This window comes from Mesorhizobium sp. LEGMi-168a (assembly GCF_058312955.1).
On sequence record NZ_JBZEGV010000003.1, the window covers coordinates 115344 to 230686 of the forward strand.

Annotated in this window: 102 protein-coding genes (2 of these 102 cut by a window edge); 38 read left to right on the top strand and 64 right to left on the bottom strand. The window is 65.0% G+C overall.

What is annotated here, in order from left to right:
• The 4 genes from AC4FWB_RS06170 to AC4FWB_RS06185 form a co-directional block, all read right to left on the bottom strand.
• On the bottom strand, window positions 1–621 hold the 5' portion of the coding sequence (locus AC4FWB_RS06170; RefSeq protein WP_491024967.1) for a branched-chain amino acid ABC transporter permease. Its footprint begins 375 nt before the window's first position; the window shows 621 of its 996 coding nt (coding positions 1–621); its start codon is at window positions 619–621; its stop codon lies beyond the left edge, outside the window.
• Window positions 621–1571: a branched-chain amino acid ABC transporter permease gene (locus AC4FWB_RS06175; RefSeq protein ID WP_491024969.1), complete on the bottom strand. Its 951-nt coding sequence runs from the start codon at window positions 1569–1571 to the stop codon at window positions 621–623. The genes AC4FWB_RS06170 and AC4FWB_RS06175 overlap by 1 nt, the downstream gene beginning before the upstream one ends.
• A gap of 143 nt (window positions 1572–1714) precedes the next feature.
• On the bottom strand, window positions 1715–2827 hold the full coding sequence (locus tag AC4FWB_RS06180; RefSeq protein ID WP_491024970.1) for a branched-chain amino acid ABC transporter substrate-binding protein: 1113 nt from the start codon (window positions 2825–2827) through the stop codon (window positions 1715–1717).
• 140 nt (window positions 2828–2967) lie between these two features.
• Complete coding sequence (locus AC4FWB_RS06185; protein ID WP_491024972.1) at window positions 2968–3738, bottom strand: GntR family transcriptional regulator; 771 nt, start codon at window positions 3736–3738, stop codon at window positions 2968–2970.
• 110 nt (window positions 3739–3848) lie between these two features.
• Here AC4FWB_RS06185 and AC4FWB_RS06190 point away from each other — a divergent pair, with 110 nt between their 5' ends.
• Window positions 3849–4607: a pyrroline-5-carboxylate reductase family protein gene (locus AC4FWB_RS06190; RefSeq protein WP_491024973.1), complete on the top strand. Its 759-nt coding sequence runs from the start codon at window positions 3849–3851 to the stop codon at window positions 4605–4607.
• Between the two features lie 27 nt (window positions 4608–4634).
• Here the strand turns inward: AC4FWB_RS06190 and AC4FWB_RS06195 are convergent, their stop codons facing one another.
• From AC4FWB_RS06195 to AC4FWB_RS06225, 7 genes are read right to left on the bottom strand one after another with little or no spacing between them, the layout of a single operon-like run.
• A complete protein-coding gene (locus AC4FWB_RS06195) occupies window positions 4635–5384 on the bottom strand; it encodes an SDR family oxidoreductase (protein WP_491024974.1) in 750 nt (249 codons plus the stop codon).
• Between the two features lie 24 nt (window positions 5385–5408).
• Window positions 5409–6389, bottom strand: a complete 981-nt coding sequence (locus tag AC4FWB_RS06200; protein WP_491024975.1) for a 3-hydroxyacyl-CoA dehydrogenase NAD-binding domain-containing protein — start codon at window positions 6387–6389, stop codon at window positions 5409–5411.
• Entirely contained in the window at window positions 6335–7201 is an 867-nt protein-coding gene (locus AC4FWB_RS06205; RefSeq protein WP_491024976.1) for a hypothetical protein, read from the bottom strand. Before AC4FWB_RS06205 ends, AC4FWB_RS06200 begins: the two co-directional genes overlap by 55 nt.
• A gap of 1 nt (window position 7202) precedes the next feature.
• Window positions 7203–7526 (bottom strand): NIPSNAP family protein, encoded by a 324-nt coding sequence (locus AC4FWB_RS06210; RefSeq protein ID WP_491025256.1) that lies wholly within the window; start codon window positions 7524–7526, stop codon window positions 7203–7205.
• Between the two features lie 58 nt (window positions 7527–7584).
• Entirely contained in the window at window positions 7585–8877 is a 1293-nt protein-coding gene (locus AC4FWB_RS06215; protein ID WP_491024977.1) for an acetoin dehydrogenase dihydrolipoyllysine-residue acetyltransferase subunit, read from the bottom strand.
• A gap of 11 nt (window positions 8878–8888) precedes the next feature.
• Window positions 8889–9863 (bottom strand): alpha-ketoacid dehydrogenase subunit beta, encoded by a 975-nt coding sequence (locus AC4FWB_RS06220; protein ID WP_491024978.1) that lies wholly within the window; start codon window positions 9861–9863, stop codon window positions 8889–8891.
• Window position 9864: 1 nt separating this feature from the next.
• Window positions 9865–10836, bottom strand: coding sequence for a thiamine pyrophosphate-dependent dehydrogenase E1 component subunit alpha (locus AC4FWB_RS06225; RefSeq protein ID WP_491024979.1), 972 nt, complete (start codon window positions 10834–10836; stop codon window positions 9865–9867).
• A 103-nt stretch (window positions 10837–10939) separates the two neighbouring features.
• On the opposite strand from AC4FWB_RS06225, the gene AC4FWB_RS06230 reads away from it, so the two are divergent.
• A complete protein-coding gene (locus AC4FWB_RS06230) occupies window positions 10940–11686 on the top strand; it encodes an SDR family oxidoreductase (protein WP_491024980.1) in 747 nt (248 codons plus the stop codon).
• Window positions 11687–11728: 42 nt separating this feature from the next.
• On the opposite strand, the gene AC4FWB_RS06235 is transcribed toward AC4FWB_RS06230, so the two are convergent.
• Genes AC4FWB_RS06235 through AC4FWB_RS06250 form a run of 4 tightly spaced genes read right to left on the bottom strand, consistent with a single transcriptional unit; the run spans window position 11729 to window position 15590 of the window.
• Window positions 11729–13468: a cobalamin-dependent protein gene (locus tag AC4FWB_RS06235; RefSeq protein WP_491024981.1), complete on the bottom strand. Its 1740-nt coding sequence runs from the start codon at window positions 13466–13468 to the stop codon at window positions 11729–11731.
• A complete protein-coding gene (locus AC4FWB_RS06240) occupies window positions 13465–14271 on the bottom strand; it encodes an alpha/beta fold hydrolase (protein ID WP_491024983.1) in 807 nt (268 codons plus the stop codon). The genes AC4FWB_RS06235 and AC4FWB_RS06240 overlap by 4 nt, the downstream gene beginning before the upstream one ends.
• Window positions 14271–15044, bottom strand: coding sequence for an aspartate dehydrogenase (locus tag AC4FWB_RS06245; RefSeq protein ID WP_491024984.1), 774 nt, complete (start codon window positions 15042–15044; stop codon window positions 14271–14273). The genes AC4FWB_RS06240 and AC4FWB_RS06245 overlap by 1 nt, the downstream gene beginning before the upstream one ends.
• Window positions 15045–15053: 9 nt before the next feature.
• Entirely contained in the window at window positions 15054–15590 is a 537-nt protein-coding gene (locus AC4FWB_RS06250; protein WP_491024985.1) for a cupin domain-containing protein, read from the bottom strand.
• Between the two features lie 153 nt (window positions 15591–15743).
• On the opposite strand from AC4FWB_RS06250, the gene AC4FWB_RS06255 reads away from it, so the two are divergent.
• The 4 genes from AC4FWB_RS06255 (at window position 15744) to AC4FWB_RS06270 (ending at window position 20520) form a co-directional block, all read left to right on the top strand.
• Window positions 15744–17348 carry an FAD-dependent oxidoreductase gene (locus tag AC4FWB_RS06255; protein ID WP_491024986.1) on the top strand — a complete coding sequence of 535 codons (1605 nt, stop codon included), beginning with the start codon at window positions 15744–15746 and terminating at the stop codon, window positions 17346–17348.
• Between the two features lie 410 nt (window positions 17349–17758).
• Complete coding sequence (locus tag AC4FWB_RS06260) at window positions 17759–18742, top strand: ABC transporter substrate-binding protein (RefSeq protein WP_491024987.1); 984 nt, start codon at window positions 17759–17761, stop codon at window positions 18740–18742.
• Window positions 18743–18832: 90 nt separating this feature from the next.
• Window positions 18833–19636 (top strand): ABC transporter permease, encoded by an 804-nt coding sequence (locus AC4FWB_RS06265; protein ID WP_491024988.1) that lies wholly within the window; start codon window positions 18833–18835, stop codon window positions 19634–19636.
• Between the two features lie 80 nt (window positions 19637–19716).
• On the top strand, window positions 19717–20520 hold the full coding sequence (locus AC4FWB_RS06270) for an ABC transporter ATP-binding protein (RefSeq protein ID WP_491025257.1): 804 nt from the start codon (window positions 19717–19719) through the stop codon (window positions 20518–20520).
• Between the two features lie 73 nt (window positions 20521–20593).
• Here the strand turns inward: AC4FWB_RS06270 and AC4FWB_RS06275 are convergent, their stop codons facing one another.
• Window positions 20594–22213, bottom strand: coding sequence for a GMC family oxidoreductase (locus AC4FWB_RS06275; protein ID WP_491024989.1), 1620 nt, complete (start codon window positions 22211–22213; stop codon window positions 20594–20596).
• A 19-nt stretch (window positions 22214–22232) separates the two neighbouring features.
• The gene (locus AC4FWB_RS06280) at window positions 22233–23864 is read right to left on the bottom strand and encodes an amidohydrolase (RefSeq protein WP_491024991.1); all 1632 of its coding nucleotides are present in this window, start codon (window positions 23862–23864) and stop codon (window positions 22233–22235) included.
• A gap of 308 nt (window positions 23865–24172) precedes the next feature.
• On the opposite strand from AC4FWB_RS06280, the gene AC4FWB_RS06285 reads away from it, so the two are divergent.
• From AC4FWB_RS06285 to AC4FWB_RS06305, 5 genes are read left to right on the top strand one after another with little or no spacing between them, the layout of a single operon-like run.
• Entirely contained in the window at window positions 24173–25447 is a 1275-nt protein-coding gene (locus AC4FWB_RS06285; RefSeq protein WP_491024992.1) for a flavin-containing monooxygenase, read from the top strand.
• 44 nt (window positions 25448–25491) lie between these two features.
• Window positions 25492–25908: a RidA family protein gene (locus tag AC4FWB_RS06290; RefSeq protein ID WP_491024994.1), complete on the top strand. Its 417-nt coding sequence runs from the start codon at window positions 25492–25494 to the stop codon at window positions 25906–25908.
• Window positions 25909–25913: 5 nt separating this feature from the next.
• On the top strand, window positions 25914–26588 hold the full coding sequence (locus tag AC4FWB_RS06295) for a DUF1028 domain-containing protein (RefSeq protein ID WP_491024996.1): 675 nt from the start codon (window positions 25914–25916) through the stop codon (window positions 26586–26588).
• Window positions 26589–26612: 24 nt separating this feature from the next.
• Window positions 26613–28103, top strand: coding sequence for an aldehyde dehydrogenase (locus tag AC4FWB_RS06300; RefSeq protein WP_491024998.1), 1491 nt, complete (start codon window positions 26613–26615; stop codon window positions 28101–28103).
• A gap of 50 nt (window positions 28104–28153) precedes the next feature.
• Complete coding sequence (locus AC4FWB_RS06305) at window positions 28154–29089, top strand: LysR family transcriptional regulator (protein WP_491024999.1); 936 nt, start codon at window positions 28154–28156, stop codon at window positions 29087–29089.
• 6 nt (window positions 29090–29095) lie between these two features.
• Here AC4FWB_RS06305 and argE read toward each other — a convergent pair whose 3' ends face one another.
• Complete coding sequence (gene argE, locus AC4FWB_RS06310; protein ID WP_491025000.1) at window positions 29096–30253, bottom strand: acetylornithine deacetylase; 1158 nt, start codon at window positions 30251–30253, stop codon at window positions 29096–29098.
• 221 nt (window positions 30254–30474) lie between these two features.
• Between argE and AC4FWB_RS06315 the strand changes: the two genes are divergently transcribed.
• A complete protein-coding gene (locus AC4FWB_RS06315; RefSeq protein ID WP_491025002.1) occupies window positions 30475–32544 on the top strand; it encodes an oxidoreductase in 2070 nt (689 codons plus the stop codon).
• A gap of 115 nt (window positions 32545–32659) precedes the next feature.
• Window positions 32660–33496 (top strand): S-formylglutathione hydrolase, encoded by an 837-nt coding sequence (gene fghA / locus AC4FWB_RS06320; RefSeq protein ID WP_491025004.1) that lies wholly within the window; start codon window positions 32660–32662, stop codon window positions 33494–33496.
• Between the two features lie 31 nt (window positions 33497–33527).
• Here fghA and AC4FWB_RS06325 read toward each other — a convergent pair whose 3' ends face one another.
• A complete protein-coding gene (locus AC4FWB_RS06325; protein ID WP_491025005.1) occupies window positions 33528–35024 on the bottom strand; it encodes an HAL/PAL/TAL family ammonia-lyase in 1497 nt (498 codons plus the stop codon).
• 246 nt (window positions 35025–35270) lie between these two features.
• Between AC4FWB_RS06325 and AC4FWB_RS06330 the strand changes: the two genes are divergently transcribed.
• The 4 genes from AC4FWB_RS06330 (at window position 35271) to AC4FWB_RS06345 (ending at window position 40709) form a co-directional block, all read left to right on the top strand.
• Window positions 35271–37820, top strand: coding sequence for a caspase family protein (locus AC4FWB_RS06330; protein WP_491025007.1), 2550 nt, complete (start codon window positions 35271–35273; stop codon window positions 37818–37820).
• A 94-nt stretch (window positions 37821–37914) separates the two neighbouring features.
• A complete protein-coding gene (locus tag AC4FWB_RS06335; RefSeq protein ID WP_491025008.1) occupies window positions 37915–38157 on the top strand; it encodes a hypothetical protein in 243 nt (80 codons plus the stop codon).
• Window positions 38158–38355: 198 nt separating this feature from the next.
• Window positions 38356–39462, top strand: coding sequence for an OmpA family protein (locus AC4FWB_RS06340; protein ID WP_491025009.1), 1107 nt, complete (start codon window positions 38356–38358; stop codon window positions 39460–39462).
• 8 nt (window positions 39463–39470) lie between these two features.
• Entirely contained in the window at window positions 39471–40709 is a 1239-nt protein-coding gene (locus tag AC4FWB_RS06345) for a caspase family protein (protein ID WP_491025010.1), read from the top strand.
• A gap of 20 nt (window positions 40710–40729) precedes the next feature.
• Here AC4FWB_RS06345 and AC4FWB_RS06350 read toward each other — a convergent pair whose 3' ends face one another.
• Entirely contained in the window at window positions 40730–41413 is a 684-nt protein-coding gene (locus AC4FWB_RS06350; RefSeq protein WP_491025011.1) for a DUF6931 family protein, read from the bottom strand.
• A 114-nt stretch (window positions 41414–41527) separates the two neighbouring features.
• Between AC4FWB_RS06350 and AC4FWB_RS06355 the strand changes: the two genes are divergently transcribed.
• Window positions 41528–42061: an OmpA family protein gene (locus AC4FWB_RS06355; protein ID WP_491025012.1), complete on the top strand. Its 534-nt coding sequence runs from the start codon at window positions 41528–41530 to the stop codon at window positions 42059–42061.
• A 104-nt stretch (window positions 42062–42165) separates the two neighbouring features.
• Here AC4FWB_RS06355 and AC4FWB_RS06360 read toward each other — a convergent pair whose 3' ends face one another.
• The 8 genes from AC4FWB_RS06360 to tagH (AC4FWB_RS06395) form a co-directional block, all read right to left on the bottom strand.
• On the bottom strand, window positions 42166–43782 hold the full coding sequence (locus AC4FWB_RS06360) for a caspase family protein (RefSeq protein ID WP_491025013.1): 1617 nt from the start codon (window positions 43780–43782) through the stop codon (window positions 42166–42168).
• Between the two features lie 191 nt (window positions 43783–43973).
• The gene (locus AC4FWB_RS06365) at window positions 43974–46394 is read right to left on the bottom strand and encodes a M23 family metallopeptidase (protein ID WP_491025014.1); all 2421 of its coding nucleotides are present in this window, start codon (window positions 46392–46394) and stop codon (window positions 43974–43976) included.
• Entirely contained in the window at window positions 46391–46789 is a 399-nt protein-coding gene (locus AC4FWB_RS06370; RefSeq protein WP_491025258.1) for a DUF1036 domain-containing protein, read from the bottom strand. The genes AC4FWB_RS06365 and AC4FWB_RS06370 overlap by 4 nt, the downstream gene beginning before the upstream one ends.
• Before the next feature lie 201 nt (window positions 46790–46990).
• The gene (locus tag AC4FWB_RS06375; protein ID WP_491025015.1) at window positions 46991–49519 is read right to left on the bottom strand and encodes a serine/threonine-protein kinase; all 2529 of its coding nucleotides are present in this window, start codon (window positions 49517–49519) and stop codon (window positions 46991–46993) included.
• Between the two features lie 5 nt (window positions 49520–49524).
• Window positions 49525–50310 carry a PP2C family protein-serine/threonine phosphatase gene (locus tag AC4FWB_RS06380; RefSeq protein WP_491025016.1) on the bottom strand — a complete coding sequence of 262 codons (786 nt, stop codon included), beginning with the start codon at window positions 50308–50310 and terminating at the stop codon, window positions 49525–49527.
• A 135-nt stretch (window positions 50311–50445) separates the two neighbouring features.
• Complete coding sequence (gene tssM, locus AC4FWB_RS06385) at window positions 50446–53976, bottom strand: type VI secretion system membrane subunit TssM (RefSeq protein ID WP_491025018.1); 3531 nt, start codon at window positions 53974–53976, stop codon at window positions 50446–50448.
• Between the two features lie 25 nt (window positions 53977–54001).
• A complete protein-coding gene (gene tssL, locus AC4FWB_RS06390) occupies window positions 54002–55246 on the bottom strand; it encodes a type VI secretion system protein TssL, long form (RefSeq protein WP_491025020.1) in 1245 nt (414 codons plus the stop codon).
• Between the two features lie 548 nt (window positions 55247–55794).
• A complete protein-coding gene (tagH, locus tag AC4FWB_RS06395; protein WP_491025021.1) occupies window positions 55795–56877 on the bottom strand; it encodes a type VI secretion system-associated FHA domain protein TagH in 1083 nt (360 codons plus the stop codon).
• A 310-nt stretch (window positions 56878–57187) separates the two neighbouring features.
• Here tagH (AC4FWB_RS06395) and AC4FWB_RS06400 point away from each other — a divergent pair, with 310 nt between their 5' ends.
• From AC4FWB_RS06400 to AC4FWB_RS06410, 3 genes are read left to right on the top strand one after another with little or no spacing between them, the layout of a single operon-like run.
• The gene (locus AC4FWB_RS06400) at window positions 57188–59515 is read left to right on the top strand and encodes a type VI secretion system Vgr family protein (protein WP_491025022.1); all 2328 of its coding nucleotides are present in this window, start codon (window positions 57188–57190) and stop codon (window positions 59513–59515) included.
• A gap of 8 nt (window positions 59516–59523) precedes the next feature.
• Window positions 59524–59949: a DUF6484 domain-containing protein gene (locus tag AC4FWB_RS06405; RefSeq protein ID WP_491025023.1), complete on the top strand. Its 426-nt coding sequence runs from the start codon at window positions 59524–59526 to the stop codon at window positions 59947–59949.
• Window positions 59950–59960: 11 nt separating this feature from the next.
• Window positions 59961–61022 carry a HEAT repeat domain-containing protein gene (locus tag AC4FWB_RS06410; RefSeq protein ID WP_491025024.1) on the top strand — a complete coding sequence of 354 codons (1062 nt, stop codon included), beginning with the start codon at window positions 59961–59963 and terminating at the stop codon, window positions 61020–61022.
• Window positions 61023–61024: 2 nt separating this feature from the next.
• On the opposite strand, the gene AC4FWB_RS06415 is transcribed toward AC4FWB_RS06410, so the two are convergent.
• From AC4FWB_RS06415 to tssA, 17 genes are read right to left on the bottom strand one after another with little or no spacing between them, the layout of a single operon-like run.
• Window positions 61025–61864, bottom strand: a complete 840-nt coding sequence (locus tag AC4FWB_RS06415; RefSeq protein WP_491025026.1) for a hypothetical protein — start codon at window positions 61862–61864, stop codon at window positions 61025–61027.
• 16 nt (window positions 61865–61880) lie between these two features.
• A complete protein-coding gene (locus AC4FWB_RS06420) occupies window positions 61881–62927 on the bottom strand; it encodes a PAAR-like domain-containing protein (protein ID WP_491025027.1) in 1047 nt (348 codons plus the stop codon).
• Between the two features lie 10 nt (window positions 62928–62937).
• Entirely contained in the window at window positions 62938–63945 is a 1008-nt protein-coding gene (locus AC4FWB_RS06425) for a hypothetical protein (RefSeq protein ID WP_491025028.1), read from the bottom strand.
• Window positions 63942–65030 carry a DUF2169 family type VI secretion system accessory protein gene (locus AC4FWB_RS06430; RefSeq protein WP_491025029.1) on the bottom strand — a complete coding sequence of 363 codons (1089 nt, stop codon included), beginning with the start codon at window positions 65028–65030 and terminating at the stop codon, window positions 63942–63944. Before AC4FWB_RS06430 ends, AC4FWB_RS06425 begins: the two co-directional genes overlap by 4 nt.
• Window positions 65031–65046: 16 nt before the next feature.
• On the bottom strand, window positions 65047–65589 hold the full coding sequence (gene tagF, locus AC4FWB_RS06435) for a type VI secretion system-associated protein TagF (RefSeq protein WP_491025030.1): 543 nt from the start codon (window positions 65587–65589) through the stop codon (window positions 65047–65049).
• Window positions 65571–69113 (bottom strand): type VI secretion system membrane subunit TssM, encoded by a 3543-nt coding sequence (gene tssM / locus AC4FWB_RS06440; RefSeq protein WP_491025031.1) that lies wholly within the window; start codon window positions 69111–69113, stop codon window positions 65571–65573. The genes tagF and tssM (AC4FWB_RS06440) overlap by 19 nt, the downstream gene beginning before the upstream one ends.
• Before the next feature lies 1 nt (window position 69114).
• Window positions 69115–70443, bottom strand: coding sequence for a type VI secretion system protein TssL, long form (tssL, locus tag AC4FWB_RS06445; RefSeq protein WP_491025032.1), 1329 nt, complete (start codon window positions 70441–70443; stop codon window positions 69115–69117).
• 4 nt (window positions 70444–70447) lie between these two features.
• Entirely contained in the window at window positions 70448–71782 is a 1335-nt protein-coding gene (gene tssK / locus AC4FWB_RS06450; protein WP_491025033.1) for a type VI secretion system baseplate subunit TssK, read from the bottom strand.
• Between the two features lie 36 nt (window positions 71783–71818).
• Window positions 71819–72271: a type VI secretion system lipoprotein TssJ gene (gene tssJ, locus AC4FWB_RS06455; RefSeq protein ID WP_292367953.1), complete on the bottom strand. Its 453-nt coding sequence runs from the start codon at window positions 72269–72271 to the stop codon at window positions 71819–71821.
• A gap of 3 nt (window positions 72272–72274) precedes the next feature.
• Window positions 72275–73735, bottom strand: coding sequence for a type VI secretion system-associated FHA domain protein TagH (gene tagH, locus AC4FWB_RS06460; protein WP_491025034.1), 1461 nt, complete (start codon window positions 73733–73735; stop codon window positions 72275–72277).
• On the bottom strand, window positions 73735–74796 hold the full coding sequence (gene tssG, locus AC4FWB_RS06465) for a type VI secretion system baseplate subunit TssG (RefSeq protein ID WP_491025036.1): 1062 nt from the start codon (window positions 74794–74796) through the stop codon (window positions 73735–73737). Before tssG ends, tagH (AC4FWB_RS06460) begins: the two co-directional genes overlap by 1 nt.
• Window positions 74760–76634 (bottom strand): type VI secretion system baseplate subunit TssF, encoded by a 1875-nt coding sequence (gene tssF / locus AC4FWB_RS06470; RefSeq protein ID WP_491025037.1) that lies wholly within the window; start codon window positions 76632–76634, stop codon window positions 74760–74762. The genes tssG and tssF overlap by 37 nt, the downstream gene beginning before the upstream one ends.
• A gap of 1 nt (window position 76635) precedes the next feature.
• Window positions 76636–77391, bottom strand: a complete 756-nt coding sequence (gene tssE, locus AC4FWB_RS06475) for a type VI secretion system baseplate subunit TssE (protein WP_491025259.1) — start codon at window positions 77389–77391, stop codon at window positions 76636–76638.
• Entirely contained in the window at window positions 77378–77860 is a 483-nt protein-coding gene (locus AC4FWB_RS06480) for an Hcp family type VI secretion system effector (RefSeq protein ID WP_126101675.1), read from the bottom strand. The genes tssE and AC4FWB_RS06480 overlap by 14 nt, the downstream gene beginning before the upstream one ends.
• A 50-nt stretch (window positions 77861–77910) precedes the next feature.
• Window positions 77911–79419 carry a type VI secretion system contractile sheath large subunit gene (gene tssC / locus AC4FWB_RS06485; RefSeq protein WP_491025039.1) on the bottom strand — a complete coding sequence of 503 codons (1509 nt, stop codon included), beginning with the start codon at window positions 79417–79419 and terminating at the stop codon, window positions 77911–77913.
• Between the two features lie 3 nt (window positions 79420–79422).
• Complete coding sequence (gene tssB / locus AC4FWB_RS06490; RefSeq protein ID WP_491025040.1) at window positions 79423–79959, bottom strand: type VI secretion system contractile sheath small subunit; 537 nt, start codon at window positions 79957–79959, stop codon at window positions 79423–79425.
• A gap of 5 nt (window positions 79960–79964) precedes the next feature.
• The gene (gene tssA / locus AC4FWB_RS06495) at window positions 79965–81161 is read right to left on the bottom strand and encodes a type VI secretion system protein TssA (protein WP_491025041.1); all 1197 of its coding nucleotides are present in this window, start codon (window positions 81159–81161) and stop codon (window positions 79965–79967) included.
• 345 nt (window positions 81162–81506) lie between these two features.
• Between tssA and tssH the strand changes: the two genes are divergently transcribed.
• Window positions 81507–84350 carry a type VI secretion system ATPase TssH gene (tssH, locus tag AC4FWB_RS06500; RefSeq protein WP_491025042.1) on the top strand — a complete coding sequence of 948 codons (2844 nt, stop codon included), beginning with the start codon at window positions 81507–81509 and terminating at the stop codon, window positions 84348–84350.
• Between the two features lie 287 nt (window positions 84351–84637).
• Here the strand turns inward: tssH and AC4FWB_RS06505 are convergent, their stop codons facing one another.
• On the bottom strand, window positions 84638–85099 hold the full coding sequence (locus tag AC4FWB_RS06505) for an SRPBCC family protein (protein WP_491025043.1): 462 nt from the start codon (window positions 85097–85099) through the stop codon (window positions 84638–84640).
• A 190-nt stretch (window positions 85100–85289) separates the two neighbouring features.
• Here AC4FWB_RS06505 and AC4FWB_RS06510 point away from each other — a divergent pair, with 190 nt between their 5' ends.
• The 11 genes from AC4FWB_RS06510 to AC4FWB_RS06560 all read left to right on the top strand — a co-directional run bounded on the left by AC4FWB_RS06510 (window position 85290) and on the right by AC4FWB_RS06560 (window position 93831).
• A complete protein-coding gene (locus AC4FWB_RS06510; protein ID WP_491025044.1) occupies window positions 85290–85472 on the top strand; it encodes a hypothetical protein in 183 nt (60 codons plus the stop codon).
• Between the two features lie 27 nt (window positions 85473–85499).
• Entirely contained in the window at window positions 85500–85988 is a 489-nt protein-coding gene (locus AC4FWB_RS06515; protein ID WP_491025045.1) for a carboxymuconolactone decarboxylase family protein, read from the top strand.
• On the top strand, window positions 85985–86845 hold the full coding sequence (locus AC4FWB_RS06520; protein ID WP_491025046.1) for a sigma-70 family RNA polymerase sigma factor: 861 nt from the start codon (window positions 85985–85987) through the stop codon (window positions 86843–86845). The genes AC4FWB_RS06515 and AC4FWB_RS06520 overlap by 4 nt, the downstream gene beginning before the upstream one ends.
• A 158-nt stretch (window positions 86846–87003) precedes the next feature.
• On the top strand, window positions 87004–87225 hold the full coding sequence (locus AC4FWB_RS06525) for a hypothetical protein (RefSeq protein WP_491025047.1): 222 nt from the start codon (window positions 87004–87006) through the stop codon (window positions 87223–87225).
• Between the two features lie 291 nt (window positions 87226–87516).
• A complete protein-coding gene (locus tag AC4FWB_RS06530) occupies window positions 87517–88719 on the top strand; it encodes an ABC transporter substrate-binding protein (protein WP_491025048.1) in 1203 nt (400 codons plus the stop codon).
• A 182-nt stretch (window positions 88720–88901) separates the two neighbouring features.
• Window positions 88902–89768, top strand: coding sequence for a branched-chain amino acid ABC transporter permease (locus AC4FWB_RS06535; protein ID WP_491025049.1), 867 nt, complete (start codon window positions 88902–88904; stop codon window positions 89766–89768).
• Window positions 89769–89775: 7 nt separating this feature from the next.
• Window positions 89776–90756: a branched-chain amino acid ABC transporter permease gene (locus tag AC4FWB_RS06540; protein ID WP_491025050.1), complete on the top strand. Its 981-nt coding sequence runs from the start codon at window positions 89776–89778 to the stop codon at window positions 90754–90756.
• Between the two features lie 3 nt (window positions 90757–90759).
• A complete protein-coding gene (locus AC4FWB_RS06545; protein ID WP_491025052.1) occupies window positions 90760–91539 on the top strand; it encodes an ABC transporter ATP-binding protein in 780 nt (259 codons plus the stop codon).
• Window positions 91536–92258, top strand: coding sequence for an ABC transporter ATP-binding protein (locus AC4FWB_RS06550; RefSeq protein WP_491025053.1), 723 nt, complete (start codon window positions 91536–91538; stop codon window positions 92256–92258). The genes AC4FWB_RS06545 and AC4FWB_RS06550 overlap by 4 nt, the downstream gene beginning before the upstream one ends.
• 11 nt (window positions 92259–92269) lie before the next feature.
• Entirely contained in the window at window positions 92270–93016 is a 747-nt protein-coding gene (locus AC4FWB_RS06555) for an aspartate/glutamate racemase family protein (RefSeq protein WP_491025054.1), read from the top strand.
• Window positions 93017–93123: 107 nt separating this feature from the next.
• Window positions 93124–93831 (top strand): GntR family transcriptional regulator, encoded by a 708-nt coding sequence (locus AC4FWB_RS06560; RefSeq protein ID WP_491025055.1) that lies wholly within the window; start codon window positions 93124–93126, stop codon window positions 93829–93831.
• Between the two features lie 52 nt (window positions 93832–93883).
• On the opposite strand, the gene AC4FWB_RS06565 is transcribed toward AC4FWB_RS06560, so the two are convergent.
• Together AC4FWB_RS06565 and AC4FWB_RS06570 are read right to left on the bottom strand one after the other, a co-directional pair.
• Window positions 93884–94492, bottom strand: a complete 609-nt coding sequence (locus AC4FWB_RS06565) for an NAD(P)-dependent oxidoreductase (RefSeq protein WP_491025056.1) — start codon at window positions 94490–94492, stop codon at window positions 93884–93886.
• Window positions 94493–94523: 31 nt separating this feature from the next.
• Entirely contained in the window at window positions 94524–95162 is a 639-nt protein-coding gene (locus tag AC4FWB_RS06570; RefSeq protein WP_491025057.1) for a DsbA family protein, read from the bottom strand.
• A gap of 112 nt (window positions 95163–95274) precedes the next feature.
• On the opposite strand from AC4FWB_RS06570, the gene AC4FWB_RS06575 reads away from it, so the two are divergent.
• Both AC4FWB_RS06575 and frp read left to right on the top strand, forming a co-directional pair.
• Window positions 95275–96180 (top strand): LysR family transcriptional regulator, encoded by a 906-nt coding sequence (locus tag AC4FWB_RS06575; protein ID WP_491025058.1) that lies wholly within the window; start codon window positions 95275–95277, stop codon window positions 96178–96180.
• A gap of 65 nt (window positions 96181–96245) precedes the next feature.
• Window positions 96246–96584: a fluorescence recovery protein gene (frp, locus tag AC4FWB_RS06580; protein WP_491025059.1), complete on the top strand. Its 339-nt coding sequence runs from the start codon at window positions 96246–96248 to the stop codon at window positions 96582–96584.
• Between the two features lie 182 nt (window positions 96585–96766).
• Here frp and AC4FWB_RS06585 read toward each other — a convergent pair whose 3' ends face one another.
• On the bottom strand, window positions 96767–97717 hold the full coding sequence (locus AC4FWB_RS06585) for a LysR substrate-binding domain-containing protein (RefSeq protein ID WP_491025060.1): 951 nt from the start codon (window positions 97715–97717) through the stop codon (window positions 96767–96769).
• An 83-nt stretch (window positions 97718–97800) separates the two neighbouring features.
• On the opposite strand from AC4FWB_RS06585, the gene AC4FWB_RS06590 reads away from it, so the two are divergent.
• Window positions 97801–98631 carry a class I SAM-dependent methyltransferase gene (locus AC4FWB_RS06590; RefSeq protein ID WP_491025061.1) on the top strand — a complete coding sequence of 277 codons (831 nt, stop codon included), beginning with the start codon at window positions 97801–97803 and terminating at the stop codon, window positions 98629–98631.
• A 21-nt stretch (window positions 98632–98652) separates the two neighbouring features.
• Window positions 98653–99213 (top strand): DUF8737 domain-containing protein, encoded by a 561-nt coding sequence (locus tag AC4FWB_RS06595; RefSeq protein ID WP_491025062.1) that lies wholly within the window; start codon window positions 98653–98655, stop codon window positions 99211–99213.
• On the opposite strand, the gene AC4FWB_RS06600 is transcribed toward AC4FWB_RS06595, so the two are convergent.
• From AC4FWB_RS06600 to AC4FWB_RS06665, 14 genes are all read right to left on the bottom strand, one after another.
• The gene (locus AC4FWB_RS06600; protein ID WP_491025063.1) at window positions 99179–100264 is read right to left on the bottom strand and encodes a Gfo/Idh/MocA family protein; all 1086 of its coding nucleotides are present in this window, start codon (window positions 100262–100264) and stop codon (window positions 99179–99181) included. The genes AC4FWB_RS06595 and AC4FWB_RS06600 overlap by 35 nt on opposite strands.
• 50 nt (window positions 100265–100314) lie before the next feature.
• A complete protein-coding gene (locus AC4FWB_RS06605; RefSeq protein ID WP_491025064.1) occupies window positions 100315–101079 on the bottom strand; it encodes an ATP-binding cassette domain-containing protein in 765 nt (254 codons plus the stop codon).
• On the bottom strand, window positions 101076–102080 hold the full coding sequence (locus AC4FWB_RS06610) for an ABC transporter permease (RefSeq protein ID WP_491025065.1): 1005 nt from the start codon (window positions 102078–102080) through the stop codon (window positions 101076–101078). Before AC4FWB_RS06610 ends, AC4FWB_RS06605 begins: the two co-directional genes overlap by 4 nt.
• Window positions 102077–103063 carry a sugar ABC transporter substrate-binding protein gene (locus tag AC4FWB_RS06615; protein ID WP_491025066.1) on the bottom strand — a complete coding sequence of 329 codons (987 nt, stop codon included), beginning with the start codon at window positions 103061–103063 and terminating at the stop codon, window positions 102077–102079. Before AC4FWB_RS06615 ends, AC4FWB_RS06610 begins: the two co-directional genes overlap by 4 nt.
• Before the next feature lie 520 nt (window positions 103064–103583).
• Complete coding sequence (locus tag AC4FWB_RS06620; RefSeq protein ID WP_491025067.1) at window positions 103584–104681, bottom strand: ABC transporter ATP-binding protein; 1098 nt, start codon at window positions 104679–104681, stop codon at window positions 103584–103586.
• Window positions 104674–105711 carry an ROK family protein gene (locus AC4FWB_RS06625; protein ID WP_491025068.1) on the bottom strand — a complete coding sequence of 346 codons (1038 nt, stop codon included), beginning with the start codon at window positions 105709–105711 and terminating at the stop codon, window positions 104674–104676. The genes AC4FWB_RS06620 and AC4FWB_RS06625 overlap by 8 nt, the downstream gene beginning before the upstream one ends.
• Window positions 105711–106433: a ribulose-phosphate 3-epimerase gene (locus AC4FWB_RS06630; RefSeq protein ID WP_491025069.1), complete on the bottom strand. Its 723-nt coding sequence runs from the start codon at window positions 106431–106433 to the stop codon at window positions 105711–105713. The genes AC4FWB_RS06625 and AC4FWB_RS06630 overlap by 1 nt, the downstream gene beginning before the upstream one ends.
• Complete coding sequence (locus tag AC4FWB_RS06635; protein WP_491025070.1) at window positions 106430–107254, bottom strand: alpha/beta fold hydrolase; 825 nt, start codon at window positions 107252–107254, stop codon at window positions 106430–106432. The genes AC4FWB_RS06630 and AC4FWB_RS06635 overlap by 4 nt, the downstream gene beginning before the upstream one ends.
• Window positions 107254–108072 carry a sugar phosphate isomerase/epimerase family protein gene (locus AC4FWB_RS06640; protein WP_491025071.1) on the bottom strand — a complete coding sequence of 273 codons (819 nt, stop codon included), beginning with the start codon at window positions 108070–108072 and terminating at the stop codon, window positions 107254–107256. The genes AC4FWB_RS06635 and AC4FWB_RS06640 overlap by 1 nt, the downstream gene beginning before the upstream one ends.
• On the bottom strand, window positions 108072–109148 hold the full coding sequence (locus tag AC4FWB_RS06645) for a Gfo/Idh/MocA family protein (RefSeq protein WP_491025072.1): 1077 nt from the start codon (window positions 109146–109148) through the stop codon (window positions 108072–108074). Before AC4FWB_RS06645 ends, AC4FWB_RS06640 begins: the two co-directional genes overlap by 1 nt.
• A 4-nt stretch (window positions 109149–109152) precedes the next feature.
• Entirely contained in the window at window positions 109153–109974 is an 822-nt protein-coding gene (locus AC4FWB_RS06650) for a sugar phosphate isomerase/epimerase family protein (RefSeq protein WP_491025073.1), read from the bottom strand.
• Between the two features lie 4 nt (window positions 109975–109978).
• Entirely contained in the window at window positions 109979–110815 is an 837-nt protein-coding gene (locus AC4FWB_RS06655; protein ID WP_491025074.1) for a carbohydrate ABC transporter permease, read from the bottom strand.
• Entirely contained in the window at window positions 110812–111744 is a 933-nt protein-coding gene (locus AC4FWB_RS06660; RefSeq protein ID WP_491025075.1) for a carbohydrate ABC transporter permease, read from the bottom strand. Before AC4FWB_RS06660 ends, AC4FWB_RS06655 begins: the two co-directional genes overlap by 4 nt.
• Before the next feature lie 2 nt (window positions 111745–111746).
• Window positions 111747–113108 (bottom strand): ABC transporter substrate-binding protein, encoded by a 1362-nt coding sequence (locus tag AC4FWB_RS06665; protein ID WP_491025076.1) that lies wholly within the window; start codon window positions 113106–113108, stop codon window positions 111747–111749.
• A gap of 173 nt (window positions 113109–113281) precedes the next feature.
• On the opposite strand from AC4FWB_RS06665, the gene AC4FWB_RS06670 reads away from it, so the two are divergent.
• On the top strand, window positions 113282–114430 hold the full coding sequence (locus tag AC4FWB_RS06670; RefSeq protein ID WP_491025077.1) for a Gfo/Idh/MocA family protein: 1149 nt from the start codon (window positions 113282–113284) through the stop codon (window positions 114428–114430).
• A gap of 46 nt (window positions 114431–114476) precedes the next feature.
• Here the strand turns inward: AC4FWB_RS06670 and AC4FWB_RS06675 are convergent, their stop codons facing one another.
• Window positions 114477–115343, bottom strand: the 3' portion of a protein-coding gene (locus AC4FWB_RS06675) for a LacI family DNA-binding transcriptional regulator (protein WP_491025078.1). Its footprint extends 156 nt past the window's final position; 867 of the gene's 1023 nt are visible here — the last part of the coding sequence; its start codon lies beyond the right edge, outside the window; it ends in the stop codon at window positions 114477–114479.

Sequence of the window (115343 nt, forward strand, 5' to 3'; positions counted from 1 at the left end):
CTGGTCCTCGCGGATGGCGGCCCAGGCCTTGCCGAGGATCGAGCGCTCCAGTCGCCAGACCAGCACACCGGCCACCAGCACGGTGACAAGCAGCAGCCAGAAGAAATCGATCGGGCGGGCGACCTGGATGCCGAGGATCGAGGCCTTGTCGAGACGGGGAATGCCCTTCGGTCCGCCGGTGAGCCAGTCGAGATTGTTGATGATGATGCGGATGATCTCGCCGAAGCCGAGCGTGACGATGGCGAGGTAGTCGCCGCGCAGCCTGAGCACCGGTATGCCGAGCAATATGCCGGTGACCGCGCCGAGGCAGGCGGCGACCAGCAGGATGGCGAGGAACGGCCAATGCAGGTCGAGCTGCGGGCTGGCAAGCAGCGCGTAGCTGTATGCGCCGACCGCGTAGAAGGCGACGAAGCCGAGATCCAGCAGCCCGGCATAGCCGATCACGATGTTCAGCCCGATGCCGAGCAGGATGTAGATCAGCAGGCTGTTGATGACGCGGACATAATAGTTGGGCAGGAAAGGCGTCGCCACGATCAGCGCGATGGCGATGGCGAAGAAGAGGAGCGAAATGGCCCGGCCCGAACGCGGCTTGGCGGCGGTGAGGGTCTCGGCTACGGACATCAGAACTCCCTCTTGTACACGATGCTTTCCTCGGACACCGCCTCGCCCAAAATGCCGGCGGGACGGATGAGCAGCACGAGTATGAGGATCGCGAAGGAGAGCACGTCGCGGTATTCGGTGCCGAGCACGCCGTGGGTGACGACAGGCAGCAGCGCCGTTCCGCCGACCTCGACGAAGGCGAGGATGAAGGCGCCGAGCATGGCGCCGGGAATGGAGCCGATGCCGCCGAGGATCGCCGCCGTGAAGGCTTTCAGGCCGATGACGGCGCCCATGGTCGGCGACATGATGCCGTAATAGCTGGCGTAGAGGATGCCGCCCGCCGCGCCGAGCAGCGGCCCGACGAAGAACACCATCGAGATCGCGCCGTTGACGTTGATGCCCAGAAGCTGGGCCGTGGGCCGGCTTTCCGAGACGGCGCGCACGATGATGCCGATACGGCTGCGGTTGACGAGGAAATGCAGGCCGAACATCAGCGCGAAGGCGGCGACCAGGATGCCGATCTGCACCGAGCTGACCGTGCCGCCCAGCACCTCGTAGCGGACGGCGGGGAAGAAGCTCGGAAAGGCGACCGGCTGCGGTCCGGCGAGAATCTGAATGCCGGTTACCAGCGAAAGCGACACGCCGAGCGAGGAGAGCATCGGCGCCAGCCGGGTCGAGTTCCGCAACGGCTTGTAGGCAACCCTCTCGATGCCGACGCCGATGACGCCGACCAGAAAGACGGCGACCAGGAAGGCCGCGGTGAGCGCGATCGCGCCTGTCGCGCCGACATCGCCGACGAGCATGCTGAGCAACAGAAAGGCGACGTAGGCGCCAAGCATGAACATCTCGCCATGGGCGAAATTGATCATGCGCAGCACACCGTAGACCATGGTGTAACCGAGCGCGATCAGCGCGTAGATGGCGCCGATCGTCAGGGCATTGACCGTCTGTTGGATAAGATGTCCCAGCATCGGCTGGCGTCCTGTGCAATAGGGTCCGCCCGGCTGGCGGGGCCGGGAACGATCGACACGGCCGTCGCACTTTCCCTCAGGCGCGGCCGCAGACAAGCAAAAGAGCCGCCCGCCAAGGGCAAGCGGCTCCGTGCGCGCAATCGCTATTTCTGGCCGACGAGCTGGAAGTTCGAGCCGTCGACCTTGTAGAGGTAGGATGGGGCGACTTTAAGTTCGCCGGTCTCGTCGAATTCCAGTTCGCCCACCGCGGTCTTGACCTTGACCGAATGCAGCGCGGCGTTGATGTCTTCGCGCGTCAGGCCCTTGGTCGTCTTGAGCACCTGCTCGAGGATCTGGCCCTGGACATAGCCGTAGATCGAGTAGGGGCCGGCATCCTCGCCATATTTGGCCTTGTAGAGCTTGGCGAAGTCGGCGATCGCCGGAGAGGCATCCATCGGCGGCACCTGGATGGCGACGAGCGTGCCCTGAACGTTGGCCTCGCCGGCCTGCTTGATGAGGTCCGGCGTATAGCCGCCGTCGGGGACGATCAGCGTGGCGTTGATGCCCTGCTCATGCATCTGCTTCGCGAACAGCGCGAGCTGCGGCATGACGGCGCCGAGATAGATCACGTCGGGCTTCTTGGGCTTGATCTGCGCCAGCACGGCGGTGAAGTCGACATCGGTCGGCGCAACGGCGATCGTGTCGAGGACCTTGCCGCCGCCGGTCTCGAAATTCTTGGCAAAGATTTCGGAAATGCCCTGCCCGAAGACCTGCTTGTCGTTGACGACGAGCGCGGTCTTGGCGCCGAGCTTGCCGAGCGCGTATTCGGCCGGCAGCAGCGCGCCCGCCAGGTCGTTGGCGACCGGCCGCACCATGAACTTATAGCCCTGCTTGGTCAGCGAAGGGTTGGAGCCGAAGGTCATCGTCGGCAGCGAGCAGTCTTCGTAGATCGGCAGAGTGGACTGGGCGACGCCGGAATTGAAGTTGACGAGGCCGAGGACCACCTGGTCGTTGTCGCAGAATTTCTGCGCCACTAGCGTTCCTTCGCGCGGGTCCGCCTTGTCGTCTTCCTGCTCGTAAGCAATCGTCACGCCGTTGATCCCGCCGTCGGCGTTGAGCTTGTCGATATAGAGCTTGAAGCCGTTGTGCCATGTGGTGCCGAAATAGGCCTGCGGACCGGAGAGCGGAGCAGAAAGGCCGATCGTGGTCTGCTCGGCCATGGCCGGCGCCGCGAGCAACGATGCTCCGAAAAGGAGCGTGGCAGTGAATTTCCTCATAGTGGTTCCCCTTGGCTACTGGTCACGACGGGAGAGGCCGTTCCGGTCTTCTTCTCCTTGATCGCCATCGAAGCAGACAAAGAGATCGCCGTCAAGAAAGTGTCTACACTATTGCGTTCAATTTTGTGCTCAGATACGGATTATGTGTCGCGGGCCTTTCGCCGGCGCTTCAGGTCGGCGCCGTTGCCGGGCGCGAAAACCTTGAGCAGCGCGTCCTTGAGCGCCTGCTGCGTGGCGGAGACGGTCATTTCGATATGTTCGCGCAACAGCTTCATGCCGTTCTCGGCATCCCGTTTGACGGCGGCGGCGACGATCGCCGAGTGGAAGGTGACCTGCGCCTTGTCATGCGAGGGGTGCTCGATCTGGATGCGGCGAATGAAGCGGATGCGGGCATTGATGGAGGCAAGCTGGCCGACGAGTTCGGGATTTCCCGAGAGTTCGGCAATGAGCAAATGGAAGCCTTCGTCCTCGGCCAGGATGATGTCGGGCGCCTGGTCGCGATAGCCGTCGACGATCGCGTCCCAATACTGCCGCAGCCGGTCGATCTCGCTGTCTTCGGCGCGCTCGCACATCAGCTTGAAAGCGGCGCATTCGATGATCGAGCGCAGTTCGTAGAGGTCGAGCAGGCCCTCGGTGCTGAGGCTTCTGACGAAGAAGCCGCGATTGGGCGTGAGCGAGACGAAGCCCTCAGAGGCGAGCCGGTTCAGCGCCTCGCGTATCGGTGTGCGCGAAACGCCCAGGCTGCGGGAAAGCTGGACCTCGTTGATGCGCTCGCCGGGCTTCAGCGTGAACTCGACGAGGAGCTTGCGGATGGTGTTGTAGGCCCGCTCGCTGCTGTCGGCGGTGCGCCGCGTGTCGGCGTCGCCGGCGAGGAGCGGATCGTTGTCGGTACTCTCGGCGCGTTCGGTCATGTGTGCTCCCATCTGATTTGCATGCAGCTTGTGTCGACACTTTTCGATATGCCTTTCTTTCCCAAACTCATGCGAATGGCAAGCGACAGCTTCGAGCCGAGGGGGCAGCAATGATCTTGGGGGTTCTCGGCGTCGGCCATTTGGCGGCCTCGATGCTGGCCGGGTTCCGGCGCTCCGGACTTGGCGCAGAAAGCATCCTTTTGTCGCCGCGCGGCAAGGCGGCGGCACTGTGCGACCGGCACGGCTACCGGCTGGCAACCGACAACCGCGATCTCGTTGAGCGGGCCGACATCGTGATACTCGCGGTGCGGCCGGCGCAAGCGCCGCTGGTCGTCCGGGCTCTGCCATGGCGCCAGGAGCAGCTTGTGGTTTCGGTTTGCGCCGGCGTGCCGCTATCGCGGCTTGGCGTGGCGCCTGCTCAAGTCGTGCGCGCCATGCCGTTCACCGCCGCCGAGATCGGCGCCAGCCCGACGGCCTATTTCCCCGATATCGAGGAGGCGCGCGCAATCCTCGCCCGGCTCGGCCCGGCGATCGCGCTGGCCAGCGAAAGAGATTTCGAAGTGGCGACCGTCAGCGCCGCCGTCTACGGCTGGGCGCAGGATCTGATCCGCAAGGCGGCCGAATGGTCGAGCGCCGAGGGCCTCGATCCGGCCATCGCCCGCCGGCTGACGGCCATGACCTTCGTGGCGGCCGGCAAGCTGATCGCGGAAAAGCCAGAGCCGATGGACCAGTTGCTCGAGGAACTGGTGACACCGGGAGGCATCACCGAGCGGGGTCTGCAGGTTCTGTCAGCGCGCGGCGTGCCTGCCGCCTGGGACGAAGCTTGCGCGGCGGTGCTCGACAAATTGACCGGGCAGGCGCCTGGCTGATTGCGAAAGGCGTCTCGGCCGCTGCCCTCACCGTTGCGGCGCGGGTGGATAGACCTGGCCGCCGGCGGCCTGTTCGCTGGGGGCGACAATGAGTTCGGCAATATCGACATGATCCGGCAGGCGCAGCGCCGAAACGAGCACGGCGGCAATGTCGGCCGGGCGCAGCGGCCGCTGTTCCGCATACATGCGCTTGCGCAGGCCTTCGCGGTCGCCGTCGAAGGCCTTCAAGTAGAAATCCGTCTCCACGCGCCCGGGAGCGATCTCGGTCAGCCGCACGCCGGTGCCGGCAAGGTCGAAGCGCAGGATACGGCCCGCTTGCGACAGGCCGGCCTTGGCCGCGCCATAGGCCGTCGTGCCGGGAAAGACGGCGCTGGCCGCCGTGCTGGTCAGGTTGAAGATGTGGCCGCGCTTGCGCGCGATCATGCCGGGCAGGAGAAGGCGGATGAGCTGCAGCGGCGCGGTGAGGTTCAGAGCTACCACCTCGGCCGTTTCTTCAGCACTTTGTTCGTGCAAGGGGCGCACCGTTGCCAGGCCGCCGGCATTGTTGACCAGCACGTCGATTTCTGCTGCCCCGAGCGCGGCCGCGATTGCTTCCGTATCGCGGACGTCGGCGACCAGCGGCCTGACCCGCGGCCCGAGCCGCTGCTGCAGGTCAAGCAGCGCGTCGTTGTTGCGCGCCAGCGCATGGACGGTCAGTCCTTCCGCCACGAGGCTTTCGACGATCGCCGCGCCTATGCCTTTCGAGGCGCCGGTGACGAGGGCTGTGCGATAATCCATGGTCGTTCTCCCGAGCTGCGATGATCAGAGCGCGCCGCGCTCGGCGACTGTCTTCAGAACGCCGACGAGTCCCGCTTCCCGCGCTGCCTTCAGCTCCTCCTGGCCGCGGCCGTTCACCGCCGCATTTGTCGATGCCGAGATCGCGCGGATCGTCTCGCTGTCGAGCCTGGCGTCGAGGAGGCTGTACCAGATCGCCTGATAGGTGGGGCCGTATTTGCGCAGGAAGTCTTCGATGCCGTCGGCATTGAGGCTGTTGGAAATGAATGAGCCCTGCAGCGTCCATTTCGGCCCCGGCCCGTACATGAAGGCCCGGTCGACATCCTCGACCGAGGCAACGCCGTCGCGCACCAGCGCGATCGCCTCGCGCCACATCGCGCCCATCAGGCGCAGGGCGATATGGCCGGTCACCTCGCGGTTGAGCGTCACCGGCTTCTTGCCGATGGCCTCATAGATGGCGCGCGCCCGCGCGATCGCCTGCGGATCGGTCGCCTTGCCGCCGACGATCTCGACCAGCGGCATCAGATGCGCCGGGTTGAACGGATGACCAAGCACGATGCGGTCAGGTATGCGGCACTCGGCCTGCATGTCGGACACCAGAAGCGCCGAGGACGAGGAGGCGATGATGACGTCATCGCCGACATGGTCCTCGATCTCGGCAAGCAGCCGGCGCTTGAGCGACAGATCCTCCGGACCGTTTTCCTGCACGAAGTCGGCGCCGTCGAGCGTCTCGGCCAGTGTCGGGAAAAGCTGGATCGCGCCTGGCGCGGGCGAGGGGCCTTTCAACGCGTCGAGATCGGCAATCAGCGCCGGCAGCACGTCGCGGAAGGTTGCCTCGCGCCGCTCCGTCGGATCGTAGACATGGACGTCGTGGCCGGCATGGGCAAAGCAGGCCGTCCAGCGCTGGCCGATCACGCCGAAGCCGACGATGCCGATGGTCAGCTTTTCCATTGTCAGGCCCTCCTTCCGTCGAGCGCGGCGCGAAACGCTTCGTTGACGTCGTTCCATGGGATGAGCAGGTCGAGCCAGGCGCCGACCCGTCCGGCAACCAGGATCGCCTCGTCGATCAGGGCATCGAACGGATGGGCGTCGCCCGTCGCCGCCTTGAGCCGGAAAAGCAGCGCCGGCGTTTCCTCCATGTGGCAGAAATCGCGCAGGCGCGTCGCGGCTTTGTCGAGCGCCAGCGCGGCGGTGTGACGCCGCGTCGCCTCGTCCGCTCCGCCGCGCGCGGCGCGGATCCACCACAAAAATTCATGCAGGACGCGTGCTTCCGATTCCGCGGTGAAGACAGGTCCTGCCGGATGCATGATGGCGCGCGAGGATGTCGCTCGGCTGATGTCGGCGGGACAAGCCGCCCAGAGCGCGTTGCGCGACGCGACGATGTCCCGCGGCAACAGCGATGGCGCCAGCGGGCTGGCCGCGCCGCCGTCCGCACTGGCAAGCGTGCCTTCCAGGATGCGGCGGCCCTGGTCGCGCTTCAGCGTCGCGGCAAGCTCGGCGATGCCTTCCACCGGCGCGTCGAGGTGGCCAAGCACGGTGATCTCGGCATTCTCGGCCTGCAGCGGCGCGAAGGTGATTTCGAGGAACTGCCGCACCGGCCAGTAGATGAAGGCGCCGGCGGTTGCGGAAAGCACATGCGTCGCGCCTTCCACATCCTCCACGAAGGGGGCGTGCCAATAGATGTGGCTGCCGGCGATCTTGGGCGTGTGGAGCTGCAGGCGCATGGGCAGCGCGGAAAGCAGCGCGCGGCGGGTGCGCTCGGCATCGCCGGTAAGCCTTATCGGCCAGCTTTGCCCTTCGGCCGAGAAGATCAGGTCCATCTTATTTCCCGGGATTGAAGAAGGAGACGGGCTTCAGGATCTGGTTGCGCATGTCGAGAAGATAATCGGTCTCGATGACCTTGCGCCGGTAGGCCTGCCATTCCGGGTCGGCTTCCATGCGGTCGCGCCGCTCCTCCCGATCGGCGAGGCTGGCGAATTTCCACAAATGCACGGTGCGCGAGAGATCGCCGATATGGGTCTGGAAGAAGCCGAAAGGCTCCCCCAGATAGTGCCGCTGCATGGGCAGACCGACGTCCTCGTAGAGCATGAGGAAATGCGACAGCTTGTTGGGGCGGGCGGTGTAGGTGCGATGGTCGAAGATCATCTTGGTCACTCCTTCTGGCATCCTGGTCCGGCGATTTTTGCGCCGTCGAAATCGTGGCTCAGCCGCAGCTCCGAACCGTCTCCGCAATCAGCCTGGCCGTCAGCGCCGGCGCTTCCAACTGCGGCACATGGCCGATGCCGTCGAGGAGGTGAACCGCGGCGAAGCCCGGCGCGCGGCCGGCATGGGCGGACGGTATGACTCGGTCGAGCCTGCCCCAGACGAGCCGCGTTGGCACCCCAAGTTCCGCGAGCGCCGTCGTCAGGTCGAAGCTTTGCGTTCCGTCCGGGAATAAGCTGTCGGCCATCGCCGCCAGCGCGTCGCGATTGCCGGTCTTGTCCATCTGCCTGAGCGCCGCCTGCGCATAGCCGGCGGGCAGGGTAGCCGGATCGCCGACCATGACTGCCAGCCACCGCTCCAGCGCCTGGACGTTTGTCGCGCGGGCAAGCCCGGCGATGAAGCCGGCATTGATCTCTGGCCCGAGCCCGCCCGGAGCGAGAAGGGTGACGGAGCGCACGCTGAGACGGCCGAGCCGGGTGAGCGCAAGAGCCGCCGCGCCGCCCAGCGAATGGCCGACGAGATGGGCGTCCCGCACGCCGATGGCCTCCAGGCGGTCGGAGAGGGTGAAGGCGATCTCTTCGATGTCCTTTGCCGGCCGTGCGGCTTCCCCGCCGTGGCCGGGCAGGTCGAGGCTGATCGTCTCAATTCCGGGTTCGAGCAACGGCACGACCTGCCGCCAAACCGAGCGGTCCGCCCCGAAGCCATGGAGCAGCACCACGGGAACCGTCCGCCGCGTTGGAGCTGGCTCGGCAGCCGGCGATGCCTGGGCAGTGGCTTGCGCCGTTTGGACGCCAACCTGATCGTGCGAACGCGCGGCGAGAGCGGCATCGACGTCGCGCTTTTTTATGCGCCCTCTGGGACCGCTTCCCGAAATAGTCGAAAGGTCGAGCCCCGCTGCGCCGGCAAGCCGTCTGGCGAGCGGGCTTGCGATCGCGCGAGCGCCGGACTGGCTGACGGGTGAAGAGGCGTTGTCGGCCGCGAGCGTAGGATTGGCGGCCGCCATCGTCGTGGCAGGTGCGCCGGTCGGAGCCGCCTGGCCAGCCGTCGGCTTCTCGTCCGCGATGGTACCAAGCACAGCACCCACCGGCGCTTCCTGCCCCTCGGTGAAGAAGATGTCCGCCAGCCAGCCGTCGCGGTCGGCTTCGATCTCGGTTGCCGCCTTGGCCGTCTCGACGGTGACGACAAGATCGCCGGCCTTGACCGGATCACCGGATTTCGCCGCCCAGGCGACCACCAGCACGGCTTCCATATATTCGCCGCCGGCGCTGTCGATGCTGATCGGATGGGTCGCCATCGCCGTCTCCGTCACTTCAGCGTGTTCAGCGCGGCGGCGCGGATCTTCTCGGCGCTCGGCAGCATCGCCGTCTCGAGCGGTTCGGAATAGGGGATCGGCATGTCCGGCAGCGTGACGCGCGCGACCGGCGCGTCCAGTTCGTCGAAGGCATGGTCCATGATCGTCGCCGAAAGCTCGGCGGCGTAGCCGCAAAAACGCCAGCCCTCGTTGACCACCACCGCATGGTGCGTTTTTGCGATCGAGGCGACGATGGCGCTGACGTCGAGCGGGCGCAGCGACCGCAGATCGATGATCTCGGCCGATACGGCGTCCTTGGCCAGAAGATCGGCGGCCTTCAGCGCCTCGACCACCATTTTGGAGGTGGCGAAGATCGAGATGTCGTTGCCCTCGCGCACAATCGCCGCCTTGCCAAGCGGCACCGTCACGTCGCCTTCCGGCACCTCGCCACGCATGTTGTAAAGCAGCTTGTGCTCGAGGAAGACGACCGGCTGATTGTCGCGGATCGCCGCCTTCAGCATGCCCTTGGCGTCGGCCGGCGTAGAAGGCGCAACGACCTTGATGCCGGGAATATGGGCGACCATCGAATCGAGCGCCTTGGAGTGCTGCGCGCCGGCGCCGGCGCCGCCGCCGCCCTGGGTGCGCAGCACGAAGGGCATCTTCACCTGGCCGTTCCAGACGTAGTTGTAGATCGAGGCCTGGTTGACCAGCGCATCGAGCGTCAGCGGCATGAAATCGGCATACATGATCTCCAGCACCGGCCGGGTGCCGGTCATGGCGGCGGTCACCGCCATGGCGGTCAGCGCCTGTTCGGAGATCGGCGTGTCGCGCACCCGCGTTTCGCCGAACTCCTCCATCAGTCCCTTCGTCACCTTGAAGACGCCGCCGTAACGACCGATGTCCTCGCCGAAGAGGAAGACGGATGGGTCGGCCTGCATCTCCTCGCGCAGCGCGGCGTTGAGCGCTTCGGCATATCGCATCATCGCCATGTCAGTGCGCCTCGCTGTAGGGATTGCAGGCCTCGTCGACGATGAATTCCGGCATCGGATCGGAAAGCGCCGCCTCGAACGCCTCGTCCGTCTCCGCCTTGGCCGCGGCCTCGATCGCGGCGAGGCGTGCTTCGTCGATTTTGCCGGAAAGCGCCTTGCGCGAGACGAGCAAAGGGTCGCGCGCCTTCCAGGCCGCGATGTCCTCCGGCTTCTGGTAGCCGCCCATGTCGGACGTCGAGAAGCCTTCGATGCGGTAGGTCTTGCATTCGACCATTCCCGGGCCGTCGCCGCGCCGGGCGCGCTCCACCATCGCCGACACGGCGCGATAGACGGCGACCGCATCGTTGCCGTCGACGATCTCGGACGGCATCGCGTAGCCGGCGGCGCGGATCGACAGGTCCGCGACCGGCGACTGGACGTCGGAAGGAACGGTAAGCCCGAACTGGTTGTGCTCGAGCACGAAGACGACCGGCAACTTCCACAGCCCGGCCATGTTCATCGCCTCGTGGCAGATGCCGGTCTGGGCGGCGCCGTCGCCGAAAATGCACATGGCGACATTGCCGGTGCCGAGGATCTGCATCGACAGCGCCATGCCGGTGGCGGCCGGAATGCCCGCGCCGACGATCGCGTTGCCGCCGATCACGCCCTTTTCGGCATCGGCCACCAGCATATGCCCGGCGCGCCCGCCGCAGGCGCCGGTGGCCCGGCCGAATATCTCGGCCACCACGGGACGCATGGCCATGCCCTTGCCGATATAGACGGCATGGCCGCGATGGGTGGTGGCCACCTTGTCGCCTGCCTCCAACGCCGCCGTGGCGGCGACGCCGACGGCCTCCTGGCCGTCGCACCGGTGGATCGGACCGCGCGTGCGCCCTTCCTTGTGAAGCGCTCCGAGTCTCTCTTCCAGGTGCCGCACCAGCAGCATCCGGCAATAGATTTCCAGTTGTTGTTCGACGGAAGGAGTGTTCTTCACGGCTATCCCCGATTTCGTGCCGAAATTAAATACAAAAGTGTCGACACTTTGCAAGCGCTTCTGCAAGATGGGGTGAAAACAAGTTTGGAAAAGGGGACTGGCCATGCGGTTGAAGGACAAGGCGGCAATCGTCACTGGAGCCGGCGCCGGCATCGGCGCCGCCGTCACCGAACTGTTCGCGAAGGAGGGCGCCCGCATTCTGGCCGTCGACCGCGACGGCGCGCGGGCCAGCGAAGTGGCGGCCAGGACCGGCGCGCTGGCGATGGAAGCGGACGTTTCCGACGAAACCTCCGTCGCGGCGATGGTGCGCCGTGCGGAGGAGGCATTCGGGCGCGTCGACATCCTCGTGAACAATGCTGGCTATGGCATACGCGGTTCGGTCGTCACCACCGCCGCGGGGGATTGGGATGCGCTGATGGCTGTGAACCTGAAGGGTGTCTTTCTCTGCTCCAAGCATGCCATTCCCGTCATGGCCGCAGGCGGCGGTGGGGTGATCGTGAACACTGCCTCCAATGTCGCCAATGTCGGGCTGGCCGACCGGGCCGCCTATGTCGCCTCGAAGGGCGGCGTGGCGGCGCTGACGCGGGCCATGGCGCTCGACCATGCGGGTCAGAACATTCGCGTCAACGCAGTGGCGCCGGGCGTCACCTGGTCGAGCTATTTCGACAGCATGCTCGAGACGCATCCAGACCCGAAGGGGTTTGTCGCCGCGCTCAATGCACGTTCGCCGATGAACCGGGTCGCGCAGCCGATCGAGATCGCCAATGCGATCCTGTGGCTCGCCAGCGACGAGTCTTCCTTCGCGACCGGCTCGATCCTGACGGTCGACGGCGGCATGACCGCCTGGTGACCGCAGGCTCCGTTGCATCGTGGTGAGGGACCGTTAGCGACGTCAGGCAGCGGGCGGAATGGAGCGCAGGGCGGCGAGCATCTCGTCGAGGTCGGCGCAGGGCAGCCAGCCGAGGTCGGCGATATCCTTGGTCACGTCGACCGGCAGACCCGAATTCGAGTCCTTCGGCACCTCGTTCAGCCGTCCGCCGATCAGGACCGGCAAGGCGAGGCCGCGCGCCGCCATGGCGGCCTTCACCGCCTGCGCATAGCGCAGCGCCACGCCATTGTAGGTGCTGACTGCGATGGCGTCCGCGCCGGTTTCGGCGGCGCGGGCGACAAGCGCTTCCGGATCGACGGCGACGCCGGCATCGGCGATGGCGACGCCGAGGCCTTCGAGCGCCTGCTCGACGAGATATTTGCCGTGCTCGTGCACGTCGGTGGTGCCGATGCACACGGTGAGCCTCCTTGCCGCTTCCACCTGCTTTTGCGCCGCGACCCAGGCCGCTGCCTTGTGGTTGAGCTCGCGCGCCCATTCGGCGTGGATCAGCGGCGCGCGTCCGCGTGGGCCGGCGGCACCAGGGCCGAAAAGCGCTTCCAGGCGCTTCGGCCCGATGCGGCGGATGGCCAGCATCAGCGCGGAGGGATCATCCACTTCGACCCCGCGTTCGGCGAGACCGGCGAGAACGGCACCAGCAAAGCGGCGCCCGCCTTCGACCAGCACATCGGCCATCGCCTCCACCTTCGCCCAGTCCAAGACCGGGTCGTAGAAGGGCGCATGCAACGTGAGCCGATGGGCGAAGGTCTGTGCATCGATGATCTCGTCGACATCGGGGATGCGCTGGTTCTCCGTCACCGGCACAGGGTTGATCGCATGGCCCGACGGCCACCGCCCCATGGCGAGCATGTCGGCCATGAGATAGCTCGCCAGGCTGGCGTAGTTGCCGGCCGGGGTCGACTGATAGGAGACGGTGTTGCCGAAGATCATGGTGCCTGGCGTGTCGGTGACCCGGACCAGGGCCGCGTGAAAGGCGGTGCGCGAGAGCGGATCGCTGAAGTGATGGCCATAGCAATGGCCAAGCCGCGCGCCGATCAGCGTCTCGACGATGTGCTTTTCCACCAGCACCATGCCGAGCGCGCAGGCCATGTCGACGAAAAGCCCCGCGAATCCATCGTCGAGATTGGAATGGACAAGGATCTCCGCATCCTGCGCGGCGATCAGGCCAAGCGCGGTGACGGTCGCCTCGGTGGTCGCCACGTCATCGTCCCAATAGGGCAGCCGGAAGGTGAAATACTGGCCGAGATTGCCGATCGCCGTCGCTCCGGCCGCGATCGCGGCGCGGGTGTTTTCGACCGCGCCCGGCAGGCCGAGCATGAAGTCGCCGAAATGGGCGGCGGCGGGCGCCGCATTGGTAATCCGCGCGAAGTCCTCCGGACCGGTGAGCACGATGCCGGTGCCGCGCGCGGCCTTGGCGCGCATTGCTTGCGGATAGCCCATCGACCAGTCCAGCGTGATGCCGAAGCGGTCGACGGTCACGCCCGCCTTCCGGCATTGCTCATGCACTTCGCTGATCGCGGCGATGGTGCGATCGACGCTTCTGAAGCCGATATGTGCGTGTTGCATGATGCGTTTTTCGGCCGCCGCCTTGCGTTTCCACGCAGCCTCCGACGGTACGCCGGTTTCGGCAAGGAAGCGGCAGGCGCCGAGCCGCCAGTCGCGCGCCATCGCGCGCCCTTCGGCAAGCAGGTCCGCCCCCGGCTTGAGGCGCGGATCGATGAGAGCGGGGGAGGCGTCGGCGGTCATGATATCTGCTGTTCGGTTTCGGCGATGAAGCGGCGGATGATGGCAACGAAACCCTCGGGATCAGCGAGGGGATGGAAATGCGCGCCGTCGACGGACACGTATCTCGCGGCTGGTATCGCTGCGGCGATTGCCTGGGACAGGGCGGGCGGCGTCAGGACATCGGCCATGGCGGCGATCACCTGTACAGGAGCGGCGATGCGCGGCAGGTCGGCAAGGCGGTCGTGGTCGAGCAGCATGCGCACGCGCTGAGCGGCGACGGCGAGTGGGGCAAGCGTCCTGGAAGCGGCGGCGACCGCCGCTTCGAGCTGCCCTTCATGTGTGTCGAGATAGGCAGGCTCGTGGCAGAGCGCATTGCCAAGGCGCTGGTAGGTCTCGGCCATGCCGGCCTCGAGCAATTCGGCGCGGGCGGTGAACAGCGCGCGGAAGCGGGCGTCGGCCCGTGCCCAGGAACTGCTGATCGTGTAGCTCAGGCCAAGGCCGGCGTGATCGAGCGCGAGCACCTGCGCGATGGCGCCGCCGGTGGAATGCCCGACGATATGCGCCGGCCCGCCCGTGCTCGCCAGCAGGGCGGCAACATCACTGGCGATCAGCGGAATGGAGTAGGGGCCGTCCGGGCGGTCGCTGCGGGCCGCGCCGCGATGGTCGGTGACGATCAGGCGATGGTCGGCTTCGAGCAGGCCCACCACGCCGGCCCAGAACCGTCCGTCGCCGCCGAGCCCCGGGACGAGAATGACGCGCGGACCGTTCGCGCCAAACGTCTCGTAGTGGATGCGGCAACCGTCGGCGGCGGTGAAGAAGGCCATCAGCGGCCTCCCGTGGCGAGCAGGTCGCGAAGCGCGGCAACGAGGCTTAGCGCCGTCAGCGCCGACGTCTTCGGATTGCCCGGCGATGGCGCGTTTGCGAGACGGAAGGAGGCAGTGCCCGCGGCACTCTCGGCCTCGATTTCATGGCTGTTGCCGGCCGCCTTCGGATCGGCGATCGCGCGCACGGTGACCTTGTCGGCGCCCACGGCCAGCGCCACGGCGAAAGCGGCATTGAGGTTTTTCGGGTAGGCCGCCGCCGCTTCCGCTGGCGTGCCCTCGAACAAGGTGACTGCATCGTGCTCGGCCGACAGGCCCAGCGCGGTGAGTTCCGCCTTCCAGGCCGCCGGCGGCTTGCGTGAGGTGTAGCGCACCCGCGCATCGGGAAGGGATGCAATCGCGCGAAGATAATCGAGGCCGCCCAGAGCGCCTGAAGGTAGGATGACGCGCGCGCCGCCATTGCGGCCGGCGGCGGTGACGCGTGTATGAAGCGCCGCGTCGGCGAGAGCGCCGACCGATGCGATGACGGTCGGGATCCCGGCTTCGAGCAGCGCCGGGACGTAGCCAGCCATGGCCTCCTGACCCGCCGCCTCGACCACCGCCTCCGGCTGCGCGTCGATCAATTGCTCAATCCGGGTGACCGCGCTGACGTTCGCCGGCAATGCAGGGCTGGCGTTCTCGCGCAGGAGCACCACCCAATCGACCAGGTCCGGTGAAAAAGCCGAGACGATGTCACGCGCGATCGCGCCGTAGCCGATGAGACCGAGCGTCGTCATCCGGCTGCTTCAGGAGTTCCGGGTTACTGGATCGAACTTGTCGGCGAGGTCTGTTCCGAAGACCGTCTTGCGCTCGATCTCCAGCACGTTTTCCGGGCGCGGGAAGTTGGACGGCACACGGTCGCCCGGCTTGCGCGGCTTGCCGATGAGGCGGAAGAAGTCCTCGAGCCCGTTGGGCACGATCAGCCAGATCCAGCGAAGCTGCGTCTCGCCGTCATTGATGAACATGTGCCTGACATTTTTCGGCAGGAACACCACGCTGTCGGGCCCTATCGGATACTCCTTGCCGTCGACGACGGCGCGGCCGTTGCCTTCGATCACATAGATCGCTTCCTCGTTGCGGTCGTGTGTATGCTCGCGCACATAGCCGCCTGGCGCGACCGATTGCGTGCCGAGCGCGAACGGATGCTCCATGCCGACGATATGCGGCGCCAGCGCCACGTCGATATGGCCGTTCGCAGGCACCGGCTGCCAATAGCTTTCGCGCGTTTCGGATCCGGAGACATGAATGCCGGAGGGGGCAGGTGGAAGGTGGGTGTCGTCCATGGTTTTAGCCCTGTCGAAAGGAGCTGCACAGATCGCGCGAGGCATGCCGCCGACCTGTCTGAGGCTATAACGCAAAAAGTGTCGACACAATAGTAGACAGATTTAATTTCGCGCACTTATAGTGACGCCGCGATGACAGCAGGGGGAGCGCCAATGGGCGAATTCGACGTTCTGGTTATCGGTTCGGGATCGGCGGCCTGCTCGGCGGCGCTCAGGGCTGCCAAAGGCGGCCTCAAGGTACTGGTGATCGAAAAGAGCGAATGGCTGGGCGGCACCTCGGCCATGTCAGGCGCGGGGGTCTGGATACCCGCCAACCATGTGGCGGCGGGCGCCGGTGTTGCCGACAGCCGGGAAGATGCGCTGACCTATCTGCGCGCCGTGGCGCCGCAGGGCTGGGCGCGCAAGGAAGACGCACTCTGGAGCGCCTTCGTCAGGGCCGCTCCCGACATGCTGCGTTTCCTCTCCGGCAGCACGCCGCTCGACTTCCGCCTGGTCAAAGAGCCGGATCCCTTCGCCGAGGCCCCCGGCGGCAAGCTTTTCGGCCGCATGGTCTCGCCGAGGCCGCTCAGCCGCCGGATCCTGGGCAAGTTTGCGTCGCGCCTGCGCCGCTCCACGCTGCCGCACAGCTTCAGCTACCAGGAAATCGTCGACCTCGACCTCTATCATCGCCCCATCCGCGCCGGGCTGAGACTCTGGCCGCGGCTGCTTTGGCGGCGGCTGACGAATTCCGGCGGGCAGGGCACGGCGCTTATGACCGGGCTCATCAAAGGCTGCCTGGACGCGGGCGTCGCTTTTCAACTGGAAACGCGCGCCGTGAGCCTGCTTCAGGATTCGGACTCGCGCATCATCGGCGCCGAGATGGAGCGCAAGGGCCAGCGGACGAGGCTTCTTGCCCGGCGCGGCGTGGTCATCGCGAGTGGCGGCTTCGAATGGGATGCCGAGATGCGGGCGCGCCATTTCCCCGGTGCGTTTGACCGTATCGGCAGCCCTCCCACCAATGAGGGCGACGGCCAGAAGCTCGCAGCCTCCGTTGGCGCCGAACTCGACCGCATGGACCAGGCGAATGTCTATCCCTGCCTGCCGACGCGCTACCAAGGCAAGCCGCACGGCCTGCCCATGACCTTTCAGGCCGAGCCGCATTCGATCGTGGTCAACCGCGATGCGAAGCGCTTCGTCAGCGAGAATGATTTCAACATCGGCGAGGCGATCGATGCGCGCGGGGCGGACGGCACGCCGGCGAACCTGCCCTGCTATCTCGTCGGCGATCATCGTTTCCTGAAGGCGTCGCTGCCTTTCCGCTGGTACGCCTCTTATGAAAGCCAATGGGTCAAGAAGGCAGATACGATCGGCGGTCTCGCCGCGAAGTTAGGGCTGCCGGCGGCGGCGCTCGAAGAGACGATTGCGCGCTGGAACGGCTTTTGCGCGAAGGGACGCGATGAGGATTTCCGCCGCGGCGAGAACGGCTGGGAGGACTACAAGGCGCACGGCCCGCAGAACCGCCTGAAGCCGATCGACAAGCCCCCCTATATCGGCATGACGATCAATCGTTCGATCCTCGGCACCAAGGGCGGCGCTCGCACCAATGAGCGGGCGCAGGTGCTGCGGCCGGATGGTTCGATCATCCCCGGGCTCTATGCCGCCGGGCTGGCCATGGCCAATCCGATCGGCACGCGCGCCGTGGGCGCCGGCACGACGCTCGGCCCCAACATGACCTGGGGCTTCATCGCCGCCGAAACGATCCTTCACCAGAACCGGTGAGCCGCTCGGGGACATATCAATGGGTGCTCGCAACTGCTGGCACTACGGCAACCGCGCCATCTAGCCACGGCCTTCGGATTTAGCCTGTTCCGCCGGCGTGGTTCGGAGCAAGTCTCCGATTTTCGGAGCGATCCGAAGCGGCAGCCGGTTTCCGACCATAAGCCTTCGAGAGTTTTTCTGCCTCTCTTGCAAGCGAAGGTGCAGGCCCCTGCTTCGGTTTCGGCGAAGCAAAGGACAGAAAAAGACTTCTTTTTGCGATCCGGCCCGGATGCTCTCTTGCAGGACCTAGAACACGCAAGGCCCGCCTGGGAGGGCGACGCATAACAAGAGAGCGGCTGCCGAAACGACAGCTTGGCATACGCCACTTGAATGAGGCCGATGCCGGTAACAGCCATAGGGGAACCACGACAATGAAGACTTTCCGAAATTACCTAATGACCGCGGTCGGCGCGGGCCTGCTGGGCCTTGGGCTTGCCGCTCCCGCTAACGCGGGCGCCATTCGTCTCGGCATGACCACCTGGGTGGGTTATGGGCCGCTGTTTCTTGCCCGCGACCTCGGCTACTTCAAGGAAGCCGGTGTCGATGTCGACCTGAAGATCATCGAGGAATCGGCGCTTTACATGGCGGCGGTCGCCGGTGGCGATCTCGACGGCGCCGCCTCCACTGTCGACGAGCTGATGAAATACCGCTCGGACGAACTGTGCTTCAAATACGTCCTTGCGCTCGACGACAGCCACGGCGGCGACGGCGTCGTCACGCAGGCCGATGTCTCCTCCCTGAAGGACCTGAAGGGCAAGCCCGTTGCCTTGAACGAGGGCTCTGTTTCCGAATTCTGGTTCAACGTGCTCCTGAAAAAGGAAGGCATGACCGAGGACGACGTCAGCGTCACCAACATGACCGCCGATGACGCCGCGACCGCCTTCATCGCCGGTCAGGTTCCCGCCGCTGTGACCTGGGAGCCGCACCTCACCGAAGTTCGCAAGGGCGGCAAGGGAAAGGTGCTGATCGATTCCACGACCACCCCCGGCCTGATCGTCGACGTGATCGCCCTTAACTGCGACCTAATTGAAAAGCACCCCGAGGACGTGAAGGCCCTCGTCAAGGGCTATTACAAAGCGGTCGAATACATCAAGACCAATCCGGAAAAGGCCTATGAGATCATGGCCAAGGGCATTGGCGGCTATCTCGAGAAGCCTGAGGATTTCGCGGCCGGCGCCAAGGGCGTGCGCTATTACGACCATGCCCGCAACCTGGAATTCTTCGGCACGCCGGAGAAGAGCGAGGCATCCGATCTGGTGAACTTCGCGCAGGACGTCTGGGGCAAGGCCGGCAAGCTCAAGATGACGATCGACGCGAAAACCATCCTCGACACCGATTTCATCAAGGAGCAGTGAGCTTTCGAGGTCGTCGGGGTCGGCCTGTCCGGGCCGATCCCGTTGTCTCGAAAGCTAAAGTTTCGCGCGTAAATCAACGGAGGCCATCCTATGGCACAGAGGCGGACGGCGTGGACACGCCTGACGACCCCATTCGCCAACATTCCCGCCGGCGCGGCAACGACGCTCGCGCTGGCGATGTGGGTGGTCGTGATCGGCGGCTGGGCTTTGCTGTCCTATGGCCGCGTCGTGCCGAACATGTTCCTGCCGACGCCCGGGACCGTGCTCGAGACGACCTATCGCATGTCGCTGGACGGCAGCCTTTTCTACCACACTTTGACCAGCGCCAAGGTGGTGCTTCTCGGCTTTATCGTGTCTTCGCTGATCGCGGTGCCGCTGGGATTGTGGATGGGCACCTACCGGGCGGTGCAGGCGCCGCTGGAGCCGCTGGTCAATTTCATCCGCTATCTGCCGGTGACCTCGTTCGTGCCGCTGTTTATCCTGTGGATCGGCATCGGCATCGAGCAGCGCATCGCGGTCATCTTCTTCGGCACCTTCTTCCAGCAGCTCGTGATGATCTCCGATTGCGCGCGCGGTGTATCGAGGGACCTGGTCAACGCTTCCTACACTTTGGGCACCAAGCGCAGCGAAGCGGTCTGGCATGTCATTTTCCCTGCAGCGCTTCCCGCGATCCTCGACACGCTTCGCGTCACCATGGGCTGGGCCTGGACATATCTTGTCGTGGCTGAGCTCGTCGCCGCCTCAAGCGGCCTTGGCTACATCAGCCTGAAGGCGATGCGCGGCTTCCAGGTCGATGTGATCTTCATGGCGATCGCCGCGATCGGACTTCTCGGCCTCATCACCGACACGGCATTCCGCATCATCCGGGCGAGGGTCGCGCCATGGGCACCTTGATTTTGAACGCAAGCTCACAAACCGCAGCCGGATCAAGGGTAGTGATGACCGAAACCATCAAGGCGAACAATCCGGCCGGCATGGCCCACGCAACCGGCGGCGATCCGCAGTCGGCCGGCACCACGATGGCGATCGAGGACGTGACATTGCGTTACGGCGACGTCAACGGCGTGCTGGCGCTGGACGATGTGTCGCTGAAGGTGGCCAAGAACGAATTCTGCGTCATCGTCGGTCCTTCGGGATGCGGCAAATCCAGCCTGCTCTATCTCGCCGCCGGCCTCAACGACGCGACCTCGGGCAGCATCAAGGTCGACGGCAGGGAAGTGATCGAACCTGGCCCCGACAGGGGCATGGTGTTCCAGAGCTACACCTTGTTTCCCTGGCTCACGGTGCGCGCCAACATCGAGTACGGTCCGAAGCGCAAAGGTCTCCCGGCTGAGCAGCGCAAGCAGATCGTCGACCAGTATCTCAACGAGGTCGGCCTTGCGCCCTTTGCCGACCATTACCCCGCCCAGCTCTCGGGCGGCATGAAGCAGCGCGTGGCGATCGCGCGCGCCCTTGCCAACGACCCGGCCGTCCTGTTGATGGACGAGCCTTTCGGCGCGCTCGACAGCCAGACGCGCGGCACCATGCAGAAGCTGCTCTTGCGCGTCTGGGAGCGGCAGCAGAAGACGGTGCTCTTCGTCACCCACGACATCGACGAGGCGCTGGTCCTCGGCGATCGCGTTCTGGTGATGACGGCCCGGCCGGGCAAGATCAAGGCCGAGATCAAGGTCGACATCCCCCGGCCGCGCTCGATGGACGTCATCCTCGAACCCGATTTCATCGCGCTCAAGCGCCGCATCCTCGGCCTGTTGCACGACGAGATCGACGAGGATCATTAAGAGCAAATGGTTGAGGCAGTTCAGCGATACCAAGCGCTGAGCTGCCCCCAATTTTCGACAGGTGAGGGGATCTTCACCTTTCGCCGTTCTGCGCCGAGCCTAGGATCATCTCCGAAGCCTTCTGCCCGATCGTCATGCTTGGCGCGTTCGTGTTGCCGCCGATCAGCTTCGGCATGACCGACGCGTCCGCGACCCGAAGCCCGTCCACGCCGCGCACTTTCAGCGTCGCCGGGTCGACGACCGCCATCGCGTCCGTTCCCATCTTGCAGGTCCCGACAGGGTGATAGACGGTCAGCGCTTCGGCGCGCAGATAGGCAAGGATCTCGTCGTCGCTGCGCACATCCTTGCCGGGAAGCATCTCCTTGCCGCGCACCTCATCGAACTCGGATGCGGCCAGGATCTTGCGTGCGATCTTGATGCCTTCGACCAGCACCACGGCGTCCGCTTCTTCCGCGAAGAAGCGGTGGTCGATGAGGACGTCCCGGCGAGCACTGTCGCGCGACAAGCGGATCTCCCCCACGCTTTTCGGTCTAAGCACGCAGGTATGAACCGCGTAGCCGTGGCCATATTCGATCAGCCGGCCGCGGTGGCTGCGATATCCGGGCACGAAGTGGAACTGGATGTCGGGAAGGCCGTTGGCGTGCCTGGTTTTCGCGAAGCCGCCGGCTTCGACATAGTTGGTGGTGAGCATGCCCTTGCGGCGCGCGAAATACTGGAACGGCGCGGCGGCGATACGGGGCAGGTTGGCAAGCGACAGGCCGAGCGTCCTGGTGCTCCTGGAGCGCACGGTGATCATGCCGTCGACATGGTCTTGCAGGTTCTTGCCGACGCCGGGCAGGTCGAGCACCGGCGTGATGCCGATCTGCCGGAGCTCGGCTGCCGGCCCGATGCCCGACGCCATCAGGACCTTGGGCGAGTTGACGGCGCCGGCCGAAAGCACGATCTCGCGCCTGGCCGAGAGTATTTTTTGCCGGCCCTCATGCCGCACGCGCAGTCCCGTCGCGCGCCCTTCGGCGATGACAAGGTCGATCACCTCGCATTGGCTGAGCAGCGTCAGGTTCTTGCGATCGAGCACAGGACGCATGAAAGCGGTGAAGCTGCTGAAGCGCTGGCCGCGGTCCTGCGTGACGTTGTAGATCCCGACGCCGTACCGGCTTTCGGCATTGAAGTCCGTGTTGGCGGGCAGGCCCGCATTCTTGCCGGCCTTAACGAACATGCCTGAAAGCACGTTCGGATCGCGCGGATTGTCGACCAGCAGCTCGCCGTCGCTGCCGTGATAGCGCGGGTCTTGGGCAAGCAGATTGCGCTCCAGCTTCCTGAACACGGGCAGCACGTCGCGATAAGCCCAGCCGGCGCAGCCGAGCCCAGCCCATTCGTCATAGTCCTCTGCGGCGCCGCGAATATAAACCATCGAGTTGATCGAGCTCGATCCGCCCAGCGCCTTGCCGCGGTTGACCGGAATCCTGCGGTTGTTGAGATGGGGTTGCGGCACGCCGACGAAACAATAGTCGTAGTTCGGGTTGCCGTAGAGCGACAGGATGCCCGCCGGCACTTTGACCCGCAGGCTGTCGTCGCTGCCGCCGGCCTCGATCAGGCATACTTTGACCGATGGATCGGCGCTCAGCCGATTGGCGACCACGCAACCCGCCGAACCAGCGCCGACGACGATATAGTCAAATTCCGTCGCTTCCATCCAACCCCCAGGCGCGGTTTCAGGTCGTAGGTTCTTCCCAGACCGGTTTTCCACCGACGATCGTTTTCAGCACCTTGATGTCCGCGATGCTGTCCGGCTCGACCGCCAGCGGATTTTCGGAAAGGACGATGAAGTCGGCGAGTTTCCCCGTCGCCAAACTGCCTTCATCGGTTTCCCGGTGGGCGGCAAAGGCTGCGCCCAGCGTATAGGCGCGAAGCGCCTGTGCGACGGTGATCCTCTGCTCCGGAACCCAGCCATCTTCCGGCTGGTGGTCCCGGCTTTGGCGCAGCAGCGCGTTGCGTATGCCGACGAGCGGATTGAGATCGACGATGGGCCAATCGGTTCCGAACGCGACGGCGCCGCCGGCCTCCAGGATGGAGCGGACGGGAAAGGCCCGTGACAGGGATTTGGAGCCGACACGTACCTCCCAAAGCCCCTCCATGCCGAGCCACTGGTCGCGTGGATAGATCATGGCCGGCTGGAAACTGGCGATCGCGCCTGTCTGGCCAAAACGCGCGATGTCGCGCGCGGTGGGTATTTCGCAATGCTCTACTCGCGGCCGCCGTTGCCGCGAGCGGTCGCCGTCGGCGGCATATGCGTCGAGCGCCATTTCGATGGCGCCCGTGCCGATCGCGTGTGTCCAGACTTGAAAGCCTTCCTGCTGGGCACGGCTGACGGCGGCGTTGTAGGCCGATGCCTCCCACAGGCATGTTCCGGTTTCTCCCGGTTTGTCGGCATAGCCCTGAGGCATGAAGCCGGTATGGGATTCCAGGACGCCGTCCAGGAAGAATTTGATGACCCGGCCGTCGAGAAAGGCAGGGTCAAGCTCATTCCGCCATCCGGATACGCGCGCGATCACCTCGTCGAGGTTCGAATCCGGATTTGCAATGCTCGAAAGCGTGAACCGCAGACTCAGTTCACCGTTCGCGAGCATTTCAGTCAGCAGGGGGACCGCTTCGTCATCCATCCCTGCGCTTTGAACGCGCGACAGTCCCAGGCGGTTTGCTTCCTTGATGGCGCGGAGCAGCGCCGATCGCATATCGGATTTCGAAGATTGAGGGATCAGAGTTTCAAGCTGCGACCACGCTCTCTCCTTCAACCATCCGGTCGGCTCACCGCTTGCATCTCTTACGATCTCGCCACCTTCGGGATCGGGTGTGTTGCACGTGATGCCGGCAAGCTCCAGCGCCTTGCTGTTCACCCAGGCCGCGTGCGCCATGCCGGAGCGGAAGAAAACGGGGCGATCGGCAACGACTTGGTCGAGAAGCGATTTGTGGAAGCCGCCTTCGGAGAGATCGGGGTAGCCGTAACTGAATTCGCTGCCGACGATCCATGCGCGGTCGGGATGAGCTTCCGAATAGGCTTTGAGGCGAGCGAGGACGTCGCCGAAGGTCTTCGCTTCGCGCAACCGCACTTCATCGAGATATTTGCTTCCCCAGGCAAAATGGACGTGAGAGTCGATGAAGGCCGGCATTGCGAACCGGCCTTCAAGGTCGACGATCTCCGCATTTGCGGAGGCCTGCGACCTGACGAAGGACCAGGAGCCGACAGCTGCAATGCGGTCGTCGCGAACCAGCATTGCCTCCGCATCGGGATTCGCTGCGTCGATCGTATATAGCGAGCCGTTTGCGTAAAGGGTCTCCTGCGCCATTTCTCTCTCAGCGATCGTCGCTCTCATGCGGGTGACGCAGGGAACCACCAAATCCAAGGCGCCAGAACTATTTTTTCCAGCACCCGTGCTTAGGGTCTGCCTAAGCTTTTTTCGACATCCAGAGGTGGTCTTGCTGATCGTGATCGCTGGAATTGGATGCCCCTCGGCGATCCCACCAGCGTTTAGGGATAAGCTAAGCACTGACATAGGAAATCGTAATTTTCGCTCCGCCAGCCCGTCACTAAAAGCAAACCGGACCTCCATCACGGCGGCGAAAGCCCCATCGAGAGCTACAAAGAGGCGTGGATATGTCGGTTGAGAAAGTAGACACGCTTGTCGTCGGTGGCGGCCAGGCAGGGGTGGCCATGAGCGAGCATCTGAGCAAATGCGGGGTGCCTCACCTGGTCCTTGAACGCGGCCGGATTGCCGAGCGCTGGCGCTCGCAGCGATGGGACTCCCTGGTTGCCAATGGTCCGGCCTGGCACGATCGGTTCCCGGGCATGGAGTTTCCGCGAACGGGTCCAGATGGCTTTCCCTCCAAGGAGGAGGTCGCCGACTATTTTGTCGCCTACGCAAAGCAGATCGATGCGCCGATCCGCTGCGGCGTCGAGGTCAAGCTTGTGCAGAAAAATGCCGGCCGGCCCGGATTCCGTGTCGAGACGTCGGATGGCGTGATCGAGGCCGACAGCGTCGTCGCCGCGACCGGACCGTTCCAGACCCCCGTCATTCCACCCGTTGTTCCTGCGGATGCGGGCATCCTGCAAATCCATTCAAGCGGCTACCGCAATCCCGCGCAGTTGCCGAAAGGCGCGGTGCTGGTGGTCGGAGCTGGATCCTCGGGCGTGCAGATCGCGGACGAGCTCCAGCGTGCAGGCAAGCGCGTCTATCTCTCGGTCGGCCCGCACGACCGCCCGCCGCGCGCCTATCGCGGCCGCGACTTCTGCTGGTGGCTGGGCGTTCTCGGCAAATGGGATCTCGAAACCCCGGGGCCCGGCACGGAACATGTCACGATCGCGGTCAGCGGCGCGCGCGGCGGCGAAACGATCGATTTCCGCCGCCTGGCCGCGCAGGGGCTTACGCTCGTCGGCATGACAAAGGCGTATCGGGACGGTGTGATGAGCTTCGCGCCCGATCTTGCCAAAAACATTGCCCGGGGCGACGCCAACCTGATGTCGCTGCTGGACGAAGCCGACGCCTATGTCGCGCGCAACGGTCTCGATCTCGCCGAGGAGCCCGCCGCCCGCCGGATCGAACCGGATCCGGAATGCGTGACCGATCCGATCCTCGAGCTCGATCTGGCCGAGGCCGGGATAGCGGCGATCATTTGGGCGACCGGCTTTGCCGTCGATTACAGCTGGTTGAAGGTCGACGCTTTCGACGAGAAGGGCCGGCCAAGGCACCAGCGCGGAGTCTCGGCCGAGCCCGGGATCTATTTCCTGGGGCTGCCCTGGCAATCGAGACGAGGGTCGAGCTTCATCTGGGGCGTCTGGCATGATGCCAAGCACGTGGCCGACCGTATTTCGACGCAGCGAAAATATCTGGCCTATCACGCAGCCGCGAAGCGCGAGCCCGTGGACGCCTGACCAGAGCCGACGACAAGGACCAGCCCCACCTTTTGGAGACCAAGATGGCGCATACGCGAATTCGCCCCTTTAACACTAAGGATACCTATCCCGAGCAGAAGCTCGACAATGATCTCTGCCAGGCGGTGGTCACCCGGGGCGGCCGGACTGTATATCTGCGCGGCCAGTGCCCGCAGGATCTCGACACGGCCAAGAACATCGACAGTCACGATCCGGTCGAGCAGACCCACAAGGTCATGCAAAACATCAGGCAGCTCATCGAGGAGTGCGGCGGCACGATGGAGCATCTGGTGAAGGTGGTGGTCTACATCACCGATGTCCGCCATCGCGAGGCCGTCTACCGGACGATGGGCGAATACATCAGGGGCGTCCACCCGGTCTCGACCGGCCTTGTCGTGTCGGCGCTCGCGCGGCCCGAATGGCTGGTCGAGATCGACGGCACCGCCGTAATTCCGGACTGAGCGCCATGACCTTCTCCATAGTCGCAAGGTGCCGGCGCACGGGCATGTTCGGAGTGGCGGTGTCCTCGTCGTCTCCCGCGGTTGCGGCCCGCTGCGCCTATGCGCAGGCCGGCGTCGGCGCGGTCACCAGCCAGAACGTCACCGACCCGACGCTCGGGCCGCGGGCATTGGAATTGATGGCGCGCGGCGCCTCCGCCATGGAGGCTGTCGCGATCCTGAAGCGCACGGGCGCTTTTATTGAATACCGGCAGATACTGGCTGTCGACGCCGCGGGTGTCAGCGCGATCCACTCTGGGCCGAAAGCGCTCGGAATCTGGGCCGAGGCGCGCGGCGAGGACGTCGCCTGCGGCGGCAACCTGCTTGCGAATGACGGCGTGCCCTCTGCCATGGTCGATGCCTTCCTCGCCTCCGAAGGCGACCTCGGCGACCGGCTGATCGCCACGATGCGCGCGGCGCTTCATGCCGGCGGCGAGGCGGGGCCAGTTCGCTCCGCCGGCATGAAGCTGGTGCGCGATGTCTCATGGCCCGTCGCCGACCTGCGTTGCGACTGGACGGAAGCGTGTCCGATCGAGCAGCTGGCGACGCTGTGGGAAATCTACAAGCCCCAGCTCGACGCCTACGTTACTCGCGCCCTCAACCCGTCCGACGCGCCGAGCTACGGCGTTCCCGGTGACGAGTAATCCGACCAGGTTCTGGAGCCGATGATGAGCGAACTCAGCCATAAGGACTGGATCGGCAAGGCGTCCGCGATCCGTTTTCGCGACAAGGCCTTCATCGACGGCAAGGCGGTGCCGGCACGCTCCGGCCGAACCTTCGCCAGCATCAATCCGGCCACGGGAGCGACGCTCGCCGATGTTGCTTCCTGCGGCGAGGAGGACATCGACTTTGCCGTTGCCGCGGCACGGCGCAGCTTCGAGGCCGGCGTCTGGTCGCGAACGAGCCCTCAGCATCGCAAGCAGGTGCTGCTGCGGCTGGCGGAATTGCTGCGCGAGAACCTGCAGGAACTCGCGCTGCTGGAATCGCTGGACATGGGCAAGCTGGTCAAGGATGCCGCCACCATCGATGTGCCGGGCTCGGCGGCGATCTTCCAGTGGTATGCCGAAGCGACCGACAAGGTCTATGACGAGGTGGCGCCGACGGGCCATGGCGACCTGGCATTGGTGCGGCGCGAGCCGCTTGGCGTCGTCGGCGCCGTCGTGCGGTGGAACTTTCCGCTCGACATGGCGACCTGGAAATGCGCGCCCGCGCTGGCGGCCGGCAATTCGGTGGTGCTGAAGCCGGCCGAGCAATCGCCCTTCTCGGCGCTCAGGCTGGCGGAGCTCGCCATGGAGGCGGGCCTGCCAGCCGGCGTCCTCAATGTCGTGCCCGGCTTGGGCGAGACCGCCGGCCAGGCGCTTGGCCGCCATTTGGATGTGGATTGCCTGGCCTTCACGGGTTCCACCGCTGTCGGCAAGCTGTTCCTGCAATATTCCGGCCAGTCGAACATGAAGCAGGTCTGGCTGGAGACCGGCGGCAAGAGTCCCAATCTGGTGTTCGCGGATTGTGCCGATCTGGACGCGGCGGCCGACATGGCCGCCTTCGGCATCTTCTTCAACCAGGGCCAGGTATGCTCGGCCAATTCCCGGCTTCTGGTCGAGCGCGGCATCAAGGATGCGCTGGTCGAGAAGCTGGCGCAGCGCGCGGCGGCGACCCAGCCCGGCGACCCTCTCGACCCGGCGTCCAGGATGGGCGCGATGGTGGATGCGCGGCACGCCGCGACCGTCATGCGTTTCATCGATGGCGGCAGGAAGTCGGCTCGGCTGGTGACCGGCGGCGGCCGGGTTGCCATCGATGGGCGCGGCAGCTTCGTGCAGCCGACGATCTTCGACAATGTCGCGCCCGACGATCCGCTTGCCCGCGACGAGATATTCGGTCCGGTCTTGTCGGTCATCGCCTTCGACACCGAAGACGAGGCGCTTCGGATTGCCAATGACAGCGTCTACGGCCTGGCTGCGTCGCTATGGACCGACAGCCTGTCGCGGGCGCATCGCATCGCCGAAAGACTGCGCGTGGGCACGGTCTCCGTGAACACCGTCGATGCGTTGAGCCCGATGACGCCTTTCGGCGGCTTCAAGCAGTCCGGCTTCGGGCGCGACCTGTCGCTGCATGCGCTCGACAAATACACCGCGCTGAAGACCACCTGGATCAAATACTGAGGAGCGGCCACGACTTGATTGCAGCGACCAAACGGGCATCATAGCCGCCCATGCCGCTCCGCTTCACGCTCAGACAGCTCGAATATTTCGTCGCCGTTGGCGAAGCCGGCTCGATCGCCAAGGCGGCCGAGCAGGTGAACGTCTCGCCGCCGTCGATCTCGGCCTCGATCGCCCAGCTCGAAGCGGAATTCGGCGTCCAGCTCTTCGTGCGCAAGCACTCGCATGCCCTTGCCCTTACGGCGGGCGGGCGCCTGTTCCTCAAGGAAGCCGCGCGGCTGCTCAACGACGCGGATGCGCTGCACGACATTGCCGGCGATATCGCCGAAAAGGTGCGCGGACCGTTGGCGATCGGCTGCCTGCTCACTTTCGCGCAGATCGTGCTGCCGGCGCTGCGCAAGAAATTCGAGGACGCCTATCCGGACGTGCGCGTCAGGCAGTTCGAGCGCAACCAGGGACAATTGTTCGAGATGCTGCAGCGCGGCGAGATAGACGCCGCGCTGACCTACGATCTCGAACTGTCGCAGGACATGACCTTCGAGCCGCTGATGCAGTTGCCGGCCTATGTGATGCTGCCGGCCGCGCATCGCCTGGCGACGCGGGCCGGCATCACAGCCGAGGAACTGGTCGATGAGCCGATGGTGCTGCTCGATCTACCCTATAGCCGCGAATATTTCCTGTCGGCTTTCCAGCCCAAGGGCCTGCGGCCCAGGATCGCCGAGCGCACCGGCGACATCGCCGTGATGCGCTCGATGGTCGCCAATGGCTTCGGCTACGGCATCGCCAATATGCGGCCGCTCAACACCATGTCGCCGGACGGCAAATTGCTGGTCTTCGTGCCGCTGCTCGGCGACCTCAGGCCGCTGATGATGGGGATTGCGTTGCCCAACGCCGAGCATCGCACGCTGACGGTGCAGGCCTTCATCGACCACTGCCGCCGCTTCGTGGTTGAGCAAGGGGTCTTCGGCACCGAACGCATCGTCAAATGAGCAAGGTCACGGCCAGCCGTCGGCGAGCCGCGCCAGCAGTCTGCCCAACATCTCGTCGCAGCGCGGCAACTGTTCGAGGCTGACGAATTCGTCCGGCTTGTGCCCTTGCGCCATCGAGCCCGGTCCACAGACGACGGCCGGCGTGCCGAGATCGCGGCTGAACAATCCGCTTTCCGTGCCGAACGCGACCTTCATGGTGCTGTTGGCGCCGGTCAGCGATTTGACGAAAGCCACCGCTTCCGAAGCGGCCGGCGTGTCGAGGCCCGGATAGGTGTTGGTGATCTCGATGTCGATTGCGGCTTCGGGCGCGATCGAAGCGGCGTCGGCGGCAATGCGCGCCGCGGCAATGCGCAGCCTTTCGAGAATGCCGGCTGCATCGTCGGCGGCGACGTTGCGGATCTCGAAATCGACCTCGCAGAGATTGGGCACGATATTGAGCGCCACGCCGGCATTGATCTTGCCGACATGCACCGTCGTGTAGGGAATGTCGTAGTCGCCGTCGCGGGCGCCTTCGCGAGCAAGCCGCTCCTGTTCGTCGCGCAGGGCCTGCACGAAATCGCAACCGAGATGGATGGCATTGAGCGCCAGCGGGGCGAGCGCCGAATGGCCTTCGCGTCCCTTGCAGACGGCGCGCGCCGCAAGCTTGCCCTTGTGTCCTGTCGCCACCTGCATGTTGGTCGGCTCGCCGACGATGCACAGCAGCGGGCGTTGTGGCGCCGCGCTCAGCATTTCGATCAGGTCGCGCACGCCAAGGCAGCCGACTTCCTCGTCATAGGACAGCGCCAGGTGCAAGGGCGTGCGAAGCGCCGTTTTCGAGGCCTTGAGGCATGCCGCGAGCGCGCAGGCCACGAAACCCTTCATGTCCGCCGCGCCGCGCCCATAGAGCTTGCCGTCGCGCTCGGTCATCGCGAATGGCGGCAGCGTCCAGTTCTGGCCGTCGACGGGAACGACATCGGTATGGCCGGACAGCATGATGCCGGGCTTCCCGGCCGGTCCGATGGTGGCAAAGAGGTTGGCCTTGTGGCCGTCGGCGCTGTGGATGAGCTGGCAGGCTATGCCGTTCGCCTTCAGCAGATCCGCCGCATAGCCGATGAGGTCGAGGTTGGAGTCGCGGCTCACCGTCGGGAATGCGATCAGCTTTTCGAGGATCCTGATGCTGTCCATGTCTCTTGTCCGTTGCCGCCACCGGCTGTGTAGCACCGTGGAGCGGCGGCCCTGAAGTCGCATTTGGCTCAGTCCAGGTTCATCTGAGACTAATCAATGCGACTCGCGATTAGGCGCGTCCTAATCGGCACAGAAGAAATCCATAGTTTTCCCGCGCCGGCGCCAACTTATGAGTAATCTCTGCAGCATCGGCAGCGCCGAGCCGACAGGAAGGAAGCTATATGCGCGACCCACGCTACGACATTCTGTTCGAGCCGATGAAGATAGGTCCGGTGACGGCCAAGAACCGCTTCTACCAGGTCCCGCATTGCAATGGCGGCGGCTATCGCGATCCGTCCGCCGCGGCCGAGATGCGCCGCATCAAGTCCGAAGGCGGATGGGGCGTCATCTTCACCGAGCAGACGGAGATGCACCACACCTCCGAGATCACGCCTTTCATCGAGCTCAGGCTATGGGACGACGCCGACATTCCGGCTCTGGCCAAGATGGCCAAGGCCATGCATGAGCACGGCGCGCTGGCCGGCATCCAGCTTGCCTATTCAGGCATCAACGGCCCCAACCTCTACACCAAGGAGGTTCCGCGCGGGCCGTCGGCCTTGCCGATCCGCACCTTCACCAACGACCCGGTGCAGGCGCGCGCCATGGACAAGCAGGATATCCGCGACCTGCGCCGCTGGCACCGCAATGCCTTCAAGCGCGCCAGGCAGGCGGGCTTCGACCTGGTGTGCCTCTACGGCGCGCACGGCTTCGGCATCATCCAGCACTTCCTGTCGACCGCCACCAACCAGCGCGGCGATGAATATGGCGGCTCGCTGGAAAACCGCTCGCGGCTGATGCGCGAGCTGATCGAGGAAGGGCGCGATGCGATCGGCGACACTTGCGGCCTGACGCTCAGGCTGTCGCTGGACGAGATGATCGGCGAGCTCGGCTTCGCCAATTCGGAAGTCCGCGACATGATCGAGATGCATGCCGAGCTGCCCGATCTGTGGGATCTCGCGCACGGCGCCTGGGAGGACTGTTCCGGTCCATCCCGCTTCGAGGAAGAGGCGGCGCAGGAGAGCCTGGTTTCCGGCATCAAGAAGCTGACCTCGAAACCGGTCGTCGGCGTCGGCCGCTTCACCTCGCCCGACGTGATGGTCAGGATGATCAGGTCGGGCACGCTCGACTTCATCGGCTGCGCGCGCCCGTCGATCGCCGATCCCTTCCTGCCGAGGAAGGTCGAGGAGGGACGCATCGAGGACATCCGCGAGTGCATCGGCTGCAACATCTGCATTACCGGCGACATGACCATGTCGATCTCGCGCTGCACGCAGAACCCGACCTTCATGGAGGAATGGCGCAAGGGCTGGCATCCGGAGCGCATGCAGGCCAAGGGCGACAGCGACAGCGTGCTGATCGTCGGCGCCGGACCTGCCGGACTGGAGGCCGCCCGCGCGCTCGGCCTGCGCGGCTATCAGGTGGCGATAGCGGAAGCCGGCACCGAGCTCGGCGGACGCGTGGCGCGCGAATGCCTGCTGCCGGGCCTGTCGGCCTGGGGCAGGGTGCGCGACTATCGCCAGTATCAGCTCAGCCAGATGCCGAATGTCGACATCTATTTCGAAAGCCGGCTGTCGGCGGACGATATCCTGTCCTTCGGCTTCCAGAATGTCGCCGTCGCGACCGGATCGACATGGCGTCGCGACGGCGTGGCACGCGCCCATGTCGTGCCGATGCCGATCGACGCCGCCATGCCGGTCTACACGCCCGACGATCTGATGGACGGCAAGGTGCCGTCGAGCAACGTCGTGCTGTTCGATGACGACCACTATTACATGGGCGGCGTTCTCGCCGAGCTTATGGCGCGTCAGGGGGCGAAGGTGACCCTGGTGACCCCGTCGGCCTATGTTTCGGACTGGACCCGCAACACGCTGGAGCAGGGAGCCATCCACCGCCGCCTGGCGGACCTCGGGGTCGATATCGTCCTCAACAGAACCGTCACGACCATCGCATCGGGCGGCGTCGTGACGGCCTGCGTCTACACCGGCCAGCGCCAGGAGCTGGCCGCCGATGCCGTCGTCCTGGTCACGTCGCGCAATCAGGACGACGCCGTTTGGCGCGATCTCAAGGCCCGCGAAAATGAATGGGCCGGCAACGGTATTCGTTCGGTCAAGGTGATCGGCGACGCCGAAGCGCCGGGACCGATCGCCTGGGCAACCTATGCCGGCCACCGCTTCGCCCGCGAGCTGGACGAACCCGATATCGGCGATGCGTTGCCATTCCGGCGGGAGGTGGCGGCGCTGGCGGCTGACTAGGCGTCGGAGGAACAGCGTCCGCCGTTCTGTGTTCGTCTGCGTCGTTTAGCAAGGTTGCGAGCGCGAGGTCTGGCGGCTATGCCAGGCCGAGATAGCTGACAGGAAGGCAGAGCCGATGAAAGTTCTTTCCACGTCGAAATCGCATGGCGGCGTCCAGGGCGTCTACTCGCACGTTTCGGAGGCCTGCGCCTGCGACATGACCTTTGCCGTCTTCGCACCGCCCCAGGCCGCGAAAGGCCATGTGCCGGTGCTCTGGTATCTGTCCGGGCTCACCTGCACGCACGCCAATGTCATGGACAAGGGCGAGTACCGGCGCCTGGCGGCCGAGCTGGGCCTCGTCATCGTCTGCCCCGACACCAGCCCGCGCGGCCCTGATGTGCCGGACGAGAAAGACAACTGGCAGTTCGGCTGTGGCGCCGGCTTCTTCGTCGATGCCACGCAGGAGCCTTATGCGAAAAACTACCGCATGTATTCCTACGTCACCGAGGAACTGCCGGCGCTCGTCGCTGCCAATTTCCCGGTCGACATGTCGCGCCAGGCCATCTTCGGCCATTCGATGGGCGGCCACGGCGCGCTGACGATCGCGCTGAAGAATCCGGAGCGCTTCCGGAGCTGCTCGGCCTTCGCGCCGATCGTCCAGCCGACGACGGCCGGCTGGTCGCGGCCGGCGCTCGAGAAATATCTGGGACCGGACGAGAAAAACTGGCGCGCCTATGACGCCACGCTGCTGATCGAGGACGGCCGTCGCTTCGGCGAGTTGCTGGTCGACCAGGGGACGGAGGACGGCTTCCTCCAGGACGGCCTTCGCCCATGGCTGCTGGAAGACGCCTGCAGGAAGGCAGGCATCGACCTGACGCTTCGCATGCAGGAAGGCTACGACCATTCCTACAATTTCATCTCGACCTTCATGGACGATCATTTGAAGTGGCATTCGGAACGGCTGGCAAAGTAGGGGGAGGCGAGGGAGCGGGCGCGAGTTCTGATCAGAACCGCGGCCCCGCCACCATCCGCGCAACCCGCGCCATGTCCGCGCTCATTTCGCGATCGTCGTCAAGCGGGGCGACCAGAGCACGGACAGCGGCATAGCTGCGTTGCGGCCCTTCGCCCATGCCGTCGACCACGCCGCGCAACTCCACGCCGGTCGCCGCGAAGATCAGCTCCATCGCAACGAGATAGCGCAGCCGCTCGATGATGCCGGCGGTCTTTGCCACGACTCGCGGCGCCATCGACGACTGGTCCTCGATGCCGTCCGAAACCGCGAGCGGGCTGAGCGACATCGGGTTGGCGAGGTGCCGGATCTCGGCCTCGAGCGCCGCGACCGGCTTCTGCAGTTCCGCGTAGCCTTGGCGGCTGCCGCCCCGGGCCGACAGGAAGCGCGGCAGTTCGGCAACCGTCGGCGACATCAGCTTCATCGAGCGGTTGGCGGTGGCGACCGCGCAATGCGCCAGCGCCTGGCCGAGCTGTTCCCAGGCCAGCGTGAAGGCCGTGAGGTCGAAATTGCCGTTTGAAACGACCCTTTCGGTCGCCGGCAGGATCACCGGGTTGTCGCCCGAATGACCGAGCTCGATCTCCGTCGCCAGTCTGGCCTGCTCGTAGGCGTGCAGCAGGCCGCCCCACACCTGCGGCACGCAGCGGAAGCTCAGCGGATCCTGAAGGCGCCGCGCGGCGGTCTCGTGCCAAAGCCCGCTTCCGGCCAGCTCTGACCTCAGCCGCGCGCCGATCTCGCACTGCCCGAATGCCGGCCGCGCCACCAGCGCATCCTCGTCGATCGCCTTGAGGGACGCGCGGAACGCCTCGTAGTTGAGAGCCACGGCCGCCAGCGACCAGTCGATGAGGCAAGCGACGTCCTCGAGGGCGAGGCACGCGGTTCCGGTCGAAAGGCTGTTCGCGACGATGATGGCGTGGCCGTCCTTCTCGCGCAGGTCGAGCGGCTCGAGCCCGGCAAGCTTCAGCGCTTCGGCGGCCGGCATGACCTTGCCCTGGAACTCGGCCTCGCCGTCGCCGCCAAGCGCCCTCGCCATGTGGCCGAGCGGCGCGAGGTCCGCCGCCCCGATCGATCCCCAGGAAGGGATCACCGGATGGACGCCGGCATTGAGCGCCGCAAGCAAGCCCATGATGACGCGCTCGGAGGCGCCGGTGCCGCCGGCGGCCATGCCGCAAATGCGCGCCGTCATCAGCGCCCGCACCGCCTCGGTCGGCAGAGCCGGACCGGCGCCCATCGAGTGGCTGAGCGGCACGCTGTGCTGGAAGGCGATCAGATCGGCCTCCGCCAGCGGCGTGTCGACACAGGCGCCAAGGCCGGTGGTGACGCCATAAAGCGGCTTGCCGAGCTGGGTGAGGCGCTCGATGAGCGCGCGGCTGGCGCGGATGCGGCGCAGCGCCTCCTCGCCGAGCACGAGGCGGGCATTGCGCCTTGCGATCTCGGCGACATCGGCCGCGCTGAGCGGCCTAGCGTCGAGGACGATCACTCTGGCTGTCATGTCCTTGCGTCTATCCCATGTTTGGCGCCGCGCAAATGTGCCACGCCGGCCCCCGGACGCAGCGCAGCGTCATTGCAGCGCCTGTGCCTCTGGAGTATTTTAGAACTTGATTGGATGAGACGCATGCCCGCTGTCGTTATGCATGCGTTCTGCTCCGGTCCCGGCAGATTGTGAACTCTTTAACAGACCTCGGCGCCGCAAGCTGCATTGCTGCGGCCGACAGGTCATAGCAGTTAAGGATTTGCCATGCTGCGATGCTGCGCGTTCCTTGCAGCCTTGATCCTCGTGGGCTTCACGGCGTTCGAAGCCCATGCCGATCGCAGGGTTGCCTTTGTGATCGGCAATTCCGAATACCGCGATATCCCGGCCCTCAAGAATCCGGACAAGGATGCCGAGGATGTGTCGACCACGTTCCGCCTGGCCGGCTTCGACGTGTTCGTCGCCAAGGACTTGACCAAGCTTCAGTTCGAGGAACAATTCCGCAACTATCTCGCGGCGGCGGACGGCGCCGACCTCGCCGTCGTCTATTATTCCGGCCACGGCTTTCAGATCGGCGGCGAGAATTTCCTGATCCCGGTCGACGCCTCCCTGAAGGCCGCTGCCGACATCGAGGTCCAGGCGATCAAGCTCGACGACGTGCTGCAGCAATTGCGCTCGAAATCGAAGATCCAGGTGATCATCCTCGACGCCTGCCGCAACAATCCGTTTCCGCGCAAGGACTATTGGCTGCGAGATCAGCTGATCGCCGCGGGCGGGGCCGGTCTTGCGCAGGTGAAGAGCTCCTTGAACACCCTCATTGCTTTCGCCACCGAGCCCGGCGCTGTCGCCTATGACGGCACCGGCGACCTCAGCCCCTTCTCATCCGCCTTCTCGCGCCGCGCTCTGGCGCCGAACCAGGAGATACGCACGGTGATGGCGGCCGTTCGCCGCGACGTGGTCAAGGCCACCGACGGCAAGCAGGTTCCGTGGGAGAACTCCTCGCTGATCGACGAGGTGGTGCTGATGCGCCGCGCCAGCCGTCCCGCGCTGCCGCCGGTGCTGGAGAAAGTCGTGCCGTCGGGTGTCGGGCCCGTCGCGCTGGACCTGCCGGAGCCGGTCGATGTCGACGGCGGCGCGGTCACCGTCAGCATCGAAAGGCCGCCGGCGCTTGGACGCCTGATGCTGGACGGCAAGTCTGTCGCGACCGGCGAGCCGATCGCTGGAAAGGACCTGCCGCGCCTTCAAATGGACGTGCCAAAAGGCTCCGGCGCGCAGGAAGAGGTGGACATGCTGGCCTATGCCACGCATGACAACTGGGGCGGTGGATCCCAGGGCATCCTGGTGTTCCGGGTCAAGAACGGCGAGGGCGCCGAGGGTCAGCAGCTCGTCGCCTCGCTCGAGGCCGAGCAGAAGCAGCAGGTGCTGGAGCGCGGCATCCACATCACCGGCGCCGCCGAGGCGATCGAAAAGCGCGACATCAGCGTTCCGGTCGGTGTCGGCCCGGTGCCGCTGAAGCTGGACTTCCCGACCAAGGACCCCGCGGTCAGCCTGAAGCTCGCGAACTATCCGGCAACGGGAACGCTGTCGCTGCCGGATCGGACCCTGGCTCCGGATTCCAGCCTGATGGCCGACGAGGTCGACCATTTGCGCTACGAACCCCAGATCGGCGAAGCCAAACCACTCATAGTCGGCGTCGAGATCAGGGCTGACAACGCTACGCCAAAGCGGGCGACGATGAAGCTGTCACCCAGCGTCGAGGCCTGCGACAGGGAGGCCGGAGAGCCTCTCGACCTGCAGGGCGTCGTCCCCGGCCTGCTGCCGAACGAAATCAGCAGCAACGCCGTGGATGTCTGCCGGGCGGCTGTGAAGGCCTATCCCGATGTTGCACGCTTCCGCTACGAGCTGGGACGCGCGCTGCTTGCGGTCGGCAAGGTCGAGGAGGCGAAGAAGGCGATCCAGGAGGCCGCCGACCAAGGGCACGTCCGCGCCGTGTTCGAGCTGGGCTACCTCAACGCGACCGGAACGGGGATGCCTGCCAATCGCAAGCAGGCCAACAGCTTCTACGCGGCGGCGTCCGACAAGGGCGATCCCTACGGGATGACGTCATGGGGCCGTGCCTTGTTCAACGGCTACGGCGTCGAGCGCGACACCGGCAAGGGGCTGGACCTGCTGCTCAAGGCGGCGGCGATGGGGCACACCTATGCCATGAACGATCTCGCTGCGATCTTCACCGAGGGCCGCAATGGCGTGCCCGCCGATCCGGCTCGCGCCGTGGCTTTCCTCAAGGCCGGCGTCGAACGGCAGGACATGTATTCGATGAACCTGCTTGGTCGCAATTATCTCGCCGGCACGGGAGTCGAGAAGGATCCGAAGCAGGCGCTGTCGCTTTTCCAGAAGTCCATGGATCTCGGCCAACCCTACGCTCCCGGCAGCCTTGCGCGCATGTACAGGGACGGCGTCGGCGTGCAGCAGGATCTTGCCGAAGCGCAAAGACTGTTCGAGCTGGCGACCGACCGTGGCGATCAGTCGGCTGCCTATGATCGCGCGGCCCTGGAGATGCAAAGGGGGGACAAGGCCGACCAGGCGGTGGCCGTTCGCTACCTTGCTTTCGCGGCCGCGCTCGATCTTCGCAATGAAATTCCGGATGCAAAAAACACGCTGACGAAATTCGGAGCGAAGGCGAAAACGGCGGCCCTGAAACAGATGCGTGGGGAACTCAAATCGAAGATTTCGGCGACCGGCTCGTTGGACGACCAACTGGTCAAGACGGCCAGGGCGGTCTGGGAGCAAGCCAATCCGCGCCGGGACTTGTTCTGATCAACAAGGAGGCAATGTGGTGGGCTGGGCATCGAAACAGGCAATCGTCGCAACAATCCTATCCAGCGCTCTTGCTGTCGCGGGGTGCACGACCATGACGCCCACGGTCGAGCCGACACCGGCGGCGAAGCACAAGACGAAGGTCGTTCGCACGACGACCGCGCCAAAGGTCGTCACGCAGAAAAAGGTTGTCACGCAGAAAAAGGCCGCTGCCAAGAAACTGATCAAACCCGTTCAGGAAGAAACCACACCTGTCGTCGTGCCACCCTTGGGCGGCGGCAGCGGCGGTGGTGGTGGCGGCGGCGGTGGTGGCGGCGGCGGTGGTGGTTGGGGATGAGCATTTAGCCCGCCCGTCGCGGCGTTGCTTTTGACCTTGGCATTGCTCGCCATCGCTCGCCTCCGTCTTGTCAGCCATTTCCGCAGCCAGGATTTTAGACTTGGAGAGCGACTACGACCGCTCGCCAAGTCAGGGCAATTGCTCTATGCTCCGGTCACGTGCCGGTATCGATATAGGGTTGTCCTTGGGGGGCGTTCCATGGTCGAAGTCGTCGCATTCTGGCGGAATATGCGGCTGCAAGCCGCCGCACGGGCCGCGGGCCTCATCGTCGCCGCGCTGTTCGCTTTACTGCTGTTCGAGCCACAAGCCGCCAACGCAGCGCCGAACTGGACGCTCGATCCCTCCGCTTCGGTGCTCACCTATCAGTCGGTCAAGAAGAACACGATCGTCGAGACCAACAAGATCAGGAACATCAACGGCACGCTGAGTGCGGCCGGTGATGCAAAGGTCAGCTTCGACCTCAATTCGGTCGACACCGGCGTCGACCTTCGCAACGTGCGCATGCGCTTCCTGTTCTTCGAGACCTTCAAGTACCCGACGGCCGAGGTGACGGCGAAGGTGGATCCCGCCGCATTCGCCGATCTGCCGACCAAACGCAGGATCAAGGCGACCTTGCCGTTCCGCCTCAGCCTGCACGGCGTCGACAAGGACCTCGAAGCGAGCATCGTCGTCACCATGATCAGCGACACCCAGGTCTCCGTCGCTTCGGAAGCGCCCGTCGCGGTGCATGTCGAGGACTTCGGCCTGCTGCCCAACATCGACAAGCTGCAGCAGGCGGCCAATGTGACCAACATCGTGCCGACCGCGTCTGTGTCCTTCGATTTCGTCTTCACCGCCGATGGCAGCAAGCCGGCCGCGGTCCAGACCGTCGCGGCGAGCACGGCCGACGTCGGGCCTGTCGCCACCGACGCTGCGAAATCGAATTTCAGCGACGAGGAGTGCCTCAACAGGTTCGCCGTGCTTTCGCGCACCGGCGCCATCTACTTCCGGCAGGCGAGCGCAAGGCTCGATGCCAAGAGCCGCCCGCTGCTGGCGGAGGTCGAAGGCGTCGTCGGCAAGTGTCCGGCGCTCAAGGTCGAGGTGTCCGGCTACACCGATTCCGACGGATCGCCCGAGGCGAACAAGGCGCTCTCCGAGCGGCGGGCCCAGGCGGTCGCCGAGGCGCTGGTCGCCGACGGCGTGCCGCGCAGCCAGATCAGCGCCGCCGGCTATGGCGAGGAGCGGCCGGTCGCCGCCAACGACACGCCCAAGAACAAGGCGCTCAACCGGCGGATCGAGTTCTCCGCCACCAAGCTCGCGAACTGAGGTCGCGGGTGGGCTCCGATCCGATCGCCCGTTGCGGCCGGCTGCTTCGCGCCGTCGGGCTCGCGGTGCTTGCCTTGTTCCTGACTTTGACCGCAGCCAGCGCCGAGCGCCGCGTCGCGCTGGTGCTCGGCAATTCGCAGTATCAGCACGCGGCGCCGCTCACCAACCCGGTGCGCGATGCCCAGGCCATGGCGGATCGCCTGAAGAACCTGGGCTTCGAAGTGGTCTCCGGTTTCGACCTCAGCAAGCAGCAGACGCAGTCGACCGTCGCCCAGTTTGCCAAGCAGGTGCGCGGCGCCGACGTCGCGCTGTTCTTCTACGCAGGTCACGGCCTGCAGGTCGCGGGCAAGAACTACCTGCTGCCGGTCGATGCCGCGCTGGAGGATGAGACCTCGCTCGATTTCGAGGCCGTGTCGGTCGATTTCGTCCTGCGCCAGATGTCACGCGAGACCAGCATCAGGCTGGTGTTCCTCGATGCCTGCCGGGACAACCCGCTTGCCGAGGTGCTGGCCAGGACCGCGGGCGTCAAGGGCGCGGCCAGCGGCCTTGCCGAAATCCCGATCGAGAACGGCGGCGCCGGCACGCTCGTCGCCTTCGCCGCCAGTCCGAACCAGCTTGCCTTTGACGGCTCCGGCGAGCATTCGCCATTCACCGCGGCGCTGATCCAGCATATCGGCGAATCCAACATCTCCATCACTGAAGCAATGAACAGGGTGACCAGCGACGTCTTCAAGGCGACGGCCGGCAAGCAGCGTCCCTGGATCAACGTCTCGCTGACCACCGAGGTCGTCCTGCACAAGGTCGATCTCAACGCGCCGCTGATCGTCGGCGAGGCGAGCGCCCCGCAGGCTGAAGGCGGCTCCGATACGCGCAACACCGGAGCCGCACCTGGCCAGAGCGACGACCAGCTTGCGCTCAACCTGCTGCGGCAGAAGATCCCGAAACTGGCGACGGACGAACCGATCCTTTTCGACCACCCGGTCAAGTTCGGCGATCCGGCCATCGACGGCAAGAGCATCGCCCAACTGATCAAGGGCAAGCCGCTGTTCAGCCCGGTGGAGGGCCTCGACAAGTCGGCCTGGGAAGGCAAGCACTGCGACGGCTGCCATGAGTGGAACGAGGCGCGGCTCTGCGAGCAGGCGAAGAATTTCGCCGCCAACGACGTCTCGGTGCTGCGCCTGCAGCATCCGCTGGGCACCCGCTTCAAGGTGGCGCTGGCCAGATGGGCGCAAGGCGGCTGCAAGTGAATGCTGTTGTCTGACCGGGCTCAATAGGCGTCGGCCGATTGCTGCTGCGCCTCCATCTCCGCCATCTGGATGCCCATTTCGACAAAGGCCGAAAGCACGGCAAAACGGTCCGCGAGCGATACCCGCGCCAGCCCGGCCAGAATCCCCGCGCTGACGGCATGCGCGGTGGGAAATCCCGCTGCCTGCTCAATGACCGGACCGCTGTCGCGCCAGCCCGCCGCAAGGGCGATCCAGGAAACGGGCGTTGTGGGCGGCACCTCCACGGCCTCGGCCACTGCCGCGCGATGGTCCAGGTTGCCGGGCTCGCCGACCCAATCGCGGACAAGCGCCAGCAATTCGAGATCCCTGTCGCCGAGGAGTTCCGCAAGGTTGCTCAGGCACTCATGCGCCCACCAGACCGCGGCCCGCTCAGGCAGCAGGTAGGCGCAGAAGGTGATTGCCTCCTCCGGCACGCGCCCGGCCAGCAGCGCGCGGCAAAACTCGATCGAAGGCTGGTCGGTGGGGGCCGCTTTCATGTCCCGGGCGACGGCAGGGCAAGCGCTGAAGAGATCCCGCGCCGTCCTGAACCGAAGCCCATTAGCCATGGCTGCCACGCCCTCACTTGTGCATGTCGCCCAAAAGTGCGCAGCGGTTTTGGGAAAACGACATGCAAAAAACAAAGACCTAGGAAGAAGATACTGAAGCCCCAGCGCGGCGCTGGTCAAGCATTAGCTTAACAAACGGCGGCCGCTCCCAGCGTGTGTTTGTTCACAGACAATCGGCATGAAATTTGATATCTTGCGAGGTAGCGAAATTCGCTCAAACAGGGAGTAACGGTCATGCGGTTGGCCAGCTCAGCCTTTGCATTGGCGGCCGTGCTTTTTTCGACGCACGTTTCCGCTGATCCGCTTCAGAAATCGGAAGACATCGTGAAGTTCTTTACCGGCGCGGGCAATCTCGGCGCGTCGCGCGGCATCTGCGTCGGCACCGAGGAAGAGTGCAAGAGCAAGAACGACAAGAACGCGGCCCCCACCAAAACCGGGCTCGATATGATGATCAACTTCGCGCTGGATTCCGCCCAGCTCGACCAGACCGCGCGCACCGAGCTCGACGAGTTCGCCAAGGCGCTGAAGGATAACCGGCTGAGCACGTTCAGCTTTGTCGTCGAAGGCCATACCGACGCTTCCGGATCAACGCGCTACAATCAGGACCTGTCGCAAAGAAGGGCGCAGTCGGTGGCCGCCTTCCTGACCGCGAATGGCGTTCAGGCTACCCGGCTCGAAGCGATCGGCCTGGGCAAGTCGCACCCGCGCGTCGCCAATCCCTACGATCCGGTCAACCGCCGGGTGGAGATGCGGATCAGGACGGAGTAGAGCGCCGGCACAAGTTACCCGACGCCTCACACAGCGATCAACGGGAGCCCGGCCTCGATAGACCGGGCTCCCGTTTCGATTAGAGCAATTTCGCGTGAAAACAATCAGGGCTTGTTGAGCACGCCGCCCACCGCGACACCGGTGCCGAAGATCAGCGCCTTGGTCAGGAAGTCGTTGTTGTCGTTCGGCGGCGGGCCTTCCTCGCGAACCACGGTCTCGCTGTTGCGCCTGCGCTGGACGACCTGCTGCTGTTTCTTGCGCGGCTTTTGGGCCACCGGCTTCAGCGTGCGAGTCTTCTGCACCACCGGCTTTTTCGGCACCGCCGCGCGTGCCTGGTCGGCGGCGTTCTTGGCGCGTACGGCATCCATCATCGGGTCGGTCTGAATCACCAGGAACGCCAGTTGCTCGCCCGTCAGATAGGTGGTCTGCGGCAGGCCGTTTTTCCCCTGCCAGACGCCGATCGCCTGGCGCGTCTTCGGACCGATATTGCCGTCGACTTGGCCGAGTTCGTTGCCCAGCGCCTCGATGCGCAGCTGCAGGTCGATGCGACCGTCGCGATCGAGCCCGATCGCGCCTTCCGTCTGCTCGGTGCCCGGCGTCTGCCTCATCTCGTCGGTGATGCCGACCGAGGTGCGAACGGCCGAGCCGGCATTGGCGTCAGCTGCATTCGTATCGAGGGCGGCGACCTGCTTGTTGGCCTTGGGGTCTTTCAACTGATCGATGTTGAGCTTGGCGACCGTCGCGAAGCGGCCGTTCGGGAATTGGTCGAGATAGGCTTCATAGAACGGAATGGCGTTCTTCTTCGAGGCCTCGTCCCAGAGGCGCTGCTCGACTTCCCAGGAGGGCGGCTCGCTGGCCACCGGAGCAGGCGCCGCCGTCGTCTTGGCGTCCGTGACAGGTGCTGCGACGGGCGCGGCTTCCGCCGCGGGCTTGCCGAGGAAAACCTCGCGTCCGAGCGATGCATTGTGCCAGGGCCGCTGCCGGCCTTGCGTGGCTTCCGTCACCTCGCCGCGCACGCGCGTCAAGGCGCTCTGGATCTCGACGCCGGGTTCGGTCAGGTGCTTGGCCAAAGCCAATGAATAGGGGCTGTCGACGCCGTTGCCGTCGAAGGCGATGGCGCCGGGATCGGTTGCGTAGGCGATGAGCACGCCGCCGGTGCCGACGCCGTCCGCTTTCGCTTCGACCGGCGCGAGGCCGGCGCCGAGCGAGCGGCTCTTCGGCAGCGAGGCGGCCAGGGTCCTTGCCAGCGGATTGTCGCGGCAGGCATCGAGGATGATGACGCCGACGGCCGGGTCGGGCGGCAGCGCCGCCATGAACTCGTCGATCTGGACGGTGCGGGTCTTGAGATAGGCGGGCGACGTCAGCTCGGCATCGACCGGGATAAGATAATTCTTGCCGTCGACCTGCATGCCGTGACCGGCATAGAAGATGACGGCGAGGTCGGCGTTGTAGGATTCCTCGGTGAAGCGGCTGATCAGGCTGTGCATGCCTTGATTGTCTTGGTCGACGCCTTCGATCACGTCGAAGCCGGCATTGCGCAGCGTCGATGCGATGAGCTGCGCGTCGTTGGCCGGGTTGGGCAACGGCACGGCATTGACATATTTGCTGTTGCCGATGACCAGCGCGACGCGCTTGGCGGCGTCGGGCGTGGCGGCCATGGCGCCGAACGCGGCAAGGACAAACAGGATAAATCCACTCACAAGGACGGCGAACGTTTTCATGGATCAGCCCTCCGCCCCTTCGGGGCGCGCTATCGGTGTCTGCGCATGCTAAATTTCGCTTCTGCCAAATATGGCTCTTGGGCGTATGTGATCCCGACCACAGTTTTGGTTCACAAAGAGCCCGAAAAAAGTAGGTCATAATAACATCGGCCAGCAGCGACACCAATGGCCAGACGCCGAAACCCAGCTTTTCAAAGGGTGGCCTGGATCGAGTTTATGAGGGCCGTGACGGCCTGCTTGTATTTTTCGAATTCCGGCGAGGTCTGCCGGATCTGCGTCGTGGTCGTCTGCTGGCTCTGATCGGACGCCACGCGGGTCACTTTCTGCCCCATCTTGCGCTCGGCCCAGTCGACGACGTAGCTGGTGGTCTTGCCGGTGAGGAACGGGTTGGCCTGGATCACGGCCGATCCCAGCACGGCGCTCAATTGCGACGCGCCCGGCGCTGCCAGCACCTGGGCCGCGCCTTCCATGCCCAGGAAATGGCAGAGATAGAGTCGTCCGGCGGTGATCTGGTGGCCGCGCGCGCGAAGATAGGCTTCGCCCTCGCGCGCCAGGTTGCGCACCATCTCGCGCGACAGGGTGGCGTCGTAGCGAAGCGCGAGCAGGTCGGCGGTCGACAGCGAGCGGGCGAGATCGGGGCGGTAGGTGTTCATCATCCTGATCCAGGTCTTGGTGATGAACTGGCCGGCGCCGGTCGCCGAGGACAACGGGTTCTTGGCCCGCGCGCTGCCGCCGCTTTCGACATGCACGATCCGGTCGGTCAGCGTCTCGACGGCGGAATCGCCGGAACTGCCGGAACCGCCGGAAGCATAGGTGGCGACCGTGGTGACCGTCCCTAGCGGATCGATCGCCTCGCCGCTTTGGTAGAGCTCGAAATGCAGATGCGGGCCGGTCGAAAGCCCCGTGGTGCCGATATAGCCGATGACGTCGCCGGCCTTCACCTTGGTGCCGACGCCGCTTGCGATGGCGAATTTCTGCATATGCGCGTAGCGCGTCTCGCGCCCGTTGGCATGCGCGATCTTCACCAGGTTGCCATAACCGCCGCCATCACCCTGAAAGGTGATTTCGCCGTCGAAGGCCGCCATGATCGGTGTGCCGACCGGAGCGGCCCAGTCGACGCCCTTGTGGATTCGAACCGTGCCGAGGATCGGGTGCTTGCGCGGGCCGAAGGTCGAGGTCATCACGCCACTCACCGGCGTGACCATGCCGTTGGTGACGGTCAGCGACCGAACCTCGTCATTGCCGGTGACGCATGCGTACTGGCCGTCGCTCTGCTGGAAGACGAAACAGTCGAGGCTCTTTTCCGTGCCTTGGACGCCGACATAGAGGACCCGTCCGGAAATCTCGCCCTGGCCGCGCGGCGTCTGCGAGTAGATCAGCACTAGGCGCTGGTCCTCGCTGGCGAAGGCGTCGAGATCCTGTCCTCGCGACAGATACATGATCGCCTCGCCGATCACGCTGGTCGGGACCTTGTTGCGCGCTGCCGTCGAATAGATCGCGTCGAGCAAGCGGTACTGCCGCTTGGGCCCGCCTTCGTCGGATGTGCCTGAATAGTTGAACAGGTCCTCGCGCACCCACGGGTCAACGCCCGACACGAAGGCGCCCGCCGCATTGCGCGTCAGCGTGCCGACATAGACGTTCCTGGCATAGATCGAGACCTGCATGAGCGACATGGTCGCCGTCTCGCGGTTCGGCCTGAAGCCGCGCATGGCCACCACGTAGCCCGCCTGCAATCCGTCGCGGTTGAACAGCGCCTTCAGCGCCTCGCCGGCGAGCTTCGCGTCGTCGGCGGAGAAATGCGCATCGAGCGCGACGCTGTCCAGGCTGCGGTCGTTGAGGATTTTTACGAACGTGTCCTCGGTCGCCTCGAAGCGCTGGTATTCGCTGGTGACGGTCGCGACCGTCGTATTGTTCTCGATCGCGGTCTTCTTGAAGGCGGGAAGGGCGGCTTCCCCCTGATCGACGGTTTCGCCCCAGCCGGCCTCCGGATCGTCGGCGTCTGCCTTAGGCGCTGAACCGGCAGGCGCTTCGCTCTCGTCGGGCGCCGGCTGCAGGTCGTTCTCCAGATCGCCTTGCTGATCGTCGGTTGCAGCCGGAGCGGGAGGCACGGCTTGCTGATCGTCAGGCGCCGCAGCCGAAGGTTTCGGCGCGGTCTGCCGCTGCGCCTGGAAGAAGGCGAAATCCTCCTGCGTCGACGGTATCGTCGTCATGAATTTTTCGCTGGCGCTCAGCATCACGTCGGAAAGGATCTCGATCTGCGGCGAGGCGCCGGAGCTGTCGAGCTCGGCCGGACGCGCGACCGTGCGGCCCTTCGTTGCCGTGTCGGCGTCGGGCGCAAGCGTGATCCACATCGGGTCCCCGGCGAGATCGATGATCGCCGGCACATAGACCGAAGCGTCGGGCGGCACGTCCTCCATGCCCTCGACAGGGTGCAACTCCTCGTCCTCGTCGCCGAACGACCAATAATCCCTGGTGAGGTAGAAACCCGTCGCCATTGAAACGACGGCGAGCGCGGCAACCCCGGAAAGAACCCAGCGCCAGAGTTTGCGCCGGCGCTCGGCCAGGCGCGCCTGCTTCTTCAATTTGAAGCTGGTGTCGATGCTGTGCGTCACGGGCTGTTTCCGGTCAGGAAATAGGTCCAGCGCACCTGCTCCTGTGTATCAACCTCGACGAAGCGGGCGGCGATATGACCGCGCTGCCAGCATTCATCAATGCCGCGGATCGAGAAGCGGCGCCGGTCGATGCACATATCGATCGATCCGTTGAGGATCGCGTGACCGAAGACGTCCGTGGCGTAGATGTAGATATAGCGGTTGGTTAGCTCCTCGCGGATGACGTTGACGCACTGGTTGGCGCCGATGGTCCACCAGCCGTCGGTCTGATCGGCATCGTCGACTTTCTGTCCGACGGCGAGGTTGACGACGTCGAGCGTCTGGTTGCAGACGGTGAATTCGGCATGCGCCCGGCCGGTCAGAAAGATCGAGAGCAGTGCCGCGCCCAGAGCAATTCCAGGAAAAGTGCGTAGCGGTTTTCCGTCCGGAATTGCGTCAAGGCAAAGAGATGGAGCGGTTCGCCGTGAAACGGTGATACGCTCCAGAAACGCGGCAAGCCTCGTGCGGTCAGGCAGGGCTGGCCAACCACGCTTCCTGCGGGGCCGTAGTTGGGACAATGAACGCGGGCGGCGGAGGAGTTCCATCGTCGTCCATGTCTATCCGCCAAGCCGGAAATACTTGGCGGTGGCGGAGAACTGGGAACCGTCGGCCTCGATCTCCTCGAGGATCTTGGGCAACAGCTCCGAGGCCGGCGTCGGCCGCGAGAACATCGCGGCCTGGATGTCCTTGGGCCCGGTGATGACCAGCATGATCTGCGGCACGGCCTTGCCGGCCGCCTTGTCGGGGCCGCCGAGGCCGATCGGGATGCTGAACGTCGCCTTGTCCGCTTGCGCGACCATGCGGTCGTCCAAGTTGAAGGCGATGCCCTTGTGGTCGATCAGCATCACGTTGGAAATCAGCCCGCCGCGCGTCGCCAGCGTGCCGCTAATCGGCGAGCCGTCCGCCACGGACGTCCGGTCGAGAACGAGTTGCGGCCTTTCAGCCCCGCTCCGGTCGAGAAAGCGCAAGAAGTTGGTCACCTCGCATTGCGGCTGGTCGATGAGACGCACGCTGATGTCCGGCTCGAGATGGAATTTCGCCTGGAAATCGTTGAGCATCTGCTCGAAGGGCTGCACCGCGGTTCCAAAGCCCTCGATCGCCGCGGCGCTGTCCGTTGCCGATGTCAGGCTGGCGTAGAAGCAATCACCGCCGTTGAAGTCGCGCACCCATGAGGCGCGCTGCGCCAGCTCGTTTGCAGGCGGCGGAACCTGCGGCTTGGGCAGGTTGATGGCGACGTCGGTATTCTGAGGTTCCTTGGCTGCAGGCGGCTGCTGCGGCAGTGGTGCCGGTTTTGTCGACGCGCTCGGCGTTGCCGGCAGGCTGGCCGGCGCTTCGGGTGCGATCGGTTGGCCGGGAGGCGACGCCTGTGCCTGGTTTTCCGTAGGCGAGGGGGTCGATGGTTTGGGCAGCTTGGACAGAGCTTCGATGATGTCCGATACCTTGGGCTTGGCCGCCGGCGGTTCTTGCGCCGGTTTCCGGCTTTCCGCGGCCTTCGGTGCGGGGGTTGGCGGTGTCTCGGCTGGCGGTTTCGCAGGCTCGGTCTCAGCGGGCTGCTGGATCGGCGGCTGATTGTTGGTGACATTCTCCGGCTGGGCCGCCGGTGGCGTTTTTTGGGCGGGCTGCTGGACCTCCGCTGCCGGCGGCTGAGGTTTCGGGGTCGGCGCGGGCGTTTCGGCAGGCTGTGCCGGCGTCTGATTGGCCGCCGCATCCGCCGGATTCTCCACGGAGGGCGCCTCGGCTTTTGTTTGTGGTGCCGTAGTCTGAACAGGCTTTGCCGGTTCATTGGCAGCGGCATTGTCGGGGTTCGGTGGCATGGGCTTCGCCAGCTCTGGCTGAGGCTTGGGCACCTCCGTCACAGGTTCTGCCGAAGGCTTCGGCGCGAGAGGCGTGAGCTTTTCGGTCACCGGCGGCTGAGGCGACATGACGCCGCTGAAATAGAGCCCGGCGCTCGCCACGATAGCCAGCGCCGCCACCGCGCCAACGGCGATGGCCGGGGTCCTCGAAGCTTTTTTCTGCACCGCAGCCGTGGCGACTCGCGGCGGAGTTGCCTGCGGCGAAGGCCGCGGCTCGGACAGAAGCGCCGGCCGTACATGCGGGACGAAGCGTGGTTCGCCGGGAACTGTCGAAGCCGGGCGGCTGGAATTCGGCAGTGCTGTCCAGCCGGCGCGCGGCAGGCCGGAGCGCTCGCGCGGCGCGAAAGATGCTGGCGGCGGCAAGGTCGCGTCGAGATCGTCGTCGCGCGTTGCCCTGGCGATCTCGGCCATGCTTGCCGGCCGTTCGCGAGGATCCGGCTGCAGCATCGCTTCGAGGATCACGCGGAAGTCGGGGTCGATATCCGACAGGTCGGGCACGGTGCGGCGCTTCTCGACGACCTCATACTGCGAGCCGCTCATGTCGAGCGGCTTTCCGCGCAGGGCTGCGGCCAGCACCAGTCCGAGGCTGTAGATGTCGGACTGCTCGCTGACCTCGCCGCCATAGAGACCGAGCTGTTCGGGCGAAACGTAATTGTATTTGCCGGCAAACTTTCCGCCGATCAGCGTCTCGCCGCCGACATTGGCCGAGCGGGCGATGCCGAAGTCGATGATCTTGGCGCGCTCGACCCGACCACCTGGCAGGATGATGTTGTCGGGGGAGAGGTCGCGGTGGACCGCGCCGGCCTGATGCACGGCGCTCAAGCCCGAGGCGAGGCGATGGCAAAGCCGCCGCACATCCGGCGTCGGCATGGGACCGCGCCGCATGATGTCGAACAGCGACTGGCCGTCCACGAACTCCATCGCCAGGTAAGGACGGCCGATCCCCGGATCGATGGTGAAGACGTGGTATCGCACCACGGCATCATGCGACAAATGGTTGAGGATCGACGCTTCCTTGCGGAACAAAGACAGGATCGTCTGGTCGCGGGCGAACTCGGGCAGCACGATCTTGATCGCGACATGGTCGCCGGTCTGGATGTTGTGGCCGCGATAGACCTCGCCCATGCCGCCGGACGCGATCCGTTCGTCGAGCTCGTAAATGCCGCTGAGCTGCGTGCCCACGCCCGCATAGGCCAGGTTCGGCGAAATCCGCGTCTTGTCGTCGTTGCTCATCTGTCTCAGCCTTCCGCCCTGGACCGATCCGCCCCGGGCCGATCCGCATGCAGCGGTCCGTTGCGCCCGTCGCCGACCTTGACCAGCACGATGGTGACATTGTCCGTTCCGCCGCGCGCCAGCACCGTCTCCAAGAGCTTCTCGCACGCCGCCTGCGGCGGCTCGGACTTGACCGCCGCCTCGATCTCCGCGTCGCTGACATGCGCGGTGAGCCCGTCGGTGCTGAGCACGAAGACATCGCCCGGCATCAATTCGCCTTGCTGGAAATCGATCTCCAGCTCGTCGCTGACGCCGACGGCATGCGTGATCACGTTGCGGCGCGGCCAGACCAGCGCTTCTTCGGCGCTGATCATGCCGCGGTCGAGAAGCTCCTGGACTTCGGTATGGTCCCTGGAAATCTGCGATATCGCGCCGCTGCGCACCAGATAGATGCGGCTGTCGCCCGCCCACAGGCCCGCGAACCGCCCGTCCATCGCCAGCAAGGCGGCGAAGGTGGAGCCGATGGTGATGCCGCGCGACCGCGAAATGTTGCGGATCTCGGCATTGGCGCGGCTCAGCCGGTCCTCGAAGCGCGCGCGAAGGTCCGGCGCCGAGCTGGCGATGCCGATCGTCGCCAGATGGTCGACAATGCTGGCGGAGGCGACTTCTCCGGCCTCATGACCGCCCATGCCGTCGGCCACCACCCAAAGGCCGGTTCGCGGCTCGACGAGGTAGTTGTCCTCGTTGTGGTCGCGCACACAACCCTTGTGGCTCACGCCGAAGCTCTCGATGGGAAGGGCGACAGTGCTCAATTTGCCACCAAGCGCTTCGCGAGCGTCCTCTGTGACGAACCATGGGCCGCGTGCCCATGCCACTTTGCCACAAGCGCATACATTAGAGTACCGAAATGAAGGCTGGCGCCGGCGATGCTCTGGAGCGCTGCCATGTCAAAACGCCTTCGGGCAGCTGAAGCCCGACAACGCCGGAAGCAGGAAGGGATTGGCCCCAGACCCGGTCTCCATCTTGTAGGCGACGTCGCGGCCGCCGATCACGAAGCGCGCTTCGGTGTTGCCGCCATCGCCGGTGACCGTCGCCTTGTCCAGCAGCCGCTTCAAGGCCCACGGCCCCTCGAATTTGAGGGCGGATTCGCGGCCCGGCATTTCCGGCGTCAGGCTGAGGCTCGCGGATCCCGAAGCGATACCATTCGGCCATGTCACCGTGCTCGGCGCGTTGCCGGCCTGCGCGCTTTGGACGGTCTGCCCGTCGACATTGAGCACCGCGCTGTCGGCTTCGCTGTTCAGGGAGGTGGGCGTGAAGGTGATCGAGACCGACGGCGCCGAACCGCCGGACGGGAAATAGGCATTGCGGATTTCCGCCGCCGACTGGAACGCTTTCAGGGTCGACTTGGCAAGGTCGCGGCCGGAGCGGGCATCCTGTTTCCAGGCCCAGTCCTGACCCGTCATGTCGATCAGCGGCGCGAGGTTCTGCGCGAAGAACCGGTCCATCAAGCCGCCCGGCGCGAACAGCTTGGCGAAATCGGCAAGAGAGATTTCCTCTGTGCTGTCGTTGGCAAAGGGATAATGGCCGTTGACGGCTTCCTCGCAGGGTCGCGTGACCGTCTCATCGAGCGTCTGGTTGAGGTTGGCCATCGAGGTTTCGGCGACATTGCCCTCGAACTCGTCCGCCGCAGCATCGACCATGCGCGCGAGCGGCTTGGGCAGGCGCGAGGCATTGGCGCGCATCGTCGAGATCTGCAGCTTCAGGTTCGCGTTGACGCGCTCGGTCTGTGCGGGAACGTCCGCCGCGAGCTTCACGCTCTGGTAGATGTCGTGGAAATTCTGCGTCAGCGCGTCGAGCGGGCGGCGTCCGCTGGAGCCGCTGACCAGCGCCTGGAACGGCCTGAACTGTGCTTCCACAGTGGCGCCGGCGTTCTGGGTCGCGGACGAGCTTGTCCCGGCGCGGCTTTGCGACTTGCCGCCGGCGATCTGCAGGCCGATGCGGGCCAGGCCCTTGGCCATGCCAGCCGCGTCCTGCTGCGCCGCGCCGGTCTCGGCCGCGGAGGCGGTATTGTCCTTCGTCAACGCCGTTTCATCGGCGATCGCGGTGAACAGCCGGTCGAGCGGCGAACCCGGCGAAGCGGCTGCGGAGAGCGCGATGTATTGCGGCTTGTCCTTCAGCATCGCCTTGAATTTCAACTGGTCGAGCGCGCCGTTCCAGGCAGAGGCGAATTCCTTGCCGTAGCGGTCGATAAGCTCGGGGCCGAGCTTGGGCAGGTCCTGGTCGATGCCGCCCTGCTCGCCGCCACCACCGAGAACCCATTGGTCGTCGACCAGCATCTGCGCGATGCGTGAGAGCTGCGGCAGGTAGAAGCCGTTGAAGCCGGCTCGGGTGTAGAGGCCGGGAACATGAAGGTCGGAAAGCTCGCTGCCATCCATACGTTCGAACAAAAGCTGCGCCTCCGAACCGGCTTTCTCGGAAACGGAAAAGTCCTCCAGCCTTGCCCCATAGACCACCGACCTGATCAACGCCGATGCGCGGTCGGCAAGACTCATGCGTCCAAGCGAGCGCTGCGCCGCCTCGACCAATGGCTGGTTCAGCTCGAAGACCGGGTCGTAGGCGTCGTCGAGCGTGAGCAAGGCGCGCAGATGCTTTTCGAGCTGCGCGCGGCCCTCGCGGTTGTTCTCGCCCGGATAGCGGTTCTCCTCCCAGTCCTGCCTCATCCAGGAGACGATCAGCTCATCGTCGACCTTCGGCGCTTTGCCGCCCAGCATCAGATAGATCTTCAACGGCTCGTAGAGCGCGATCGGATCGGCCATCTTGGCCTGGATCGTCCGCTCCGCCTGAACCAGGAGCCGCGAGCGGAAGCTTCGCTCCAGCGCCTGCCGGTAGGCCGTCTTGGACGCCGACAGAAGCCTCTCCCGCTGGTTCAATCCAAAACTCTCCTCGACCGGCTTCGATTGGCCGGCGGTTTCATATCCCGCCGGCAAGTTGCGCAACTGGTCGAGCGGACCGATGACGTTCTCGAGATCGACGTCGGTCACCGTTGCGCTCTTGAGCAGTGAATCCGCGCTGTCGCGATACTGCGCCATCGCCTGTCGCGTGGAAGCGATCAGCGACTTGTTGGCGGAGAAGCTGAGGCCGAGCACGCCGAGCGCCGCCAACGCCGCCAGCGCGATAGCGACAAGACCGCCAAATCTGGCGAGCCTGGCGCGCCGCTCCGCGGCCCTGTCGAAGGAGACCCAGCCAGCCTCCGGGAAGATCACCTTCGCCAGAAGATCATGCAGGAAGAAGCTTTTGCCGGTGCCGGAAAGATGCGCCTGGGAAGCGCTGCCGAAATTGCGGCCGATCGCCCCCAGCACCTGGTCGATCGGCGTTCCTTCCTGGGTGCCCGAGGAGAAATAGAGCCCGCGCAGGCTGACGTTGACCTGGCTGCGGGACGGGTCGAACAGGCTGGTCACGAAACGCACGATGCGGGCTCTCAGCGAGCCGAACTGCGCCGGGAAGCCGAAGATCGCGATGCGCACCACCGGGTCGGCCTCGTCCTGCAGGCGGTCGGCGATCTCGTCCGCCAACTGCCTGGCCAGCGCGTCGAACTCGGCCGGGGCCTCGCCGACCATGTTCTTGTTGCGGTCGGTGGTCTGGAACGTCGCGCCCCACACCTTGCGCCGGCGGGCTTCGTCGAAATCACCGAAATAGTCCATGAAGCCGGCTACGAGATCGGCCTTGGTGAAGAGCAGGTAGACCGGGAACTGGATCTTCAGCGTCTCGTGCAACTCGCGCAGGCGGCTTCTTATCTCGGTGACATGCGCGTCGAGCTGCTGGTCGTCGAGGCCGATGAGATCGGCGACGCTGATGGCGAGGATCACGCCGTTGATCGGCTGCCTGGCGCGGTATTTTTTCAAAAGTCCCAGGAAGGCGAGCCAGCTCACCTTGTCGCGCTCGCGGTCCGACTCCTGCGTCGTATAACGGCCGGCCGTGTCGATCAGCACGGCCTCGTCGGTGAACCACCAGTCGCACGACCGCGTGCCGCCGACGCCTGCGACTGGCTGGGCGTTGCCGGAGCCGGCGAGCGGGAACTTCAGCCCCGAATTGACCAGCGCCGTCGTCTTGCCGGCTCCCGGCGGGCCGATGATGATGTACCAGGGGATGTCATAGAGGACATTGCGCTTGCCGCTCGACTGCTTCAGCGTCGCGATGGCCTCGCCCATGCGCGCCTCAAGCACCTGGGAATCGTCGTTCCGGTCGTCGCTGCGTACGATTGCTTTCTCGAGCGCCTTTTGCGCCTTGCGGCCTTGCCAGAGGCGGATGCCGTAGAAGAGCGCGAGCAGCGCGATCGTCACGCCGATGATCGTCGCCCTCAGCCAGACCGGTCCGAGCGGACGCGTATCGGCAAAGCGGATCAGCGGCCCGGCATACCAGACGGCGGCCGAGAAACCGGCGAGCGCCAGCAGGCTGAATATCCTGAGCATCCAGCGCATCAGTGCCGCTTCCCGCCGCGCCCGCTCACAACGTCTCCTCCTTCGGGAGCATCACGTCGACGCGGCGGTTCTTGGCGCGGCCTTCCGCCGTGCCGTTGTCGGCGATCGGTTCGTCCTCGCCCTTGCCGTCGACGCTCAGCCGCGACGGGTCTTTCAACTGCTTGGCCATCATCGTTTGGACGGCTTTGGCGCGAGCGACGGAAAGATCGAAGTTGGACTTGAACTGGCTCGACTTCTTCGGCTTGACATTGTCGGTGTGGCCGATGATCCGGATTGGTCCGGGCTCGGCATCCAGAGCCGCGGCGACGTCGGCCGCGATGGGCTGGAACTGCGCCTTCAACTCTGCTTGGCCCGGCGCGAACAAAAGCTGGTTGCTGACCTCGACAACGATGAAGTTGCCCTTTGTGCCGACCGTCAGCCCGCCGCCGTCGATCTCCTTGGCCAAAGCTGCGCGGATGCGGTCGATCTGGGTGGTGGTGGGGACGGCAGGCGGCGTCGGAGCGGCTTGCGCGGGTTCGGCCGGCGCCGCAACGCTGGCCCGCTCGATGGTGACCGGCGTCGACGGGTTGAGCGCCAGCAATTCGCCGGCGGTCGCATCGCCCTCGTCGGTGATCAGCACCCGTAACCCGAAGAACGCCGCCGTCACCAGCGTCGCGGCGGCAGCCGCGACCGCCCATAGCGGCAGCCGCGCCCTTGGCTTCGACAGCGTCGCCGCCATGCCTTGCCAATGGGGCGAGATGTCGTCCCCCGCATGCGGGCTGAAGTAGCGGATCGTGTCGTAGACGTCGCGCCGGATGCGTTCGAGAGTGTCCCGTTCGCCGGCCCGCCCGCGATATTGGCCTTCGAACCCGAGCGACAGGCAGGCATGCATCAGTTCGAGCAGGTCGCCATGACCTTCCGGCCGGCCCAGGATCTTGTTCAGCGCCTCGAAGAAGCCGACGCCGCTGGGCTTGGTGTGGAAGAATTGCGCTACCAGGCTGTGCGGGCCCCAGGCGTCGTCCTTCGGCCAGGGCAGGTTGCCGACCAGATCGTCTGCCGTCTCGCAAAGCGTGAATTTCGCGATTCTACCGTCCTCCTCGGCGATACCGGCTTCGGCCAACTCCCGGTCGAACGTCTCGATCGCTTCGGCGATATGTTCCGCCAACGGCGCCGCTTGCCTCTCGACCGGCATCAGACGCAACTGGCCGAAAAGCATGAGCAGGGGCGCCGCAGCCGCGAGAATTGGATTTGCCGCGGCGTATTTCACGCCATCCGTGGCGTGGAGCAGCATTTCCTGTTGCAACGCAGGCGTTGACGCAGCAGCTGCGGCTGCCGGTGCCGAACCTTGAACGACCACGGTTCCCGACGACCAGCCGGTCGGCATCTGCCGGCCGATGCCAGGGTCGAATACCGTCGATTCCCGGGCGGCGGGTGGGCGAGGCGCAACGCTGCCCGCGGAGGAGCTTTGAGGAGCCGCAGGCGACCGTTGTTTTAGCCTTGGCGCCCGGATGACGGTCTTGTCCGCCGGCCGGGAGGGATCGTCCTTCGAGCTCATCGGCGGTCCACCGTCGAGGTGCAGCGAACATGTCGTCGGCAGGGAAAGAGAGCGGCTTCGCGCCGTTCAAGCCAAGATTTGGTGGCGGGCCGGATGGAAAGGCTCATCTCGCCGAAACATGACATTGCTGCACACGCCCCAAGCCACGCCGCTTTGCCCGCCAGGCAAGCTTCCATGCGCTATCCTAATCGCACAAGTAGCCGATTGAAATCGGAAAGCAGGATGCTCAAAGCAGCGGTTTCTTCTGTGAGACCCGTCACATAGGACTTGGCTGGCCGGGCCAGCTACTTCTGCTTGCCGGCCTTGGCGTAGGCTTCGCTGAAATAGGCCAGGAAGACGTCGAGCATGCCGTTCTCGTGCTTCTCTTCCATCGTCCGCCAGGTGGCGACCAGGGCATCCCAGGCCTGGCTTTTCTTGGATGAGAAGGAGGCCGGCGGGAGTTTCCTGGCGATCGCCTCGGGCGACAGGTCGTCGAGCAGCCTGGAGAGCGCGGTCTGCATGGCGGCGTAAGTGGCGAATTCATGCGCCTTGAGATCCCGGAAGGCGTCCTCGACGCTGTGCGCGGCGTCGAGATAGCCGGCTCGGCGTTTCGCGAACATGATCTCCAGTATGTCGTCAGTGCCGGGAACGAATTTCAGCGGGTTGTTGTTTTCGGCGCCGATCATCGTGCGGTTCGCGCTCTTGGCCAGCACCTTGGCCGCCGCGCGCGCCTTGAGCAGCAGCGACAATTGCTCGACCGTGGTTCTGAGCACGGCGCCGATCTCGGTGGCCACCTCCTGTGGATCGCGCGACTGAAGCAGGTCAGGCGACATGCCGGCCGCCTTCGCGATATCCCGCAGCAGCCTGTCGGCTTCCTCGGGCTTAGCTGCCGACGCGGCCGGGACCGGTTGCTGCAGCGCCGAGGACCTCGATACCGGCGCTGCCTGTCCGCCGCGCTGTTCCGTTGGACTGAAAAACGGTTCGTTACCGAGGTCCAGTGGCCTACCTGTCGAGGGCGGCAGCTCGCGTTGCGTCGAGCCGACCCTGTTTTGCGGATGGCCGGCGGCAATGCGCTCTTCGTCGACTGAAACCGCGATGACATAGCGGCCGATCAGCACCCGGTCGCCATGGGCCAGCCGGTGCGGACCGGCCATGCGCTGGCTGGAACCGTTGATGAAGGTGCCGTTGCGCGAGATGTCGTAGAGCCAGAAGGCGCCCGCCTGGTAGCGGACCTCGCAATGCCGGCCCGAGATGAACTTGTCCGGATCGGCGAGCGTCCAGTCGCAATTCTCGCGACCGATCTCGAAGCTGCGGTCGCGGGCGGCATAGCTCGCCGCATTGCCCGCGGGCAGCCTGTCGACATTGCTGATCTGGAGCGAGATGAACATCCGGAAGCGTCGCCGAACCTGGTCAACAAATACTTACTTTTCACGCAATTCCGGATGGAAAACCGCTACGCGCTTTTCCTGGAATTGCTCCAGCATTCTAGCAGCTTACGAGAGCGGCGGGAGAGGAGCGTTTCACACCGGCGCGTGGGCAGGGTTTAGCCATCGCTGTTATTTGGCCGCCACCAAACATGTGGTAGGCTGGGTCGGTCCGGTGCGGTGAATTTCGAAAACTTCCCGAACGTGATGCAGTTTACAGAGCGGGGGCTTCGATCCATCACACTGGCGGCCGCGTCCAGGAGGGGCACGACCCATGCCGAACGAACGTGCCACGGTGGTGCAGACGCCGGTTGGCGGCGATGTGCTGACCTTCACCCATCTCGTCGGGCGTGACGAGATCAGCCGCTGCTTCGCCTATACTGTCGGCTTCGTCTCGAAGAGCCACGATGTCGATCCGCTGAAGATGCTGGGCGGCGTCGTTTCGGTGGAAGGTGAATCCGACCCGAAACGCTGGTTCAGCGGCCTGGTCTCGGAGTTCAAGCTCACCCGCATCGAGGACCGGCTGGCCTTTTACGAGGCCGTCGTCAGGCCATGGCTCTGGTTCCTCGGCAACACCACCGATTGCCGCATCTTCCAGAACATGACGGCGGTCGAGATCGTCGAAAAGATCTTCTCGAAATACGGCATCGCGAAATTCGAAAAGCGGCTGCAAGGCTCCTATCCGTCGCGTGAATACTGCGTGCAGTATGACGAGAGCGATCTGGATTTCGTGCAGCGGCTGCTGGAACACGAGGGCATCTTCTATTTCTTCGAGCATGACGAGGGCAAGCACACGCTCGTTCTTTGCGATGCGATGAGCAAGCTGAAGGCAGCGCCTGGCTACGAGAAGGTGCTCTATAATTTCGAGGGGCAGGGCTCGCGGCGCGACGTCGAATACATCACCGAATGGATCCCGGGCAGCGCGGTACGGCCAGGCGCCTATGCCCATACCGACTATGATTTCGAAAAGCCCGGCGCCGATCTGATGGCGAAGTCCGCCCAGCCGTTCAGCCACAAGGAGGCCGCGGGTGAGAACTACCGCCAGCCCGGCGCGCATCTCGATGTCGGGCGCGGCGACACGATCGCCGGAATTCGCCGCGAGGAGCTTCAGGCGGTGCACCAGCGCAGCACAGCTGTCGGAACCGTGCGCGGGCTCTTTTCCGGCTGCAAGTTCAAGCTGGAAAGCTTTCCGCGCGACGACCAGAACCAGGACTATCTGGTGGTCAGCGCCGAATACCGCCTGTTCGATCCGGGCTATCGGACCCAGAACGAGGCTCACAGCGAAAACTTCAAGATCGTGCTCGGCGTGGCGCCCACCAAATTGCCCTACCGTCCGCCGCGCATCACGCCGCGGCCGATCATGCGCGGGCCGCAGACAGCGACCGTGGTCGGTCCTTCGGGCGAGGAGATCTTCACCGACAAATATGCCCGGGTGAAGGTGCAGTTCCACTGGGACCGTCTCGGCAAGAAGGACCAGAACTCGTCCTGTTTCGTGCGCGTGTCGCAGACCTGGGCCGGCAGCGGCTGGGGTTTCATCCAGATCCCGCGCATCGGCCAGGAGGTCATCGTCGATTTCATCGAAGGCGATCCCGATCTGCCGATCATCACCGGCCGCGTCTACAACGCCGCCGAGATGCCGCCCTACGCCCTGCCGGGCAACGCCACGCAATCGGGTTGGAAGTCTAACTCCTCGAAGGGCGGTGGCGGTTACAACGAGCTGATGTTCGAGGACAAGGCCGGCTCCGAGCTGGTCAATTTCCAGGCGCAGAAGGACCACCACCTGCTGATCAAGCACGACCGCAACAAGACGGTCCAGCACGACCAGTCCGACCGTATCGACCACGACGCCAAACACTCCGTCGGCCACAACCTCGACGAGGACGTCGGCAACAACAAGACGGTCAAGATCGGTGTCGACCAGACCACCAACATCGGCAGCAACGACACCGAGACGGTGGGCGCGAACCGCTCGCTGACGGTTATGGCCAACGAGACGATCCATGTTGTCTCGAACTCGACTGAAAACATCGACGCCAACCATTCGCAGACAGTGGGTCTCAACCAGACGGTGACGGTGGGTATCGCACGCGTGGATACGGTGGGGGCCGCCGAGGCGAGGACCGTTGGTGCCACGCAGACGAACACGATCGGGGCGACCCGATCGGTGAGCGTCGGCATCAGCCAAAGCCACGCTATCGGCGCCGGCGACTCGTGGACCATCGGTGCGGGGCAAGACATCAGCATCGGCGCCGGACAGACAGTTGCTATCGCCGCGTCGCAGGCGACGGATGTCGGCGCCTCTCGCTCCACCAACATCGCGTCCAACGATGCCACCGACATTGGTGGCGGCCATATGCTCAAAATAGCCAAGGGCAGCAAGACCGACGTCGGCGAGAGCGGTGTTATCGAGGTCGGCAAGAATTTCACGCTCGACGCCAAGGAGAGCATCACCCTGAAGACGGGCAGCGCGCAGATCGTGATGAAGAAGGATGGGACGATCATCATCGAGGGCAAGGATATTACCGTCAAGGGCTCGGGCAAGATCAACATCAAGGCCTCGAGCGACGTGATCATCAAAGGCTCGACGATCAATGAGAATTGAGGGTGGCGATGAGCAAGGTCAGGGCTAAGATTGACGGCGTCGTGATCGGTGCCTTCCTGGGGTTCGGAGAGAAGGCGCCGCTCGTCGTTTTTCCCGGCAATCCGGAAAAAACGGCGTTGCCCGCGCGCAGCCTGTGCGAGTTGTCTTCCGATATGATCGGCTGTGAGGTGGCCTTGCTGTTCCAGGAAGGTAACCCTCGCAGGCCTTTGATCGTCGGTCGGATCATCGAACCCGGCCGCGCCAAGGCGGCGCCGCAAGTTATCCGTGACGGGCAGCGTGTGCAGATCATCGCTGAGGAACGCCTGGAATTGAGATGCGGTAAGGCGACCATCCTGATGGAGGCGGACGGCCGCATCACAATTCGCGGCGCTCACATCACCAGCCATGCCAGTGGTGCCCAGCGCATTCGCGGCGGCTCGATCAACCTGAACTGATGCGGACTCCGTTGAAGGCACAGGGGCCACGGCCGGCCCGCGTCGCGGCGGAAGTGATACGCCAGCACGCGGAGCTTGCTGCCTTCCTGTGGGCGCAGCGGGACAGTTGGTCGTCTGAGGATCCGCCCGACGCCAAGGTCATCGCCGAGATCGACGAGCGACTTGAGATAAACCTGGACGCCCTGCGCATCGCCGGCGCCTCTGCGTGGCCGTTTCTGATCGCGCAACACGAGGACTTCCCGGACAAGGGTGAACTGTTCGCTTTCGCGTGGATGGCTCTGGAGCTGGCTGACAGCGAGAAAGTGGCGCAGTCAGTCGAATTCGGACGTCTGACAAGCGACGATGCCAGGGGCTTGGTTGGCGCGCTGGCATGGCACAAGCCGGCGGTCATCGGACCTTTTGTTCGCAAATGGATAGGCGACCCGGATGCCTTCCTGCGCTTCCTCGGCATTTCGGCATGCATCGAGCACACAGTCGACCCAGGTGCCGCTTTGGCCAGGCTGGGTAAGGATCACGATTTCAGGGTGCGCGCCGCGGCCCTGCGTCTTGCCGGTCAACTGCGACGCTTCGATCTGGCGCGCGATGTCCATGCCGCGCTTGATCACGAGGATGAGCGCGTCCGGCTTTGGGCCTCATGGGCGCTCGTCGAATTGGGGTCGGGAGACCTCACGCGGCAGGAACTCAGGAAGATCGCGACCGCCGCCGGCCCGGATGCCATGATTGCGATGCGCGCATTGGCAAAGGCGGGACCGGACAAGGACGTTCGCGCCTGGATGGGAGGCCTGATGAAGGCGCAACGGACAGCGCCGCTTGCTGTCCGCGGCATCGGCATGCTGGGTGACAGGTCCGTTTTGGCCTGGCTCATCGAGCGCATGCGCGAGCCCTATGTGGCTGTCGCGGCATGCGCGGCTTTTCTGGAGCTTTTTCCGGAAGCGCGGGAGGAGACGAAGCTGTTTACGGTCGATCCGACGGATTTGGGACCGGCGTTTGCAGAGTTTTTCGATGACGAGGTCGTGGGCGTCGCTGTCCCGGATCGGGTAGAATCCTGGCGGGCTCAAAACCGCGTGGCGTGATCCTAGGGTAGGATCGGATGGCTAAAGAAGTAGCGCTGCCCGGGTTGATACTTTCCTCGTGGGTTGCCGTCGAAGAACTCCTCGAGAATGGCCATGATGGATAGACGGTCAGGACGCCCCAATTCATTAAAGAACGAAGAACAATTCACGCCCGTATTCGCTTCGAATATCAGCCTGCCACGATAAAATCGCTCGCTCTGCAAATTTCCGTTCTCTGCCTGCGCCAATAGCCGCGTTGCGAGTCTTACGACATCGAACGTCTCGCTTTCGAATACCTTAGTCCCTTGAACCGAATGGGAGAGCGCGTCTCGCAGGGGCGCAGCAAGATTCACGATGCGCTGATGCTCGATTTCGGCGCCGCCGCCGCCGAAGATCTCCTTGTTTGCGGCTTCCAGCAAATAGGAAAGCTCACGCAGCGTCTGATCCCCATCCTCCTCGGGGTCTGTGCAGCGCCCGTATATCATTAGCAGCGGGTCGACCGCGCGCAGGTCGCAGGACAGCCCGAGCAACAGCGACATATTGTACCGAACCCACGGTGTGTCGATGCGTTCCTGAAAGACACTCAGCGCTTTCTGCACATCTTCCCACCTGCCAGCAGACGCGATGATGTTGACGCCCGCCGACCAGATCAAGCTTTCAGTATTGCGCATGAGAATTGGAGCGACGTGGTGCGTCTTGGAGAAATCGCCCTGTCGGCAGAGCAGATTTATGGCATAAATCTGCTGCCAGTCGGAACCCTGCACGATCGGCTTGACGTCAGTCAGCTCGTTGTTTTCTTCAATGAAGAATCCCAGAGCCAGCGGCCGGAACGGCTGATCGGAAGCGAAACTCTCTTGTGTCAAACGCCAATCCTCGCTCTCAGACCAGACTGTTGGTTCCGACCTCAAGATCGCTCTGCAGATCCTCGATCTCTTGGCATTCGGGGCCACCCATCATGTTTTCCGGGACCACATTGTTCGGGTCGTTGCATCCGCCAGCCTGTTTCGGTGTAATATGATTTCGCGACGTGCCGGCCACCGCTGGAGTTCCGGTTTTCGCTGACCAAACTGCATCGATGCGCATCTTCTTGGTATGTCCAAAATCCTTTGCGCACAGCCCTGATGTCGTCAGAACATCGCCAGGATTGTCCGGGTCTGGATGTCGTTTACCTGGCGGTATCTCGAAATGGATGGCGCAACCACTCGTCTCACTAGGATGGACGTTGTTGCAGCCAGCCCCTCCGGCGCGACTGTTCGCGCGTGCCGCGCTTTTCGCCATCACGAAATCCTTGAATTTCGCCTCCATGTTGGTCTTGTTTGCGCCTGCCGGCAGCCGATCGACGCGTGATTGCCAGAATTCCGTTGATGTGACTGCCTTGTAAGGCTTCTTGGGCGTTTCAGTGCTGTCCGGATCGCGCTGCCACTCATGCAACGCATCGCCGCAGCAAGGGCAAACACCGATGTCGATGGCATATTGCGAATCGGCGAGGTTCTGCATTTCCAACGATACAAGCGGTGCGGTCGTGGTCGCCGCGGAAGCATGATTGCTCGTCGTGATATCGAAATGCCGGCAGACATTCTTGCTTTCGAACTTCACGTCCATGCACCAGGCCTGGAAGAAGGTCTTACCGGTGATCTGACGCGTCACAACGTTTGCGCCAAAGGTGCGTGTCGCTGCCTCGTCGCCCAGCACCGGCTCCTTGTAGTAAGACTTCTGGGCCAGTGCCGCCCCCTTGCCACCGATCTTCACCGTGGTTGAGGCAGACTTCAGATTGTTCGAGAACGACGTATCCGGGTAAGGGATCGGAATCGGGCCGGCCGGCGGCGACGGTGGCGACATGCACACGTCCGGAAACCGTGCGATGGACTTGTTCATACCGTTCTCGGCGGCAATTTCCCACATTCCGGCGAAGACGTTCTTGGTCATCTCGCCCTCCTCAAGCAGAGACTATCGCAGCGGCGCGCCCGCCGAAGGCCATTGAGCTGCCATGCAGCGCAGCTAACGCGCCAGGGGCGTAGTTACGGCTGAAAGCCTGCTCCGCCCATGCAAGCTGGATCAGCCCTGCGGCCGCCCCGGTGTCGCCGATGCAGTCGGCGGCGTGCCACACCGGTTGTTCCGGCCGCGACTGGCGCATGTTGCGCATCTGCGCGATGACGAGTTCCTCGAAGGCATAGGATTCACCCGCCACGTCACTGAGGCGGAAGGCCACCTCGTGCATTTCGGTGCGCGCTGAGGCGAGCGCTGCCTTCAAGGCTCCTGCCAGTCCGTTGGCACGGAAAGGCTCCTCGCTGATCGCCGTCGCCGTCTCCTCGCCAAGCCCCAGGCCGCGTATCGCGACATGGCGCGGCGTCAGCGGACGGTGGCTGACGACCGCCAGGCATGCGGCCTCGCCGGGGATCAGCCCGTCCGTCGTCACGCCCGTCTTCAGCCGCATATGGCGGTCGAGCCAGGCCAGCGTGCGTGCGTCGATGAGGCTGTCGATCGCGAGGACAAGGCATGCCGGAGCGCCTTCGTCGAGCATCTTGCGCGCCTGCTTCAGCGCCGCGAAGGCGGCAGGCTGACCGGCCGCGATATGCGCCGTGCGCCGCTCGTTTACCGCGGAGCCATCGGGAAAACATAGGTCCGCGAACATGCCGTTCAGCCGCGCGCCTGGCGTTTCCTTCTCGCGGGTGCAAAGGATCAGCGGCATCTGCGCCCAGGGCAGCGCCGCTCCGATGTCGGGTTCGATGTGTTCCAGCACCAGACGCGCTAGCATGCGCAGCCGCTCACGCCCGCGTCTGGATGGCGCGATGGCGTCGACGCGCGCACCGCGGATCGGTACCGCCATGCGGTCGCGATAGTCGAGTTCCTCGAACGCCGCGATGCCGGCCCGCAGCGCCGCGCAGGTAGCGGCGGCGCTGTAGCCGACCGGCGACACGAGGCTGACGCAGCTGACGACCGTCATCGGCGTCGGCCTCGCAGCTTGGAGAGCGCAGCGACCGCCTCGCCAAGGCCGGCATAGTGCGGCTTGACCGCAGGCTCTTTGGGCGGCGGCCCCACCTGGACCTGCTGCAGCCGTACGAATTTGCGCGGCAGCTTCGTGCTGGCCCGTCCCACCAGAACGATCCTGCCTTCATGCGGCACGATGGTCAGCGTGTCCGGTGTCGCCACTTTATGCTCGGTCCTATCGTCGTACATGAAGCGCACCGGCACCGACATCGACGGCAGCCTGACCTTGAAGATGCCGCGTTCATTCATGCCGGCGCAGCCGAACGTCATGCCTTCGGAGAGCTTGTCGAGCCACTGGTCTTCCGGCGCCGCCTGAAAATAGCGGTCATCGAAATCCTGCGGCAGGAAGGGCAGCACGTTCTCCATCCAGTGCTTGTCGTAGGTGCCGGCATAGCGAGCGCGTTCCTTCGCGAAGCGCGGTACAGGGCCGAAGCCGACGGGATGCGGCCGGTCGTTCCAAATGCGCATTCGTGAATCAGGATGCTCGACACAAGGCAGTAAAGTTCCATCAATATTGCCCTGGCCGGCAAGGTAGCCGCTGCCGATCGGGTTGATGGCGTCGCTGCGATGCTTCGCTGGGTCGGGATCCGTGCGATCGGTGCCGCCGAAGGCAAGGTGCCATGCCAGCGGCATCGAGACAAAGGGCGTCGGCCGCGAAGCCTGGATGCCCAGCCCGCCCCTGAACCAGCGCCTCTGGCCGGTCACCACCGCGCGCTTGTCCAGTCCCGGGCCGACCAGACGCACCTCGATTTCTTCCGCTTGCCTCCCTTTCGGCGCGACCGCCATCGCATCGAGCAGGACCTCGCATTTGGGCTTGATGGGGGCAAAATCGGTCTCGACGCGAATGGAAGTGAGTTCCGGATCGCCGTAATGGGTATCGGCGTAGACGAAAGGCGACTGCATCTTGCTTGGTGTGCAGTTGCCTTGCTCGTCGACGTCGTATGTCGCTCGCACGACGAGAACGCAGAACTTCGCGCAATGCTTGTCCTGATAGGGAAAAGTCTCCGCGAGAAATGGCGTCGTGTTCCGGCTGACGAACATCAGACTTGTCCCTGCATCAGCTGGTCTCCCAGCTTGCCGCGAAGATCTGCTCCAGCGTCGGCTGCGGCGCTTGCGCATCGACGTCGAAAATATCCGAGTGCGCCGTCCACGCCACGAGGCCGTCGATGACATCGCTCTCGCCGTCGACAGATGGCACGGGCAGGGCGGCCAGCGCCGCGTCGAGCTCGTCGGGCGCCAGCTCGCCGCGCTGCGCGGCCAGGGCGGGGCTCTCGATGCTTTCGAACCATGCATCCGCATAGGCCAACCTGAGCGGTGCCTCCGGGAGCCTTGCGATGACGCTCAATGGAAATTGCCGGCCGACCCTGTCGGCGCTCTGCAGCACGATGCCCGCCGCGGCGCCAAAGGAACCAGGGCCGCTGAGGAAGCGCAAAGCCGTGCTCGTCGGCCAGGCTTCGAGCCCGAACAACGGCACGATATGCTGCGCCAGCCATCGGTCCCAAACGCGCACGAAATCGCCCGGCAGCCGCCGCGTCACGAAATCGCCGGCGGCGGGCATCTTGCCGTAGAAGCCGGGCAGGATCAGATCTGCGGCGGACATGTGAACTTCTTGAACATTTCGAGCGTGTAGGGGTTCTCGACGCTTGCCGCCTTGAGCTCGAAATCGGCATACATGCCTTTCGTGCCGAGGCGTAGGGTGTAGACGTCGGTGAGCTTGGTCCCGGCGAATTTGCCGCCGCGCAGCATTCTCAGCCAGGCCCAGCTGCCGGTTTCGTTGAGCATCACCTCGGGCGAGCCGTCGACCGGCTGGAAGGCGAGCGAGATCACGCCGGTGCCGTCCTTGCCGGGCCACGTCATCGGCTGCGGCCTGGTCGCATTGTTGTAGTAGACGAGGTTCTGGCCATCGAGGTTGAGCGTCACGCGCCCCACATTGGGCGACAGGTCCTTCGGCTCCAGCGTGAAGTTCATCACCGGGCCGGTGCCGCCGGGGAAGAGGTCGTCGCGGATGTGCCTTGCCTGCTCGAACGCCGCCAGCGCCGCCGGGTCGAGGCCGAAATCGGCGCGCCATTTCCAGGGTTGGCTGGCGGTGTCGACATAGTTGATCAGATGGTCGTTGATGAAGGCGTCGATCAGGCCCGCGGGGCCGAAGAGCCGCTGGAAATCGCGCACATTCACGTCCACCGCGCTCTCCGGGCTGAACGGATATCGGTTGTTGAGCGCCGCCTGGCAGAAGGGCAGGATGTCGGCGCGCCAGATGGCGTTGAGCTCGTTGGTGACGGCCTTCTGCGACAGGCCGCTGGTATCGCCGGCAATCCCGCCCAGCCAGTCGTTGATGGGCGAAGGCAGGATCTGCGCCTGCCGGGCCACCGCGCCCGTCAGTTCGGCGAGGCCGCCCTGCTTCTTGATGGCGTCCTGCGGATCGGGATTGGCGGTCACCGTCTGCAGCACGTTGGACAGCGCCGTCAGCGCCACCACGGCGGCATCGAGCGCGGGTGGCTGGCCGTCGACCTCGGCGATCGTGCCCTTGAGCGGCTTGAAGTGCTCGGCAACCAGGCTGCCGGTCATGTCGACCTGATCGGCCGAGCCAGCGCGGGGCAGCAATTTAGCGCCCGTCTTCACCACCTTGCCCAGCTTGCCGAGCTTGCTCAAGAGCTTCGAGCCGGTCTTTGCGGCGGCGCCGCCCTTGTCGTCGGCCGGCGCTTCGTCGGACCGCGTCAGGTCGGTCTCCTGCACCACCGCCGTCAGCAGCCGCTTCAGCGCGGAATCGGCGCTCGAAAGGTCCTTGAGGTTTTCGCTGGCGACATTGAGGTCGGTGAGCGGCGCCAGCCGCATGTCGCGCAGGAAAGAGTCCCACTGCGCGATATAGTCGTCGTAATAGAGTTTTAGAATGTCTTCGGACAGCGCCGACACGGAGGTCTCGGAGTTCTCCGAACAGCCGCCGGCGAACACCGCCCGGTCGAGCGCCGCCTGCGCCGCCACATCCTCGACCCGGTCGAGGACGGCGTCGTGGAAACCGGGATAGGTGAAGGCGCCGGGAACGCCGACGCGCAGCGTCTTGTCGGAGCGGCGCGCGAACACTTTCGCACCGTTCGGTCCGGCGAAATTGGCCGGCACCCATTCCTTCACGGCGGCCACTTCGGGGTCGGCGAGCAACTGCTTGTAGGCGCGCTCCGGCAGCGAGATCGTGCACACCGTCTTCAGCGCCTCGGCGACCAGTTCCTTGTCCGGGGCGATGTAGCTGTCGTCGACCGCCATGCGGCGGATCGCGGCAAGCTGATGCTCCTCGGCATCGGCGGTCGGGAAGGGCGGCGCCGGTGCGAATTCCGGCAGGCTGTTCACCCACCAGTTCTGCACGAAGTCGGTGTCCATCTGCGACAGGCCCGTCATCATGCGATAGGTCTTCAGCGCGCCGAGCATGAAATCCGGATCGCGGATCTGCCGCCACATCGTGGCTTCCAGCAGCGCCACCATATGCGGCTCAAGCACGTTGCGCAGCGCGTGATCGTAGGTATCGGTCTGCGCGCGCACGAGCTCCGCCGAAGAGGTCGGGCCGAGCAGGTTGTGAACCGCGTCCGGCGGCGTGGTGCGCGCCGTCGCCACCGCGTCCATCGCGGCCAGTGCTCCGTCCATCGTCGGCTGCTCCACCGACGCCGGCGTGGCGGCGACTTCCGTGAGGGGCGCCTGCAGCGCCTCGAACTGGCCGGCCTGCTCGGTGATGGCGTTGCGGTTGTCGAGATAGGACCACGTGAACAGCCCGCCGGCAAGCAGGGCGGCCAGCGTGCAAGCTGCGGCCGCGCCGCGCCAGATCCAGGCACGGCGGCGTTGCGCCAGCGGATCGAATGTACCCAAGCCGGCTTCCTTGAAGATGACTTCGGTCAGAAGGTTCCTGAGGAAGAAGCTGCGCTTCTCGACGCGCGGCGTAAGCATCGCCCGGCGCGGCGGCAGGCCGAAGGAGGAGGACAGTGCCGCGGTCAGCCGGTCGATGGGCGCGCCTTCCTGCGTCGCCGACGTCAGATAGAGGCCGCGCAGCCAGGCCGCCTCTTCATAGCGGCTTTCGCCGAACATCGCCTCGATCAGCACCTGGATCGGCTCGGAAAGGCTTGCGAGCTGGGCCGGGAAACGGAAGATTTCCGCGCGGGAGCCAAGCTTGTCCTCGTCCTCCAGGCGTGGCACCAGCCGCCGCTCCAGTTCCGTGGCGAGCGTGGCGAGCTCCTTCTCGATGGTCTTGGCGTCGATGCGCGCGTCGAGCGCGAAGGTCGTGCCCCAGACCTGCTCGCGAGCGGCCGTCGACAAGCCGCCGAAGAAGGCTTCGAACCCTTTGATCAGGTCGGCCTTGGTCAGCATCAGGTAGACGGGAAGGCGGATTTCCAGGCGGTCATTCAGCTCCGCCAGCCGGCGGCGGATCTTGCGGCCATGCGCCTTGATGGCTTCGTCGCCTTCCGAGAGTACGTCGATCGACAGCGCGACGATGACGCCGTTGAGCGCGCGCCGCCCGCGATGCTTCTTCAGAAGATCGAGGAAGCCCAGCCATTCCGTCGCATCGACGTCCGGCTGGCTCTCCTGCTGGACGTAGCGGCCGGCGGTGTCGATCAGCACCGCGTTCTCCGAGAAGAACCAGTCACAATTGCGCGTGCCGCCGACGCCTTGCAGGTCGTCGGTGAGGTCGATCGGGAAGTTGAGACCGGATTGCCGCAGCGCCGTCGTCTTGCCGGTGGCCGGCGGTCCGACGATCACATACCACGGCATCTCGCGCAGGAATTTTCTGCCGCCGAGCTTGCGCCGCTTGAGCTCGGCCATGACCTCGCCGAACTTGGCGCCGACCGCCGCGACGCTCTCCTCGCCGGGGGTGAGTTGCTTTTCCTGGACGGGCGCCGCGATCTCGGCGACGAACATGCGGTTGGCGCGGATCGCGCGGCGTTGGGCGACGATCACCCAGATCAGCCACAGAATGATAAGCCCGGCGATGATGGCGATGCGCACATTGTCGGATTCGAACGGTGCATAAGGGCCGACCTGAACGATCGGGCCGAACACCCAGATCAGCAGCGAAAGCAGCGCGATGCCGATCAGCGTCCAAAGGAAGCGCGAGGTCAGCACGGCCCAGAGGAAGCGCAGGATGAACATCTCAGAGTCTCTTCTCGACCAGCACCTCGACGCGCCGGTTGAGCGCGCGGCCCTGACGCGTAGAGTTGTCGGCGACTGGATCGGTATCGGCGCGGCCTTCGGAATGGATGCGCTCCTGCGGCACGCCGGCCTGAACCAGAAGATTGGCTATGGTCTCGGCGCGGGCTTCCGACAGCCGCTGGTTGGACGCAAGCGGGTTGGATTTCTGCAGGCGCACATTGTCGGTATGGCCGACGACGGTGATGTTTCCGATCAGCTCCTGATTGGCGAGGATCACCTTGGCGATCGACTCCACCAGCGGTTCGTAACCTTGCGTGAGCGTTGGCCGCGACGACTGGAACAGCTCGGGGTTGGAAGACTGGATGACCAGCTTGGCAAGCGACACGCTCTCGGTGCCACTGAGCGCTCCCTTGAGGCTGTCCGGCGCCTCGGCCTTGAATTCCGGCAGCAGGGCAAAATCGACCGGCTGCGGCGGTTCCGGTTCGGGTGCATCGGGCTTGGGCGCGGCGCGGGTGACGTCGCCCCGCTGGGGAGGCGGCAGCGTACGCACCAGCGCGGTAAGCTCGACCGCCTGGCTGCTCAGCCCCATCGACAAGCCGATGTAAGCAGCGGCAGCGATCACCACCGCCGCCAGCGCCATCACCCAGATCGGCACGATGAAGCGCTGCGGCTCGTCTGAGGCGATCACGCCCTTCCAGTGCGGCGACAGCGGCGCGTCCTCGGCGTCGGCATTGCGCAGGAAGCGGGCCGCCGCCACACGAACAGCGTTGAGCGAGCGGTCGCCGGCGCGGCCGGGCACGCGATATTTGCCGCGGAAGCCGAGCGCTAGGCAGTAATATTGCAGCTCCAGCATTTCACGGTCGCGGTTCGGGTGCCGCTCCAGCTCGTCGAGGCGCGAGAAGAACTGTGTGCCGGCATCCACGTCGCCGCGCAGCATGACGACCAGCGGCTGGCGCGGCCACGCGCTGGCGCCGCCCCACGGCGTGTTGAGCGCGAGGTCGTCGAGTAGCGCCGCCACCGCCCAGGCGGCCTGGTCGGCCCGCTCCAGCGAGGATCCGGCCGCCATCGCGGCATCGCGCGCCCGGACCAGCTCGTCGAGCAGCCTCGTGCGCATCACTTCCGGGTTCTCGGGCGCCAGCGCGCTTTCGAGCTCGGGCGCGAATTCGAGCAGCGGCGCGAATGTGTTGATCAGTATGTTGGGATGGGCGCGCGCCAGCTTCACCGGCGCGATTGGCGTCAGCGGCGCCATCGGCCGCGGCGCGGCACCCGTCAGCCTGATGCGCGTGCGTTCGCGATCCTCCGACAGTCCGAAAGGATCATCCCGGCTCATGGCCTCACCTGTTCACCGAATAGCAGTCAACCTGCGGCTCGCTCGGCAGGACACCGGAAACGCCGATGACGAAGCCGGGGGCGTCGAGCAGCGAGGCCCAATGCTCGCTCTTCTGGTCCAGCTCCAGGCACAGCCGGTCGCCGTCATAGGGGATTTCGCGCGGCTGCGAATGCAGCGGCTTCAGCGGAATGCCGGGCAGGCGCGACTTCCACAGGCCCTCGAATTGGTCGGCGGCGCCGACGGTCGCCTGGTTGACGAAGATCTTGCGCAGCGCGTCTTCCGACAGCTCGGAGCCGACGCGGATGACGATACGGCTGGCTACCAGAAGCTTCGGATTGTCGATGCGCACCTTCCAGACATTGGTCGCGTGCCGCATGACCGGCAGGGCGCGCGATTTCGGCTCTATGTAGCGCAGGCTGAGGATCAGTGAGCGCAAGGCATCCGCCAGCGCCATATAGGCCGGGCCGGGCGCCATGTGGTCATAGGCCGGCAGCTCGCCGAGCCGGCGCGAGCTGGAGCCATAGGTCGCCATCTCGCCGGCGAGGCCGGCAAGCTCGAGATAGAGCTCGGCCGGATGGAAGACGTCCTGCGCCAGCATATGCGCAAGCCGCGGCTTGGCCGCGTTGGCGAGGTGGAGCATCAACAGGTCCTCGACGCTACGGCCGGGTCCGCCCATCACCATCTTGCCATGCGCCTCGGCGATCTGGTCGAGGCCGGTGACGACCTCCTGCAGCAGTTGCCGGTACCAGGCGACGGCGCCGGTGATCAGCGTCGGCGGCAGGAAGCTCTCGTCGAGCGAGACCCCGCCGTCGGCGCGAATGCCCTTGATGTCGGCGATCGGCAGCGCGGTATAGCCGCCGACCGATTTGCCGGGTGCGAGCAGCACCGCCTGCGGCCGGGCGATCTCGATCTCTTCCGGATCGGCACCGCCCTGGACGGCATCGCGCACCGAGACGATCTTGCCGTGATACCGAGCGCCGGTCGACGCGGCATGCGCCGGATCGAAACCAACCCCGCCGGGCGGCTCGAGCGGCAGCGCGACCAGCACCGACCCGGCGCCGGTGTCGGCCGTGACCGGCAGTGGCTTCGGCGCGTCCATCAACTCCGGAATGGCAAAGGGCGTGCCGTCCGGGAAGATGCCCCGGGCCGACACGATGGAGACCTGGCCGGCGTCGAGCAGCGACTGGTCGAGCGTTAGCTGCTGGAAGCCGAATGTATGGAGCTGGCCGGCCTGCAACGCGCCGCGCACCATCGCCTCGAAGAACCGGTCCTGCTGCTGGAAATGCTGGGTCCTCAAGAAGAGCCCCTCGGACCACAGCACCCTGTTTGCGTCGCTCATGCCGTTACTCTCTGCACTGCCGTCTGTTGTCTCGCGTCAGGCGGAAATGCCGCCGCTGCCGAGGCCGACGTTGATGGTGAATTTCGACCCCGGCGATACCGACTTGGTCGTGCGCCAGTTCCGTCCGCCGGGCTCGCGGATGAGCGCGACGAAGCCGAGTGCCGTCGCGTTCGGCTCGACCGTGATGGTCTTGGCCGCGGTCTTCCCCGGCGCGACGGAGATGGTGTCGGATCCGATGAGATCGGCGCCGAGCGCCGAGCCCGCATCGCCCTGCAGCGCGAAATAGTCGGCCGAATTGAACTTGCCGGTGCTGGCAAGCCGCATCACCAGCACGGTCACCGGCCGATCGCCGCCGCCCGGTCCCGGATTCATGCCGGCGCCACCGGTCACATTGACCGAGATAACCGATGGTTTCGGCGGGCCGCTCTGGCAAGCCGCAAGCAGCCCCGTCGCGCCGAGGGCAACGATGAATTCGCGTCGATCGATCATGTCCTACTCCTCTTCGTAAGCATCCCTGAAGTCCGCGCCGATCTCGCCCAGGAAGCTCGATTCCGCGCTTTGGGCGATGTCGCGATGGCGTTTCTGGTAAAGCTCCCACAGCTTGGCGTTGCGCCCGCCTGCAAGAAGGTTGCCGATCGCGGAATTGGATTTGAGTTCTTCCTCGATCGCTGCCGGATCGAAGCGGTCGATCATGCGCCGCAGCGCCGCCTGCACGCCGCGCCAGGCGCGCACATGGTGCTGCGCGAGATCCTTCACCGCATCGGAGATCGCCGCCTCGCCGGAAAGAAAGCCCGGGCTGCGCTCGGAGATGATGGTGACGATGACGTCCTCGACCGTCGGCAGGAATTTGAGCGGATTGACTTCCGAGGCCCCGACCATCGTCTGGGCGACACGTGCGCTGCCCTTTTCCTCGGCGCGCTTGCGCAGAAGCTGCATCAGGCCATCGAGCATCAGCCGGTATTCGCGGCCGAATTTCTCCATTTCGGCGACGGCGTCGCGCCCGGGGAAATCGGCTTCCTCGACGCCCATGCCGCGCAGGAACGCGGCGCGCAGCGCCATCTCCGTCGCAGGTGCCGCGTGTGCCGGGCGGGATGGTTTGGGAGCAGGGGCGGAGCGCGGCGGATGAGGAGGCTCGACCGCTTGGCTCGGCATATCCCAGGGATGAGCGGCCTGCGGCTTCTCGGCTTGTCGTTCGCGCTGATCGACGGAGCCCGTGCCGTTGCTTTGAGCAGGCGTCGACGCCGGCCCGAACCCGAAATCGTCGTCGAAGCCGGCCGATTTCGGCGCGGACTCCGCTGTGCCGCCACGAGACGGCATCTCATCGAAACCGAATGGATCCGACGGGCCGGGCGCTGCGGCATCGTTGGGTGCCGGTGTCGCCACCGGGTCCAGGCTGAACGGGTCGTCGAAGGCGGGCGAGCTGCGCTGGTTCGAGGCGCGGTCGTAGGCGCCGGGCGCGGGCTGCTCGAACGGGTCCGGCAGGTCGGCCGGACGCGGCCGCCGCGGCTCTTCCTCGACCTTGGCCGAGAAGAAGTCGTCGCCGCCGATGCTGGGCGGCGTTCGCGCTTCCGGCGACGACCATTGAGGTGTGGAATGATTGGCTGCCGGCGCCTGACCGACCGACGTCTGGTTCGCTTTGGACTGGACCTCGACATAAAGCACGTAGTCGCCCATGCGGAGCCGCATGCCGCTTTGCAGCCGCGTCGACCGGCCGGCGCCGAGCGGGCTGTCGGAATCGTCGATGAACAGCCCGCTGCTCGACGTGTCGGTGACGAAGTAGCCGTCGCGGCCGCCGCTGATCTTGCAATGCGCGCGCGAGACGAACATGTCCGGATCGTCGATCTGCCAGCCGGCATCGGCGCTGCGGCCGATCACCAGCTCGCCCTCGTCAAGCCTGGTCTGTCTCACCACCTGGGAGCGTGGACCCTGTTCGAGCGTCAGCAGCAGGCTCATCAGGCTGCCTCCGCCATTTCCGGCCGCCAGCCGACGATGGTGCGCAGCTTGAGGTCGTCGGCGTCTCCCTTCTCGGCGGGGCGCGCAAGCCACGAGGTTCGGCCGAGCTGGACGGTTCCGATCTTCGGCGGCGGCACGGCGTCGCGCGCAAGCACGATGCGCAAATCGACGTCGAGCGCTTCGCCGATCATGTCGCGCACCGCTTTCTTGAACAGGGCAAGGCGCCGCTCGCCGGGCAGGAATGACTTGAAGTCGTCGAGGCTGAGCGGGCCGACGCGCAATTCGATCCGGCTCTGGCGGCTGAAGACGCGCGGGCCGATCGTGGCGCCGCGCCCGAGCGCGGCATAAGCCTTGCCGACGCGGCTCTGCAGCGCCACCGGAATAGTGATCCACGCGGCGACGAATTCCTTGATCTCTACCGGCACCTTGAAGGCTGTGGCGAGGAACAGCGTCAGTCGCTCCGCGCCGTCGACCTGGTTGGCGAGCGATCCGGCCTGGCGCAGCCGCACCGTGTCGAGCTCGGGATCCTGGGTGCCGGGAAGCCCGATCCCCGCCATCGCTTCCAGCATGGCGCGGACGCGTCCGCCGACGGAACGTTCGACCTGCACCGCCGGATGCGCATCGGCCCAGGCGCGATAGTAAAGCGCGATCATCCGATGCTGGAGGATGTTGACGAAGTCGACGAAGGTCGTGTCGCTGGTCTGCTCGGCATCGGCGCCGCTGAACCAGCGCTGCGACAGCCGGTCGAGCACCCAGCGCGTCAGGTGCAGCGGCATCGGTCCCTCAGGTCCGAGCAGCCCGAGATTGGCGACGGTCACCCGCGCCGGAGCCTTTTCGCCCGCCTCCTGGAACTTGACCACGTCCCTGGCCGAAAAGCTCAAGCGCACATGCTGGCCGAGCCGCGCCGGTTCGCGATTGGCCTGGCCAGAATAGCCGAACAGCCCGCCCCGCTGCTCCAACCGGCGCAGCAGCTCGAAGAAGTCGAAGCCCTCCGACAGCGCGGCTTCGCTCGGGGCAGGCTTCGCTAGATCAGGTAGCGATTGCCGGGCGTCATCGGCCATGGCACATCCTCCTGCTTCTGCAGCAGTCGCGTGCGCGTCCGCACGAAACCGTTTATTCCGGCATGGCGGGCAAACAGCCGCGCGAGCAGGGCCGAAAGCAGCAGCGTGCTTTGCCCCGCCAGCACCGACTGGTCGACATGCAGCGTCACCTCCGTGCCCCGTCCGAAGCACATCGGACCGTCGATCTGCAGCCGTTCGATGACCGGGCGCGAGTCGATGCGAGTGATCGAATGGACGTTGCGGGCAAGGCCCGGATCGCCACGGTCGGCATAGAGGTCGAGCAGCGCGTGCAGCGGGTCGACGCCGCGGCCTTCCTTGGCGAGGCTCAGGAAGTTGAGCGAGAGCTGCGCCACCAGCCGCCAGGCGAGATTGTCGGCGCGGGATTCGCCTTCGGCGCCCGCCGGCAGCGAAGCCGGGATCGCCGGCTGCGGCGGCCGCAATGCGCCGAGCAGCCTGACCGCTTCGACCGGGTCGGCAGTCTCCAATGTCAGCGTCGGCGTGTCGTCGAGGATCGGCAGGTCGCGGTTGGTGCAGAGCGCCATGATGTCGAGGCGCTTGAGCGGCCGGTTCGCCGGGCTCCCCGTGGGGCGCGAGACCGCGAGGAACACGTCGTCGCCCGTATAGGAGGTGCGGGTCAGGCCGTCGCGCCGCTCGTCTTCGGTGGCCCGGCGCGGGCGCCGCTCGGTCGAATAGACCCAGCCGCTGCCACGGTTCTGCCCCAGGCTGAACAGCTCGGGGATCACGGCATCGCTGCCTTCGGCGTCGGCATCCTCGACCCGGGTGACGCGAAAAATCTCGAAATCGCGCGCCCGCGTCCGGTCGGCGTGCACTACCTGACGCGTCCTGCGCGGGTCGATCTCGATGACGTTGCATTCCCGCTCGAAGAGATTGATGAGCGGCGTTACGAAGAGTTCGAAATCGGCCGGCGTCACATCGGCGAGCTCCGGCACCGGACGCCGGAACAGGAAGATGATCTCGATGCCTGCATCGCATTTGCGCACCACCGGCTGCAGGCCGGCGATCCGCACATAGTGGAAGCGTTCGGGGATCATGAAATATTCGCGCAGCAGCCGGTATCCTTCGAAGGTCGGGCGGGTCCGCGGCATCAATGCCTCGTCGTCGCGGATGCCGACCATTTCGGGCGCGGGCAGAGCCGAGAGCGGATTGGTCTTGCCTTCGACCCGCGCGCCGACGGCCGAGCAGGCGCCGAAAATCGCGTCGAAGATGAGCGGCGCCTTGGTACGTCCGGCGAAATAGAGGTCGAGACGGTCGAGCGACAGTTCGCTGAGCTTGCCCTTTCCGGTTCGGGCGAGTGCGATGCGAAAGGCCGCTTCGCCGCGCACGCCGCCGATCGGCGCGATGCCGGCTGCGGCCAGCGCGCTGCGATCCTGGAAATAGCTGACCGAGGTGACCGCGATCGGCCACAGCGTGACTTCCTGCGCGGTGGTGAAGGTTGAGCGCGTCGAAAGCCCCGGATGCAGGCTGGAGACCAGTCGCGTGCCGCGCGCGACCGCATGGCCCGCGATCATCGACTGCACCTGCTGGCCGGGTTTCAGCACCGCCATCGCCGTTGCCGGCGCCGGCGTGACCAGGTCTGGGTAAAGGACGTCGAGCACGGCGCGCGAGAAGCGCGAGCGTTCGGCGTCGACCTTCAGCCGCGTGCGCGCGGCAAGGAAGGCCACGCCGTCGAGCAGCCGTTCGACATAGGGGTCGGGGCAAGGGACGGTGTCGAGGGAAAGGTTGCGGGCGACCGCCGGATGCATGTCGGCGAATTCCGCGGCCAGCGCGCGCAGATGGGTCAGTTCCTCTTCGTAATATTCCACGAAGACCCGATCCATCTCAGGTCTCCCTGAATTCGGTTCGCGCCAGACCGTTGTCGAGATTGATCGTGGTGCGCAGCCGCATGCGTTCCGGCGTCGGCGTCATGATCAGCACGGCGTCGATCTCGATCTTCAGACCGAAGCTTTTGTCGCCGAGGGTGACGTTGACGGACGTGGCGCTCTCCTTGAGACGCGGCTCGAAGGTGGCAAGCACCGAGCGGATCTCACGCGCCAGCACATCGCGGTCGAAGTCCCGCGACGAGCGGCCGGAGAAGGACGGCACACCATAATTGATCACGCTGCGCCGCACTTCCGGGAAATCGGCCAGCGACGGCAATTCGTCCAATTCCAGTTCCTGCTCGGCATCGGAAAGCAGCGGCATGGACTCGAAGCGCTCGGTGTTGAACAAGGCCTCGATGTCGCGGCGAACGGCTTCCCTGAGCACCCGCGCCGAAACCACCACGCCGCGGCTTTCGATCTCGGCGCGATGCTCGGTCTGGAAGATCAGCCGCTGCAGGCGCCGCTTCTGGTCGGGCGTGAGTTCCGCATCGGCATCGATGGCCCGGGCGCTTGCGGCAAGAAGAGCCTCGACGCGCTCGGCGCCGAGTTCTTCCTGCAACTGCCGGCGCAACCCGTCGATCTCCGAAGTCAGGCCGGGCAGGTCGTTGACGAGGCGGTCCCAGAGGGAGGGCTGGACCGCCTCGCGCTTTGCCCGCGAACTGCCGGCAAGCTGCGCCTTGTTCGCGCCGGGCCGTTTGGCCTCACTTGCCGACATAGACATCCATTTCGATCTCGTCGTCCTTGTCATAGACGAACTTGATCTTCTTGTAGGCGAAGCTGACTTCTTCCTCGATCAGGTCGGCCTCGTCGGCGGCCTGCCGCATGTCGTATTCCATGATCGAGGCATCGGTGAGCGTCACGACCAGATAGTCGCTGGTCTCGCCGTCGATGGTGCGGCGCGCCGAAAACACCACTTCATCGAGCGCCTTGTTCTCGAACAGCGCCTTCTTCAGGTAGGGAGAAGACTTGTCGTAATGCTTGATGAATTTGATCATTCCCATCGACACGCGACCGCGCCGCGACAGCGAATTGGGATCGTAGGGCGCGACCATCTTGTAGTCGACCCCATGGATTTCGATCTCGTCTTCATGGCCGTCGCGCTTGCTTGGGCCCTTGATGTCCGGCACTTTCAAAAAACCATCGATCTTCGTCGAAGGCCCATCGGTTCTCACTGTTGTCGGCATTGTCTTTCTCCACCGCTTTCAAACGAAACAAGGTGACTTTGCTTACGATTTCAGCCCTTCACTGACGGCAGTTCCGATACCAGCCGGAGCGAGGCGTTGATGCCTTCCAGCTGGTAGTGCGGACGCAGATAGAAACGGGCATTGTAGTAACCGGGCCGGCCTTCGACACTGTCGACCTGGACCTCGGCCGCGGCAAGCGGGCGCTTGGCGCGCGCCTTGTCGTCGGCAAAGGCTGGATTGGCCAGCACGTACCGGTTGATCCATTCGGTCAACCAGATCTGCATGTCGGTGCGTTCCTTGAACGAGCCGATCTTGTCGCGCGCAATCGCCTTGAGGTAGTGCGCGAAACGGGACACCGGGAAAAGATAGGGCAGGTTGGCGCTGAGCCGTTCGTTCGACTGCGCGTCGGGATCGACCAGGCGGCCGGCGCGCGTCTCGTCGTCCTGCAATGAATGCGCGCCGATGAAGGCGGCAAGGTCGGTGTTCTTGCGGTGCAGGATCGGCATCAGGCCGAGCTTGGCCAATTCAGCCTCGCGCCGGTCGTCGATGGCGACCTCCGTCGGGCATTTCATCGCGATCGATCCGTCGTCGGTCGGGAAGGCATGGACCGGCAGGTTGAGCACAGTGCCGCCGTTTTCGACGCCGCGGATCTGCGTGCCCCAGCCATAAAGCTTGTGGCTGCGGTTGATGTTGACGCCCATTGGGAAGGCGGCGTTCATCCAGACATATTTGTTGTGGTCGCCGCCCACCTCTTCCTCGAAGGTGAAGCCCTTCACCGGCACCGTCTCCGTCCCGTAGGGGAGCCGTGCCAGCACGCGCGGCATTGTGAGGCCGATATAGCGGGCGTCCTCGCTCTCGCGTAGCGACTGCCACGAGGCATAGGCCGGGTTGTTCACTATCATCTGCAGGTCTTGCGGGTTCGGCAGCTCCTGCCAGCTGTCCATGCGGAACAGGCGCGGCGAGGCGGCGGCGATGAACGGCGTGTGCGCGGAGGCGCACACGCCCGAAATGTTGCGCAGCAGGCCGACGTCGCGCGGATGGTTCGAGAATTCGTAGGCGCCGATGATGCAGCCGATAGGCTCGCCGCCCAGCATCGAATACTCGTCCGTGTAGACTTTCTTGAAGATCGGGCTCTGGTCCCACATCTGGCCTTCATAGTCTTCGAGGGTGTCGGCCAGCTGCTCCTTGGAGATATTCATCACCCGGATCTTGAGATGCTTCGCATCCGTCTCGGTGTTGTTGATGAGATACCAGAGACCGCGCCAGGTGCCTTCCATCTCCCGCACTTCCGGCGCGTGCATGATCTCGTTGACCTGCGTCGTCAGCATCTTGTCGATGCCGGCGATCAGCGACTTGATCGACTTGATGGCATTGGACGAGATCGTCGTGGTCTCGGAGCGCGACTGCGCTGCGAGCGCAAGGTTGCGCACCAGCTGTTGCAGCTTTTCGCTGTCGTCCTTCTTGACCTTGAAATCCTTTTCCAGGAGTCCGCTGAATTCACCGAGGTCTATTGCTTCCGCCTCGGCGGTGGCGGCTGCGGCTTTTTGCTGTTCGGCCATGACTTACTCCTCGCCCTTGCCGTCATCCATCGCCTGGCTGGCGATCCTGCTCAGCAGCGGCTCATTGTTCAGAAGCTGCGCGATGCGCTTTTCGGCGTCGACGCGGCCGTCCATGAAGCCGAGCAGCTCCTCGAGCTGACGGCGCATCTTGAGGATCTCGGCCAGTTGCGGAACCTGTTCGGCGACCTTGTCCGGCGCGAAATCGCCCATCTTGGCGAAGGTGAGGTCGACCGCGAGCTCCTCGTCACGCTCGGCGCCTTCGGCTTGCGGCAGCGTGTTCTTCACCCTTGCCTTCACGCGCGGCCCCATGGCCTCCATGAATTTGGGGAAGCGATTGGCGTCGGTTTCGACGAAGTTGCGGTCCAGAACCGACTTCACCGCTTCCTTGGTCTGTGAAGCGCCGGAAAGATCGGCCATCACGGCCATGACGAACGGCAGTTCGATCGTCGTCGGGCTGCCGTAGGTCTCAACGTCGTAGGCGATCTGCACGCGCGGCGCGCGGTTTCTTTCGATGACCTTCGCTTTGCTCTCTGCTGGCATGCTTGTTACCTTTCATCCTTCTGGGCCGGCTTCTTGGGATCGGGGACACCGGCAAGCTGCCGGAATTCCTTCAGCCCCGACGGGGCGAGATCTTCCATCAGTTCGACGAAATCCATGTGCACCATGCGGCGCACGCGGCGGGCGAGATGCGGTATCGGGCTGGACGGCTCGGTACGGTCATAGAAGGCGACGACGAGGTCGAGACATCTGACGACATCGTCGCGCGAGGTGATCCGGTCGGGCAGTCTGGCGCCCGGTTCAGCATGGCTTGCGACACTTGCCATCGCTTCGGCTCCTGTTCCTTCGGCTCCCTCGGCTTGATAACCGTTTCGGGCTGGCGCAGCCGGTTCCGCCGGCTGGTGAGCTGGCTTTGCGGCCCCGTTCGCAGCAGTGCTGGCGGCCGAATTCCGCTCCAGCGTCGTCAGCAAACGCTGCAGGAACCGTTTCAATTCCGGGATGGTGGGGCCATTGCCGTCGATGCGCATGTTGAGAGCGGCGTCGACCTCGTCGAGGGCGGCGATGGCCGCGCGGGCGTCGGCGAGCAGCGACGCCATCGCGTCGCCGGCCTGGTCGATCTGTGCCGCGCAGCCGCTGCGCACCCGGTTCAAGAGCTGGCTGTGAGCGCTCGCCAACGCCGCTTTTTCGGATGCGCCCAGTCCGGAAGCCGCTTCCTGCAGCATGACGCGCTCGTCGAGCGCGCCCTGTTCGAGATCGCGTCCGCTGATCGGTCCGACCTGGCGCGGCGAAAAGAAGATCGTCTCGCGCAGGTTCGCCAGCAGGCCTTCCTGGCCGTTCTGGAGATCCAGCAGCGCATTGATGCGGCGCAGGGCAGCGTCGCGCTGCGCCGCGTTCGGCCGCAATGCCGGATGCATCGTGTCCCAATGCTGGTCGAAGGTCCTGGCGATCAGCGTCAGACCCTGCGCCAGGCCGGCCAGCCCTTCTTCGTTGGCGAGGGCGCGCGCGACGATGACCAGCAGGCGCAAGTCCCGGCCGCGGGCGCGCAGCTCTTCCGCTTTTTCGAGGACGGCCGCCCAATCGACCGGGCTGGATTGCGAGGTAGGCTTGTTGGTGCCGTCATGGACGACTTTGACCTGGGGTTCGGTCAAGCGCTCCAGCTCGTGGAAGGCTGGGTCGTTGCGCAAGTCCTCTCCCGACGGATTCTCACCGTTCAGAGGATTCAGCCAGAGTGCGAGATCAATCACACTAACCCCCAGCCAGCGGCCCTGAGACCCCTATGTGACGCGACGTTATCACACGGTCTCACTCTACCACAATTGAGCAGCCGCTCAAAAACTAACGGAAGCTAAACGCGACCGTCTTCTTCGGCGAAACCCATTGCGCGATTGCCGGGCCCGGTATGTGAAATGGCTCGCATAGCCCGGACGGTAATCCGGTGTTTGTTGGATGAGTTTGCAAGGCTTGTGTAACCGGGCGGTGCGGCCCGGATGGATCCAAACGCCTTATCCGTCACACGGCCCATCACACGGCTTTGTCAAGCCGCCGCTTATATGGCAGGGTACGGTCGGCAGATTGCGGGAGCAGGTTCGATGGAACAGCGCCGGTCATCGCAGAGCTTCAAGCGTAAGGAACTGGTTGCCAAGCTCAATGCCACGGGGGTGCGAGCCTTCAAGGCCGCGGCCGACACGGCCAAGCTGCGCGGCAACCCCTATGTCGAGCTCGTCCATTTCATCCAGCAACTGGTGCTGTCGGAGCGCTCGGATGTGCAGATGATCGTCGCCGATGCCGGGCTGGATGTCAGCCGGCTGACGGCCGACATGACCCGTGCCATCGACAAGCTGCCTTACGGCGCCACCTCGGTGGAGGAATTCTCCGACCACATCTTCCACGCCATCCAGGAAGGCTGGAACCTGGCCACGCTGGAGTTTGGTGTGGAGGAGGTGCGCAGCGCCCACATCCTGCTTGCCTGCCTGAAGACGCCCGTGCTGGAAGGCTTGGTATCCAAGATCAGCGCCGAGTTCGACAAGATCGACGCCGACGGGGTCATTTCCCGCTTCGCCGATGTCACCGAAGGCTCGCTCGAAGCCGGCTCACCTCCCGCCGCGGCTGCTGCCGAGACGCCGATGAAGCGCGGTCCGGGCGGGGATTCGGCGCTGGCGAAATATGCCACCGACCTCACCCAACGCGGCCGCGACGGCAAGATCGACCCGGTCGTCGGCCGCGATCCCGAGATCCGGCAGATCGTCGATATCCTGATGCGACGCCGGCAAAACAACCCGATCCTTACCGGCGAGGCCGGCGTCGGCAAGACGGCGGTGGTCGAGGGATTTGCGCTCCGCATTTCCCAGGGCGACGTGCCGCCGACGTTGCAGAATGTCAGCGTGCGCATGCTCGATGTCGGGCTGATGCAGGCGGGCGCCAGCGTCAAGGGCGAGTTCGAGAAGCGGCTGAAGGCGGTGATCGACGAGGTCCAGGCCTCCGAGGTGCCGATCATCCTGTTCATCGACGAGGCACACACGCTGATCGGCGCCGGGGGTGCTGCGGGAACCGGCGATGCGGCCAATCTCTTGAAGCCGGCGCTGGCGCGCGGCGAGCTCCGCACCGTCGCCGCCACGACCTGGGCCGAATACAAGCAGCACATCGAAAAGGACCCGGCGCTGACCCGCCGCTTCCAGGTGGTGAAGATCGACGAGCCGTCGGAAGCTGTGGCCGTGCTGATGCTGCGCGGCGTCGCCGGCGTGCTGGAGCAGCACCACAAGGTGCAGATACTGGACGAGGCGATCGAAGCGGCGGTTGCGCTTTCGCATCGCTACATCCCGGCGCGACAATTGCCGGACAAGGCGGTCAGCCTGCTCGACACCGCCTGCGCCCGCGTCGCCATCTCGCAGCATGCGACGCCGGCCGAGGTCGAGGATATTCTGCGCCGCCGGCAGGCGCTGGAAGTGGAGAGCGGCATCATCGGCCGCGAGGCGGCGATCGGCATCGATGTCGCCGATCGGCAGGCCAGGGTCGACGCCGGGCTGGCGGAAACCGAGACCACTTTGGCTGCCGCCCAGGCACGCTGGGATCGGGAAAAGGCGCTGGTGGCCGAGATACTCGACCTGCGCGCCAAATTGCGCGGCGAAGGCGTGCCGCTCGATGCGGCGGCGGCCGAGGAGGCGGGTGAGGAAACCGCTGGGGCCGAGCCGGCCGGGTCCGAAGCTTCCAAGGCAAAGGCGCCTGAGAGCAAGGCGGCTGACGCCAAGCCCGTGAAATCCAAAGGCTCGAAAGGCAAGGCAACCAAGGCCGAAGCGGCCAAAACCGAGGCGCCTGTCGCAGAGGCAATTGCCGAGGGATGGGTGGGTTCCGCCACCGATCTCGCGCGGCTGCGCGAATTGATGGCGGAACTCGCCGCGGCGCAGGGCGAGACGCCGCTGATCCTGCCTTCGGTCGACCGCAACGCAGTGGCGGCTGTGGTGCAGGACTGGACCGGCATCCCGACCGGACGCATGCTGTCCAGCCAGACCGAGAAGGCCCTCAGGCTCGCCGCCACCCTGTCCGAGCGCGTGGTCGGCCAGGATCATGCGATGGAGATGATCGCCAAGCGCGTGCAGACCAGCCGCGCCGGCCTCGGCGCCCCGGAAAAGCCGGTGGGTGTGTTCCTGCTCTGCGGCCCGTCCGGCGTCGGCAAGACCGAGACCGCGCTGGCGCTGGCCGAGACGCTCTATGGCGGCGAGCAGAATCTGATCTCGATCAACATGTCCGAATTCCAGGAAGCGCACACCGTCTCGACGCTGAAGGGTGCCCCTCCCGGCTATGTCGGCTACGGCAAGGGCGGCATCCTCACCGAGGCGGTCCGCCGAAAGCCCTATTCGGTGATCCTGCTCGACGAGGTCGAGAAAGCGCATCCGGACGTGCACGAGATATTCTTCCAGGTCTTCGACAAGGGCATGATGGATGACAGCGAGGGCCGGCGCATCGACTTCAAGAACACGCTGATCCTGCTCACTTCCAATGTCGGCTCCGACGTCATCATGGAGCGCACGAAGAATGGGACGGTGCGGACCGGGATCGACGATCTCGACACCGCACTTCGCGCTCCGCTGCTGAAAGTGTTCCCCGCGGCGTTCCTCGGCCGCGTGGTGACAATCCCCTACTATCCGCTGTCGGATTCGATGATCGAGGCGATCGCGCGGCACCAGTTTGCCAAGATCGCACGCCGCCTCAGGGCAACCAACGACGCCGAGCTGGTCATCGGCGACGGTGTCATGGACCTGGTCAAGGCGCGCTGCACCGAGATCGAGTCCGGCGGCCGCATGATCGACGCCATCCTTACCAACACGCTGCTGCCGGAACTGAGCCGCGGCGTGCTCAATCGCTCGCTCGAGGGGCAGAAGATGACGAAGGTAACGGTAGGCGCCTCGGCGGAAGGATTTACCTATTCCTTCGAGTAGCCAGTCTGGAATGTCGTTTGGATCAGTTCAGCGTTTCACGGAAACGCTGAACTCCTCTTGCCAAGCCTTCGGCGGCGAGCGCTTCTTGTATCTTTGGACGCGCGGCAGCGCGGGCCATGAAGGCAGGCAGGCCGGGATGGGTCGCGAGATTAATCATAAGGACAAGTAGCTGTTCTGGCGCAAGCAGCCGGCCGGCGCGCCATTCGCCGGGCGGCGTTGGTGATCTCCGCCGGTCTGCCGCTCGTCTGGAGCGGGCATCGCGGGCGAAGCCGGGCGCTTGGCTCGCCTTATGCGGCGGGCGCGTCGAGTTCGATCAGATCGGTCTTGCCATTTTCAATCAACTGCCTGAGGCTGCCTTGGATCAAGGCGGTCCAGGCGTCGGAGCAGGTGTCGTAGCACTCGACCACAGGCCTGAGGCCGACATGGGTGAACACCACCTCGGTCTTGTCGCCCCTGCGCGCAATGTCGAACACGATCGTCGTGCCGGCCCACTCCGTCTTGTCCTCGACGAAGTTGAGCGTGCCTTCGAGCACTTGCCAAGTGACGCGCTTGCCGGGAACCAGCTCGGTCACCTGCTGCTTGGAGTAATGTATGTCCTTGTAACGATAGTCGAAGACATCGCCGAGCTTGCTAGTGCCGCCCTCGAACTTGCCGCTCCACCACGCGCGTGGGGCGTTGATGGCCGCGAAGGCTGCCTCGGGGCTCTGATCCACCGTGAATGAGGTGGTGAAGTTCTTGTCGCCAGTCATGTGCTTCTCCATTGAAGACAGCCGCAGCGGTGGAGACAGGCATGTCTGCCGCCCGGGTGGTTCATCGAATGTCCAGCCGCATATCGGCCGTAAGTCAGGGTAGGACCGGGTGCCGGAAGAGGGAGAGTAACAAGTGTGGCGGGATTGCAATGGAACTCGCCGATCACCGCCGGGAACCGTTAGGAGTTCTGTGCGCGAAGCCGGTTTCGTCACGGTGCAACCGCGTCACCTCGCCCACGACTGGATCGACGGATTCCGTGTTGCCGACGTCATGACCTTCGTCAAACTGGCTGCCATCCTGGAGCCGTCCTGCCGGCTGCGCCAGGCAAAATCCGGCGCCATGTCACATTGGCGGGTGCCTCGCTCGTCTTGAGGTCGGAACCAACGAAAGGAACCGACCATGACTGCCAGACTTGACCCCCTTGCCGCCGCTCCGTCGCTGATGAAGGAGTGGCACCGCGCCTCGCTCGCGATTTCCGCCAGCCTCGATCCGGCTCTCGCCGAGCTGATCGAGATCCGATCCTCGCAGATCAACGGCTGCGCCAACTGCATCAACATGCACTCGACCTATGCCCGCGAACGCGGAGAGACCGAGCAGCGCATCTATCTGCTGGCGGCCTGGCGCGAGGCGCCGTGCTATACAGACCGCGAGCGCGCCGCGCTTGGCTGGACCGAGGCGCTGACGCGGATCAGCGAAGGCCATACGCATGAAGCCGCTTATGAGGCGCTGAAGGACCATTTCACCGAGGAGGAACGGGTGAAGCTCACCTTGATGATCAACATCATCAACGGCTGGAACCGCATCGCGGTCGGCTTCGGCGGCTTTGTCGATCCGGCGGCGGTGAAGGCCGGCAACGCGAAGGCTGTCAGCAAGGCGGCTGCCGCTTGACGGCGGAGCCGACATCCGCGGGCGCGGCGGCGGAGTTCGAGCCGCTGCGCTCGAAGCTCATGCGGGTCGCCTACCGCATGCTGGGCTCGGTGGCCGACGCCGAGGACATGGTGCAGGAGGCCTTCCTCCGCTGGATGAGGGCCGACCGCGCCGCGGTGCGCGAGCCCGAGGCGTTCCTGCGCCGCACGGTCACCCGCCTCTGCCTCGACCAGCTCAAATCCGCCCGTCACCAGCGCGAGACCTATGTCGGCTCCTGGCTTCCCGATCCCGTCGTCGAGGACGACGAACCGGATGACGTCACCTTGCCGCTGATGCTGGCGCTGGAGCGCCTGTCGCCGCTCGAGCGGGCGGCCTTCCTGCTGCACGACGTGTTCGGGCTGCAATTCGAGGAGGTCGCGGCGGAGCTTGAGCGTGACCCCGCCGCCTGTCGCCAGCTCGCCGCCCGCGCCCGCAGCCATGTCCGCGAGGCGCGGCCTCGCTTCAAGGTCGAGAAAGAGCGCGGCCTAGAGCTTGCGGAAGCCTTCTTCAACGCCTCGCGCAGCGGCGACATGAAGGCGCTGGGCGCGATGCTGAGCGCCGATGTCAGCGCTTATGCCGACGGCGGCGGCAAGCGTCCGGCGGCTATTGCGCCGGTCTTCGGCTTCGATGCCGTGATCAAACAGTACGAGACCGTTGTCGCCTGGCTTCAGGACAATCGCTCGCAGCTTGTCCGTTTTGGCTTCATCAACGGCTTGCCCGGTTTCGTCACGCTGGAAGCCGATGGCGAGTTCCAGACGACCGCTCTCGACATCGAGGACGGCAAGGTCGTGGCCATCTATGTGATGCGCAATCCCGACAAGCTGAGGCATCTGCACTAGCGAAGGCATCCGGGAGAGCCATCTGCCAGGCTGTCGACGGAACCTTTGTCGCGCTGGCGATTTTGGCTATATGTTTTGGCACCAGATGGCCAGAAGGGTTGCTGACGATGACGAAATACCTTGCAATCTCCGCCCTCGTTTTGAGCACGGCCGTTGCCATGTCCGTCCCGGCATTCGCCGGCGACAGGCACCATCATCGTCCGGTTGAGCGTGAGCGCTACGTTCCGGCCGAAGGCGACCTCATCGACATCCTGTTCGGCGGTCCTCGTTACTATGACGCCATGCTGGTCACCACCGCGGCGGGCCCTTGCTCCTACCATCGGACAGGGCCCGATGCGAACGCGCTGAACAAGATCAACGACCATCACTGCGGAAAATAGGCTACCCGCAGCAATCATTCATTCCGCGCTGCCAGCCGGTCGATCAGTCGCGACCGCTGCTTTCGCGTTCCTATGAATCCTCATTGGGTTGCATGAGGCTGGCCGGTGAGGGGCCGGCTGCTGTCGGCTGTTGCCCCACTTGCTGGGTCGGCCATCGCACACATTCATTTCAAAGATTGTATACAATAATAAAGAAAGATGTTGACAATCTGTCGCAGTCGGTTTCCCTTAGGCTATCCGCGCAGCCTACGAGCAAAACACAAAGCGCGATAACCAAAGGGGAACTGCAAAATGATCAACCGACGCTCGACTCTGAAATCGATGGTGCTTGGCGCCGTCTCGACCCTGGCCATTGCCGCTGTTGGCATTCCGTCCGCGCAGGCCGAGAACAAGGAGCTGAAGATCGGCTTCGTTGGCGTCACCAGCGGCCCCGCCGCCGCCTGGGGCACCTCGAACGTGCGCTCGATGCAGACGCGCGCCGCCTGGCTCAACGAAAAAGGTGGCGTCAAGATCGGCGACGACACCTACAACATCAACATCGTCACCTTCGACGACCAGAAGGACCCCAAGCGCGCCATCGCTGGCATGGAGAAGATGGCGCAGGAAGGCATCCACTATGTCGTCGGGCCGAATGTCGATGACGGCGCCGCCGCGGTGCGTCCCGTCGCCGAGTCCAACGGCATCATCTATTTCCCCTACGCCTTCCCCAAGGCGCTCTATCAGAAGCCCGCCTCGAATGCGGTGCTCGGCATGATCGCCAATTACCAGTCAGGCCCGGCGATCTATAAATACCTCAAGGAAAACAAGGGCGTGAAGACGATCGCCTTTGTCGCTGCCAACGAATCCGACCCGCTCAGCCAGCGTGACAGCGGCGTCGAGGCGGCCAAGGCGCTCGGCCTCGAAATCGTCGCCCAGAACGACACCTACCAGAACGACACCCGCGACTTCACGCCGGTGCTGACGCCGATCGTCGGGTTGAAGCCCGATCTGCTGGTGCTGTCGGGCGTGGCGCCCGCCAATGCGCCGCTGCTCATCCGCGCCGCCCGCGAGCTCGGCTATGAGGGGCTGATCTCGACCGAGACGGCGCAGGACGCCAAGGTCCTGGAGGAAGGCGCCGGCGAATACGCCAACGGCTTCATCTCCGTCGGCGGCGCCTCCACGCCGGAGATCGCCTCTGACCAAATGAAGGAGTTCGTCACCCGCTACACCAAGATGTTCGGCGAGTATAACGACGAGTCCAACACCAAGGTCTATGCGCTGGAATATATCCTCGAAACGCTGAAGGCTAACCCCAAGGCCATCAGCGATGTCGCGGAATTCAAGAAGACGATGGACACCTTCTCGGCGCCCAACCCCTATCTGAAGGGCGATGCCAAGTTGAGCTATGTCGGCACGACGTCGTTCGGGCAGAAGCGTCAGCTCGCCGTGCCGATGGTGGTCAACGAGTACAAGGACGGCGCTTTCCAGACCCTGTTCGTCGGCTCCGTCGACTAAAGCATGTCTCCCGAAAGTGGGAACCGGTTTCGGGACAAAGACATGCGTAAATCAAAACCTAAAGCGCACGGAGCGAATCTGAAGGATCGCGACGCGCTTTAGGATACGGTTCCGAGGCTACTTCCTCCCGCATGCCGGGGGTCCGGAAGGTTTCCGGACCCCGCGGAAGATCGAAGGTGTCCATGGAACAGGTCATCGCCAACGGATTGTATCTCGGTGCCCAGTATGCGCTGATCGCGTTGGGCCTCACCCTGATCTTCGCCCTGATGAACGTGCTCAACTTCGCCCACGGGCAGATGTATGTGCTGGGCGGGTTCATCACCTACACCGTCTACGGCCAGCTCGGCCTGCCTTTTGTGGTGGCGCTGCTGGCGTCCGGCGCGACGCTCGCCGTCATCGGCGCGCTGATGGAGAAATTCCTCTTTCGAACCGTCATCAGGCGAAGCCACCGCGAGGAAAGCACGATGCTGCTCGCCGCGGCGACCGCTTTCTTCTTCGACGCCGTCATCCTGCTCCTCTTCGGCGAGAAGCAGCGCGGCGTCCCCAAGATCGTCAAGGGCGTCTTCAACGAGGCGGGCATCATCATGCCTTATGACCGGCTGGTCGTCGGCGCGCTCGCCATTATCTTCATCGCCGCGTTCGTCCTCTACATGCAATACAGCCGGGTCGGCCGCGCCATGCGCGCGCTCGCCCAGGACCGCGTCGCGGCGCAACTGATGGGGGTGCGGGTCGATCGCTATTCGATGATCGGCTTCGCCATGGGCGCCATGCTCGCGGGCGTCGTCGGCGGCCTGCTGGTCACCATCACCGGCGTCAATTCGGGCATCGGCGGCCCGATCTCGATCAAGGCCTTCCTGATGGTGATGATCGGCGGCGCCGGCGTCGTCGGCGGGGCGATCGCCGGCGGCTTCATCCTCGGCATGATGGAGTCGGTCGGCCTGACCGTGCTGCGCGAATATGGCGACGTCACCTATCTCGCCATCTTCGCCGCCCTGATGGTGTTCCTGTCGATCCGCCCCAACGGGCTGATGGGCAAGCCGTGGGGTTGATCGCGCCATGACCCGCAACCGCAATGTGACAATCGCCTCGGTCGCAGCCTTCCTCGCGATCGTCTTCATCGCCGTGCCGGCCGCGATCTCGGCAAGCGGCCGCATCGACCTCTACTACACGCTGACCTCGGTGGCGCTGCTCAGCATCGCCAGCGCTGGCGTCTGGCTCACCTTCTACATCGGCCGCATCAATATCGGCCAGGGCGCCTATGCGCTGATGGGCGGCTATGTCTCGGCCATACTGGTGATGAACCACGGCTGGTCGTTCTGGCTGACTCTCCCCGTGGCCGGCCTCTTCTGCGCCGCCGCAAGCGTGCTGATCGGCCTGCCGATCCTGCGGCTGCGCGGCGTCTATTTCGCCATGGTGACGCTGACGCTGACCGAGGTCGCGCGGCTCTTGGCGCTGGCGCTGCCAGTCACCAACGGCGCCAAAGGCATCGTCAGCATCCCGCTGCCCGGCGCGCTGTCGGTGTTCGGTCTGACCATTATCCCGGATTTCGCCACGCTGCAGAATTCGCGGCTCGCTTTCTACCTGCTGGCGGTCACGATGATGGTGGTCTGCTTCGCGGTCATGTACAGGCTGGTCCATTCGCGCATCGGCAGGCTTTGCCAGTCGCTGCAGCAAAATGAGGAACTCGCCTCATCGATCGGCGTCAACATCGCCTATCTGCGCGTCATCGCCTATGCCGTCTCGTCCTTCTTCGGCGGTGTCGCGGGAGCGATTTTCGCCGCCATCTCGCAGTCGATCTATCCGTCCAGCTTCACGGTCACCGATTCCGTCAACTTCATGCTGAACTGCTTCCTCGGCGGCCTCGGCTATGTGTTCGGACCGATGCTCGGCACGCTGGTGCTCTATTTCGGCTGGGACATGTTGTTTCAGACCGGCCAGTTCCAGCTCCTGATCTATTCCGGCCTGATGATCGTCCTGATGCTGGTGCTGCCCAACGGCCTGCTCAGCCTCGGCGCCTCGACCCGGAAGAGGGCTTGAGCCATGGCCGAAATGCTCGAAGTCTCCGGTCTCAGCAAACGCTTTGGCGGTCTCGTCGCGGTCAACAACGTTTCCTTCTCGGTGCGCGAGAAGGAGATCCTGTCGGTGATCGGTCCGAACGGCGCCGGCAAGTCGACGCTGTTCAAGCTGATCTCCTCGTTCCTGCGGCCGACATCGGGCGAGGTGCGCCTGAAGGGCGAGCGCATCTCCGGCCTTGCGCCGCATATCACCGCCCGCAAGGGTGTCGTGCGCACCTTCCAGGAGACGACGATCTTCAAGAACATGAGTGTGCGCGACAACGTCATCATCGCGCACCATTTGCGCTCGAAGGCGAACCTTTTCGGCTTCTTCCTCGGCACCGGCACGGCGAAGGCCGACGAGGCGGCCTTCGGCGCCTCCGCCGACGAGATCCTGGCGCTGCTCGGCCTGGCTTCGCTTGCCAACGAGACCGCGCACAACCTGCCGCACGGCCATTTGCGGGCGCTGGGCATCGCCGTCGGCCTTGCCACCGATCCCTCGATCCTGCTGCTCGACGAGCCCTTCGCCGGCATGAACCACGAAGAGACGATGCGCATGGTGGCGATAGTGCGGCGCCTGCGCGATCTAGGCCTCACCATCCTGCTGGTCGAGCACGACATGCCGGCCGTGATGAAGATATCGGACCGCATCGTGGTCCTCAATTTCGGGCAGAAGATCGCCGAAGGAACGCCGTCGGAAATCCAGGCCAACGAGAAGGTGATCGAGGCCTATCTCGGCAGTGAAGACGAGGCGATCGGCCTATGAACCAGATCCTGAACTTCGCTGGCGTCGAGCTTTACTACGATCACGTCTACGCGCTGAAAGGCGTTTCCCTCGAAGTCAACGAGGGCGAGACCGTCGCGCTGATCGGCGCCAACGGCGCCGGCAAGTCGTCGATCCTTCGCGCCATCACCGGCCTCAACAGGATCAGGTCCGGCGAGATCCACTACCATGGCAAGCGCATAGACGGCGCCGCCCCCGACGCGATCGTCAAGATGGGCATCGCCATGGTGCCGGAAGGACGCCGCGTCTTCCCTTACATGACGGTCAGGGACAATCTCCTGATGGGCGCCTTCACCCGCTCCAGCAAGGCCGAGATTGCCGCAACGATGGAGATGGTGCTGGGGCGTTTCCCGCGCCTCAAGGAGCGCTTCTCGCAGGCCGCCGGCACGATGAGCGGCGGCGAGCAGCAGATGCTGGTCATCGGCCGCGCGCTGATGGCGAAACCGAAGCTGTTGCTGCTCGACGAGCCGTCGCTGGGCGTCGCGCCCAAACTCGTCCAGGACATCGCCCGCTCGATCGTCGCCATCAACCGCGACGAGAAGGTCAGCGTTTTGCTGGTCGAGCAGAATTCCCGCATGGCGCTGCGCATCTCGCAGCGCGCCTATGCGCTGACCACCGGCAGTGTCGCGCTGAGCGGCAACTCCGCCGAATTGCTGACCGACGACCGGGTCAAGCGTCTTTATCTCGGCGGCGAGATCTGAGGCTGATTTTAATGCGCATACTCGTCATCAATCCCAACACGACCGCGTCGATGACCGAAAAGATCGGCAAGGCGGCGGAAAGCGTTGCGTCCGCTGGCACCGAAATTATGGCCGTCAATCCGGCCGACGGTCCGCCGAGTATCGAGGGCTATTTCGACGAGGTCTTCGCCATACCGGGCATCATCGCCGAGATGGGAAAGGCGCCGGCGGCGGACGCCTATGTGATCGCCTGCTTCGACGACACCGGGCTCGATGCCGCGCGCTGCGCCACGGAAGCGCCGGTCATCGGCATCGGTGAGGCGGCCTTCCATCTCGCCAGTCTCGTTGCCGGCAGGTTCAGCGTCGTCACCACGCTTGCCCGCTCGGTCCCCGCCATCGAGCACAATCTGGCGAAGTACGGCCTTGCCTCGCGCTGCGCCAAGGTGCGTTCGTCCGAGGTCGCCGTGCTCGACCTGGAACAACCCGGCTCGAATGCGAGGCACAAGATTTCGGACGAGATCGCACGCGCCATTCGCGAGGATCACGCGGAGGCGATCGTGCTGGGCTGCGCCGGCATGGCCGACCTCGCGCACAGCCTGTCGCAGCAGCATGGCGTTCCGGTGCTCGACGGTGTCGTCTGCGCGGTCACGCTGGCGGAGAGCCTGTTCAAGGTGGGCTTGAGGACATCGAAGATAGGCGGCTATGCCGCCCCGCGCGGCAAGCGTTTCGCCGGCATCTTCGCCTCCGCTTCGCCGATGGGTGCCGGTCCGCCAGGTTAGGGCGACGGATTCGGCGGGATTGACCGGCGCGCGAGCGCCATTAGATTGGGTTGGCTGCTGGCGATTTGGGGGGCAGAACGGGCCGCATCGGGCTGCGCATTGAAAGCATGTTGACTGTACTCAGGGAAGACGATCGCGACGACAAACCGGCAGCGCGCTGGTCGCCGATCTACTATGGGCTGAGGGACGCCATCGTCAGCCATCGGCTTGCGCCTGGCACCAAGCTGCCGGAGGACGAACTGGCCTCGATCTATTCGGTGAGCCGCACCGTCGTTCGCGCCGCCCTGCAGGCGCTCGCCCATGACCGGCTGGCCCGGCTGGAGCCCAATCGTGGCGCCTTCGTCGCGCAGCCGTCGAAGATCGAGGCGCGCGAGGTGTTCGAGGCGCGCGCGCTGATCGAGCCCAAGGTGGCCGCACTTGCCGCCAAGGCGGCCGTGCCGTCCGACATCGCGCAGCTGCGGGCGCACCTCGAAAAGGAGCACGAAGCGCTGCATGACGGCCGCGACAGCGACGCCATCATGCTGTCGGCGCGCTTCCATGTCGGCATCGCCGAGATCGCCGCGCATTCGGTGTTCACCAATTTCGTGCGCGACCTCGTCTCGCATTCCTCGCTGATCATCGCGCTCTATTGGAAGCGCCGCGACGCGACCTGCGAGAAGCACGCCCATCACGCCCTCGTCGACGCGATCGAAGCCGGCGACAGCGCCGACGCCGCCGCTCTGATGAACAGCCACCTGGTCGATCTGCTGTCCGGGCTCGACCTCACCGACAAGGTGGAGAAGTCGGACAGCCTGGCTGATCTGTTGCGCGTCTAATGGCGGCGCGCCGCTCCGGCGGACCGCCACTATAATCGGACACCTCGCCGCCTCAGTAGCCGACGGTGAAGCGCTGCCTGATATGCTCGGGCTTCTCGATCTCATCGGCCATGGCGATGGCGTAGTCCTCGAAGGAGATGCTGCTGCCCTTGTCGGTGGTCAGAAGCGTATCCTTGCCCAGCCGGAACTTGCCAGTGCGCTCGCCGGCGACGAACAGCGCCGATGGCGACAGGAGGGTCCAGTCGAGATCGGCGACCGTCTTCAGCTTTTCCAGGAAGTCGGCGCCCTTGAGCGCCTCGCTCTTGTAGATGGCGGGGAATTCCGGCGTGTCAACCAGACGCTTGCCCGGCGCCACCTCGAGGCTGCCGGCGCCGCCGACGACGAGATAGCGCTTCACGCCCGAGGCCCGCACCGCCGCGATCAGAGTGTCGGGATCGCTGGCGGTGAAATGCACCGAGCTGATCACCGCGTCATGCCCGTTGATCAGCCCGGCGAGGCCGTCCTTGTCGAAGGCGTCGCCTTTCACCGCGCTCACGCCCGGGAGCTTAGCGATCTTCTCGGGGTTGCGGGTGATCGCCGTGATGGCGTGGCCGCGATCGGACAATTCCTTGAGAAGGCGCGAGCCGACCTGGCCGGACGCGCCGATGAGGGCGATTTTCATGAGAAAGTCCTTTCTGCTGAGGGGATCGGGATCAGGCCGCCTGGAGATGGGCGACGAGATTGTCATAGCTGCCGAACAGCGCGTTCGAGCCGATGAGGCGCGGCGCATCGCTGCGGATGACGGCGAGCGCGGGAACGCCGTTGGCATTGAGCTTCTGGAACAGGGCGAGCCCGCGGCCGATCAGGTCGCGGTTGGCGGTGAGCACATCGTCGGTTGGGGCCAGGACGAGCCTTGCCGCGTCGGCCATGCCGGCGTCGGCCAGCACCGTGGCGACACCGCTCGGTGTGACGATGTCGCGGCCGTCGACATAGCGGGCGTGCTGGATCGCCTTCAGCGCCGGCAGCCGCCGCTGAGGATCCTCGATACCGGCCGCGCTGATGCCGAGCGTGGCGGCGCTTGAGTCGAGCAAGGTACCGCGCACATTCAGCACATTGTCGAGATAAGCCGGGCTGAAGGTCTGGCCGCTCAGCCGCTCGATGCGCTGGTCGTTGGCCCAGGCATGGGCGGCGAAGCCCGCGTCCAGCGGCCGGGCGCCGGCGCCGGAGAACAGGCCGGTCGGCAGCAGGGTCAGCGCGATGCCGTTCGCCGGGAGTCTGTCCAGCATCGGCGTGGCGCCATAGCACCAGCCGCAAAGCGGGTCGAAAAGATAGGTCACGGTGGCGTTGGTCATGGCCTCTCGTCCGGGTAACGTCGTCTGCGGGCTAGATGGCAGCTCCGCCGGTTGCGAAAAACCGCGATCAATTATACAAACTGTCTGATCAGATCAGACAATAAATGCACCGATGGCCGACCTTCTGAATCTCAACCGGCTCGTCTACTTCACCACCGTCGTGGAGACCGGATCCTTCACTGCCGCCGCCGACCGTCTCGATGTCGCGAAAGCCGTGGTCAGCCATCAGGTGGGCAAGCTGGAAGAGGAACTCGGCGCAACGCTGCTGCGACGGACGACGCGGCGGGTGACTGCGACGGAGGAGGGGCGTCTGTTCTACGATCGCGCCGCCATTATCCTGCGCGAGGCGGAAGCCGCCTATGGCGACATCTCGCAAAGTACCGGCAAGCCGACCGGAACGCTGCGTCTCACCACGTCGCTCGATTACGGTGCGAAAGTGGTGGCCCCGACAATTGCTGAATATCTCAAGAATTATCCGAAGATGAAGGTCGAGGCGATCTTCGACGACGCCATCAGTAATCTGGTCGACGAACAGATCGACCTCGGCATCCGCATCGGCTGGCTCGCCGATTCCAGCAATCAGGCGCGGCGGCTGGGCACCCTGCAGCAGGTCGTCGTCGCGGCACCCGGGTTTGCCGCCGGCCTCCCGCCGAACGCTAACCCCAGGCTTGCAAAATCCCTGCCATGGGTCGCCAATGCGCAGCTGCGCGGCGTCGGCCAATGGCTGTTTTCGAAGGACGGCGAGACGGTGCTGACTGAACTCAATCCGATCGTCGTCTGCGACAAGACACCGGCCGTGCAGGCCTGCGTGCTCGCCGGCATCGGGCTCGGCATCTTTCCCGATTTCGCCATCGAGGGTGAAATTGCCGCAGGCCGCCTTGTGCGGGTATTTGCCGACTGGGCCCTGCCCACCGGCGGTATCCATGCAGTATTTCCGCCGGCCCGCTACCGGCCGGCCAAGGTGCGCGCCTTCGTCGATCTCTTGGCGGCAGCGGAGAGGAAACGGGCGCGGAGATAAGGTGCTCGGCGCTGATGCCTGCGTTAGATTGCTCCAAGCAATAAGACTCTTTCAGGGAGATATCCGTGAACTCCAACGAACTCAGGTGGTCATCGTCCGAAAAGAAGGTCGCACGCCGCGCCTTCGATGCAGCGCTGGAGTCAGCACTCGGCAAGACGATGGCCGAACTCAAAAGCAAGGTCAGTGCCGTGACGACACCGGCGGCCATGTGGGAGATCGAGGACTACCTGCGGCAGCAACGGCGAAAGATCGATCAGATGTTCGACTATCGCTACTCACAGCTTACCGTGGTTTTCGGCACTCTTATCCGGCAAGGATATCTGGACGAGAGCCAGCTTTCGGGTTTGTCGGAAGACAAGCGGGAGGAGATCCGCAGATTCCTTGCCTGGCACGCCAGGGAGTAGGGCGCTGATGGCTGGAGGACGGACGGCGACCGGCTAGAGCCGGATGATTTCAGGTCGAATCGACCTGAAATCTGAATCCGGCTCTAAATCAAAGAGATAGAGCATGATGTCGTCCGAAAACCGCTTCACACTTTTCGGCATCATGCTCTAGAAGCTCCTTCGATCAAGACATGCCGGATGCCTCAGGCCCGTCGTCCGGGTGATGGCTTTCGCGAAGCCTCAGTGTCGCCTTGACGCCTTATGTGATCGATGAACGCGCGCAGCTTGGGCAGGACCTGATGCCGTTCCGGGTAGTAGAGAAAGACACCCGGTGATGTGACGGCGAATGCTGTCAGGAGCGCCTCGAGGCGCCCTTCCGCGATCGCCGAGCCGGCAATCGGACTGGGCACCTGGGCAAGTCCGGCCCCCTGGATCGCTGCTCCAAGAAGCGTGGGGTAGTCGTGCGCGATGAGCGGTCCGGTGACGATCGCCTCGATCGCCTTGTTGCCTTTGGCAAAGCGCCACGGCGCGACGGAACCATTCGACCGACGCAGGCGCAGGCAGGCGTGGTGGCGCAGATCCTCGATGCGCTCCGGCGCCGTTCGGTGGCGTAAGTACTCGGGACTGCCGACCACCACCATCGGGAAGGACGGCGCCAGTCGAACCGCTACCATGTCGGCCGCGATGAGATCGCCCATTCGGATGCCGGCATCGAATCCCTCGGCGGCGAGGTCGACGAATTCGCCGCTTGCGACGATCTCAAGCTCGATCTCGGGATAGGCCTGGCAAAAGGATGCGATCATCGGTTCCAGCAGGGTCGGCACCACCGCGGGCGGCACCGAGAGACGCAAGAGTCCGGCCGGCCGCTGGCCGATGTCGCGCGCGGTCTCGCTGGCGGCTATCAATTCCTCGAACGCCGGCCGTGCGCGCGAGAAAAAACGCTCGCCGGCTTCGGTCAGGCCGACGCTGCGTGTCGTGCGTGTGAAGAGCGCGGCGCCGACGCGCGCTTCCAGTGTCCGCACCGCCTGGCTGATCGCCGACGGCGTGACGCCAAGCTCTGCCGCCGCCTTGCGGAAATTGCGGTTTCTGGCGACGCTCAGGAACGCCTCGACGCCGTCGAGGGCGCCATGCCTGACTGTGAAGTTTTGCTTCATGACCCATCGACATTATCGCGGATAGTTGCCGGGACAAAGCGGTCGTATCTTGCTGTGGATTGGCAATCTGAAGGGAAGTGGCAATGACAGACGATTTGGATGGCGTGCGCGATCACTACCGGGCGGCCGGCCTGGCCGAGCGGTTGAAGACGGCGCTGGCGGCCTTAGGGCCGGAGGAGCAGCGGCTGAAGCCGGAGCAACTGGCGAGCCTCGACCAGTTCCACACACGCGGGCTTGCCGCGACCGCCGAGCTTGCCAAATTGGCCGGCATCACGGCCGACATGTCTGTGCTTGATGTCGGATCGGGCGTTGGCGGGCCGGCCCGTTTTCTCGCCGCGACCTATGGCTGCAACGTCGTGGGCGTCGACCTAAGCGAACCCTTCGTCGAAGCCGCGAACTATCTCACTGAGCGGACGGGGCAGGGCGCAAAAGTGTCGTTCAAGGCGGGCAGCGCGCTGACGCTTCCTTTCGGCGACGGCGGCTTCGACGTCGTGCTGCTGCAGCATGTGGCGATGAACATCGCGGACCGGCCGCTTCTCTATCGCGAGATCAGGCGCATGCTGAAGCCGGGCGGAAAATTCGCGACTTTCGACGTCGTGCTCAACGGCGGCCACCCGCACTATCCGGTTCCCTGGGCGAAGAGCCCGGCGGAAAGCTTTCTGCTGTCCGCCGCGGCGACCTGCGAGGCGATCGAGGCCGCCGGGTTCGGCATGCTTGTCCAACAGGACGACACCGCGGACGCCAAGACCTGGTTCGCGGCGCTGCGGGCGTCCGGGCCGCCGCCTTCGCTGAATCTCGGCGTCGTCATGGGCTCAGGTTTCGCGGATTTTGCCGCCAATCTCGGACGCAACCTGATGGAAGGCCGGCTCGGCGTCCTGACGGCGGTGTTCGAAGCCGTTCCAGCCAAAGCTTGAGAGCTTGAGAGGAGGCGAAAAATGTCGCCGGCGACGATCTTCAACATCCATCTCGTGCTGGGTTATGTGCCCTGGCTGCTTTGCTTCGGCGCCTATATCTGGCCAAGGCTCAAATTAATGGACGGGGTCGAGGCCCAGCGCGCCATCGCCACGCTGCACAGCTTCCGCTTCTTCGGGCTGGTCTTCCTGCTTCCCGGCGTCGTCGGCCCGAACCTGCCCGCAGGCTTCGCGGTCTTCGCCGCCTATGGCGACTTCGCGACCGGATTGCTGGCCATGCTGGCGCTGCTGGCGGTGAGGAGACCTTCGATCTTCTGGCCGCTCGTCTTGGCATTCAATCTTGTTGGAATCGTCGACCTTGTTGTCGACTACTACCACGGCACCGTGCTCGACCTTCCCGCTCTGGCCGGGCAGTTGGGCGCCACCTACGCGATCCCGATCGTCTATGTGCCCCTGCTGATGATCACGCATGTCGCCGCATTCTATTTGCTGACGCGTCCGCAGTCCAAGGCCGCGCCGGCCGCCGACGATAAGGAAGCAGGCGGCGACCTCAGTTCCCGCCGCTCTCCTTCATCCGCTCGATGATCTCGGCCATCAGCGCCAGGTCGCGGCGCGAGTCCGCTAGGTCGGTGAGCGGCTTGGTGCCTTCCACAATGTGGCGATGGAAGGTCTCGAGCTCGTTGGAGAAGGCGTCGCCATAGAGCGGCCCGAACGCCTTCGTCACCGGCCCGAGCGGGCCGGCCTCCGTCACCTCCAATCGCGTCGGCAGGCTGCGGATATAGGGCGTGTCGTAGATGATGCGCACTCGCTTGGTGTTCGAGCGCACCTCGATTATGGCGTCGAACAGGCCGAGATCGTCGACCACCGCGTCGTAGAGGCAGGCGAAATGACCGTAGTCGAAGGTCACGCTTGTGTTGGCGCCGCCATTGGTGCGGTGCGCCGCAACCACGCGCTTCGGCTCGCCGAGCAAGCCGCGCATCGCCGAGATATGGTGCGAGGAGAGCGCGGTGAGACCGCGATAGGCGCGCACCAGGTCGGCGGAAGCATTCTCGCCCACCACCTCGCGGACCAGCGTGTCGCGCTCCTTGGCGCCGCGCGAAAGAATCGCCGGGTCGACGTCGGTCGGATAGAGAATGTTCTGACTCTTCTTGAGGAAATGCCGACCCTCCGAGATCAGGTCGAAGATGCGCACATGGGTGATGTCGCTATGGGCGGGCAATTCCTCCCGCGCCGCGAGATAGGCAGGCGCGTAGCGGCGCATGTAGCCGACGAAAATGGTCTTGGCGTAGTCCTTGCTCAGCGCCAGCAGCTCGTCGATCTCGCGCACCGTCAGGCAGGCGGGCTTTTCCAGCAGGACGTGCTTATTGGCTTCGATTGCGGCGCGCACGAAACGACTGTGCGTGTCGTCGGAGGAAAGCACGAAGACCGCGTCGATGTCGGGCGAGTTGATCAGCGCCTCCGCGCTTTCATAAGCCCTGGCGGTCGGATATTCCGCCGTGATCAGCGACATCAGGCTGGGCGAGACGTCATGCACGCCGGCGATCATCCAGCGATCGCGCTGGTCGGCCAGCACCGGCAGATGGATCGACTGAGCGACCTCTCCAAGACCCACGAGCCCGACACGGATCAGCGCCACGGCAACACTCCTATTTCACGCGATTGTTTCACGTTCCGAGGCGCCGCGCTTCACGCCGCCCCGGTCACCAGCGCCACCAGCTCGTTGCCGGTCGTTTCGGAGGCGCGCACCGTCGCCACCATCCTGCCGGCGCGCATCACCCAGATCTGGTCGGAGAGGCGCCGCACCTGATCGAAATTATGGCTGATCAGGATGACGCTGACCCCTTGCTCGCGCAGCTTGCGGATCAGCGCCTCGACATTGGCCGTCTCCTGCACGCCAAGCGCCGCCGTCGGCTCGTCCATCACCACCAGCTTGGCGCCCGAGCCGGCGGCGCGGCAGATCGAGATCGCCTGCCGCTGCCCGCCCGAAAGGCGCCGCACGCGCTGGCTCACCGAAGGCACGTTGATCGACAGTTTGGACAGCATGGCGCGCGCTTGGGCCTTCATCGCCTTGCGATCGAGCAGCGCGAACGGGCCGATACGACGCACGATCTCGCGGTTGAGGAACAGGTTCTGCGCCACCGTCAATTCGTCGATCAGCGCCAGGTTCTGATGCACCGTCTCGATGCCTGCCTTGCGCGCCTCGTCCGGATTGGAGAACGGGTGCTGGCGGCCGTCGAAATAGATCGCGCCGCCGTCGGGCTGATGCACGCCGACCAGGCAGCGGATCAGCGTCGACTTGCCGGCGCCATTGTCTCCGATCACCGCGGTGACTTCGCCGCGGCGCGCCTGGAAGCCGACATCGGTGAAGGCGCGGATGCCGCCGAAATGCTTGCTCAGTCCTTCGCAGGCGAGGACCGCTTCGGAGGCCTGGATGTGATTGACGACGCTCATTTTTGGTACCGCATGATCAGCGCCGCCAGCACCACAATGGCGCCCACGGCAAGCGGTTGGTAGAAGGCCGAGACGCTGAGCAGCGTCAGCCCGTTGACGAGCGCCGTGAGCATCAGCGCGCCGATGGCGGGCCCAAGGATGCTGGCACGGCCGCCGAACAGGCTGACGCCGCCGAGCACCACGGCTGCCACCGAATTCAACAGCAGGCTGGTGTTGATCTGCGGCTCGGCCGAGCCGATGCGTGCCACCAGAAGGATCGCGGCGATGCCGGCGCAGAAGCCGGAGATCGTGTAAGCGGCGATCTTGACCCGGTTGGTGCGGATGCCGAGCGCGGCCGCACTTTCGGCCTGGCCGCCTGTCGCGAGCAGATGCACGCCGAAACGCGTGTGGTAGAGCGCGATATGGGCGACGACGACCGCCGCGATCGCCACCCAGACGGGATAGCCGAACGGTCCGAAGGAGCCGGAGGCGAGTTTGAGCAGAAAGGTCGAGCCGACCATGGTCGGCTCGCCGCCGGAGATGATCAGCCCGAGCCCGGTGACGCCGGAGAGCGTGCCGAGCGTGACGACGAAATCGGGAATGCGCCCGGCCGTGATCAGCACGCCGTTGAGCAGGCCGATCGCGCTGGTGGCGAGCACCGCGAGCACGCAGGCCGCGAAGACGCCCCAGCCGGCGGCGTTGGTGAGACCGAGGATCACGGCGCCCAGCATGACGGAAGCGGCGAGCGACAGGTCGATGCCGGAGGTCGCGACGACGAAGGTCTGGCCGATCGACAGCACGACCAGGATTGCGGCCGAGAGCAGCAGCGCCTGCAGATTGGCGATGCTGAGGAAGACCGGCTGGGTAATGCCGAACAGGATGACGAGGCCGACCAGGCCGACGACGGACGCCCAGTCGGCCCAGAAGGAAGGGTCGAGGAGGAGAGCCGCTAGGGAGCGGCGGCTCTCCTCCGTGGCGCCCGCCTGTGGGACAGCAGGCGCGTTGTCGGCGGGAAGGCTCACTTCAGCATCTCGCGGAAGGGATCGGGATAGTCGCCGCCGGGCCGCGGAAAGTTTTTCAGCGACGCTTCGGCATTGTCCTTGTTGATCAAGAGCACCGGCGCCGGCACGTTGGCGGGCAGTTCCTTGCCCATCGCGGCCACCTTGCAGGCCTCGACGCCCATCGCGCCGACCACGTAAGGGTATTGCGCGACGGTGGCGGACAACTCACCCGCAGCCACCGACTTCAGCGCATCGACGATGCCGTCGAGGCCGATCACCTTGACATCCTTGCCGGAGGTCTGCACGGCCCGCTCGACGCCGAGCGCCATGATGTCGTTGGCGGCGAAGAAGCCGGCGAGATCGGGATGCGCCTGCAGGATGTCGGTGGCCGCCGTCAGCGCCTTCTCGCGGTCCCAGTCCGCACTCACCATCACCACCACCTCGAGCTTGCCCTCGACCGCCTGCTTGAAGCCCTTGATGCGGGCGTTGGAGCCGACGTCGCCGACAATGCCGGCGATCAGCGCGACCTTGGAGCCCTTCGGCACCAGCTTCAGCATTTCCTCACCGGCCAGCGCGCCGGCGGCAACGTTATCGGTGCCGATATAGGTGGAGACGGCAAAGCCGGCGGCCTTGGCCTGCTCGGCGTCGATGGTGCTGTCGATGTTGACGATCGGCTTCTTCTTCTGCGCGACCGGCACCAGCGCCTGCACCAGGTTGGAGACGCTGATCGGGTTGGTCAGGTAGCAGTCGTAATCCTGCATCGCCATGGCGGTCAGCTTGTCGGCCTGGCCGGTCGCGTCGCCCATATTGGCGGCAGCCTGAACGGTGACGGCGACGCTGTCGCTCTTGGCCTGCTCCTCGATGCCTTTCTGCATGTACTGGAAGAAGGGGTTGTCGAGACCTTTCACGATCGCCGCGACCTTCGCTTCTCCCGCATAGGCCGGCGCCGAGATGATGGTGGCAAGCAGGCCCGCGCCAAGCGTCAGGCCGTTGAAGATGCGCATGGATATTCCTCCTCCGAATTTCTGGTTGTCGCCTCGTTTTCCGCGAGTGCGAATGCCTGACGCGACACAAGCGACCCCGACACTTGTCCTGCGAAAGTGATGATCGGACGCCGACCGCGACGTGCGCGGGCCGCGACCCCCTGGCTCGGGTTTTTCCATGTCAGGCATTGCTCCTCCCAGAGCGCTGGCCTAGGCCTCGCCAGCATTTCCGCATGTTTTAGAAAAATTTGACACGCGTCAAGAATTAAAATGATGCGCTGTGGGTTTTGATGTGTTGCGGTGCGGCAGGGAGGGAAGGGAGCACCGTGGTTTTCGTCATCCTCGGGCGGAGCAAGGAGCGAAGCGACACGGCGCAGACCCGGGGATCCATTCCGTTCCCGTGACGCACCGCGGCGATGCAAAATTTTGCGCCTGCGGCCGAGGAAATAACTGCGCCGCCGCGGCGCTCGAAAGTCACGGGCATGGATTCCAGGGTCTTCGCGACGGAGCTCTGCTCGTGCTCCGCCTTGGAATGACGAAGTTAGGCCTGGGCCGAACGCAGCGGCCTCAGCGCCGGCCCTTCCGGCCGGAACAGATGGCAGGCGGAGGGCGCGATATCGAGCGCGATCGGCGTGTGCAGCGGGGTCGCGTCGCCGCCTTCGGCCTGCACTACCAGCGTGACGTCAGGCCCGGCCTCGACATGGAAGATGGTCAGGCTGCCGAGCCGCTCGGCGAGCGCTGCCTGTCCCTTGAATGGGCCGTCGGGCGCGAGTTTAAGGTGCTCCGGCCGCATGCCGAGCAGCAGCTCGTCACCGGCCTTGGCGCCGCCTGCCTCGACCGGCACGGTGAGCGTCTTGCCGTCTGGAAGGTTGACACCGATGCCGTCGGCCCCGGTTGAGGCCACCTTCACCTTGACCAGGTTCATCTTCGGCGAACCGATGAAGCCGGCGACGAAAGTGTTGGCCGGCCGGTTGTAGAGGTCGAGCGGCGATCCGACCTGCTCGATATTGCCGGCGTTGAGCACGACGATCTTGTCCGCCATGGTCATGGCTTCGATCTGATCGTGGGTGACATAGATCATCGTCGCCTGGAGCTGATCGTGCAGCCGCATCAGCTCCAGCCGCATGCTGACGCGAAGCGCGGCATCGAGATTGGACAGCGGCTCGTCGAAGAGGAAGACTTTCGGGTTGCGCACGATGGCGCGGCCGATGGCGACGCGCTGGCGCTGGCCGCCGGACAGCGCCTTCGGCCGCCGGTCGAGCAGATGCGCAAGCTGCAGCACGTCGGCCGCCTCCTTGACCTTGCGCTCGCGCTCCTGAACGGGAACGCCGGCGATCTTCAGCGCGAAGCCCATATTCTCGGCCACGCTCATATGCGGGTAAAGCGCGTAGGACTGGAACACCATCGCAAGCCCGCGCTCCGACGGGTCGATGTCGTTGGCGCGTCCGCCGTCGATGGTGAGGTCACCGGCGGTGATCTTCTCCAGCCCGGCGATCATGCGCAGCAAGGTCGACTTGCCGCAGCCGGACGGACCGACGAAGACGACGAATTCGCGGTTGGCGACGTCGAGATCGATGCCCTTGATGATCTCCGCCGATCCGTAGGATTTGCGCACGCCGCGCAGCTTGAGCTCAGCCATGGCTTGCCTCCCTGGCGCCGGACGGTTCTCCGACGCAGTTCTTGGTCTCTTCGTCCTGCACCATCGCCAGCGCCGTGCCGGGCTCGCCCTCCCACAGGATGAGGCTTGCAGCGCCGACCAGCCCGGCGCGGTCGCCGAGCTCGGCCGGCACGATCGGCACGTCGCGATAGGCTTGCATGGCGCGCTCCTCGACCGTTGCCCTGATGCCGGGCGCCAGAAGGTCGAATCCGTTCGCGAGCCCGCCGCCCATGACGATCAAATCCGGCGAATAGAGATGCAGGAGATTGGTGAAGCCGATGCCGAGCCACCGTGCCTCCGCTTCGACCAGCGCGCGAGCGCTGGCGTCGCCAGCGCGAGCGGCTTCGACGACATGCCGGGCCGAGACATCGCCGTCATTGGAAAGGCGCCTGAGCAGCGAGCCGTCGCCGGGCGCGGTGAGCCGCGTCGCTCGGCGCCCGAGCGCGGTGCCGGAGGCTACCGCCTCGAAGCAGCCGACATTGCCGCAAAAGCAGCGGTCGCCTTCGCCGGTGATCGTCATGTGACCGATCTCGGCGGCCAGACCGCGTCGGCCATGATAGATGTGGCCGTCGGCGACGACGCCGCCGCCGATGCCTGTCGACACGGTGACGAAGACAAGCGATCCCGCGCCGCGGCCGGCGCCGAAGCGCCATTCGCCGAGCGCCGCCGCGTTGGCGTCGTTCTCCAGCCGCACCCGCAGGCCGAACTGCCGGCTGAGAATGTCGATCAGCGGCACATTGTGCCAGCCGGCCAGCGTCGGCGGCCCGATGACGATGCCCGCCTTGGGATCCAGCGGCCCCGGCGCGCACATGCCGATGCCAATGACCTTCGCCTGCGGGTGCTCGCTGAGCAGCTTGTCCGCCAGGGCGATGATCTGGCCGATCACCGCTTCCGATCCGGCGCCTGCCAATGTCGGCGCCGATACGCGCGCAGCCACGTCGCCGCTGCGCTCGACCAGCGCGCCGCGCAGCTCCGTGCCGCCGAGATCGAAGGCAAGCGCGAGCGTGCTCATCAGGCGGCTGCCTTCAATCCATGCAGCCAGGCCATGCGCTTGGCGAGATCGGGATCGCCGAAAGCGAGCGAACCCAGCACCACCGTGTCGGCGCCGGCGGCGCGCAGCAGCGGCACCGTCTCATGGCGGATGCCGCCATCGGCGGCGAGGATAATATCGGCTTCCCGGCCGGCCTTCCGCATCAGGGCGCGCGCCTCGATCAGGCGCGGGCAGGCCTGGTCGGACAGGCTCTGCCCCTTGACGCCGATCGAGGTGCCGAGCAGCGTGACGAAAGCGACGTCCGGCAGGAAAGGAACGATGGCGGAGACCGGCGTCTCCAGCCGCAGCACCACGCCGGCCGCGGCGCCGAGCTCATGCGCCAGCTTGACGGCGCTGAGTCCCGCCTCGCCATTCTCGGCATGGATTGTGACGAGGTCGGCGCCGGCCTCGATGAACTGGCGCGTCTGCGCCTCGACGATTTCGGCCTCGACCATCAGATGCACATGGATGGGCTTCGCCGTCAGCCTGGCGATGCGCGCCACCAGGTCGGGGAAGAACAGGAAGCCGGGCGTGAAACGGGCGTCCGCCACGTCGATATGATGCATGTCGGCATAAGCTTCGATGCGCTTCAGGTCGCGCTCCATATTGGCGAGGTCCGCCGACCACAGCGAGAACTCGCCGATGAGCCGGTTGCGCGGCAGTGCGGCGATGGCCGCGGGTCCGGAGAGGGGTTTGCTGGTCATGACGGAATGAGGCTCCGGGCATTCGAGTGAGACTGGAGGAAGGAACTGATCTGCTCATGCAGTGCGCCGAAATGCTTCGCGCTGTCGCGTGCCTTCGGCGTGATCTCGGCGAAGACCGCGTCGGGTATTGCCGCGGCAAGCGTGTAGGCGGTCGACAGCGGGTGGACGGCGTCCATTGCGTTGCCGACGACAAGCACCGGAATGTCGAGCGCGGCCGCGTCGTGTTCCGAAACGCCCGGCCCGTCGCTGGCGATGTTGGCAAGGACTTGCGCGAAAGCCCTGGCGTCCGGTCGGTCGAAATAGCCAAGCAGCGAGGACAGATTGTCGGGCGCCTCGCGATAGAGGCGCGTGGCAGTCTCCGATTGCGCGAAGATCGTCCGCGCTTTGTCGGTCCCGTGCCCGAGGATGAGCTCGGCGACCTCGGCAATCGGCTGCATGTTCGCCGGCGCGGCAGCGAAGGTCCACGCCGGCCGCACCAGGATGAGGCTGGCGACGCGCCGCGGATGACGGCAGGCGAGGCGCAGCGCGATCGCCGCGCCCATCGAGACGCCGCCGGCGACGAAACGGTCGAGGCCGGCCTGGTCGGCAGCGGCAAGAACGTCATCGGCGAACATTTCGAAGGAGAACGGCCGCCGCTCGCCGAGCCCCGAGCCGCCATGGCCGCGGCATTCCAGCGTGAGGCGGCGGAAGCCGGCGGGAAAAGTCTGGGCGACCTGCGCCTCGCCGCCGCCCAGCCCGTGCTGGAATACCACCGACAGGCCTTCGCCTGTGTCGATGACGCGGAGCGCGGCGCCGTCGCGGAGCAGCGTTTGGCTCGCCATCACACCAGCTCCTTGAGGAAACGGGCGACGCCCGGCGCCTCCTCGGCCGAAAGCCCGTGCGTCACCAGCGGCCCGTCGAAGCCGGTGGCTTTCAGGCGAGCGATGAAGTCGGCGAAGTCGACGACACCTTGCCCTGCGGTGGCGAAGCGGCCGTCGGCGAAGCGATCCTTGGCGTGCGCCAGCGCGACATGGCCGGCCGTGCGCTCGACCGCTTCGGCAACGATGGTGCGTGCCTCCTCGGCATTTGCCTGCTCGAACAGGTTTGCCGGATCGAGCACGATGCGCAGCCGCTGCGAGCCCATCTCGGAAATCAGCCGCACCGCATCATCGGCCGAAGTCACGATGTTGGCTTGTTCCGGCTCGATGCCGAGATCGACGCCATGACGCTCGGCGAGCCGAAGCGCCTTCTCCACCTCCCGCGCCATGTCCGTCCAGGCCGACGGGTCGGCATTGTCGGGATGATGCGCCCACTGGTCCTCGGCGTTGCGCGTTCCGGTGCAGAGCGTGACAAGAGGGATCGAAAGGCTGGCGGCTGTCTCGATCACCACCGCCAGTCGACGCAGCCCGTCGTCGCGCACTCGGCTATCCGGATGCGCCATATTGTAGGTGCCTGAGAGCGCGACAAGGCCGACGCCCGAAGCCTTGGCGGCGGCATCGATGGCGTGGATCGCTTCGTCTGGGATCTCATCCGGCATCGACGGCAGGCCGGCGCAGGCGAGATTGAACTGGGTGACCGCAAATCCCGCGTCGCGCACGGCGGCGAGCACGCCGGCCGGTTCGCTGCCCGGAAAAGTCTTGGCGAACACCCCGACCTGCATCAGACCGCTCCCGTCACGCCGGCGAGCGCGACGCGCTCGCCGCTTTCGACCGAGCGGGCGATCGCCACCATGGCGCGGATCGAGGCAAGCCCGTCCTCGACAGTGGCGCCGCGCTGCGGCTTGCCGTCGAGCACCGTTTCGGCGAGGCCCTCGAGCTGGCGGCGGAAGAAATGGCCGTCGGCGCCGAGCGGCCTGCGCGAGGTCGCATCCTTCTCGTGAAAAATGTCGACCTCGCTGGCGCGGAAATACCAGGGATTGAACGTCTTCGCGATCACCGAGCCGTTCTCGCCATAAAGCTGAAAGCCCTCGTGCCAGTCCATGCGCACGGCGACGGTGAGGTCGAGATGGCCGAGCGCGCCATTGGCGAATTCGGTCTCGACGAACCAACAATAGGCGCCGAAGCGTTCGTTGAGGCGCGCGCGGACGGCAGTAATCTCCCCGCACAGGAAACGCGCCGTGTCGACCAGATGCGAGCCATGCGCCAGCATGAAATACTGCCTCAGGTCCGCCTTCGGATTGCCGGACGGCTTCTTCGCGAGCTTGCTGGTGATGGGCAGCGGCTGCACGGCATCGGTGTTGGTGTAGCGATGGGTGGAATCGCAATACCAGGCCTTCAGCGCCAGGATATCGCCCATCTCGTCGCGGACGAAATCGCGCGCGGCTTCCAGCGCCGGATCGAAGCGCTTCATGTGCCCGACCTGCAGCACCTTGCCCGAGCGCTTGACCGCTTCGGCCAGCGTCTCGCCTTCCTCGACCGAGACCCCGATCGGCTTTTCGCACAGCACGTGCTTGCCGGCTTCCAGCGCCTTGATCGACATCGGCACGTGATAGGCGTCGGAGGTCGCGACGATCACCGCCTCGAGCTCGGGATCGGCGAGCATCTCGTCATAGTCGCCATACATTTTTTCCGGCTCATAGGTGGCGCCCATGCGAGCCAAGAGATCGGGCGCGGCATCGCAGATCGCGTAGAGATCGGCATTGCTCGCCTTCACGCAGGACTCCAGATGCGCGAACTGCGCGATCGGCCCGCAGCCGAGCACACCGACTCGAAGGCGACGGTCTTTCTTGCGGATCATCGTCTCAGGCCCCGTAGCCGCGCATGGTCTGGCGATTGGTCTTCACGGCTCCAGCCGGATCGGCGGCGGCCGTCTCGGATTCCTCTTCCAGCACCAGCCAGCCGTTGAAGTTGGGCGCGGCGCTGGCGATCTCGATCACCTTCGCCGTGTCGCAGACGCCCTTGCCGAGCATCGCCCAGGTGCCACTTGCATCGACGTCCTTCAGGTGCACGTAGCGGATGCGGTCGCGATAGGTAGTGAGCGTGTCGGCCATGTCCTGATGGCCGCGCAATATGTGGCCGGTGTCCGGCACCCAGCCGACCAGCGAGGCGTCGACCAGCGAAAAGATCCGGTCATAGTCGGCGCGGTCGAAGAGCAGCGTGTTGTGATGCGAGCTCGGATGCACCGCCACCTGGACGCCGGCCCTGCGGCCGATCTCGCCGGCCTTGTTGTAGACCTCGGCGGCAATGGCGAACTTGTCGTCGCGCGGCCCGTCGGAGACGACGGTTGCCGAACCCATCGACACCAGCGCGCCGGGAAAGGCGGCGGCGAAGTCGATCCAGCGTTTCGCTGTGTCGAGGTCGGCCCCGATCTGTTCCTTCAGTGTGAAGCCGCTCTTCGAGCCGAAGGCGAAGGAGACGAGCGTCAAGCCGCGTGACTTCAGCGCGGCGGCGAACTCCGCTGGCTTGCCGGCATAGCGGCCGATCATCGTGTCGGTGATCTCGATGCCGGCATAGCCGCCATCGGCGATCGCCTTCAACAGATCGTCCGGGCCGCCGGTGAAGCGGTCTCCCAGCATTTCCCAGGTGAAGGTCTGGCAGCCGACTTTGAGGTCTTTCACGTTCATCCTTTCATTCCTTGATGCCGCCTTGGGTCAAGCCTTCGATGATGTGGCGCTGGAAGAACAGCACCAGCACGATCAGCGGAACGGTGACGACGGCCGAGGCCGCGGCGATATCGCCCCAGGGCACGTAATAGAGGTTGGTGAAGTTGGCGATGCCGACGGGGATCGTCTGGCGGTCGATGTTGGAGGTGAAGGCGAGCGCGAACAGGAACTCGTTCCAGGCGCTGATGAAGGCAAGCAGGCCGGTGGTCACTAGGCTCGGCAGCGACATCGGCAGGATGATGTGCCAGAGCAGGCCGGGGATGGAGACGCCGTCCATGCGCGCCGCCTCGTCGATCTCGCGCGGCAGCGTCTCGAAATAGCCGAACAGCACCCAGGTGACCAGCGGCAGGCCGAGCGCCAGATAGGTGATGATCAGCGCCGTATAGGTGTCGAGCAGGCCGAGATTGGTCGCCACCAGATAGAGCGGCCCGACCAGCGCGATCTGCGGGAACATCGACACCGAGAGGATGACCATCAGGATGCCGAAGCGGCCCTTGACGTTGAGCCGTGACAGCGCGAAGGCGGCAAGTGAGCCGACGACAAGGCACAGGAAGGTCGTCGCCAGCGACACCACCAGCGAATTCCAGACATAGCGGTGCAATTCCTTCTCGACGAAGGCGTTGTAGTAATGCTCCAGCGTGAACGGATGCGGGATCAGCGACGGCGAGCCCGAGGTCAGCGCCTTGTCGAGCTGGAACGACGTCGAGAACTGCCAGATGAACGGGCCGCCCGACCAGACCAGGATCAGGAAGGCGCCGAGGTAGATGGCGAAGCTCTGCAGTGGCGAGCGCGTGTCGTTCATTGCGCCCTCCTGATCTGGCGGATGAGGAAGAGCACGAAGACCAGCGCGATGATGCCTTCGGTGACGAACATCGCCGTCGAGACCGCGGAGCCGTAGCCGAACTGCAGCGTCGAAAACAGCACCTTGTAGGAGAGCGTCGACAGCGTCTCGGTGGAATCGGCAGGCCCGCCGCCGGTCAGCACATAGACCAGGTCGAAGACGCGGAAAGCGTCGAGCGCGCGAAACAGGCCGGCGATCAGCAGCGTCGGCATCAAGAGCGGCAGGCGGATGTACCAGAAGGTTACCCAGCCCTTGGCGCCGTCCATGCGCGCCGCTTCGATCAGCGAATTGGGGATGGTCTGCAGGCCGGTGAGCAACAGCAGCGCCATGAACGGCGTCGTCTTCCAGACATCGGCGATGATGATGGTGGTCATCGCCGTGTCGGCGGAACCATACCAGTTGATGTTCTGGTCGATCAGCCCGGCATGCAGCAGAATGTAGTTGATGATGCCGTTCTGGCCGTTGAACAGCCAGCCGAACATCTTTGAAGTGACGACGGTGGGCATCGCCCACGGCACCAGCATCGCGGCCCGCACCAGGCCGCGCCCCTTGAAGGCCTCGAACAGGATGAGCGCCATGCCAAGCCCGATCACCGTCTCCAGCACGGTGGAGGCGAAGGTGAACCACATCGTGTGCCACCAGGCGTTCCAGAACTGCGCGTCACCCCAGAGCTGCGCGTAATTGGCGAAGCCGGTGAAGTCCTGCTCCTGCGTGATCAGCGAGGTGTTGGTGAGCGAGAGATAGAGGCCGTTGACGATCGGATAGAAGGAGACCGACGCCAGCGACACGAAGGCCGGCGTCAGCAGGATGAGGGCCCACAAGGCGCTTGGAAGCGCCTTGCCAAGCCGCCGCGGCCGGCCAGCGCCAGATAGAGTGGCGGCCGCGGTCATGGTCAGGCGACGATCTTGTTGATCTGGTCGGCGAGCGCGTCCATCTCGGCCTGGACGTTGCCGGAGACCAGCGCCTTGGAGATGCCGGACTGCAAGGCCAGTGTCACCTTGGCGTATTCGGCCGTCTTCGGCCGCGCGGTGGCGCCGGTGAACACCTTCTCGAGGCTCGCCATGAAGGGCTGTTCCTTCTTGATCTGCGCATCCTGGAACAGCGCCGGCCGCGTCGGCGCCAGGCCGAAGTTGAGCGCGATGCGGTGCTGCGTCTCGGTCGACGACAGCCAGGTGAGCAATTCGATGGCCGCCTCGCGCTGCTTCGAGTTGGCGTTGACGCCGAGCTGGTAGCCGCCGAGGCAGGCCGAGCTCTTGCCGCCGGCGAAGGACGGCAGCGGCGCCACGCCGACCTTGTCCACCACCTGCGAGGTCTTGGCGTCCTGCGCGATCGGCCAGACATAGGACCAGTTGCGCATGAACAACGCCTTGCCCGAGGTGAAGGGCTGGCGCGACGGCTCTTCGTCCCAGGACAGCACGTCCTGCGGGCTGATCTTGGTCTTGCCGATGGTGTCGTAGAGGAACTGGATCGCCTCGACCGCGCCCTTCTGGTTGATCAGCGCCGACTTGCCGTCGGGCGCAAGGATGGCGCCGTTGTTGGAAGTGATGATCTCGACCGCATCGCAGACCAGGACCTCGGCCTGCTTGCCTTGCCACAGATAGCCGAAATCGATATCGCCGGCCTTCTGCGCGGCCGCAGCTGTGGTCGCCATGTCGGCCCAGGTTTCCGGCACCTTGCCGCCATGCTTCTCCAGCACGTCCTTGCGGTAATAGAACATGCCCGAATCCATGAACCAGGGCAGGGCGGTAAGCTTGCCGTCATAGGTACAGGCATCGAGCGTCCCGGTGAAGTAGGCGCTGCGCTTGTCGGCCGGGAAATACTCGTCCAGCGGCAGCGCCCAGCCGGCGGCGGCAAAGCCGGCGATCCAGATCACGTCCTGGCTGAAGACGTCCGGCGTGCCGTTGCGGCGGGCAAGCTGCTGCACCAGGCCCTGATACACTTCCGTCGAGGAGCTCGGCGGCGGCAGCTCGATGTTCTTGACCAGGATGCGGTCCTGCGATTCGTTGAAGGCCTTGATCAGGTCGCCGAAGGTCTCCTTGCCGAAAAAGGCTGCGCTGGCGAAGCTGATTTCGGCGCGCGACTGGGCACGCGCCTTGCGGATGCCGAGACCGGTGCCCAGCGCTGCGGCGCCCAGCATGCCGGCGCCGATGAGAAACTGCCGGCGGTCGGCAATCGTGACGTGCCCAACGGGCATCGTCGTGACGTGACCCACAAGCTTAGAGTCGGCGGTCGGCCGTTTTTTCATGTCAGTCATTTTCTCCTCCAGAAGGCTGGCGGCCTCCGATGCTGCGCCAGCGTTTTCACATGCTCTATAAAAATTTTACGCGCGTCAAGATTTAAAATGCGCTATAGCGAGTCACGAAAATTGTCCGCCGCCATTGCGGCGGGTTGTCTTGAGCGCCGCCGCATTGGGAGGTCGGAAGGAAAATGCAAGCAAAATCAGGGGAAAAGCTCGGCATCGGCGTTATCGGCTGCGGTAACATATCGATGACCTATCTGCGCAACGCGGCACTTTTTTCCGGTGTGGAATTGCGCGCCTGCGCCGATATTTCCGCCGACATGGCCGCCTTGCGCGCCAAGGAATACGGCATCCGCGCGCTCGGCGTCGATGCGCTGCTCGCCGATCCGGAGGTCGATCTCGTCCTCAACCTCACCATTCCCTCGGCGCATTTCGACATCACCCACTCGGCGCTCTCGGCCGGAAAACATGTCTTCACCGAAAAACCTCTCGCGACCTCCGCCAGCGACGGCCGCAGGCTGGTCGCCGAGGCGGCCAAGCGCGGTTTGCTGCTGGGCTCGGCGCCCGACACCTTCCTTGGCGCCGCCGGGCGGCGGGCACGCCGGCTGATGGACGAGGGCGCGATCGGCCGCGCCGTAACCGGCACCGCCTTCATGATGGGTCGCGGCATGGAGCACTGGCACCCCAATCCGCAATTCTACTATCAGCCGGGCGGCGGTCCGGTCTTCGATATGGGGCCTTATTATCTGACGATGCTCGTCAACCTGCTCGGCCCGGTCGCCCGCGTCATGGCGATGGCGACGCGCGGCCAGGAGGAGCGGCTGATCACCGCGGAGGGTCCTTACAAGAACACCAGTTTCAGAGTCGGCACGCCGACCAACATCCTGTCGCTGCTCGAATTCCGTTCCGGCGCCACCGTAGCCTTCGGCGCGTCGTGGGATGTCTTCAGGCACTCGAACCATCCGATCGAACTGCACGGCACGGAAGGGTCGCTCAGGCTGCCCGACCCCGACACTTTTGGCGGCACTGTCTCGCTGTCGGCGCGCGGCGACGACTGGAAGAATTTCGAGAGCGAAAGCGAGCTCTATGGCGCGCGCAACTGGCCCTATGCCGCGCCGGACCGTGCCAACTACCGCATGCTCGGCGTCGCCGACCTGGCGCGGTCGCTGGCGGAAGGCAGGAGGCCGCGCGCGTCCGGCGAACTGGCGCTGCACGTGCTGGAGATCATGGAAGCGATCCTCGCCTCCGGCGAGAGCCGCAACTCCGTCGCGGTCGTCGGCACGGTCGACCAGCCGCCGCTGCTTAGCGAGGAAGAGGCGGCGAGCTTGCTTGCCTGAGACGCAGTGACCGCTGGCGGGAGTCCGCCCCAGCTTTCCGCAGGACTCAGGCCGACTGGCGCATCACCAGCGTCGCGTCGAGGTTGACCTTCGGCGCGACGGCCGTGCCGTCCTCGTCGAGCAAGGTAAGCAGCGTCTCGACGCTGCGGCCGGCCATCGCCGCGAAATCCTGCGCCATTGTGGTGAGCGCCGGGCAGGTGTAGCGGCTGAGCGGATGGTCGTCGTGGGCTGCGACGCGCAGGTCGCAATCCGCCTTGCGGCCCACCTTCAGCCCCTTCGAGAAGGCCGCCGCCATCACGCCGAAGGCAAGGCGGTCATTGGCGCACAGGATGGTCTTGCCGGGCAGGCCGCCATTGCCGAGCAGCTTTTCCGTCTGCTCGTAGCCGATCCGTTCAAACTCCCATGTGTAATCCTCGATGTTGCCGAAGACGAGCGGCTTCTGGCCAAGCCGCTTCATGGCATCGATGTAGCTCTCCACCCGCTCGCGCGAATTGTGATTGACGTGCGGGATATCGAAATAGACCGGCGCGTCGCCCGAGCGGCAAAGATAGTCGACGATGGTCGACATGCTCTGCACATTGTTGTTGCCGACGAAAGGCGTGTCGCCTTCGAGATAGGTGTCGAAATAGACGATCGGGATCGCCTGCGTCAGCTTCTCGATCGCCCGCTGGTCCGAGCGCCGGCCGAGCGGCGCAATCAGCGCGCCCGAAACCTTCAGCGACAGGATGGTTCGAGTCGCTTCCGCCTCGAGCTCGCTCGACCCATGCGAGGAAATGACGATCGGCCAATAGCCTTCGTCGCGCAGCCTGAGCTCGATGCGGCTGACCATCTCGGAATAGAACGGGTCGGTCACCGTCGGCACGACGATGCCGATGCTGCGGGTGCGCTTGCGGTTGAGATTGCGCGCGAACAA

Coding starts and splice junctions, on each gene's coding strand:
- tssB (WP_491025040.1), bottom strand. CDS start 79,959: ATGCCAGCAGAGAGCAAAGCGAAGGTCATCGAAAGAAACCGCGCGCCG.
- AC4FWB_RS06235 (WP_491024981.1), bottom strand. CDS start 13,468: ATGACCGCCGACGCCTCCCCCGCTCTCATCGATCCGCGCCTCAAGCCG.
- AC4FWB_RS06655 (WP_491025074.1), bottom strand. CDS start 110,815: ATGAACGACACGCGCTCGCCACTGCAGAGCTTCGCCATCTACCTCGGC.
- AC4FWB_RS06540 (WP_491025050.1), top strand. CDS start 89,776: ATGACCCGCAACCGCAATGTGACAATCGCCTCGGTCGCAGCCTTCCTC.
- AC4FWB_RS06575 (WP_491025058.1), top strand. CDS start 95,275: ATGGCCGACCTTCTGAATCTCAACCGGCTCGTCTACTTCACCACCGTC.
- AC4FWB_RS06285 (WP_491024992.1), top strand. CDS start 24,173: ATGTCGGTTGAGAAAGTAGACACGCTTGTCGTCGGTGGCGGCCAGGCA.
- AC4FWB_RS06245 (WP_491024984.1), bottom strand. CDS start 15,044: ATGACGACGCTCGGTCTCATCGGCTACGGCGCGATCGCGCGTGACATC.
- tssJ (WP_292367953.1), bottom strand. CDS start 72,271: ATGATCGATCGACGCGAATTCATCGTTGCCCTCGGCGCGACGGGGCTG.
- AC4FWB_RS06355 (WP_491025012.1), top strand. CDS start 41,528: ATGCGGTTGGCCAGCTCAGCCTTTGCATTGGCGGCCGTGCTTTTTTCG.
- argE (WP_491025000.1), bottom strand. CDS start 30,253: ATGGACAGCATCAGGATCCTCGAAAAGCTGATCGCATTCCCGACGGTG.
- AC4FWB_RS06315 (WP_491025002.1), top strand. CDS start 30,475: ATGCGCGACCCACGCTACGACATTCTGTTCGAGCCGATGAAGATAGGT.
- AC4FWB_RS06670 (WP_491025077.1), top strand. CDS start 113,282: ATGCAAGCAAAATCAGGGGAAAAGCTCGGCATCGGCGTTATCGGCTGC.
- AC4FWB_RS06555 (WP_491025054.1), top strand. CDS start 92,270: ATGCGCATACTCGTCATCAATCCCAACACGACCGCGTCGATGACCGAA.
- AC4FWB_RS06480 (WP_126101675.1), bottom strand. CDS start 77,860: ATGCCGACAACAGTGAGAACCGATGGGCCTTCGACGAAGATCGATGGT.
- AC4FWB_RS06230 (WP_491024980.1), top strand. CDS start 10,940: ATGCGGTTGAAGGACAAGGCGGCAATCGTCACTGGAGCCGGCGCCGGC.
- AC4FWB_RS06430 (WP_491025029.1), bottom strand. CDS start 65,030: ATGTTCGTCAGCCGGAACACGACGCCATTTCTCGCGGAGACTTTTCCC.
- tssM (WP_491025018.1), bottom strand. CDS start 53,976: ATGCGCTGGATGCTCAGGATATTCAGCCTGCTGGCGCTCGCCGGTTTC.
- AC4FWB_RS06300 (WP_491024998.1), top strand. CDS start 26,613: ATGAGCGAACTCAGCCATAAGGACTGGATCGGCAAGGCGTCCGCGATC.
- AC4FWB_RS06400 (WP_491025022.1), top strand. CDS start 57,188: ATGCCGAACGAACGTGCCACGGTGGTGCAGACGCCGGTTGGCGGCGAT.
- AC4FWB_RS06215 (WP_491024977.1), bottom strand. CDS start 8,877: ATGGCGACCCATCCGATCAGCATCGACAGCGCCGGCGGCGAATATATG.
- AC4FWB_RS06640 (WP_491025071.1), bottom strand. CDS start 108,072: ATGCAGGTCGGGGTGTTCGCCAAGACTTTTCCGGGCAGCGAACCGGCC.
- tagF (WP_491025030.1), bottom strand. CDS start 65,589: ATGTCCGCCGCAGATCTGATCCTGCCCGGCTTCTACGGCAAGATGCCC.
- AC4FWB_RS06630 (WP_491025069.1), bottom strand. CDS start 106,433: ATGACCAGCAAACCCCTCTCCGGACCCGCGGCCATCGCCGCACTGCCG.
- AC4FWB_RS06405 (WP_491025023.1), top strand. CDS start 59,524: ATGAGCAAGGTCAGGGCTAAGATTGACGGCGTCGTGATCGGTGCCTTC.
- tagH (WP_491025034.1), bottom strand. CDS start 73,735: ATGAGCCTGCTGCTGACGCTCGAACAGGGTCCACGCTCCCAGGTGGTG.
- AC4FWB_RS06605 (WP_491025064.1), bottom strand. CDS start 101,079: ATGAGCGTCGTCAATCACATCCAGGCCTCCGAAGCGGTCCTCGCCTGC.
- AC4FWB_RS06590 (WP_491025061.1), top strand. CDS start 97,801: ATGACAGACGATTTGGATGGCGTGCGCGATCACTACCGGGCGGCCGGC.
- tssC (WP_491025039.1), bottom strand. CDS start 79,419: ATGGCCGAACAGCAAAAAGCCGCAGCCGCCACCGCCGAGGCGGAAGCA.
- AC4FWB_RS06210 (WP_491025256.1), bottom strand. CDS start 7,526: ATGATCTTCGACCATCGCACCTACACCGCCCGCCCCAACAAGCTGTCG.
- AC4FWB_RS06425 (WP_491025028.1), bottom strand. CDS start 63,945: ATGACGGTCGTCAGCTGCGTCAGCCTCGTGTCGCCGGTCGGCTACAGC.
- AC4FWB_RS06330 (WP_491025007.1), top strand. CDS start 35,271: ATGCTGCGATGCTGCGCGTTCCTTGCAGCCTTGATCCTCGTGGGCTTC.
- AC4FWB_RS06660 (WP_491025075.1), bottom strand. CDS start 111,744: ATGACCGCGGCCGCCACTCTATCTGGCGCTGGCCGGCCGCGGCGGCTT.
- AC4FWB_RS06200 (WP_491024975.1), bottom strand. CDS start 6,389: ATGGAACGACGTCAACGAAGCGTTTCGCGCCGCGCTCGACGGAAGGAG.
- AC4FWB_RS06185 (WP_491024972.1), bottom strand. CDS start 3,738: ATGACCGAACGCGCCGAGAGTACCGACAACGATCCGCTCCTCGCCGGC.
- AC4FWB_RS06270 (WP_491025257.1), top strand. CDS start 19,717: ATGGCCCACGCAACCGGCGGCGATCCGCAGTCGGCCGGCACCACGATG.
- tagH (WP_491025021.1), bottom strand. CDS start 56,877: ATGTTCATCTCGCTCCAGATCAGCAATGTCGACAGGCTGCCCGCGGGC.
- AC4FWB_RS06585 (WP_491025060.1), bottom strand. CDS start 97,717: ATGAAGCAAAACTTCACAGTCAGGCATGGCGCCCTCGACGGCGTCGAG.
- AC4FWB_RS06645 (WP_491025072.1), bottom strand. CDS start 109,148: ATGATCCGCAAGAAAGACCGTCGCCTTCGAGTCGGTGTGCTCGGCTGC.
- AC4FWB_RS06335 (WP_491025008.1), top strand. CDS start 37,915: ATGACGCCCACGGTCGAGCCGACACCGGCGGCGAAGCACAAGACGAAG.
- AC4FWB_RS06180 (WP_491024970.1), bottom strand. CDS start 2,827: ATGAGGAAATTCACTGCCACGCTCCTTTTCGGAGCATCGTTGCTCGCG.
- AC4FWB_RS06505 (WP_491025043.1), bottom strand. CDS start 85,099: ATGACTGGCGACAAGAACTTCACCACCTCATTCACGGTGGATCAGAGC.
- AC4FWB_RS06595 (WP_491025062.1), top strand. CDS start 98,653: ATGTCGCCGGCGACGATCTTCAACATCCATCTCGTGCTGGGTTATGTG.
- AC4FWB_RS06255 (WP_491024986.1), top strand. CDS start 15,744: ATGGGCGAATTCGACGTTCTGGTTATCGGTTCGGGATCGGCGGCCTGC.
- AC4FWB_RS06195 (WP_491024974.1), bottom strand. CDS start 5,384: ATGGATTATCGCACAGCCCTCGTCACCGGCGCCTCGAAAGGCATAGGC.
- tssG (WP_491025036.1), bottom strand. CDS start 74,796: ATGGCCGATGACGCCCGGCAATCGCTACCTGATCTAGCGAAGCCTGCC.
- tssF (WP_491025037.1), bottom strand. CDS start 76,634: ATGGATCGGGTCTTCGTGGAATATTACGAAGAGGAACTGACCCATCTG.
- AC4FWB_RS06635 (WP_491025070.1), bottom strand. CDS start 107,254: ATGGCGAGCCAAACGCTGCTCCGCGACGGCGCCGCGCTCCGCGTCATC.
- AC4FWB_RS06175 (WP_491024969.1), bottom strand. CDS start 1,571: ATGCTGGGACATCTTATCCAACAGACGGTCAATGCCCTGACGATCGGC.
- AC4FWB_RS06525 (WP_491025047.1), top strand. CDS start 87,004: ATGTCCGTCCCGGCATTCGCCGGCGACAGGCACCATCATCGTCCGGTT.
- AC4FWB_RS06545 (WP_491025052.1), top strand. CDS start 90,760: ATGGCCGAAATGCTCGAAGTCTCCGGTCTCAGCAAACGCTTTGGCGGT.
- AC4FWB_RS06220 (WP_491024978.1), bottom strand. CDS start 9,863: ATGGCGATGATGCGATATGCCGAAGCGCTCAACGCCGCGCTGCGCGAG.
- AC4FWB_RS06570 (WP_491025057.1), bottom strand. CDS start 95,162: ATGACCAACGCCACCGTGACCTATCTTTTCGACCCGCTTTGCGGCTGG.
- AC4FWB_RS06280 (WP_491024991.1), bottom strand. CDS start 23,864: ATGGCGCAGGAGACCCTTTACGCAAACGGCTCGCTATATACGATCGAC.
- AC4FWB_RS06265 (WP_491024988.1), top strand. CDS start 18,833: ATGGCACAGAGGCGGACGGCGTGGACACGCCTGACGACCCCATTCGCC.
- tssK (WP_491025033.1), bottom strand. CDS start 71,782: ATGAGCGACGCAAACAGGGTGCTGTGGTCCGAGGGGCTCTTCTTGAGG.
- AC4FWB_RS06250 (WP_491024985.1), bottom strand. CDS start 15,590: ATGGACGACACCCACCTTCCACCTGCCCCCTCCGGCATTCATGTCTCC.
- AC4FWB_RS06620 (WP_491025067.1), bottom strand. CDS start 104,681: ATGGCTGAGCTCAAGCTGCGCGGCGTGCGCAAATCCTACGGATCGGCG.
- AC4FWB_RS06295 (WP_491024996.1), top strand. CDS start 25,914: ATGACCTTCTCCATAGTCGCAAGGTGCCGGCGCACGGGCATGTTCGGA.
- fghA (WP_491025004.1), top strand. CDS start 32,660: ATGAAAGTTCTTTCCACGTCGAAATCGCATGGCGGCGTCCAGGGCGTC.
- AC4FWB_RS06205 (WP_491024976.1), bottom strand. CDS start 7,201: ATGGACCTGATCTTCTCGGCCGAAGGGCAAAGCTGGCCGATAAGGCTT.
- AC4FWB_RS06560 (WP_491025055.1), top strand. CDS start 93,124: ATGTTGACTGTACTCAGGGAAGACGATCGCGACGACAAACCGGCAGCG.
- AC4FWB_RS06650 (WP_491025073.1), bottom strand. CDS start 109,974: ATGAACGTGAAAGACCTCAAAGTCGGCTGCCAGACCTTCACCTGGGAA.
- AC4FWB_RS06290 (WP_491024994.1), top strand. CDS start 25,492: ATGGCGCATACGCGAATTCGCCCCTTTAACACTAAGGATACCTATCCC.
- AC4FWB_RS06340 (WP_491025009.1), top strand. CDS start 38,356: ATGGTCGAAGTCGTCGCATTCTGGCGGAATATGCGGCTGCAAGCCGCC.
- tssH (WP_491025042.1), top strand. CDS start 81,507: ATGGAACAGCGCCGGTCATCGCAGAGCTTCAAGCGTAAGGAACTGGTT.
- AC4FWB_RS06360 (WP_491025013.1), bottom strand. CDS start 43,782: ATGAAAACGTTCGCCGTCCTTGTGAGTGGATTTATCCTGTTTGTCCTT.
- AC4FWB_RS06550 (WP_491025053.1), top strand. CDS start 91,536: ATGAACCAGATCCTGAACTTCGCTGGCGTCGAGCTTTACTACGATCAC.
- AC4FWB_RS06325 (WP_491025005.1), bottom strand. CDS start 35,024: ATGACAGCCAGAGTGATCGTCCTCGACGCTAGGCCGCTCAGCGCGGCC.
- AC4FWB_RS06240 (WP_491024983.1), bottom strand. CDS start 14,271: ATGGCCTTCTTCACCGCCGCCGACGGTTGCCGCATCCACTACGAGACG.
- AC4FWB_RS06260 (WP_491024987.1), top strand. CDS start 17,759: ATGAAGACTTTCCGAAATTACCTAATGACCGCGGTCGGCGCGGGCCTG.
- AC4FWB_RS06535 (WP_491025049.1), top strand. CDS start 88,902: ATGGAACAGGTCATCGCCAACGGATTGTATCTCGGTGCCCAGTATGCG.
- AC4FWB_RS06530 (WP_491025048.1), top strand. CDS start 87,517: ATGATCAACCGACGCTCGACTCTGAAATCGATGGTGCTTGGCGCCGTC.
- AC4FWB_RS06565 (WP_491025056.1), bottom strand. CDS start 94,492: ATGAAAATCGCCCTCATCGGCGCGTCCGGCCAGGTCGGCTCGCGCCTT.
- AC4FWB_RS06615 (WP_491025066.1), bottom strand. CDS start 103,063: ATGCGCATCTTCAACGGCCTGACGCTTGGCGCGGGCCTGCTTGCCACC.
- AC4FWB_RS06305 (WP_491024999.1), top strand. CDS start 28,154: ATGCCGCTCCGCTTCACGCTCAGACAGCTCGAATATTTCGTCGCCGTT.
- AC4FWB_RS06420 (WP_491025027.1), bottom strand. CDS start 62,927: ATGACCAAGAACGTCTTCGCCGGAATGTGGGAAATTGCCGCCGAGAAC.
- AC4FWB_RS06665 (WP_491025076.1), bottom strand. CDS start 113,108: ATGACTGACATGAAAAAACGGCCGACCGCCGACTCTAAGCTTGTGGGT.
- tssE (WP_491025259.1), bottom strand. CDS start 77,391: ATGTCGGCAAGTGAGGCCAAACGGCCCGGCGCGAACAAGGCGCAGCTT.
- AC4FWB_RS06625 (WP_491025068.1), bottom strand. CDS start 105,711: ATGAGCACGCTCGCGCTTGCCTTCGATCTCGGCGGCACGGAGCTGCGC.
- AC4FWB_RS06275 (WP_491024989.1), bottom strand. CDS start 22,213: ATGGAAGCGACGGAATTTGACTATATCGTCGTCGGCGCTGGTTCGGCG.
- tssL (WP_491025020.1), bottom strand. CDS start 55,246: ATGCTGCTCCACGCCACGGATGGCGTGAAATACGCCGCGGCAAATCCA.
- tssL (WP_491025032.1), bottom strand. CDS start 70,443: ATGAGCCGGGATGATCCTTTCGGACTGTCGGAGGATCGCGAACGCACG.
- AC4FWB_RS06515 (WP_491025045.1), top strand. CDS start 85,500: ATGACTGCCAGACTTGACCCCCTTGCCGCCGCTCCGTCGCTGATGAAG.
- tssM (WP_491025031.1), bottom strand. CDS start 69,113: ATGTTCATCCTGCGCTTCCTCTGGGCCGTGCTGACCTCGCGCTTCCTT.
- AC4FWB_RS06190 (WP_491024973.1), top strand. CDS start 3,849: ATGATCTTGGGGGTTCTCGGCGTCGGCCATTTGGCGGCCTCGATGCTG.
- AC4FWB_RS06375 (WP_491025015.1), bottom strand. CDS start 49,519: ATGAGCAACGACGACAAGACGCGGATTTCGCCGAACCTGGCCTATGCG.